At 55.1% G+C, this 113,015-nt stretch carries 119 protein-coding genes, 1 tRNA gene, 1 pseudogene and 1 riboswitch (2 of these 122 cut by a window edge); of the genes and pseudogenes, 62 read left to right on the top strand and 59 right to left on the bottom strand.

All coding sequences use genetic code 11. From position 1 onward, the window contains the following. The 8 genes from L1047_RS02175 to L1047_RS02140 form a co-directional block, all read right to left on the bottom strand. Positions 1-11, bottom strand: the start of a protein-coding gene (locus L1047_RS02175; protein WP_235277065.1) for a peroxiredoxin family protein. The gene continues 571 nt to the left of window position 1, outside the view; the window shows 11 of its 582 coding nt (coding positions 1-11); its start codon is at positions 9-11; its stop codon lies beyond the left edge, outside the window. A gap of 37 nt (positions 12-48) precedes the next feature. Further along, positions 49-486, bottom strand: a complete 438-nt coding sequence (locus L1047_RS02170; RefSeq protein WP_235277064.1) for an SRPBCC family protein — start codon at positions 484-486, stop codon at positions 49-51. Positions 487-489: 3 nt separating this feature from the next. Then, positions 490-1,107 (bottom strand): hypothetical protein, encoded by a 618-nt coding sequence (locus L1047_RS02165; protein ID WP_235277062.1) that lies wholly within the window; start codon positions 1,105-1,107, stop codon positions 490-492. A 99-nt stretch (positions 1,108-1,206) separates the two neighbouring features. Then, a complete protein-coding gene (locus tag L1047_RS02160; RefSeq protein WP_235277060.1) occupies positions 1,207-2,829 on the bottom strand; it encodes a gamma-glutamyltransferase family protein in 1,623 nt (540 codons plus the stop codon). Between the two features lie 55 nt (positions 2,830-2,884). Next, positions 2,885-3,976, bottom strand: coding sequence for an ABC transporter ATP-binding protein (locus L1047_RS02155; protein WP_235277059.1), 1,092 nt, complete (start codon positions 3,974-3,976; stop codon positions 2,885-2,887). Between the two features lie 34 nt (positions 3,977-4,010). Then, positions 4,011-4,799: an ABC transporter permease gene (locus L1047_RS02150; RefSeq protein ID WP_235277057.1), complete on the bottom strand. Its 789-nt coding sequence runs from the start codon at positions 4,797-4,799 to the stop codon at positions 4,011-4,013. A gap of 13 nt (positions 4,800-4,812) precedes the next feature. Then, positions 4,813-5,730: an ABC transporter permease gene (locus L1047_RS02145; protein WP_235277056.1), complete on the bottom strand. Its 918-nt coding sequence runs from the start codon at positions 5,728-5,730 to the stop codon at positions 4,813-4,815. A gap of 82 nt (positions 5,731-5,812) precedes the next feature. Beyond that, complete coding sequence (locus tag L1047_RS02140) at positions 5,813-6,991, bottom strand: ABC transporter substrate-binding protein (RefSeq protein WP_235277055.1); 1,179 nt, start codon at positions 6,989-6,991, stop codon at positions 5,813-5,815. 390 nt (positions 6,992-7,381) lie between these two features. Between L1047_RS02140 and L1047_RS02135 the strand changes: the two genes are divergently transcribed. From L1047_RS02135 to L1047_RS02115, 5 genes are all read left to right on the top strand, one after another. Then, complete coding sequence (locus L1047_RS02135) at positions 7,382-8,290, top strand: PHP domain-containing protein (protein WP_235277054.1); 909 nt, start codon at positions 7,382-7,384, stop codon at positions 8,288-8,290. A gap of 84 nt (positions 8,291-8,374) precedes the next feature. Next, positions 8,375-9,856 (top strand): glutamate-cysteine ligase family protein, encoded by a 1,482-nt coding sequence (locus L1047_RS02130; RefSeq protein ID WP_235277053.1) that lies wholly within the window; start codon positions 8,375-8,377, stop codon positions 9,854-9,856. Between the two features lie 111 nt (positions 9,857-9,967). Next, on the top strand, positions 9,968-10,990 hold the full coding sequence (locus tag L1047_RS02125; protein WP_235277052.1) for a M14 family metallopeptidase: 1,023 nt from the start codon (positions 9,968-9,970) through the stop codon (positions 10,988-10,990). A 206-nt stretch (positions 10,991-11,196) separates the two neighbouring features. Continuing rightward, positions 11,197-12,135 (top strand): SDR family oxidoreductase, encoded by a 939-nt coding sequence (locus L1047_RS02120; protein WP_235277050.1) that lies wholly within the window; start codon positions 11,197-11,199, stop codon positions 12,133-12,135. 71 nt (positions 12,136-12,206) lie between these two features. Further along, positions 12,207-12,578, top strand: coding sequence for a hypothetical protein (locus tag L1047_RS02115; RefSeq protein WP_235277048.1), 372 nt, complete (start codon positions 12,207-12,209; stop codon positions 12,576-12,578). Between the two features lie 84 nt (positions 12,579-12,662). Here L1047_RS02115 and L1047_RS02110 read toward each other — a convergent pair whose 3' ends face one another. The 10 genes from L1047_RS02110 to L1047_RS02065 form a co-directional block, all read right to left on the bottom strand. After that, positions 12,663-14,300, bottom strand: coding sequence for a DUF3352 domain-containing protein (locus tag L1047_RS02110; protein ID WP_235277046.1), 1,638 nt, complete (start codon positions 14,298-14,300; stop codon positions 12,663-12,665). Positions 14,301-14,386: 86 nt separating this feature from the next. Continuing rightward, complete coding sequence (locus L1047_RS02105) at positions 14,387-14,872, bottom strand: RNase H family protein (RefSeq protein WP_235277044.1); 486 nt, start codon at positions 14,870-14,872, stop codon at positions 14,387-14,389. A gap of 446 nt (positions 14,873-15,318) precedes the next feature. After that, the gene (locus tag L1047_RS02100; RefSeq protein WP_235277042.1) at positions 15,319-16,425 is read right to left on the bottom strand and encodes a phosphotransacetylase family protein; all 1,107 of its coding nucleotides are present in this window, start codon (positions 16,423-16,425) and stop codon (positions 15,319-15,321) included. 364 nt (positions 16,426-16,789) lie between these two features. Beyond that, positions 16,790-18,112, bottom strand: coding sequence for a class I SAM-dependent methyltransferase (locus L1047_RS02095; protein ID WP_235277041.1), 1,323 nt, complete (start codon positions 18,110-18,112; stop codon positions 16,790-16,792). Positions 18,113-18,144: 32 nt separating this feature from the next. Beyond that, positions 18,145-19,233: a glycosyl transferase gene (locus L1047_RS02090; protein ID WP_235277040.1), complete on the bottom strand. Its 1,089-nt coding sequence runs from the start codon at positions 19,231-19,233 to the stop codon at positions 18,145-18,147. A 9-nt stretch (positions 19,234-19,242) separates the two neighbouring features. Further along, positions 19,243-20,157, bottom strand: coding sequence for a DMT family transporter (locus L1047_RS02085; RefSeq protein WP_235277039.1), 915 nt, complete (start codon positions 20,155-20,157; stop codon positions 19,243-19,245). After that, entirely contained in the window at positions 20,157-20,495 is a 339-nt protein-coding gene (locus L1047_RS02080; protein WP_235277038.1) for a hypothetical protein, read from the bottom strand. The genes L1047_RS02085 and L1047_RS02080 overlap by 1 nt, the downstream gene beginning before the upstream one ends. A gap of 60 nt (positions 20,496-20,555) precedes the next feature. After that, on the bottom strand, positions 20,556-20,894 hold the full coding sequence (locus tag L1047_RS02075; protein WP_235277037.1) for a hypothetical protein: 339 nt from the start codon (positions 20,892-20,894) through the stop codon (positions 20,556-20,558). Between the two features lie 132 nt (positions 20,895-21,026). Continuing rightward, positions 21,027-21,965: a leishmanolysin-related zinc metalloendopeptidase gene (locus tag L1047_RS02070; RefSeq protein WP_235277036.1), complete on the bottom strand. Its 939-nt coding sequence runs from the start codon at positions 21,963-21,965 to the stop codon at positions 21,027-21,029. A 213-nt stretch (positions 21,966-22,178) separates the two neighbouring features. Beyond that, on the bottom strand, positions 22,179-22,652 hold the full coding sequence (locus L1047_RS02065) for a hypothetical protein (RefSeq protein WP_235277034.1): 474 nt from the start codon (positions 22,650-22,652) through the stop codon (positions 22,179-22,181). 580 nt (positions 22,653-23,232) lie between these two features. On the opposite strand from L1047_RS02065, the gene L1047_RS02060 reads away from it, so the two are divergent. Then, complete coding sequence (locus L1047_RS02060) at positions 23,233-24,195, top strand: isopenicillin N synthase family dioxygenase (protein ID WP_235277032.1); 963 nt, start codon at positions 23,233-23,235, stop codon at positions 24,193-24,195. Positions 24,196-24,241: 46 nt separating this feature from the next. Here L1047_RS02060 and L1047_RS02055 read toward each other — a convergent pair. Further along, positions 24,242-24,315, bottom strand: a tRNA-Arg gene (locus L1047_RS02055). A gap of 527 nt (positions 24,316-24,842) precedes the next feature. On the opposite strand from L1047_RS02055, the gene L1047_RS02050 reads away from it, so the two are divergent. The 6 genes from L1047_RS02050 to L1047_RS02025 all read left to right on the top strand — a co-directional run bounded on the left by L1047_RS02050 (position 24,843) and on the right by L1047_RS02025 (position 30,010). Beyond that, positions 24,843-25,244, top strand: a complete 402-nt coding sequence (locus L1047_RS02050; RefSeq protein ID WP_235277030.1) for a YybH family protein — start codon at positions 24,843-24,845, stop codon at positions 25,242-25,244. A gap of 987 nt (positions 25,245-26,231) precedes the next feature. Continuing rightward, positions 26,232-27,044, top strand: coding sequence for an AraC family transcriptional regulator (locus L1047_RS02045; RefSeq protein ID WP_328286019.1), 813 nt, complete (start codon positions 26,232-26,234; stop codon positions 27,042-27,044). A gap of 85 nt (positions 27,045-27,129) precedes the next feature. Further along, positions 27,130-27,720 (top strand): flavodoxin family protein, encoded by a 591-nt coding sequence (locus tag L1047_RS02040; RefSeq protein ID WP_235277026.1) that lies wholly within the window; start codon positions 27,130-27,132, stop codon positions 27,718-27,720. 288 nt (positions 27,721-28,008) lie between these two features. Then, positions 28,009-28,794, top strand: coding sequence for an alpha/beta fold hydrolase (locus L1047_RS02035; protein ID WP_235277024.1), 786 nt, complete (start codon positions 28,009-28,011; stop codon positions 28,792-28,794). A 180-nt stretch (positions 28,795-28,974) separates the two neighbouring features. Continuing rightward, positions 28,975-29,379, top strand: coding sequence for a VOC family protein (locus L1047_RS02030; protein ID WP_235277022.1), 405 nt, complete (start codon positions 28,975-28,977; stop codon positions 29,377-29,379). Between the two features lie 196 nt (positions 29,380-29,575). Continuing rightward, positions 29,576-30,010: a hypothetical protein gene (locus L1047_RS02025; protein ID WP_235277020.1), complete on the top strand. Its 435-nt coding sequence runs from the start codon at positions 29,576-29,578 to the stop codon at positions 30,008-30,010. A gap of 161 nt (positions 30,011-30,171) precedes the next feature. Here the strand turns inward: L1047_RS02025 and L1047_RS02020 are convergent, their stop codons facing one another. The 4 genes from L1047_RS02020 to L1047_RS02005 form a co-directional block, all read right to left on the bottom strand. Next, a complete protein-coding gene (locus L1047_RS02020; RefSeq protein ID WP_235277018.1) occupies positions 30,172-30,936 on the bottom strand; it encodes a transporter substrate-binding domain-containing protein in 765 nt (254 codons plus the stop codon). 23 nt (positions 30,937-30,959) lie between these two features. Further along, entirely contained in the window at positions 30,960-31,316 is a 357-nt protein-coding gene (rplT, locus tag L1047_RS02015) for a 50S ribosomal protein L20 (RefSeq protein WP_235277016.1), read from the bottom strand. An 80-nt stretch (positions 31,317-31,396) separates the two neighbouring features. Next, positions 31,397-31,597, bottom strand: coding sequence for a 50S ribosomal protein L35 (rpmI, locus tag L1047_RS02010; RefSeq protein ID WP_235277014.1), 201 nt, complete (start codon positions 31,595-31,597; stop codon positions 31,397-31,399). 100 nt (positions 31,598-31,697) lie between these two features. After that, on the bottom strand, positions 31,698-32,930 hold the full coding sequence (locus tag L1047_RS02005; protein ID WP_235277012.1) for a methyltransferase: 1,233 nt from the start codon (positions 32,928-32,930) through the stop codon (positions 31,698-31,700). A gap of 227 nt (positions 32,931-33,157) precedes the next feature. Between L1047_RS02005 and glcD the strand changes: the two genes are divergently transcribed. The 8 genes from glcD (at position 33,158) to L1047_RS01965 (ending at position 38,624) form a co-directional block, all read left to right on the top strand. Next, the gene (gene glcD / locus L1047_RS02000; RefSeq protein ID WP_235277010.1) at positions 33,158-34,648 is read left to right on the top strand and encodes a glycolate oxidase subunit GlcD; all 1,491 of its coding nucleotides are present in this window, start codon (positions 33,158-33,160) and stop codon (positions 34,646-34,648) included. Between the two features lie 35 nt (positions 34,649-34,683). Beyond that, the gene (locus L1047_RS01995; RefSeq protein ID WP_235277008.1) at positions 34,684-34,944 is read left to right on the top strand and encodes a hypothetical protein; all 261 of its coding nucleotides are present in this window, start codon (positions 34,684-34,686) and stop codon (positions 34,942-34,944) included. Between the two features lie 177 nt (positions 34,945-35,121). Further along, positions 35,122-35,526, top strand: coding sequence for a heavy metal-responsive transcriptional regulator (locus L1047_RS01990; protein WP_235277007.1), 405 nt, complete (start codon positions 35,122-35,124; stop codon positions 35,524-35,526). Then, positions 35,523-35,732: a mercury resistance system transport protein MerF gene (gene merF / locus L1047_RS01985; RefSeq protein WP_235277006.1), complete on the top strand. Its 210-nt coding sequence runs from the start codon at positions 35,523-35,525 to the stop codon at positions 35,730-35,732. Before L1047_RS01990 ends, merF begins: the two co-directional genes overlap by 4 nt. Positions 35,733-35,734: 2 nt before the next feature. Beyond that, positions 35,735-36,217 carry a putative iron-sulfur cluster-binding metallochaperone gene (locus L1047_RS01980; RefSeq protein WP_235277005.1) on the top strand — a complete coding sequence of 161 codons (483 nt, stop codon included), beginning with the start codon at positions 35,735-35,737 and terminating at the stop codon, positions 36,215-36,217. 62 nt (positions 36,218-36,279) lie between these two features. Then, on the top strand, positions 36,280-36,732 hold the full coding sequence (gene arr, locus L1047_RS01975) for an NAD(+)--rifampin ADP-ribosyltransferase (RefSeq protein ID WP_235277004.1): 453 nt from the start codon (positions 36,280-36,282) through the stop codon (positions 36,730-36,732). Positions 36,733-36,826: 94 nt separating this feature from the next. After that, positions 36,827-38,212 (top strand): DUF4832 domain-containing protein, encoded by a 1,386-nt coding sequence (locus L1047_RS01970; protein WP_235277003.1) that lies wholly within the window; start codon positions 36,827-36,829, stop codon positions 38,210-38,212. 142 nt (positions 38,213-38,354) lie between these two features. Next, on the top strand, positions 38,355-38,624 hold the full coding sequence (locus tag L1047_RS01965; protein WP_235277002.1) for a hypothetical protein: 270 nt from the start codon (positions 38,355-38,357) through the stop codon (positions 38,622-38,624). Here L1047_RS01965 and L1047_RS01960 read toward each other — a convergent pair. Next, entirely contained in the window at positions 38,621-39,913 is a 1,293-nt protein-coding gene (locus L1047_RS01960; protein WP_235277000.1) for an RNA-guided endonuclease InsQ/TnpB family protein, read from the bottom strand. The genes L1047_RS01965 and L1047_RS01960 overlap by 4 nt on opposite strands. 33 nt (positions 39,914-39,946) lie before the next feature. Here L1047_RS01960 and tnpA point away from each other — a divergent pair. Next, positions 39,947-40,342 (top strand): annotated as a pseudogene (gene tnpA, locus L1047_RS01955) (IS200/IS605 family transposase). A 347-nt stretch (positions 40,343-40,689) separates the two neighbouring features. Here the strand turns inward: tnpA and L1047_RS01950 are convergent. The 10 genes from L1047_RS01950 to L1047_RS01905 form a co-directional block, all read right to left on the bottom strand. Beyond that, entirely contained in the window at positions 40,690-41,085 is a 396-nt protein-coding gene (locus L1047_RS01950; protein WP_235276999.1) for a hypothetical protein, read from the bottom strand. Between the two features lie 292 nt (positions 41,086-41,377). Beyond that, positions 41,378-42,304, bottom strand: a complete 927-nt coding sequence (locus L1047_RS01945) for a DMT family transporter (RefSeq protein WP_235276998.1) — start codon at positions 42,302-42,304, stop codon at positions 41,378-41,380. A gap of 113 nt (positions 42,305-42,417) precedes the next feature. Further along, positions 42,418-42,675 carry a SemiSWEET family sugar transporter gene (locus L1047_RS01940; protein WP_235276997.1) on the bottom strand — a complete coding sequence of 86 codons (258 nt, stop codon included), beginning with the start codon at positions 42,673-42,675 and terminating at the stop codon, positions 42,418-42,420. Further along, positions 42,672-43,868, bottom strand: coding sequence for a class I SAM-dependent methyltransferase (locus L1047_RS01935; protein WP_235276996.1), 1,197 nt, complete (start codon positions 43,866-43,868; stop codon positions 42,672-42,674). The genes L1047_RS01940 and L1047_RS01935 overlap by 4 nt, the downstream gene beginning before the upstream one ends. Positions 43,869-43,953: 85 nt before the next feature. Continuing rightward, positions 43,954-44,127 (bottom strand): hypothetical protein, encoded by a 174-nt coding sequence (locus L1047_RS01930; RefSeq protein ID WP_235276995.1) that lies wholly within the window; start codon positions 44,125-44,127, stop codon positions 43,954-43,956. 68 nt (positions 44,128-44,195) lie between these two features. Beyond that, a complete protein-coding gene (locus L1047_RS01925) occupies positions 44,196-44,753 on the bottom strand; it encodes an NAD(P)H-quinone oxidoreductase subunit J (protein WP_268836082.1) in 558 nt (185 codons plus the stop codon). A 1-nt stretch (position 44,754) separates the two neighbouring features. Beyond that, on the bottom strand, positions 44,755-45,495 hold the full coding sequence (locus tag L1047_RS01920) for an NADH dehydrogenase subunit K (protein WP_443081673.1): 741 nt from the start codon (positions 45,493-45,495) through the stop codon (positions 44,755-44,757). Further along, entirely contained in the window at positions 45,486-45,848 is a 363-nt protein-coding gene (gene ndhC, locus L1047_RS01915; RefSeq protein ID WP_235276992.1) for an NADH-quinone oxidoreductase subunit A, read from the bottom strand. The genes L1047_RS01920 and ndhC overlap by 10 nt, the downstream gene beginning before the upstream one ends. A gap of 187 nt (positions 45,849-46,035) precedes the next feature. Next, the gene (locus L1047_RS01910; protein WP_235276991.1) at positions 46,036-46,293 is read right to left on the bottom strand and encodes a hypothetical protein; all 258 of its coding nucleotides are present in this window, start codon (positions 46,291-46,293) and stop codon (positions 46,036-46,038) included. A 59-nt stretch (positions 46,294-46,352) separates the two neighbouring features. Continuing rightward, positions 46,353-46,682 (bottom strand): hypothetical protein, encoded by a 330-nt coding sequence (locus L1047_RS01905; protein ID WP_235276990.1) that lies wholly within the window; start codon positions 46,680-46,682, stop codon positions 46,353-46,355. 170 nt (positions 46,683-46,852) lie between these two features. Between L1047_RS01905 and L1047_RS01900 the strand changes: the two genes are divergently transcribed. The 3 genes from L1047_RS01900 to L1047_RS01890 all read left to right on the top strand — a co-directional run bounded on the left by L1047_RS01900 (position 46,853) and on the right by L1047_RS01890 (position 49,075). Continuing rightward, positions 46,853-47,515 carry an XRE family transcriptional regulator gene (locus tag L1047_RS01900; RefSeq protein WP_235276989.1) on the top strand — a complete coding sequence of 221 codons (663 nt, stop codon included), beginning with the start codon at positions 46,853-46,855 and terminating at the stop codon, positions 47,513-47,515. Between the two features lie 133 nt (positions 47,516-47,648). Next, positions 47,649-48,497, top strand: coding sequence for an OmpA family protein (locus tag L1047_RS01895; RefSeq protein WP_235276988.1), 849 nt, complete (start codon positions 47,649-47,651; stop codon positions 48,495-48,497). 104 nt (positions 48,498-48,601) lie between these two features. Next, positions 48,602-49,075 carry an ATP-binding protein gene (locus tag L1047_RS01890; protein ID WP_235276986.1) on the top strand — a complete coding sequence of 158 codons (474 nt, stop codon included), beginning with the start codon at positions 48,602-48,604 and terminating at the stop codon, positions 49,073-49,075. A gap of 8 nt (positions 49,076-49,083) precedes the next feature. Here L1047_RS01890 and L1047_RS01885 read toward each other — a convergent pair whose 3' ends face one another. From L1047_RS01885 to L1047_RS01875, 3 genes are read right to left on the bottom strand one after another with little or no spacing between them, the layout of a single operon-like run. Beyond that, positions 49,084-50,214 carry a geranylgeranyl reductase family protein gene (locus tag L1047_RS01885; protein ID WP_235276985.1) on the bottom strand — a complete coding sequence of 377 codons (1,131 nt, stop codon included), beginning with the start codon at positions 50,212-50,214 and terminating at the stop codon, positions 49,084-49,086. Between the two features lie 48 nt (positions 50,215-50,262). Next, positions 50,263-52,173 carry an adenylate/guanylate cyclase domain-containing protein gene (locus tag L1047_RS01880; protein WP_235276983.1) on the bottom strand — a complete coding sequence of 637 codons (1,911 nt, stop codon included), beginning with the start codon at positions 52,171-52,173 and terminating at the stop codon, positions 50,263-50,265. A gap of 16 nt (positions 52,174-52,189) precedes the next feature. Beyond that, the gene (locus L1047_RS01875) at positions 52,190-52,852 is read right to left on the bottom strand and encodes a FecR domain-containing protein (RefSeq protein ID WP_235276981.1); all 663 of its coding nucleotides are present in this window, start codon (positions 52,850-52,852) and stop codon (positions 52,190-52,192) included. Between the two features lie 169 nt (positions 52,853-53,021). On the opposite strand from L1047_RS01875, the gene L1047_RS01870 reads away from it, so the two are divergent. From L1047_RS01870 to L1047_RS01845, 6 genes are all read left to right on the top strand, one after another. Next, on the top strand, positions 53,022-53,915 hold the full coding sequence (locus L1047_RS01870; RefSeq protein ID WP_235276979.1) for an alpha/beta fold hydrolase: 894 nt from the start codon (positions 53,022-53,024) through the stop codon (positions 53,913-53,915). A gap of 86 nt (positions 53,916-54,001) precedes the next feature. Next, positions 54,002-54,370 (top strand): hypothetical protein, encoded by a 369-nt coding sequence (locus L1047_RS01865; protein WP_235276977.1) that lies wholly within the window; start codon positions 54,002-54,004, stop codon positions 54,368-54,370. A gap of 3 nt (positions 54,371-54,373) precedes the next feature. Further along, complete coding sequence (locus L1047_RS01860) at positions 54,374-54,889, top strand: gluconokinase (RefSeq protein WP_235276975.1); 516 nt, start codon at positions 54,374-54,376, stop codon at positions 54,887-54,889. Positions 54,890-54,904: 15 nt separating this feature from the next. Next, positions 54,905-55,231, top strand: coding sequence for a hypothetical protein (locus tag L1047_RS01855; protein ID WP_235276973.1), 327 nt, complete (start codon positions 54,905-54,907; stop codon positions 55,229-55,231). 104 nt (positions 55,232-55,335) lie between these two features. Further along, complete coding sequence (locus tag L1047_RS01850; protein ID WP_235276971.1) at positions 55,336-55,614, top strand: hypothetical protein; 279 nt, start codon at positions 55,336-55,338, stop codon at positions 55,612-55,614. Positions 55,615-55,710: 96 nt separating this feature from the next. Next, the gene (locus L1047_RS01845; protein ID WP_235276969.1) at positions 55,711-56,022 is read left to right on the top strand and encodes a hypothetical protein; all 312 of its coding nucleotides are present in this window, start codon (positions 55,711-55,713) and stop codon (positions 56,020-56,022) included. Positions 56,023-56,066: 44 nt separating this feature from the next. Here L1047_RS01845 and purF read toward each other — a convergent pair whose 3' ends face one another. Beyond that, on the bottom strand, positions 56,067-57,644 hold the full coding sequence (gene purF, locus L1047_RS01840; RefSeq protein ID WP_235276968.1) for an amidophosphoribosyltransferase: 1,578 nt from the start codon (positions 57,642-57,644) through the stop codon (positions 56,067-56,069). A 356-nt stretch (positions 57,645-58,000) separates the two neighbouring features. Here purF and L1047_RS01835 point away from each other — a divergent pair, with 356 nt between their 5' ends. Continuing rightward, positions 58,001-58,756, top strand: a complete 756-nt coding sequence (locus L1047_RS01835) for a hypothetical protein (RefSeq protein ID WP_235276967.1) — start codon at positions 58,001-58,003, stop codon at positions 58,754-58,756. A 157-nt stretch (positions 58,757-58,913) separates the two neighbouring features. Here the strand turns inward: L1047_RS01835 and L1047_RS01830 are convergent, their stop codons facing one another. Together L1047_RS01830 and L1047_RS01825 are read right to left on the bottom strand one after the other, a co-directional pair. Then, positions 58,914-61,016 carry a hydantoinase/oxoprolinase family protein gene (locus tag L1047_RS01830; protein WP_235276966.1) on the bottom strand — a complete coding sequence of 701 codons (2,103 nt, stop codon included), beginning with the start codon at positions 61,014-61,016 and terminating at the stop codon, positions 58,914-58,916. Between the two features lie 43 nt (positions 61,017-61,059). Further along, positions 61,060-62,427 (bottom strand): hypothetical protein, encoded by a 1,368-nt coding sequence (locus tag L1047_RS01825; RefSeq protein ID WP_235276965.1) that lies wholly within the window; start codon positions 62,425-62,427, stop codon positions 61,060-61,062. Positions 62,428-62,673: 246 nt separating this feature from the next. On the opposite strand from L1047_RS01825, the gene L1047_RS01820 reads away from it, so the two are divergent. From L1047_RS01820 to urtE, 8 genes are all read left to right on the top strand, one after another. Continuing rightward, positions 62,674-63,126, top strand: a complete 453-nt coding sequence (locus L1047_RS01820) for a cupin domain-containing protein (RefSeq protein WP_235276964.1) — start codon at positions 62,674-62,676, stop codon at positions 63,124-63,126. 548 nt (positions 63,127-63,674) lie between these two features. Continuing rightward, complete coding sequence (gene urtA / locus L1047_RS01815) at positions 63,675-64,946, top strand: urea ABC transporter substrate-binding protein (protein WP_235276963.1); 1,272 nt, start codon at positions 63,675-63,677, stop codon at positions 64,944-64,946. A 135-nt stretch (positions 64,947-65,081) separates the two neighbouring features. Next, positions 65,082-66,239 (top strand): ABC transporter permease, encoded by a 1,158-nt coding sequence (locus L1047_RS01810; protein ID WP_235276962.1) that lies wholly within the window; start codon positions 65,082-65,084, stop codon positions 66,237-66,239. 29 nt (positions 66,240-66,268) lie between these two features. Next, positions 66,269-66,757 carry a DUF29 domain-containing protein gene (locus tag L1047_RS01805; RefSeq protein WP_235276961.1) on the top strand — a complete coding sequence of 163 codons (489 nt, stop codon included), beginning with the start codon at positions 66,269-66,271 and terminating at the stop codon, positions 66,755-66,757. A 29-nt stretch (positions 66,758-66,786) separates the two neighbouring features. After that, on the top strand, positions 66,787-67,896 hold the full coding sequence (gene urtC / locus L1047_RS01800; protein WP_235278832.1) for an urea ABC transporter permease subunit UrtC: 1,110 nt from the start codon (positions 66,787-66,789) through the stop codon (positions 67,894-67,896). A 32-nt stretch (positions 67,897-67,928) separates the two neighbouring features. Beyond that, on the top strand, positions 67,929-68,459 hold the full coding sequence (locus L1047_RS01795; protein WP_235276960.1) for a Uma2 family endonuclease: 531 nt from the start codon (positions 67,929-67,931) through the stop codon (positions 68,457-68,459). 73 nt (positions 68,460-68,532) lie between these two features. Then, on the top strand, positions 68,533-69,300 hold the full coding sequence (gene urtD / locus L1047_RS01790) for an urea ABC transporter ATP-binding protein UrtD (protein WP_235276958.1): 768 nt from the start codon (positions 68,533-68,535) through the stop codon (positions 69,298-69,300). Positions 69,301-69,340: 40 nt separating this feature from the next. Continuing rightward, the gene (urtE, locus tag L1047_RS01785) at positions 69,341-70,093 is read left to right on the top strand and encodes an urea ABC transporter ATP-binding subunit UrtE (RefSeq protein ID WP_235276956.1); all 753 of its coding nucleotides are present in this window, start codon (positions 69,341-69,343) and stop codon (positions 70,091-70,093) included. 120 nt (positions 70,094-70,213) lie between these two features. On the opposite strand, the gene L1047_RS01780 is transcribed toward urtE, so the two are convergent. After that, entirely contained in the window at positions 70,214-71,758 is a 1,545-nt protein-coding gene (locus L1047_RS01780) for an ABC transporter ATP-binding protein (RefSeq protein WP_235276953.1), read from the bottom strand. Between the two features lie 155 nt (positions 71,759-71,913). Beyond that, positions 71,914-72,606: a biuret amidohydrolase gene (biuH, locus tag L1047_RS01775; protein ID WP_235276951.1), complete on the bottom strand. Its 693-nt coding sequence runs from the start codon at positions 72,604-72,606 to the stop codon at positions 71,914-71,916. A 170-nt stretch (positions 72,607-72,776) separates the two neighbouring features. On the opposite strand from biuH, the gene mnmH reads away from it, so the two are divergent. Further along, positions 72,777-73,844, top strand: a complete 1,068-nt coding sequence (mnmH, locus tag L1047_RS01770) for a tRNA 2-selenouridine(34) synthase MnmH (protein ID WP_235276949.1) — start codon at positions 72,777-72,779, stop codon at positions 73,842-73,844. On the opposite strand, the gene L1047_RS01765 is transcribed toward mnmH, so the two are convergent. Then, positions 73,828-74,631 carry a M55 family metallopeptidase gene (locus L1047_RS01765; RefSeq protein ID WP_235276947.1) on the bottom strand — a complete coding sequence of 268 codons (804 nt, stop codon included), beginning with the start codon at positions 74,629-74,631 and terminating at the stop codon, positions 73,828-73,830. The genes mnmH and L1047_RS01765 overlap by 17 nt on opposite strands. Positions 74,632-74,694: 63 nt before the next feature. Beyond that, on the bottom strand, positions 74,695-75,414 hold the full coding sequence (locus L1047_RS01760; protein ID WP_235276945.1) for a DUF554 domain-containing protein: 720 nt from the start codon (positions 75,412-75,414) through the stop codon (positions 74,695-74,697). A gap of 185 nt (positions 75,415-75,599) precedes the next feature. Here L1047_RS01760 and L1047_RS01755 point away from each other — a divergent pair, with 185 nt between their 5' ends. Beyond that, positions 75,600-76,124, top strand: coding sequence for a GNAT family N-acetyltransferase (locus L1047_RS01755; RefSeq protein ID WP_235276943.1), 525 nt, complete (start codon positions 75,600-75,602; stop codon positions 76,122-76,124). A gap of 3 nt (positions 76,125-76,127) precedes the next feature. Continuing rightward, entirely contained in the window at positions 76,128-76,832 is a 705-nt protein-coding gene (locus L1047_RS01750; RefSeq protein ID WP_235276941.1) for an esterase/lipase family protein, read from the top strand. A gap of 41 nt (positions 76,833-76,873) precedes the next feature. Here the strand turns inward: L1047_RS01750 and eno are convergent, their stop codons facing one another. Continuing rightward, positions 76,874-78,157, bottom strand: a complete 1,284-nt coding sequence (gene eno / locus L1047_RS01745; protein WP_235276940.1) for a phosphopyruvate hydratase — start codon at positions 78,155-78,157, stop codon at positions 76,874-76,876. A gap of 143 nt (positions 78,158-78,300) precedes the next feature. Here eno and L1047_RS01740 point away from each other — a divergent pair, with 143 nt between their 5' ends. The 3 genes from L1047_RS01740 to L1047_RS01730 all read left to right on the top strand — a co-directional run bounded on the left by L1047_RS01740 (position 78,301) and on the right by L1047_RS01730 (position 81,946). Then, on the top strand, positions 78,301-78,948 hold the full coding sequence (locus L1047_RS01740) for a peptidylprolyl isomerase (RefSeq protein WP_443081672.1): 648 nt from the start codon (positions 78,301-78,303) through the stop codon (positions 78,946-78,948). Between the two features lie 29 nt (positions 78,949-78,977). Further along, positions 78,978-80,276, top strand: a complete 1,299-nt coding sequence (gene gvpJ / locus L1047_RS01735; protein ID WP_235276939.1) for a gas vesicle protein K — start codon at positions 78,978-78,980, stop codon at positions 80,274-80,276. An 89-nt stretch (positions 80,277-80,365) separates the two neighbouring features. Next, positions 80,366-81,946: an NAD(P)H-quinone oxidoreductase subunit N gene (locus tag L1047_RS01730; RefSeq protein WP_235276938.1), complete on the top strand. Its 1,581-nt coding sequence runs from the start codon at positions 80,366-80,368 to the stop codon at positions 81,944-81,946. Positions 81,947-82,042: 96 nt separating this feature from the next. Here the strand turns inward: L1047_RS01730 and L1047_RS01725 are convergent, their stop codons facing one another. From L1047_RS01725 to L1047_RS01715, 3 genes are all read right to left on the bottom strand, one after another. Continuing rightward, positions 82,043-82,750: an alanyl-tRNA editing protein gene (locus L1047_RS01725; protein WP_235276937.1), complete on the bottom strand. Its 708-nt coding sequence runs from the start codon at positions 82,748-82,750 to the stop codon at positions 82,043-82,045. Positions 82,751-82,928: 178 nt separating this feature from the next. Further along, the gene (locus tag L1047_RS01720) at positions 82,929-83,678 is read right to left on the bottom strand and encodes a YebC/PmpR family DNA-binding transcriptional regulator (protein ID WP_235276936.1); all 750 of its coding nucleotides are present in this window, start codon (positions 83,676-83,678) and stop codon (positions 82,929-82,931) included. A gap of 141 nt (positions 83,679-83,819) precedes the next feature. Next, positions 83,820-84,452: a hypothetical protein gene (locus L1047_RS01715; RefSeq protein ID WP_235276934.1), complete on the bottom strand. Its 633-nt coding sequence runs from the start codon at positions 84,450-84,452 to the stop codon at positions 83,820-83,822. A 344-nt stretch (positions 84,453-84,796) separates the two neighbouring features. On the opposite strand from L1047_RS01715, the gene glgP reads away from it, so the two are divergent. After that, positions 84,797-87,397 (top strand): alpha-glucan family phosphorylase, encoded by a 2,601-nt coding sequence (gene glgP, locus L1047_RS01710; RefSeq protein WP_235276932.1) that lies wholly within the window; start codon positions 84,797-84,799, stop codon positions 87,395-87,397. A gap of 107 nt (positions 87,398-87,504) precedes the next feature. Here glgP and L1047_RS01705 read toward each other — a convergent pair whose 3' ends face one another. Further along, positions 87,505-87,669, bottom strand: a complete 165-nt coding sequence (locus tag L1047_RS01705; RefSeq protein ID WP_235276931.1) for a hypothetical protein — start codon at positions 87,667-87,669, stop codon at positions 87,505-87,507. A gap of 163 nt (positions 87,670-87,832) precedes the next feature. Between L1047_RS01705 and L1047_RS01700 the strand changes: the two genes are divergently transcribed. The 7 genes from L1047_RS01700 (at position 87,833) to psb28 (ending at position 93,858) form a co-directional block, all read left to right on the top strand. Continuing rightward, entirely contained in the window at positions 87,833-88,906 is a 1,074-nt protein-coding gene (locus L1047_RS01700) for a tetratricopeptide repeat protein (RefSeq protein WP_235276930.1), read from the top strand. Positions 88,907-88,981: 75 nt separating this feature from the next. After that, positions 88,982-89,506, top strand: a complete 525-nt coding sequence (gene ilvN / locus L1047_RS01695; RefSeq protein WP_235278830.1) for an acetolactate synthase small subunit — start codon at positions 88,982-88,984, stop codon at positions 89,504-89,506. A gap of 88 nt (positions 89,507-89,594) precedes the next feature. After that, positions 89,595-90,188: a hypothetical protein gene (locus L1047_RS01690; protein WP_235276929.1), complete on the top strand. Its 594-nt coding sequence runs from the start codon at positions 89,595-89,597 to the stop codon at positions 90,186-90,188. A 294-nt stretch (positions 90,189-90,482) separates the two neighbouring features. Continuing rightward, entirely contained in the window at positions 90,483-90,848 is a 366-nt protein-coding gene (locus L1047_RS01685) for a DUF760 domain-containing protein (protein WP_235276928.1), read from the top strand. A gap of 64 nt (positions 90,849-90,912) precedes the next feature. Beyond that, on the top strand, positions 90,913-92,298 hold the full coding sequence (locus L1047_RS01680) for an aminopeptidase P family protein (protein WP_235276927.1): 1,386 nt from the start codon (positions 90,913-90,915) through the stop codon (positions 92,296-92,298). Positions 92,299-92,304: 6 nt separating this feature from the next. Next, positions 92,305-93,513 carry a glycerate kinase family protein gene (locus tag L1047_RS01675; protein ID WP_235276925.1) on the top strand — a complete coding sequence of 403 codons (1,209 nt, stop codon included), beginning with the start codon at positions 92,305-92,307 and terminating at the stop codon, positions 93,511-93,513. A gap of 30 nt (positions 93,514-93,543) precedes the next feature. Beyond that, positions 93,544-93,858 carry a photosystem II reaction center protein Psb28 gene (psb28, locus tag L1047_RS01670; protein WP_235276924.1) on the top strand — a complete coding sequence of 105 codons (315 nt, stop codon included), beginning with the start codon at positions 93,544-93,546 and terminating at the stop codon, positions 93,856-93,858. 14 nt (positions 93,859-93,872) lie between these two features. On the opposite strand, the gene lipA is transcribed toward psb28, so the two are convergent. The 8 genes from lipA to L1047_RS01630 form a co-directional block, all read right to left on the bottom strand. Continuing rightward, on the bottom strand, positions 93,873-94,727 hold the full coding sequence (lipA, locus tag L1047_RS01665; protein WP_235276923.1) for a lipoyl synthase: 855 nt from the start codon (positions 94,725-94,727) through the stop codon (positions 93,873-93,875). 60 nt (positions 94,728-94,787) lie between these two features. Beyond that, positions 94,788-95,282, bottom strand: coding sequence for a DUF4079 domain-containing protein (locus tag L1047_RS01660; RefSeq protein WP_235276922.1), 495 nt, complete (start codon positions 95,280-95,282; stop codon positions 94,788-94,790). Between the two features lie 79 nt (positions 95,283-95,361). Further along, positions 95,362-96,348 carry a phosphotransferase enzyme family protein gene (locus L1047_RS01655; RefSeq protein WP_235276921.1) on the bottom strand — a complete coding sequence of 329 codons (987 nt, stop codon included), beginning with the start codon at positions 96,346-96,348 and terminating at the stop codon, positions 95,362-95,364. A 74-nt stretch (positions 96,349-96,422) separates the two neighbouring features. Beyond that, entirely contained in the window at positions 96,423-97,493 is a 1,071-nt protein-coding gene (locus tag L1047_RS01650) for an ABC transporter permease (protein ID WP_235276920.1), read from the bottom strand. Further along, positions 97,494-99,062 carry an ABC transporter ATP-binding protein gene (locus L1047_RS01645; RefSeq protein ID WP_235276918.1) on the bottom strand — a complete coding sequence of 523 codons (1,569 nt, stop codon included), beginning with the start codon at positions 99,060-99,062 and terminating at the stop codon, positions 97,494-97,496. A gap of 58 nt (positions 99,063-99,120) precedes the next feature. After that, positions 99,121-100,149, bottom strand: coding sequence for an aromatic ring-hydroxylating dioxygenase subunit alpha (locus L1047_RS01640; RefSeq protein WP_235276917.1), 1,029 nt, complete (start codon positions 100,147-100,149; stop codon positions 99,121-99,123). 57 nt (positions 100,150-100,206) lie between these two features. Continuing rightward, the gene (locus tag L1047_RS01635) at positions 100,207-101,235 is read right to left on the bottom strand and encodes a BMP family protein (protein WP_235276915.1); all 1,029 of its coding nucleotides are present in this window, start codon (positions 101,233-101,235) and stop codon (positions 100,207-100,209) included. Between the two features lie 88 nt (positions 101,236-101,323). Further along, positions 101,324-101,728: a hypothetical protein gene (locus L1047_RS01630; RefSeq protein WP_235276913.1), complete on the bottom strand. Its 405-nt coding sequence runs from the start codon at positions 101,726-101,728 to the stop codon at positions 101,324-101,326. A 127-nt stretch (positions 101,729-101,855) separates the two neighbouring features. Here L1047_RS01630 and L1047_RS01625 point away from each other — a divergent pair, with 127 nt between their 5' ends. The 3 genes from L1047_RS01625 (at position 101,856) to L1047_RS01615 (ending at position 103,761) form a co-directional block, all read left to right on the top strand. Next, positions 101,856-102,515, top strand: coding sequence for an exopolysaccharide biosynthesis protein (locus L1047_RS01625; RefSeq protein ID WP_235276912.1), 660 nt, complete (start codon positions 101,856-101,858; stop codon positions 102,513-102,515). A 98-nt stretch (positions 102,516-102,613) separates the two neighbouring features. Further along, positions 102,614-103,210 carry a PadR family transcriptional regulator gene (locus L1047_RS01620; RefSeq protein ID WP_235276911.1) on the top strand — a complete coding sequence of 199 codons (597 nt, stop codon included), beginning with the start codon at positions 102,614-102,616 and terminating at the stop codon, positions 103,208-103,210. Between the two features lie 20 nt (positions 103,211-103,230). Continuing rightward, complete coding sequence (locus tag L1047_RS01615; RefSeq protein ID WP_235276910.1) at positions 103,231-103,761, top strand: dihydrofolate reductase family protein; 531 nt, start codon at positions 103,231-103,233, stop codon at positions 103,759-103,761. On the opposite strand, the gene L1047_RS01610 is transcribed toward L1047_RS01615, so the two are convergent. Beyond that, on the bottom strand, positions 103,743-105,335 hold the full coding sequence (locus tag L1047_RS01610) for an ArnT family glycosyltransferase (RefSeq protein ID WP_235276909.1): 1,593 nt from the start codon (positions 105,333-105,335) through the stop codon (positions 103,743-103,745). The two genes, L1047_RS01615 and L1047_RS01610, sit on opposite strands and share 19 nt — an antisense overlap. Before the next feature lie 44 nt (positions 105,336-105,379). Then, complete coding sequence (locus tag L1047_RS01605; protein ID WP_235276908.1) at positions 105,380-105,931, bottom strand: DUF4079 domain-containing protein; 552 nt, start codon at positions 105,929-105,931, stop codon at positions 105,380-105,382. A 179-nt stretch (positions 105,932-106,110) separates the two neighbouring features. Here L1047_RS01605 and L1047_RS01600 point away from each other — a divergent pair, with 179 nt between their 5' ends. The 6 genes from L1047_RS01600 to L1047_RS01575 all read left to right on the top strand — a co-directional run. After that, positions 106,111-106,602: a phycobilisome linker polypeptide gene (locus tag L1047_RS01600; RefSeq protein ID WP_235276906.1), complete on the top strand. Its 492-nt coding sequence runs from the start codon at positions 106,111-106,113 to the stop codon at positions 106,600-106,602. 255 nt (positions 106,603-106,857) lie between these two features. Continuing rightward, the gene (locus tag L1047_RS01595) at positions 106,858-109,302 is read left to right on the top strand and encodes a polysaccharide deacetylase family protein (RefSeq protein ID WP_235276904.1); all 2,445 of its coding nucleotides are present in this window, start codon (positions 106,858-106,860) and stop codon (positions 109,300-109,302) included. A 177-nt stretch (positions 109,303-109,479) separates the two neighbouring features. Next, positions 109,480-109,743 (top strand): hypothetical protein, encoded by a 264-nt coding sequence (locus L1047_RS01590; protein WP_235276903.1) that lies wholly within the window; start codon positions 109,480-109,482, stop codon positions 109,741-109,743. Positions 109,744-109,898: 155 nt separating this feature from the next. Next, positions 109,899-110,546: a bifunctional phosphoribosyl-AMP cyclohydrolase/phosphoribosyl-ATP diphosphatase HisIE gene (gene hisIE / locus L1047_RS01585; RefSeq protein WP_443081697.1), complete on the top strand. Its 648-nt coding sequence runs from the start codon at positions 109,899-109,901 to the stop codon at positions 110,544-110,546. Then, positions 110,506-111,159 (top strand): DUF1997 domain-containing protein, encoded by a 654-nt coding sequence (locus L1047_RS01580; protein WP_235276901.1) that lies wholly within the window; start codon positions 110,506-110,508, stop codon positions 111,157-111,159. Before hisIE ends, L1047_RS01580 begins: the two co-directional genes overlap by 41 nt. A 60-nt stretch (positions 111,160-111,219) precedes the next feature. Beyond that, a riboswitch (Fluoride riboswitch) is annotated at positions 111,220-111,304 on the top strand. A 112-nt stretch (positions 111,305-111,416) separates the two neighbouring features. Then, positions 111,417-113,015: the 5' portion of a cation:proton antiporter domain-containing protein gene (locus tag L1047_RS01575; RefSeq protein ID WP_235276900.1), read on the top strand. 108 nt of this gene lie beyond the right edge of the window; the window shows 1,599 of its 1,707 coding nt (coding positions 1-1,599); it begins with the start codon at positions 111,417-111,419; its stop codon lies off the right edge, out of view.

The following is a 113,015-nucleotide window of genomic DNA, read 5'->3' as shown; positions in this document are numbered from 1 at the left end:
TTGCTGGTCATTGCAGCCCGTCACATTTCTTTACTACTCGGCTCCAGCCTAACCCAAAGACTCCGCCACCGCCTTCAGCCGTCGTAGCTGTGCCCGCATATCCTGCTGCGTCAGGCCTGCCGCCAACAGGTGAAACCCCGCCGCCACCCAGGGATTGGGAATGTGAAACTCAAACCGATTGATCAACAAAGTTCCTCCCGATTCGGGCCAACATTCCCAGCGATCGGTTCCTGTGAAAAATCCCTCAAACTGCCACTGCACCAACCCTACGGCCCGCTCTGTGATCACGCAGTCCAACTGCGGGGAAACCCACGGAATCCGCATCCGAAAGCAGTAGCGGCTGCCCAACTTGGCTGCCGGGGATCCAACGGCCTCACACTGCAACAGTGGGTTGAGCCAGCGTTTCATCACGTCTAAGTCTGTGATGCAGCGATCCACCTGGGGGATGGGGGCGGCAATTGGAATGGATTGTGTGTAGAGGGGCATCTTCTAGGGAAGGGGAGAAGGTGCAGTTTTACTCCAGCCTTTCACAGGGGAGCCATCGCCTTGGGTACCATAGTCTCCTGCCGGTACAGTGCTGAGCAAGATCAGGATATCCCGTTGCTCGATTTGGTCTGGCCCTTGGCGCGGGGATCCCACCTGGATCACCACCTGTTGTGGCATCTGCTGCGAGCGCTGGGGAGACTCAAAAACTAAGGTGCGGATCCCGTCCGGCTGCTCAACATCGGAGAGGATCTCCCAGCCCCGACCCCAAAGACCACGGCGATAGTAGGTGCTGATCTCTTGCATAGGGAGAGCCGTTTGCAAAATTAAGGAGGTCATACCCCCCTCGCGATCCCAAATCTGTCCGGAAGAAACCACAGAGGCCTGCGGCAGTTGCAAATGAGCCGGGAACTGGGCGGGGAGGGCGCGAGCATCCCCCAGAGAAGCCTCAAAACGGGTGCCATCTTTACTGATGTGACGGATGGGTCGACGAACGGGATCCTGAAGTTGAGCTTCTGCTGGCGAGATTGGAGCCGGGGCACAGGCAACTAGGGATCCCATGAACCCAACCGCCGCCAGCCCAGCCGCCAGTTGCATCCACGCAGCATAACCGCTTCTATCCATGCAGCTCTTCCATCGGCTCGGGATCCCTAACTGGGTTATACCGGATACCTCCGCCGAACACAAGACCGGTGGGCTACGGAGATCCCCAATCCCCTCCATCTACCAGGCCAAAGCCAAGCCATCCGCTCGCGGCTCCGAGGCGCTGATGAGGGCATCCCCGGCACGGAAGATGATCTGCCCTCGACCAAAGCCGTAGTAATCTTCGGTGAGCATGACCCGCACCTGATGGCCACGCGCCGCCAACTCCTGCACCACCGATTCTGGCACCGTCGCCTCCACCACCACCTGATTGCCCTGTAGGTAGCGCCAGCGGGGGGCATCCAGAGCTGCCTGAGGATTCAAGCCATAGTCCACTCTATTCACTACCACCTGCACATGCCCCTGCGGTTGCATCGCTCCCCCCATCACCCCAAAAGGCCCCAACGGGATCCCATCTTTGGAAAGAAAGGCAGGAATAATCGTGTGATAGGGCCGTTTGCGGGGGCCAACTTGGTTGGGATGCCCAGATTCGAGGGTGAAACCGGTGCCGCGATTGTGCAAGGCAATGCCGGTTCCTGGAACCAGCAAACCACTGCCAAAGCCATCGAAATTGGACTGAATAAACGACACCATCAAGTCCCCATCCACCGCCGCCAGATACACTGTTCCCCCTTGGGGTAGCCCCGGCTGGGCCACCGGGATCGCCTCAGACCGGATCAATCCCCTGCGTTGCTCGGCATACCCTTTATCCAGCATCTGTGCCGGGCTCACCTGCAGATAATCGGGATCTGCCACCTGTCGGTGCACATCTGCAAAGGCCAGTTTCATCGCCTCAATTTGGAGGTGATAGCGCTCACTGGAGTGATAAGGGATCCGGCTCAACTCAAACCCTTCCAAGAGGTTGAGGGCCATCAACGCTGCTATACCCTGCCCATTGGGTGGCATTTCCCAGACGGTATAGCCCCGGTAGTGGGTGCAAATCGGCTCCACCCAGTCCGCTTGATGGGTCTGCAAATCCGATGGCGAGAGGATCCCGCCGGTTGACTCGGAAAAAGCCAGCAGCTTCTGAGCCAGTTCCCCTCGGTAGAAGCTCTCTCCGCCTGTGCGAGCCAGGGTTTCTAGGGTTTGGGCATGTCGGGGGCTGCCCCAGATCTCTCCGGCCCGGGGAGCACGACCCTGTGGGAAAAACACCTCTAGAAAAGGTTGATGACAGGGATCCTGGAGGGGTAAATAGGTCTTCTCAGCCGCCTGCCACAGTTGGGCAATCCGAGGAGAAACCGGAAACCCTTCCTGTGCCAAACGAATGGCGGGCTCAAACAACCGCTCAAAAGGTAGCCGACCCCAGCGCCGATGCAAGGCTTGCCAAGCAGAAACCGCCCCCGGTATGGTCACCGTCAACCAACCTAAGGGTGGGATCCGTTCATAACCCGTAAAGTGTTGGGGAGTCAGGGCCGCCGGGCTGCGACCGGATGCGTTCAAACCATGCAAACGATGGGCCCCATCCCACACTAAGGCAAACGCATCTGAGCCGATGCCATTGGAAGTGGGTTCCACCACCGTTAAAGCAATCGCCATCGCCAGGGCAGCATCCACCGCATTGCCCCCAGCCCAAAACAGTTCCATCCCTGCCATCGCCGCCAAGGGCTGGCTAGTAGCCACCGCACCTCGCCTTCCCATCACCACCCGCCGCTGCGAAGTAAAAGGATAGTGGCTTAGATCCTGGCCCAGGAAGGCGGAAGTCATGCGCAAGTCTTGCCAGAAGGAGGGACTCCGTTCAGTCTAGAAGATGAGGGCTCATCTACACCAAACTGGGGATCCCTGACTCAACCCTGGCCCTCTCCTGCAAAACCTTGGCTGCTTCGGCACTGAAGTTGAGAGTCACCGGATCCCCAGGGGTGGGCACCGACAGACCAGGGCTGTTGAAGGTATCCACATTCAAATGCTGGGATCCCAGCCGAGTCCGAATCCGCACCACCGAACCGAGAAAATAAACATCGTCCACCGTGGCCCGCAGACTGTTGGGGTGACCGTTGCTGTGGTTCAAAGCAATTGACTCGGGGCGAATCGCCACCGACACCGTTTTTCCCACTTCCCGCAGGGCTTCACTGGTGCGCACGGGCTGACCCTCTACGTGGATATACCCTTGGTGGGGATCCACCACCTGGGCCTCTAGTACATTCAACGTGCCAATAAACGAGGCGACAAACTGGGTTTGCGGTTGGTTGTAGATCTCCATCGGGCGGCCCACCTGTTCGATCAGGCCGAAATTCATCACCACAATCCGATCAGAAATGGTGAGGGCTTCTTCCTGGTCATGGGTAACGAAGATGGTGGTAATGCCCAACTGCCGTTGAATGGAGCGAATTTCCTGGCGCAGTGAAACCCGAATTTTGGCATCCAGCGCAGACAACGGCTCATCCAAGAGCAACACTTGAGGCCGAATGGCCAAAGCCCGCGCCAAGGCCACCCGCTGTTGCTGCCCACCCGAAAGTTGATGGGGATAGCGGTTGGCAAAGGCCTCCATACGGATGATCTCGAGCAGCTCTCTCACCCGTTCTTGTCGCAGCGAGCCATCGGCCCCCCGCACTTTGAGGCCAAATTGAATATTCTCGGCCACCGTCATGTTGGGGAAGAGCGCATACTGCTGAAACACCATGCCGATGTTGCGCTTGCTGGCGTGCAGAGCAGTCACATCCCGGCCATCGATGACAATGCTGCCCTGAGTTGGTTGCTCAAATCCGGCCACCATTCTCAGCACGGTAGACTTACCGCAACCACTCGGCCCCAGAAAGGTAACGAACTCCCCCTGATGAGCCTGGAGGTTACAGTCTTGCACGGCGACAGACTTGCCAAATTCCTTGCGAATGCCGGTCAGGGTTAAAAAGCTCATGGCCAAACCTCATGGAAATCCTGCGAACTACGAACTAAACTCCCGTTGGATGCACACCGCCCCGGCCCCGGCCCAAGAGCTGAATGGCAGCAATACAGGCCCAAGTGACCCCAATGCTGACAATGCCCAAAGCGGTCGCCAGATCCCCCTGTCGGTAACTCAAGTCCAACATGTAGGGGCTGAAGGCCGGTTGGTTGAGCAAGGAAGACACCGTAAACTCCCCGAGGGCAATGGAAAAGGTGATGAAACTGCCATTCAGCACCGCCACCAACACATTGGGGAAAATCACCTTGAACAGGATATTGAACCAACTGGCCCCCAGGCTTTGGGCGGCTTCCGTGAGGACGCGGATATTCACCGACTGCATCCCGGCATCTACCGAACGGTACATGAAGGGGAAGGAGATGATCACATAGGCCCCCAACATCATCCAGTAGAGGCCTTGGTTGCTATTGGTAAGGGGGGTGTTGTTGAAAAAGCGGATCATGCCGAAGGTCATCAGCAAAGGCGGGATCACCAACGGGATCACCGTCAAAAACTCGATGATCGGGCGTACCTTGGGCAGGCGCAACTGCACCCAGTAGGCGGTGGGCACTACCAGCAACGCACTGATCAAGATGGTTAAAATCGCTGCCTGAAAGGAGAAAAAGAAGGTCTCCCCAATGCGGGGGGCCTGAAAAATCTGCACATAGGCATCCAGATAAAACCCGCGCGGAGAGGTCACCGATGACCAGACCATGGCGACCAATGGCAGAAACAGATAGGCTAAGGCCACACCCAAGCACAACCAGGCAAAGACGGGGGCTCGTTTGCTCGTGTTCATCGGCAGATCCCTCTCACTTTTGCAGCCAGCGTTCCGCTTGGCGACGACTGTAGGTGTACAGAGCAACGGTAATGGCGATCACCACCATCATGCTGAAGGCCAAGGCGTAGCCCAAGCCGGGATCCCCAAAGGTATCGGTGCGGAACTGGTTGGCCACCACAATCGTGACGGCAAAGGTTTGGCCGATGGCTCCCAGGAGGGCGGTTGCCGTCACATAGGTGCTAAAGGCATTGGCAAACAGCAGCGCAGCGGATCCCAAAAGGGCGGGCATCAGCACCGGCAAGCCGATGTAGCGCCAAAACTGCCACTGACTGGCCCCCAAGTTCTCGGCTGCTTCGCGCCACTCCTTCTTCAGGCCATCCAAAGCCGGGGCCATGATCAGCACCATCAGCGGGATCTGGAAATAGGTGTAGACGATGCACAGTCCCCAGAAGCCGTACAGGAACCGTTGCGGATCCACTTGCAAACCGGTGGGGCGCAATAATTGGTTGAGCAGGCCAATGCGACCCAGCAAGGCGACGAAAGCAAAGACCAGCGGCACCCCAGCGAAGTTGGCAGCCACCCCCGAAAACGAGAGCACAGAGCTGCGGATCCAGCGGGGCAGCCCCCCTAAAGTAACCGCCCAGGCCAACAACCCACCCAGCAGGGATCCACTGAGGGCGGTGATTACGCTGACCCAAAGGGTGTTTCGGTAGGCCAGGGTAATGACTGGGTTGGTGAGGCTGTGCAAATTGCTCAGGGTAAAATTGCCGCTCCCATCAGAAAAGCTCCTGGTCACGATGGAGAGGGCCGGAAAAACCAAAAAGACAGCAACAAAACCAAAAAAGGGCACTAACCCCAACCAATCCCAGGGCACCCCCTTCCAAAGCTCTGAACGCTTAGGAGGAGAAGGCTTGAGAGCCTGCTGTGCGGCGGTGACGGTGGTGGTCATGTGCCCTTTTCCCAAACCAACGGATGCGGAGTTGTGGTGCAAAAGTCCCTCGCTGGGGAAACTTTGCAGAGCACTCAAGGGGTTAACTGGCGTAGGTGATCCCCACTTCCTTAGCCCAGTTGTCCCGAATGTATTGCAGCCCAGTATTCAACTGTTCGAGGGAGGGGAACTCCACCCTCACATCGGCAGCAGGCAGTTGAGCCAGCAACTCTTGGGGGATCACCCCGCGCTTGAGCATGTCGTCGAAGCGCACCGGCTTGGCGTACCCCTCTAACCACAGGAGCTGGCCCTCGTCGCTGTAGACAAATTCCATCCACAACCGAGCCGCATGGGGTCGCGGGGCGTAGGCATTAATGGCACAGAGGTACACCCCGGCCAGGGTGCCACTCTTGGGATAGATCACTTGAATGTTGGCCAGGTTGGCGTTGTTGTCACGGGTGGCCAAGGCATTGTAGTCCCAGCGCAGGGTGATGGGCAGCTCGCCACTTACCAGAGCCGAGGGGGAAGTTCCCGTCGGCACCAAATTGCCGCTCTGAGCCAATTTCTTGAAAAATTCGATGCCTTTTTCCGGTTGATCCAAAGATCCGCCATCGGCCAAAGATGCGGCCCAAACGGAGTGGGTATTCTGGCTACCGGCCACAGGATCGTTGATGGCAATTAAACCTTTCAAACGGGGATCCAAGAGATCATTCCAATCTTGAGGCACGAAGGGCACTGCATCAGCATTCACTTCAAAAGCCATGGTGCCGTAGTAGTTGCCATACCAAAAGCCGTCTGGATCTTTAATCTCGTCGGGGATGGTATCCCAGGTGGCGACTTTATAGGGTTGTAGAAGGTTCTCGGCTTTGGCGGCTGCACCCCAGACAAATCCAACGTCGATGACATCTGGGTTTTGTGGCCCTTTGTTGCCGGCGTTGGCTTTGATCTGTTCAATTTCTTCAGCAGAACTGGCCTCTGGGGTCAGGTCATTGTGCTTGAGAAAGTTGTACCGGCTGAAGAAGGTTTTTTTCATGCCTCCGTAGTTGGCCCAGTCATCCGGCAGAGCAGTTGTGGAAAGCTCACCTTCCGCTCGGGCCGCTGCGATTAGCCCTTCCATACCGCCAGCTGCTTGTAAATCGATCGGGCCAGCCGGTGGAGGAGCAGGCAAGTTAGATTGGGCAAAGGAGACTCGAGGCCCATAGAACCAAGTGATCAAGCCCGCATTGGCCAATGCACTCAGTTGTAGAAATCGGCGACGGTTGAAATTCTGGAACGTACTCACAAATCACTCCTGATTTCTGGGGAGATTGGCAGCAGAATGAAGATCACCCAAACGCTCTCATCGTAATGAGACCGAGGAGATTTTGACAGGGATCCCTTTTGTAAATATCAAAAATTAATGGCCTGTTCAGATTTAGGTTAACAATGGATGCTTAGCTTGGTTAAGAATCGATTAAACTCTCAGTATCTCATCATGAGCTTGTATCTATTTCTATGCTGTACGGAGGGTTTTTGAGTGGATAATTCCACCGTTCTACAGGTAATTCTGCCCATCCTTGTTCCCCAGATTCTGTAAGATTACTCTCGGAAAGAGTCTATGCTCTGGTTTCAAATTAATCTAGACTTTGTTGTTGTGAATGATTGGATACTGGCTTTAATTTAAAGGGATCCCATGCAAACCGTCTTCAATAAACCCGGTCAGTTTTGGCGCGGCAACTTACACACCCATTCCACCCGTTCGGATGGCCACTGCTCGCCGGAGGAGGTTTGTCGCACCTATCGGGAGGCGGGCTATGATTTTCTCGCCCTGACGGATCACTTCATCGAGCGCTACAACTGGCCGGTTACGGATACGCAAGCCTTCCGCAGCGATACCTTTACGACCCTGATCAGCGCTGAGCTGCACACCAGCCAACACCGCATGGAGCTAGGCCACATTTGGCACATTTTGGCGGTGGGCTTGCCGCTCGATTTTGCCCCAACGCAGCCGGAAGAAACCGGGCCGGAATTGGCGACCAGAGCCTTGGCCACCGGAGCCTTTGTGGCGGCTGTACATCCGCAGTGGTTCATGATGACAGAAGCCGATCTGCTCTCGCTGGGGCCCATTCACGCTGTGGAAATCTACAACGCCAGCTCTGAAGATGACAGCGATACTGCCGAAAGCCTGTACATGCTCGACTACATGCTGGCGCGGGGAAAGCGGCTGTGGGCCTTTGCCACTGATGATGCCCATTTTGTGCCCAACTCGCGGGAGCGCCTACGGGCTTGGGTGATGGTGAAAAGCGAGGCCTTGCAACCGGATGCCTTGGTGAGCGCTCTGAAAGCAGGAGATTTCTACTCCAGCACCGGCCCCCGCATTGTGGACTTACAACTGGAACCGGGGGATCATCTGTACCTGCGCTGTAGCTATGCGGATCGGGTGTATGCCTTGGGGCGACCGACGGAGTATCGCAGTGTAGCCGAGCAGGGCCTGACCGAAGCCAAGATCGATCTGAAGGGCTGGCGTAGCCCCTACCTGCGGGTGTTGGTGCGGGATCACCTGGGAGGCAAGGCTTGGTCAAACCCGATTTGGCTGGAGTAACCGGGATCCCCTGCCGAAAGCACCACCTATCCTCGACAACAACGGTACAGTGGTGTCATTCTCGGAATCTGCGGAGTTCTCTCGATGGGCCAGGAGATCGCCTCCCTCAGCTTTAGCGCAGAAGATTTCGCCGAGTTTGCGGCTCAGCTCCAACAAGAGACGGATCTGCTCGCCCGTTGGTTGGCCGGTTCGCCGGGGTTGGATCCCGCTTGCCAGCCTTTTGCCCAGGGAGCCCTGGTGGGCGGGTTTGAGCTGGAGGCTTGGCTCATTACTGCCCAAGGGGATCCCCATCCGATTAACCAATCTTACTTAGAAGCCGTGAATAGCCCGCTGGTGGTGCCGGAGCTGGCCCAGTTCAATGTGGAGATTAACAGCCAACCGCAAGTTTTGACCGGGTCTGCTCTGCAGCAGTTTCACCAAGAACTCAGCCAAACCTGGGAGCACTGTTGCCAAGTGGCCGACCAACTGCAAGCGGGGCTGATCATGATCGGCATTTTGCCCACAGTGCGGCAAGAGCAACTCACCCTGGAGATGATCTCCCCCCGCAAGCGGTACATTGCCTTGAACGAGCAGATCCTCAACCTCCATCAACACCGGCAGAGGCTCCTCGGGCTGGATATCCAAGGTGTAGGGGCAGCTGACTCCAGAGGAGAGCATGACCACCTGCGGATTCTGCACCCCGACATCATGCTGGAGGCTGCCACCACTTCTTTTCAGATCCATTTGCAAGTCCCTCCAGATCAGGCCGCCCGTTTCTTCAACGCCTCTTTGATCTTGGCGGCCCCACTGGTGGCGGTTGGAGCCAATTCTCCTTATCTATTCGGGAAAGATCTGTGGGCAGAAACCCGCATCCCCTTGTTTGAACAAGCTCTGGATGGCCCACCCCCGCTTTCCCCCACCCACCACCCCCGCGTCACCCTCGGGCAAGGCTATGTGCAGGGATCCCTGATGGAATTGTTCTTGGAAAATCTACAACGCTACCCGGTTCTGCTACCCCAAAAATTGGGATCCCCATTGTCAGAACTGGCCCACCTACGCCTGCACAACGGCACCATCTGGCGCTGGAACCGCCCTTTGATCGGGTTGGATCCCGTCCCCCATGTGCGTATCGAGCAGCGGGTAGTAGCGGCAGGCCCAACGGTACCGGATATGATCGCCAATGCCGCCTTTTACTTTGGGTTGACCCAAGCTTTGGGATCCCAGCCTGTGCCCCCCGAACACGACCTCAGCTTTGCCCAATGCCGAACCAATTTTTATGCTGCGGCTCGATTGGGCTTGGATGCCCCGGTAACCTGGTTGAACGGTTGGCAGGGATCCCTGCGGCAGTTGCTCCTTAAAGAATTGCTCCCCCTGGCAGAAGCGGGATTGGCCCACCTGAACCTAGCCCAGACAGATCTAGAGGAGTATTTGGGCATTATTCGCGCCCGCGCTGAATCAGGTCAAAATGGAGCCACCTGGCAGCGCCGCTATGTCGCCCGTCATGGTAAAGATATGCAACAATTGACCTGTGCCTACTGGGAACGCCAGCGCCAAGGTTGCCCGGTGCACACTTGGGATCTGGCTTAGAGTGACATTTGGCGCCGTTCCCTTGACCACGTTCCCTGTAGAGTTTCCTCGTCAAGCTCAGTTCAAGCATGCCAAGGCAATGGGTGCTTCGTCGAAAAATATGCTCAAAATATGCTCACTGTTCTCGACCACTTACCTGACCAACTTCTAGCTCTGGAGGCGCATCAACTTTATGACCGACTGAGTGGGCCGACGTTGATCCACCTGCCGGGGCGCAGGGAGCCAGCCCTGTTTGTTTCGGTTCTGCTGCACGGCAACGAAGTCACAGGGTGGCAAGCGATACAGCGACTTTTGAGCCACTACGCTCAACGGGAATTGCCGCGTTCTCTCTCCCTTTTCATCGGCAATGTTCAGGCAGCTAGCCAAGGGCAACGGCGATTGGATGGACAGCCAGACTACAACCGTATTTGGGGCCCCGGTTCCACTCCCGAACATGGGATTGCACAAGCGGTGATCCGGCAAATGCAGCAACGGGGCGTTTTCGCCAGCATTGATATTCACAACAACACCGGCACCAACCCTCACTACGCCTGTGTCAACCACCTCGATGCCCCTAGCCTACACCTAGCCGGATTGTTCGGACGCACCGTCCTCTATTTCACCAAACCAGAAGGGGTACAGAGCATGGCCTTTGGGCGCTTTTGCCCAGCGGTAACTCTGGAATGCGGCAAACCGGATCACCCCCACGGCAGCCAACATGCCTACGAATTTTTAGAAGCTTGCTTGCACCTTTCCGGGATCCCACAGCGGCCTGTCCTCAGCCAGGATATCGACCTGTTTCACAGCGTGGCCATCGTGAAAATCCCCGACCAAGTGAGTTTCAGCTTCGGGGATACAGAAACCCTGCCAGACAACGGCGGATCCCAAACTCACATCCGCTTTCCTCCCGATTTGGATCATCTTAATTTTCAGGAGATTCCCCCCCATACCCGCATTGGTTGGACCAACAATGGCTTCCATCTCGATGTCCAAAATGAGCAGGGCCAGGATGTGGCGGATCGCTTTTTTTACGCCCAGGATGGCGAAATTCGCACTAGCGTTCCCCTGATGCCGGGCATGTTGACCTTGAATAGCCGCATCATCCGCCAAGACTGCCTTTGCTACTTGATGGAGCGTTATCCTTGGGTGAGCTGAGGGTGTAGTTTAGCTACCCGTTTTTGGATACGTTTCCAACGTCTCGAAAACTTTTGTTTGCGCCTCAACGAACGCTGTACCTGCTTGATCTGGGAGTTGGTGGCAAATCGGGGGTTTTTGAACTTTCGACCCTCACTCATCTTGACTCTGACATTATGTAAGGCTTTAGGGTTCAAGCAGAGAACATCATTCCAGCGTGAATGACTATGAAGACCCCTACTCACGTCATCTTCGGCACTGGCCCCCTTGCCCAAGCCGTGATGAAAGAATTGCTCCGGCAAGGGATCCCTGTACGGATGGTTAATCGTTCTGGCAAGGCTCCTGTTCCCGATGCGGTTGAGGTCGTCGCAGGGGATGCCTATGACCCGCAGGTGACTCGCCATCTGTGCCAGGGAGCTGCTGTTGTCTACCAGTGTGCTCAGCCCCCCTACACCCAATGGCCTGAGAAGTTTCCTGCTCTGCAAGCCAGCATTCTCTTAGGCGCTGCTGCCCATGGTTCTGTCTTGGTGGTGGCCGAGAACTTGTATATGTATGGCCCGGTGTCAGGATCCCTGCAGGAAGATTTGCCCTATGCTGCCACAACTCGCAAGGGGTACACCCGAGCCCGCATGTCCGAGGCGCTGTTGGCCGCCCACCGACAGGGAAAAGTACAGGTGGTGATGGGACGGGGATCCGACTTTTATGGGCCGGGGGTTTTGGGTTCATCTCTAGGAGAGCGCATTTTCCCCAACGTGTTGGTCGGCAAACCGGTTACCGCCATTGGCAATGTGGATCTGCCCCACACCTACACTTACATCGATGACTTTGGCAAAGCTTTGGTGCTGCTGGGGCAACAGGAGTTTGCCTATGGCCGTGCCTGGCATGTGCCCAATGCTCCAACTCGGTCTACTCGGGAGGTGATCGAGCTGGCCTTCAAAGTCGCCGGGATCCATCCGATTCCCCCGATTCAAGGCATGGGAACTTTGATGATGCGCCTGGGGGGCCTATTCATTCCCGAGGCCCGCGAAACGGTGGAGATGATGTACGAGTTTACAGATCCCTTTGTGGTAGACGACAGCGCCTTTCGCCAGTCCTTTGGCATAGAGGCCACGCCCCTTGAGGAAGGGATCCAACATACCCTGGCGTGGTACCAAACCCGAGGCTGAAATTCTTCCCTTATCTCACCACTTTTTATCGGCAACCCAACCTAATCTTGTAACCGTCTGGAGGCAACGTCATGTCAGCACCCTCAATCCGTCAAGCCCTACTTCACACCCTGGCCGGGGTGGGTACAATTTCTATTGCTCTCACCTTGGTGGGTCTGGCCCTCGACATCAGCAGCTTTGATCCCACCCAAGGGGGCTATGAGCCCCCCTACACCGACTTCACGGGCACCCCCATCAACTGGGACGAGCTGGACACCACACCCACCGGCATGGCCTACCGCGGTTACATCACCAACGTCTTGGTAGACTGCACCCATGGCCTGATCTCGTTTGAAATCTTCAAGCAGCAGATTCCCTTTCGCCCCCTGTCACCGCGAGCCCTTGTGGTACACCAACCCATCCCTGCTTGTGTCGAACGTGGATTTGAGCCTGAGTTTTCCTAGCATGATAAAGTCGTGATCCCGCCGTAAACGGAGCCGACATAATTCTCAAATCCTCCACAGAAGAAGGGGAGTCAGGGGATCCGGCTAGGGCTGCGGTGGCACCGTCACCAGTAATTCCAGCCCAAACCCATGCTCTCCGGCGGGATAGCTGGTCACCCCCAGCCCATCGATGCGAGTCAACACATCCCGTGCTTCTGGATCCAGTGTGGCCAACCCACCCGGCAAGATTGCCTCCAAAACAGTACGGATCCCTTGCCAGTTGAGCAAAAAGTAGCCGTAGTTGGGTTTGTGCAGCTGATCGTAGAGGGTTTTCAGGGGTTCGGTTTGGGGTAGTAAGTTGCCCTGCCGCTGGGCAATAGTTTGTAAAGCTCCGGTACTGCTAGTGATGATTAAGTAATTGCCTTCCCAAGCCCGGATCAGAAGCGGCTGGTTAAACAGCGGATCTGCCCAAGTCACTTGCCCCCCAGCTTCCGTCACCTGTGCTCCTGATTCCTGGGCCAGTCGATCCAACTGGGCCAGCGTTGCATTGGCCTTGTCTGGTTGGCTGCTCTCGATCACCAAAGCTGCCCCCATGCCCTGTAAAAGCGGATGGGCCTGAGCATCAGGAGCCACCAACAGAGCCAACTCCCCATCCATCCAGGCGAGCACATCTTGTTCCAAATCCAAGCGAGTATTGGCGCGAAACTCAGCCCTTAGCTCCTCCAGTGACTCTTTCACCAGCGGATCTTCCTCTAGCTTGGGCAAAAGGGCTTGCCAGCGTTGGGCAATCTGTTGGGTGCTGATCACGGTTAGAGCGCTACCCGGCAAGCGTTGGATCAGTTCTCCACGGGCGGGTTGCAATCCAGCTTGTAAATTGGTTTCCGGATCCGTTTGGGTTAGCATGCGTACCCGTAATCCCTGTTCTTGCCAATGGGTGGCCATGGCGAAGGAACGCAGCGGCTGCAAAGATTCCAGCGTCGCCGGATCGAGATCCTCCATCCAGGCCCCGAAAGACTCTGAGTTGGTCTGCAACGCTTCAAAATCGACATAAGCAAAAGCCAAGGCACCCTCGGTGTAAAGCTCGGTAGCAGCTGATCGAAAGAGTTCAGAACGGCTGATGGATTCTGCTTCACCGCGATAAACGGCCACAGCCTGCTGCATCACTGCCAGATCGTTAGCCACTGCTACAAAGCGGTTGCCAAATTCTGCGGTCACCCATTGTTCACCGGGATCCCCGTTGGTTTGGACGTAGAGGGTCACCCCTTGCTCTTGGCGACGTTCGAAGTTAGCCCCTTCGGCTGCCGCTTGTTGCCGCACTTGCGCCAAAAACTGCCCAGACAAATCGGTGTTGCGGGTACTGGCCCCGAAGAGGATCCCGGGCACAGGCTCAGAGGCCGTAGGCACCAGATTGGGCACCACCACCGCCATCGTGAATTGATCCCCAGCCCAGGTTTGGATATCCCCCCGAGGGAATTCGCCGCCGGTTTCTGCTAATGCTTCTGATGTCCAGTTTTCCCATTGGGCCAAAAGCTCGGGATGGGTACTGAACGCTTCTTCTGGGTCGGTGGCAAAGGCCAACACCATGGGTGCAGACTGGGGAACCAACACCGTCTCTGGCAAAATATCCCCTGGCAGTTGGGCTTCCGGTGCTTTCCGCTGGCAGGCCCCGACTAACCAAGCCCCTCCCAAAGCAAGCAGAGCTAGGGAGAGAGAACAAAAACCACGATGAAGCTGGGCCTGCATGGAAACACCTGCAACGAGCCGTCTTTCTGAGCATAGGCGATGGGCTGGATCCTTGTCTGCTGCTGCCGGCTCAAATGTGATCTGGGTCACTTCGTCTGTAGCCGACCGCGGGCCACCAATCCATCAGCATATTCGTTCCAGCGCATGCCTTTGTGGGCCTGAATCCAGCGCACCTGAATGTGTGGGCACTGCTGTTGTAATTGATGAAGCTGCTGCACCAAATCTAAGTTCTCCACAGGGCCGCTGCGCCGCCGCCACCCTTGCGCTGCCCATTGGGACATCCAACTGTTGTAGGTTCGTACACACAGATTGGAATCGCTGTAGATAGTGTGAATGGTGTTGCTTTCGGTTTCGTGGCAATACCGCAAGGCCTGAATTAAGCCGGTCAATTCCATGCGGTTGTTGGTGCTAGCGGGATCCCCTCCAAACCACTGCTCCACAATTTGGTCATCCTGAACCACTACGACAGCCCATCCCCCGGGTCCCGGGTTGGGAGAACAGCCCCCATCGGTGAAGATGCCGGTGCTGGGACAAGCTGCCAGTCGGGTGGGGCGGGGAGAAACAGTAGCCATGATCAGAGGATCCCCCTTCAAACCTTGCAAGGACAGAACCTGCATCTTATCGCCTAGCGGCCCACCATCGCCATTAAATAGCGTTAATAGCCACAGGAATAAACGCTTTCACGCTATTGGTGGTGGAAGCCTAGCTATTCTGTTACCCATCAAGGAAAACTCCGCTCAAAATCGCCCAAACAAAAACCCCCAGAAATTCTGGGGGAGGAGTGGTGTGTTGAGGTGATGAATACACGCATGATATCCCTCGAATCCGGCGAGTAGGCTAGCCAAGCAAGAGATTCCTGCGTTTTTTTGCAGAAATGATTGCAGGCGTTGGAAAGTATCCAACACTAGAAATAGATCAGCAGGAAATAAACTTTCTTCCGCCATCTCAGGCATAGTGTCTTATTTACATTTTTTTCTTGAATAAAACTAAATGTGGACAGGTCAACGCTATAGCCTTTTTACGTCCGCGCCACCGACACTAGGGATTGTGTCAGGTCAATGCGGGCATAAAAACGGGAAAAGTCAAAATTTGATGACATTAACTCCTGAATACAGCGAACCTTAACCTCCTCGTGCAGGCGGATCTGCCCAAAAACCCGTTCGATGCGGTTGATAGTGGTGAAGGTATCCAGATCTACCGAGAGGATCGGCACCTCCAACTCTTCTGCCCGCGACTGAATGCGGGGATCCAAAGGGAGCTTGCCGGTCAGGATCAAGCAGAGAGTAGAGGTTTCCAGGGCAGCCAGCTGGATATCGGTGCGATCCCCACCTGTAATCACCGCCTTGTGCTCCGACTTGCGGAAATACTTCAAGGCTGAGTTAACGTTCATCGCCCCCACCGCGATGTCTTCCACCATCAAATCCAGCCGATCCGGGCAGCAGAGCACCTCCGCCTCCAGTTGGCGAGCCAGTTCCCCGACGCTAATGCTGCGCAAAATGCGGTGTGAGGGCAGCACCCCCAATACCGAGATCCCTTGGGCTTCCAGGAAAGGCTGGATCACGGTTTTCACCTGTTGCAGTTGGTTTTGCGGCACATCGTTCAGCAGCACCCCCGCCAAATGGGATCCCAGCTGAGTATGGGCAGCGAGGATGGAATCGACCGCCAGGGGAGAGTGATAGCGGCTGATCAACAGGACAGGGGCTTGCAAAGCTTGGGCCATTTTGGCCAGTGACAAACCGAACAGCTCCCCTTCGTACAGATCGGCAGGGCCTTCCAGCAACACCAAATCCGCAGGGGATCCCTCCACAAATTCCAACAGAGGCGCAATCGGATGTTCCGGGGCGGGCTCCCCAGGGTTCTGCTTCATTTGCGCCAGCAAAGAATCTCCGTTCAGCTGCAGAAGCATCGGCGGCATCTGGGCAATGGTGAGCCGTAGAGACTCCGCCACAAAGCGCATATCCGGATCGCCCCCTTCAATGGAGCAATCTTCCGTCATGCAAGAGCCGATCGGCTTGCCGTAAGTGACTTTCATCCCTTGCTGTTGTAGATGCTTCGCCAAACCCAGAATGGCAGCAGACTTACCACTGAAAGGCTCGGTGGAACCGATTAGAAGGAACTTGGACACGGAGGGCTCCCGGCAATGTAAGGGACGAAACAATGGTGGGCCTGCAAGGCAGGGTGGCTTATTACTCAGTCTAACGAAGGCGACTCAGGGGAAAGCTGGATTCTAACTGGGGAGAGTTGGGCATTCCTTTCTGGACTTGCTCCCAGAACGCAGATGGATTGAATGTAAGCTCGGACGCAAAGCCTCACCCTGTAAGTTCCCCAAATCCAGAAGTGATGGCTCAGCTCCTCTTGTTCTCGATGACAGCGCTTTCGCAGGTTAACGACAACAGCGCTTGTGTTCTAAACCAGATCCAGACCGGGCCAAGTTGTATACCAAGTTGCATAGAATGTCTTGGCCATAACCTGCCCCTGAACGAAGGATGTCACTTAGAGCTGGGATCCAACATCACAAACAAAAACTCCTCCAAAGCAGTTAGGTAAGCGAGCACCTGCTCTTGGGCGGTCAGGAACTTCTTCAAACCCCTTAGGTGGGGAGGCACGGGTGGGTCTTGAGCAGTTTCCGGTTCCAGCTTTTTGGCCTGGTTTGCTTGCTCAACTAGAGTGATCACCGGTGTTGGCCCCTGTAACAGGGATCCCAGCCAGGTCATCTGTTCAGGCAGGATTTTCAGGCGCCCGCGACTGGCCCCCGGCCAATTCATGGTGAACTCGACCTTTTTTTCGTAGGCTTTGCCAAAGTTTTGACGAAACTCCGGATTATCTGCCAAGACTGGGTTCAGCCGTACCGTGCCCCCCAGCCAATCGGTATCGCTCCAGGGGAAGACCATCGAGGAGCCGGGGTGCTCGGCCCAAAAGTCGATCAGGCGATGGTTGGGGTAGATCAGTTCGTAAAAGTGATTTTGGTCGGCAGGAGACAGTTTATCCAGCTCGGGCTTGAGCCACTCGGGCATTTCTTTGAACAGCAAAGTGGGATCCCAGTCGGGATAGTCTACCAAGCTGATCAGTCCCAGTTCTGCCTCCTTGAGCATGCGCATCAGGTCAGGGATTAAGAACCCTTTGTCGCTAGGCAAGAGGTAGTTGGCCCGCATGTTGGTGTCATCTTTATAGATCTCGGGGTTCCAACGTAGGGCGACGCGCGCCTCGTCGGAGTTGAGGTTGAGCATAAATTCCCGCACCCGATTCGAGGCTTCCGGGGTGGGCAAATCGAACAGTCCCAACAGCTGAAACGCCTGTTGCATGCGGAAGATCACATCCCGTTGATAGGCGTGGTGCAGGTTAGCCCGCAGGATTCCATCGGGTTTTAAGACCCGTTTGAGAACTTTTAGGCCCGCCACCGGGTCGTCTAGCAGGTAGAGCACATCGTTGAGGCTGATGAAATCAAATTGCAGCCCTAATTGTTCGAGGTCAAATAAGTTGAGGACATGTAGCTCCACATCCACGAAACCGTGGTAGCGCAAGCGCCGCTCCGTTACCCGTACCGACTCTGGGGACAGATCGCACACCACCAAACGCGCCCCCGGATTGGCTTCTGCCAAGATCAAGGTTTCCCATCCCGAGCCGCAGCCGGCATTTAAGATGAGGGATCCCTCACTGGGCACAATGGCCCGGGTACGCCCATACTGAGCCGTAGTCAAACTCATCCGGTACAGCCCGTCGATGGCGTTGCGACCGGAAGCAGAAATGGGCACGTTCGGGTAGGGCAGTTCTTCGTACAGTTGCCGGAGCGATTCGGTGGAGCTGCTGGTCATGAGGAGCTACCGCAGAGAACTTGCCCCCCATGCTACCTGGGATCCGGTTGGTGCAGGTAAGTCTGAAGGGCAGCAGCGATCGTCTCATTTCCCTGCAGATCCAATCCATCCGGCATTTGGGGTGGGCGGGCGGGATGCCTGAAAAAGTCCCAGGATCCCTGAAAAAACTCCTCTGGGGAGAGGATGCGATGCCAGCCATAGCGCTGCAATCCTTCGATCAGCAGTTCCGACTCGGCAAACCCAGAACGGGTGACACAGGCCATGGGAGTGCGGCTGCGCAAGGCTTCTGCCAAAGTGCCATAGCCCGGCTTGGAGACCACCCAGTGGCAAAGGGGCATGACATCCGCCGGTCGCCACACCTGCCCATCCAGCAGGGTCAAATTGGGTAACGGTGGGGCCTGCCGGTCAAAGGTGAGAAACTGCCAGTCGGGAAAATCTTGCAGCCGATTATAGGGAAACCCTTGTAACCCCAGTCCTCCGAAGGTGAACAAAGCCGTGGGCTGATCCAATGGCAACTCCAGCTTGGCAGCCACCGCTTGCGCCGAAAATTGAGGATCCCCGCCCGTCAACCCCACCGTCTGCTGGTGCGGAAAAGCACTCATGGCCTCACCAAAAGGCAACCGAAACAGGTGATCGCATTGCCCGTACAACTCTCGGATCCAGTCCACAAAGGGCTGAAACTCAGGGCCGTAGTCTTGGTAGATAAAATCCCAGCCAAAGTTACTGGCCATCCAACAAGGGATCCCGGCAGCTTTGGCAATAGCAACCGCGATCGGCGGCACATCCCCAAACACCAACGGCACCCGATGGGTACGAATAAAATCAGCTTCGGCTCGGATCAGAGCAGCCGATCTAGCTTTGAACTCCTTCAGGGCCGTCAACGTGGCCGGTAAATCTGCCTGCAGGCCATCCGGCTGCACCACCCCCACATCCAACCGCCGAGGCCGATGTAAAAACTTCCCCTGTACATAGCGATCCAATAGCCAGCGCGGCACTGGAGTCACAAAAATCGGCAAAATACTCGGATCCCGCTGCAACAGGGTATTGATCACTGCCGCCAGACGGGTGGTATGGCCGAAGCCGTGGGCGGTCACCGCAACGTAGAGAGGGATCGGACTCATGGCAGATCCTCAAGAAAGAACGGCATCCGCAGCAGGCTTTTCCGCCCGGGATCCCAGACCATATAGGTTACTGGCAATGATCAGCCCTAACCCTACCACCGATCCCAGCGCAATCGGTTCGCGCAAAATGACAGCGATCAACCCCAAAGACAGAAATGGCGTTACATACACCCCATTGGCCAGGGATCCGCGATGGCCTGTCAATTCCAAGGCCCGCAGCCAAAACACAAAGGTAAGTCCCATCTCTGCCAACCCAATATAGGCTGCCCATCCCAACCCAGCCCCATTCCACTGCACCGTCTGGAAAGGTAGCAACAACAGACAATAGCAGCTACCAAAAACAAACCCCATCCACAGCTTCAGCACCCCATCCCGACTATCCCGCACATTCAGCAGCCAGTAGAGCGCCCAAATCCCAGCACTACCCACCGCCAGCAATACCCCCACGGGATCCCCCCCCTGTAACGTCTGCCAGGATCCCCCGGTGGCCACCAACACCACCCCCAGCAGGCTCACCCCCAAAGCCAGGAGCATCCGCCAGCGAAACCGTTCACGCAGAAGAGGAACCGCCAACAGCGCCAAAGCTACCGGCCAGGTGTAATTGAGAGCCAAGGCTGCCTGTGCCGAAAGTCGGTCGTAGGCTTGGAACAACACCAGATAATAGCCAAAGGGGTTGAGCAGCCCTTGCACAGCCGAGAGCTGAATCTGGGCTCGACTCTGCCGCGAGATCAACCCCGTTCGTCCGGTGAGCAACAAAACAACCCCCAGCACTAGGCAGGAACTGAGGGCGGAGAAAATGAGCAAAACCGGCGGCGAGAAGTGCTGTAACCCCAACTTGAAGGCGCTCGCAGCCGTGGCCCAGCCCAAGATGGCCGCTGCCAGATAAAAATAGGCTCGCAAGGGATCCCTGGGGAGAAAGGCCATCAGAAGCTATCGAGATCGCTATCCCCCTGATCCGGTTTGGCCCCAGAGCGAAGGCCCAGCCGTGGGGCCACCACAAAGACGTAGAGCAAATAGCCCAACCCCGCCACCACTGCCAGCTTGAGGACGGTGCCAAAGACCCGGAAGAACAGCCCTACCAGCAGGATACAGCCCAGGATGGCGAAGACGGTGAGCAGCGGGCGCCCCCAAGTCTCCATCAGAGATTGAACAGGATTCTTCTGAGGTGCAGAGGCAGCGGCTCCCTGACCCGCAGAGGCCTGCTCCAACTCACACTCGATCTGTTTCAGCCGCTCTTGTTCCGAAGAGGAAAGCTCAGACATGGGGAGCAATCTCCAGCATCGCCATCTCTATCTTAAGGGCTGTCTCCCCTGCCGAGACAGTTAGGCGCGGACAGACGGGATCTCTTGGGCCATGCTTCGGAAGATATCCAGTGCTGGGCCAGGGCGACGGTTGGGACGTGGAGCAGATATCTCATTGGGCACAAAGGGCTTCTCCACCACCACCTTGGGCTTACTAACTGGAGCAGTTGTAGCCACTGTTACAGGGCTGGGGGCAGCGGCATCCATCACCTCAGCAGTTGCCGATTGGATCGGGGTGCTGGACACCTGAGCAGGATCCGGCGCAGAACGGAACGGGCCGGTAACAAAATCCCAAAGGCCGCCGAAGAGAATACCAAAGAAGGAGAAAAGACCACCGAAAAGTTTTTTTAGAATACTCATGGTTGATTGTGAAGAAGGTTCGCTAAGGGTCGTGAAGTTATGCAACTTGTCCTTTATTATTGTTAAGAACCTACAACTTGGCTATGAGTAAATATGCTCTTTTCTTGGGCATTGCCAGGGAAATGGCTGGTTCTACACGCGCCGACCCTGGGCATCAATGCGCTGAATCGGCACCACCCAATCCAATTCTTCCAACTCCAACGGTTCGGTAGCCCCGCCACCACGGCCTAGGCTAAAGCTATCGGCTGCCGACAGATTCACGTCATACCCAATATCCGCCATAGAGCCAACGGTGAGAATGCTGAGAGGGTTAGCCACCTCCCGATCAATGCGAGTGGTCATCAGCTCCCGGCCCAAGGCGCTCTCCCGCCAATGGGAATCTCGGGATCCCGTCCCAAACTGATTTTCCAGGGGAACAGAGGTGGCACTACTCCCCAACGTATTGAAGGCATTGACGGCACCGAGGCCAATAAACCGAGGATCGTAACCAGCAGGGGTGGGCTGCTCTCGCCCCACCAAACCCACGGTTAGCCCCTTAGGTTCCCAAATGATGGGCAAAAAGCCAAGTGCATGGCCTAGCTCATGCAGGGCGGTAATGGGCAGGTCGCCGCGTCCTTCCAAGTCCGACAAATTTTGGGTATTGAACACGATGACGGAATAAAAGGGCAACCCATTAGAAGCTCGCACAAAGCAGGGGGCGGCTCCCCCTAAAATTCGTTGGTCGTTGAGGTTTCTGGCCCGCACTTCCACCAACAGATCATCAATTGGGAAGTTGAGGGGCGTGCTGGGAAACCCTGGATCGCATTCGTTGGCTTGAATGTTGGTGGGGGGCAAATCCGGCTGATCCCCAACGATAATTTGTTGCCAGCGCAGGGCAGCACTGCGGATAAGCGATTGCTGGCTGGGGCTGAGAGTGTTGTCTGGAAAGCGAATGTCGAGGGTAAATTGGGCAACAGGTGGCAAAGTCGGAGTGGGAGTAACCGTTGGAATTGGGGTGGGAATCACGCTGACAGGAGGGGATCCCCCACCGCCGCCGCAGGCTTTCAGCGCCATGACCAACAGCATGGCCATCAGGGATCCCACAAGGCGAAGGCCCCATGATCTCCCCATAAGCTGTTGCAGCTTCAAAAAAAAGTTCATCCCAAAACCAAATGAATGACAAAAAGGGTACCTGCTACCCAGACGGATCATACCGGCTGTGACCATCCTCACGGCAATGATTTGCGTCACACCCCACCGGGAAGCGGAGATCTGTTTTCGGGGCAAATTTCGGGGCAAACCCTCTCACCCCAGCGAGTCAGAGGAGCTGTCTTCCTCTTCTGCATCCCAGCCTGCCGCCAAAACATCCACCGCTGCCGCCCGCAATGCCTGGGTGTCTTCCAAAAGCTGCACGGGATCCGACAGGGGATCCGATAAAGGAACCAGACGCAAAATGCGACTGTCCTGAACCAGATCGATGACCACACCGGGCTGATCCGTACCGGAACCGGCAGCTTCTGATGGAGAGGGATCCCGCAAGCAAAGGTAATCGAAGCTGTCAATGTTGAGGTAGAGGCTACGATTCACCACCAATGTGGCCGCCGTGGGATCCTGAAACACCTCCATCACGTAGCCCTCCCCCTGTTTTCGCACGCAGCCATCGATGATATCGAAGTAGCGAACACGCCCCAGATCCGCCAACAGCCGGTAAATATCTCGCTTGCTAACTAAGGTTCCAGCATCCACAATGCAGGGAGCACAAGGGCGAGTGTCTGTCATAGGGTAGTCGGTCTTAAACAGTGAATCGAATCCAAAAACAGTAAAAGGCGGGCAAAAGGAATGAATACTATCTAGAAAAACATTGCTCTTGACTAATCTAAACAGAATTATCGCTGACAAATAATAAACAGTGCTCTTGATTAGGAGCATTGACCAATCATTGGCTAATCAATGAAGATCAAGAGGTCACCTAATCAACCTAAAACTTAAACAAATGCAAACAGAAATATTCCTCACCAGTTTCATCCACAGACATCCAAGCTACTTTCAGGAGAAGGCTCAGCCATAACTTTCATTGACTCTATCACAGCCTTCTCAAAAGGGGCACACCTCGTCATTTCAAGCCTAATCTCCGAGAGAATACAAGAGAAGCTAATGGATGTTTATCAAGATTTTGACTATATATTGTGGAAAATCAAATGAACAGGGAGCTTTGGACTCTAGATATTGTAGATTGATCCGTGAACAGACCACCTGCGCTTAAACCTCGATGGTTGACGATCCGCAGAGGGTAACATAGTGTACCAGACACCACCCCCGTGGAAGCGTTCCCCGTTTCTTGAGAGAGATGACCCCTGCCATGTTGACCACCCCCCAACGCCAGACCATCCCTGTTGTCGATTTCGCCACCTTTCAGAAAGGGACAGCACGTGAGCAAGAGCAGTTTATCCAGGAGGTGGGGGAAGCCTTGCAGCAGATTGGCTTTTTTGCCCTGATCAACCATGGTCTATCGCCAGAATTGATTCGTGAGGCTTATCAGGCGGCAGAGGCTGTCTTTCTTCTGCCAGAGCCAGTGAAGAGAGCTTATGAGGATCCAGCCCTGCTCGGGCAGCGGGGATACACTCATTTCGGCAAGGAGCACGCCAAAGATCACCCCTACCCCGACCTGAAAGAGTTCTGGCACATTGGGCGCGAAGGAGATCCAAACCTACCTGCCAATGTCTGGCCACAGCAGGTGCCCCAATTTCAGAGGGTGATGATAGAGCTGTTCGCCCAGTTGGAAATCTGTGCCCAGGGCCTGTTACGGGCGGTTTCGTTGTATTTGGGGGAACCTGCCGACTATCTGCCAGAAATCGTCGAGGGAGGAGCCAACCTACTGCGGGTGATTCACTATCCGCCGATCCCTGCCGAAGCCCCTCCCCAGAGTTTGCGAGCGGCGGCCCACGAAGACATTAATCTAATCACACTTTTATGCGAAGCCACTGCACCGGGGCTAGAACTCCTGCAAAGAGATGGATCTTGGCTGCCCATTTCGGCTTTGCCGGGCCAGATCATTGTCGATGCTGGGGATATGTTGCAGAACCTCACCAATGGTCTGCTGCGCAGCACCACCCACCGGGTGACGAACCCCGACAACGATCGGGAACGCCGGTTCTCTATCCCGTTCTTTGTCCATCCGCGATCTGAGGTGGATCTCACGCCTCTACCGACTTGCGTAGCCCGTACCGGCGGGATCCCTGTCTTCCCTGCCCTGACGGCTGGTGAGTACCTCAATCAACGACTAACCGAAATTGGCCTGGCGGGATCCCCGGCCAAGGGATAGCTCAGCACCGAATCCCTGTCTAGGTTTCTGTGGGTTTCGTGAACAACGGGACTGGGCGGATTCGAACCGCCGACCTAGCGCTTAGGAGGCGCTTGCTCTATCCATCTGAGCCACAGCCCCAAAGTAGGATTTCAGCCTGTATCAAAGGGTTTTGCACCTCACTTGTCTTATCTCATCTGTCAAACGAGTCCCATTTTGACCGATAATGTCGTTGAAAACGGGCAAGCTGGCAGACAAGGCAAACACAGTGGTAGCAGTGAATGAACGGCTGAAGGGTTACGGCGTCAGTCTATCTCAAGTCGGGGAGGCTTTGTATCTGGAAGCTACCCTACTTCCAAAAAACAACGGGGTTGGAGCTCCAACTCAGTATAGAATCCCAGCTAGCTCAGCCACAATTGAGGGTATTGAATGGTCAGAGGCTCGAGCATTTGAGGTAAAATCTGCGAAGCGCTACGGATTAACAATCTCGCTAGAGCCGAAACGCTATAGACATCGGTTGAGACCAGCAGAGAGAGATAAAGGTAAGGCTAGCCGACCACTGGCGACTATGCCAGAAATACTGGTGCGGCTCAGCTCGATCGTCAGACATCATTTCAGCTTGTATTTTTGCTATTGAAGCAAAGTTGAAAAGTCAAAAGGAGACAATAATGGATGACCATACCTTAAAGCAAGAAATAGCCAAAGCTGACAAAGCGATCAACGAACGCGATTTTGATACTGTAGTCAGTTGCTATACAGAAGAAGCGGTATTGGTTGTTAAGCCTGGGACACTGGTACAAGGTCGTGAAGCTATTAAAGTGGCTCATAAGAAAATTTCTGACTACTTTAACAATAGTCTTAATGTTTCGCAAGGTAACATGGTTATTATTGAGGCAGGAGATATAGCGTTGGTTTTGTCGAAGACTTATATTGAGTCTCCTGAAAAGCTAGATTCAGAGTTTACCACTGAAAGAAATGCAATTTACGTCTATATAAAGTCTACTGATGGAAAGTGGTTGTGTGCTATTGATAATTCATACGGCGTAGAGTTATTAGGAACAAATGTCTAACAACGCCCATGCACGCCGACCCCCGTGGAGTTGATTGGTTACGATGCAAAGGTTATCTGCGGCGGGTGAATGCAACCGTTAGCCTGCTGGTATCTTGCATTATGGCTATACTTACTCGTGGGCGGATGGGATCTAAAGAGTCATAAGTAGGAATAGACATGCATCCAGAGGATACAGCAGTCCGATACAATCGTATTGCCCATTGGTGGCAGCTTCAGCACCAAGATTCACTTTATAGTATTCTACAGTTGAAAAGGGCGATTCAATTTACTTTTAAAAGATAATATGTGCTAGATATCAGGCGTGGAAGCAGTGGACGTTTAATTAAAACTCTAAATCAACATGGATTTCAGGCAGAAGGATTTGATATCTCCGGTGAAATGGTTAATTTAGCTAAACAAATGCATCCAGAATTCACTTTCTACCAAGCAGATATTTGTTATTAGCATCCTCCCAAACTTTACAGTTTGATTGTGGCTTGGGATAGTACGTTTCATCTACCGCTTGATATGCAAGAACCTGTGATGAAGAAGCTATGCGATGCTCTTGAGCCTGACGGTGTGCTGATGTTCACCTGTAGAGTCGGGCACAAACAAAGTGAGGTTTCTGGAACATTTTAAGGTCAAGACTTTGAGTACGGCACTCTGGGCGCAAATGCTTTCCTCAAGATTTTGAATGAGCAACATTGTACATGTCTTCATCTCGAATACGATCAATACCCTGAGAACCATGTTTATATCATTGCTCAAAAGACTAGATCGTCTACTGGAATGGATGTGAAGAGTCCCGAGTAGTCAATGTTTGTCTATGAAGTACAATTGCTACAAAGCGCAGGCTAACAATGCATTGGAGCGAACTTGCCGATGTTATCTGTGAACATTCAGAATGATCTCCGGCGGCTCATATCAATCATTATGCGGCTCAATTTCTAGGCTGTTACGGCAACCAAAAGATCATTCATTGAAGCTGATTGATTGACAAAACCGTATGATTTATCAGACCTACCAACCTCGATCGCCGCTCTCACAGTTCGTTGAGTTTCTCTGGTACTGGAAAGGAGATAACTTACCGTCTCGATCATGCATATTGCCGATTGGCTCAATGGAGTTAGTGATCGACCTTCACGAAGACGAGATCCCACTCTTTGATCTTTACAATCAAATTCAGTCTGGTAGTACCAAAGGCGCAAGAATCTGTGGCGTCCATTCTCAAGGCTTTATTATTGTTAAATATCAAAACTGTTCTGTGATAGGCGCACACTTTAAACCAGGGAGACATGGTGCTTTCTTCACAATTCCAGGAGGGGAATTGCATAATCAAATCATTTCTCTAGAAGAATTATGGCAGAGCTCAGCTACAGAATTACGAGATTTTTTACTAGATAAATCGACGATAGAAGACCGTTTTCTGACATTGGAGCAGTTTCTACTGAGGAAGATACAGCCAATCGAGTGCTATCCAGTCGTTGATTTTGCTTTGTGTGAGTTTGAGCGCTTGCCAACTACTCTAGTGAGTGCAGTGACGAATCAAATCGGGCTTAGCACTCGCCACTTTAATCAGCTATTTCGCAACCAAGTAGGGCTAACTCCCAAACTATATTGTCGAGTTCGGCGATTGCAACGAGTTCTGCGTCTTATAGAGGGCAAAAAGCAGATCGATTGGATGGATATCGCTTTTACCTGTGGCTACTTCGATCAGGCCCACTTCATCCATGATTTTCGGGCATTTGCAAATTGTACACCCACTGAGTATGTAGCAAAGCGCGGCGTTCATCCCTGCCATATAGAGCTATCGGATTGAGGTCATTTTTTTACAATCCTTGAGTACCCATACTGCTCCATAATGTCTCGTGATGTTTTAACCTCACTATCACTTTGTAGGAAGCATGATGGGCAGCGTCGCAATTATCTATTTTTCTGGTACAGGAAATACGCATCTCATGGCTAAAGCAATTGCCTCTGGGGTTCATCGTCACGCTGATACTCGCGTTGATCTACTGCAAATTGCAGGCACGCAAATCAAAGATGGGCGATGGTCCGATGAAAAGTTTATGAAAAGCCTCCAAATGGCAGATGCAATTCTATTTGGTTCTCCGACCTACATGGGTGGGCCTGCTGCTCAGTTCAAGGTATTCGCTGATTTCACTAGTGAGATATGGTTTGCGCAATCTTGGAAAGACAAGCTAGCGGGTGGGTTTACGCATGGTGCGGCGCTCAGTGGCGACAAATTGAATACATTAATTTATTTCAGTATCCTCGCGGCTCAACATGGCATGGTATGGGTAAACCCTGGAGAAATTGATTGTACAGTAGGGGGGACAGCCGATGAAACGAATCGCCTGGGATCTTATTTGGGGGTGATGGGACAAACCTATTTGGGCTTTGAGCGACAAGAACCAGAACTTCACCCAGGTGATCGCCTAAGCTGCGAACATTTTGGGCAACACATCGCAAAATGGGTGCATCGAATTAAATAGCTCCAACCCTTTAGCATTACGTTAATCAAGCATCAAGTCCTTGAATGTATCGCAGAAGGGACAGTCACCTTAACATTTCGTCGGTGGAAGCACCTAGCGGTTAAAACAGGGGGAAGGTTTTGCCTAGCTTAAGGGCTTCCTTCATAACAACAATCATGCACACTGACCGTTGAGAGTTGATCAGTTATGTTAATCAGTTATGACGCGAAGATGATTTGTAGTGGGAAATTGACAAAGTTAAGCATCACACGAAGCACTACCTAATCAAGTACAAACAGGAGAACAAAAGTGTATCATGTAACCTCGCAAGACGGAACAAAGATAGCCTTTGACCGCGTTGGTCATGGCCCACCAGTCATCATAGTGAGTGGCCTGCTCTGCGACCGTAGCAAGACTCAAAAGTTGGCCGAGCACCTCGCACAGTCGTTCACAGTGATCAACTTTGATCGTCGAGGACGAGGCGATAGCAGCGATACAGATCCGTATACAGTTGAGCGCGAGATCGAGGACATTGCTGCACTCATCAAAGAGGTTGGTGGTACTGCGTCAATCTATGGCCATTCTTCTGGCGCGGGTCTCGCCTTGAATGCCGCAGCTAGCGGATTGGCTATGACCAAGCTAGTGCTGCATGAGCCGCCATATGGTTCTGACGATGAAGAAAGTCAACGAAGTTCGCGTGAACTTGCTGAGAGCGTCAAAGCAGCCCTCTCGGAGGGTAAACAGGCTGATGCCATCACTCTATTCATGACAGCCTCTGGCATGCCAGATGAAGTGATCGAGGACATTTGTACCGATCCCACGATGCTCGCTATGGCTCCTACGATGGTGTATGACCACGAGGTCATGGGAGACTTCGAGAGAGGGGGAACGATACCAGTTGAACTTGTCAAGGCTATCAAGATCCCAACACTCGTGATTGCTGGGGGAGCTAGCCCCGATTTCTTCCGGGATACTGCCATCCAGATCGCGGAGATTCTGCCCCAGGGAAAGCTCGTAATTCTTGACGGGCAGGATCACGGGGCTTCTGCTGAGGTAGTTGCTCCAGTGGTGTCGGCGTTCTTTAATGACGCCTAACATCATTCATCTAAGAGCTCTATCATCCCATAATTTGCTTGGAGTGGACTGTTGAAAGCTCTTGGTGCATTGAGAAGAGGATGGTTTGCAACTGCTTAAGCGAACCCTTAGGCGGCTTAGGCGGTTGGTTGGGAAGATAGTCTGAATGTAATCAGTTAGTACTGATTAGGACTATAATTTATGCAAGTCACTGCTTCTGCAATTTCACTCAATGTTGATGATGTAAATGCATCCGCCACATTCCTCAAGCAACACTTCGGCTTTAGCGAGGAAATGTCAGCCGATGGCTTTGTATCACTTTCTAGAAAAGATGTTGGGTTTAACATAATCTTCCTGAGAACTGGGTTGGAAAGCTTCAAGCCAATCCATCTGCGCGGACACAAAGCAGACGGTTTGTTGATTGCCTTAGTGGTAGATGACATCGATACAGAATATGATCGAATACAGGCAGAAGGAGTGAAAATTACGACTACAATTGAAACCGAACCCTGGGGAGAACGATTTTTTCAAGTCAGCGATCCAAATGGTATTGTGATTCAACTTGTCCAGTGGATAACAGAGCCAAAGCAACAATCATTGAAATGATGTGGTCTGCTATCAAATCATTTGTTGGGTTATTCCCATGCCAGAACAGAGATGAGATGAAAAAGCTAACAGAGACCGGGCTATCTCTAATTGAGCAGTCTGCATTTATCAATTGGATGACCAAGTTCTGTTACTGTGCTAGCTAATTAGCGAAAGGGCTATACTGACTCAACAACTATTACTACAAAGAGGATGTATGAGTCGTCTCTATTTCTTGGCTACAGGCTGCGGAATCTCTGTTGTTACCAGTTTACTGTTGATTAAGTGGACATTGGGTGTATCTATTGGGCGGTCGCCGCGTGAAGTCACCGAACAAATGATAGGAGTATCCCTTCCAAAAGGCGTCAAACCGGAAGTTCGGTTTGAAGGGTTACTCGGTTCCATCCCAATCAATGTTGAATATAAAGCCTATGTGCATTTTTTAATGTCATCAGACGACCTTGAGGCATTTGTAAATCGTCTAGGTTGTCCGTATCCAACAAAAGAAAATGGATATGAGTGTTATTTGACATATATGCAAGATTCTGGCGGGCGTCCACCAACGAATGGAACAGCAGAGTTTCGTTTCTTCCAATTTAGATTTCGCGAAGACAATAGTGTACTGGTTCAGATGCGCTTACTGGCTACCTAGTGGTGCCTAGCAGGTAACCGGTAATGAGTAATGACAGTGGCAAAGATCTATTCGTCCAGAATCCAGCTAACAAGCCTAGTGCGGCGGACTCTCAAACACCATGGTGCTGAGTTTCAGGTTGTTAGTAGCCGCTGACTGGGGTCGTTATCTGTCTGGAAAGATCAAGGTAAACCCCAAGCTTCAGCACGCTCCGCCAACCAACCGGAAGCCCGCAATTCCTCCAGCTCCCGATGCACCCGTTGCCGCAGCTCCGCACGCTCCAATCCTTTCGGTAGGGCAATGCCCAACTCGACTGTGGCCAAAGGGGATCCCAAAAACTGATATTCAGGATGCTCCGCTAACCACCCCGCCAGTACCGAACGATCCGCTGCCCAGGCCTGGACTTCTCCTGTCAGCAGCAATTCGGATCCCATGACATAGGAAGCTACTGCCACCAACTCCACCCCTGTCAAAGAGCGATTCAGGTGAGGGATAGCGCTGGATCCCTGCAAAACAGCAACACGACCGCCCCGCACATCAGACCACCTTGTCCACTGAAGGGAACGAGCCACCACTAAGCTAGGGCCATCCTGGTAGTAAGCCGAGGTGAAATCCACCTGGCGGGCACGATCTGGGGTAATGCCAATCTGGGCAATGGCCAGATCCACTCTGTCTTCGATCAATGCCTCCAGCCGTTCTAAGTTAGAAACCGGGATCAACTCTACAGCTTGTTCAGAACCCAAGAGCCGGGATCCAATCTCCTGGGCCAGCTCAATCTCAAACCCCTGCAACTCCCCTTGGGGATCCCGAAACCCCAGCGGCTTCAGGTTGTCTTTCACTGCAATACGGACTTGTCCAGAGGCAATGATCTCTGCCCAAGGGCGAGCAGCCACAGGGATCCCATTCAAGCAGCACAAAACCGCCCCCATCACGAGAGAGCCAGCCAAAGCAGACAGGGATCCCATTCTGACTAAGAAGCTCGAGACTGCCTTGCCTCGGCAATCACCTGGGTGAACGCCTCCGGATCCAACATGGCCAGGCGGGCCAACATTTTTCGATTCAGCTGGATATCAGACTTTTTCAGGCCATCGATGAACTCGTTGTAGCGCAAGCCCTGAGCGCGGGTGGCAGCATTGATACGGGCAATCCACAGCTGGCGAAAATCCCGCTTCTTGCGGCGACGATCCCGATAGGCACTGCGCAAAGCCTTCATCACCTGCTGATTGGCGGTGCGAAATAGCTTGGAACCTGCTCCCCGAAAGCCTTTGGCTAGCTTCAGGATTTTCTTGCGGCGTTTGCGGGCGACGTTGCCCCGTTTCACTCTCATGGTCGGTACTCGAATATAGACGTTGAATTAGATGCTGAATGGCAAACAGACCCAGGGATCCCTTCTAGCAGTCGGCAATCCTAGTGGGTATTGGGTAACATCAGGCGCACATTGCCTGCATCCCGTTCATCCACAAGGGCCACTCCCGCCAATTTGCGTTTGCGGTTGGTGGTTTTGTGCTCGAACAGATGGTTGTGTCCGGCCTTGCGACGCATAAATTTGCCGCTGCCAGTGAGGCGAAAGCGCTTGGCTGCTCCCTTGCGGGTTTTGATTTTGGGCATGACAATAACCGCAGAATGCTGACGGCTGGAGCTAAAGGTCACAGTCTTCTAGCATAAGGCAGGAAGGCCAGGAAGAGCAAATCCTACCACCTTATTCATCTCAGGGAAGCGGGTCTTGGGGCTGGAGCAGCAGCACTTGCCAGTGCAGCATTTGTTCCAATTGTTCACGAGTGAGGGCAGAGGTGAGGGATGCCTGAATTTGGTCTACGGTGCGGATCCCGTCCACCTGTTGCAAAAAGGCAAAGGCCGCCTCACTTAGAGAAATGGCTTCGTAGGCGTAGTTGAAAATGCTTTGGGATGGCCATAAACCCAGGCAAGGGCTGAGGTGGGCAACGGCAGACTGAATCGCCTCTGCAGAGTGCCAATCCTGTCGTGGCAGGGGTGGCTTGCCCAGAAACAACTCGTAATGGGCCACCACAGGATCCAACAGTTCGATCAATCGGTACTGCTCCTGCTCCGGCAGTTGCGAGGCTTGCGCCAAGAGAGATCCATCCTTGCCCAACACCCGTTGCAGTTGCCAAAACTCTGGGTTAGAGAAGCGCAAAAATTGCAAGCCAGAAGCCCGGATCAACTCAAACAGAGTTTCGATGGTGTAGTCGATTTCTTGTGGGTGCAGATACATATCTGCAAAACACTCATCATCCACATTTTCGGTGGCCCAGCGGCTGCGCTCCTGCTGCTGAATGCGATTGGTTTCCGGCAGAATCTGAAACAGGCTGCGTCCTGTTTTAAGCCCCTTTTGTAACTGCTCCACAGAAGCCAGAGGTTGATGTTCGGATCCCATCACCAGCAGGCGGATCGCCTTTTGCATTAAGCGGATTTCGTGGCGACCTAGCTCTCCATACACAAACAAATGCAGGATCCCGCCTGGAGCTAATTTGCTAGACAGTGCCTGGATCCCGGCCACCGGATCCGGCAGATGGTGAATCATGCCCACACAATTAATGAAGTCAAACTCACCAGGTAACTGGTCGATATCGTAAACATTCAGCTCTCGAAACTGTACTGGTGGTGCTTGAGACGCCTGACAACGGGCCTGGGCAATCTGTAGAGCCTGGCTGCTCAGATCAAAAGCCCAAATTTCTGCCTTAGGATTTTGGTGGGCGATATATTCCGTCCCCACTCCCGAGCCACAGCCGGCATCGAGAATGCGAACCTTCCGTTTGCCAGGATGGGATCCCGTACAAAAGGCATGAGCTTGGGGCCAGCTCCAACGCCAGTTCCATCCCGGAGGGGGGAGGGTGCCAATCGGTTGCGGCGGAAAAGGATAGTGATTGTAAAGTTGCCGGACTTGATTGAGGATCTGCTCGGTACTGGAGGGGGTAAGCTGCATAGAAACTCATTGATGGACTCGCAGTTGCACACCATTAGCCATCTATAGGGCTGTCTGCAGGGGCACAAGCTGCTGACCGAGTTGGATAGGATCTGATGACCTGATGTCTAGAATACAGCGTCTTCTCTTCTCGACCTCTGGCAAGACTATCAAGACTCTATCAAGACTCTATCAAGACTCTATCAAGACTATAGTGACGATATCTCCCTCCCACTCATCCACTCTACATGTCTGTCCAGGCTCCTCATCCTTTACAAACGGGTCTTACCTTCGACTGGCTGAAGCTGATCGCCGAGCTGAAAACGGTATTGGATCCAGAGCGGGTGATCAGCAAGCCGGAAGAGCTGCTGGTGTACGAATGCGATGGTCTGGTTAGCTATCGTCAGATGCCTGCCCTGGTGGTGTTGCCCCGCAGCACAGAAGAGGTTTCAGCGGTGATTAGGCGATGTCATCAGTATCGGGTGCCGTTTGTCGCCCGTGGCTCGGGTACTGGTTTATCGGGAGGGGCCTTACCAGTTGAAAACTGCGTGGTCATCGCCACCACCCTGATGAAGCGGATCCTGGAGATCGATCTAGAAAACCGGTACATGGTGGTACAGCCAGGGGTGATCAACACCTGGATCACACAAGCTGTCGCCGCTCAGGGCTACTTCTATGCACCGGATCCTTCTAGCCAATCGGTCTGCTCGATTGGGGGCAATGTGGCAGAAAATTCGGGGGGTGTTCATTGTTTGAAATATGGGGTGACCGCCAACCATATCCTTGGGCTGAAAGTCGTGCTGCCGGATGGAGACATTCTTGAGCTGGGGGGCAAAATCCCGGAAATGCCCGGCTATGACTGGGTAGGTCTGTTCGTGGGATCCGAAGGCACCCTCGGCATGGCCACCGAGATCACCCTGCGCTTAGTGAAAACCCCAGAACAAATTCAAGTCCTGCTGGCGGATTTTGACAGTGTCGAGGCCGCCGGTTCCACTGTATCGGACATCATTGCTGCCGGTATTATCCCCGCCGGCATGGAGATTATGGATAATTTCAGTATCAATGCTGTCGAGGATGTCGTCAATTTGGGCTATTACCCTCGGGATGCGGCAGCCATTTTGCTGGTGGAAGTGGATGGTCTCCAGTTGGAAGTAGAAGAAGCCAGCCAACAGGTGAAGGCTCTCTGCTTCAAGAATGGGGCCCGCCAAGTACAAATCGCCTCTGACCCTGAAGAACGCTTGCGGGTGTGGAAGGGTCGTAAAGCCGCTTTTGCAGCTATGGGTAAACTTAGCCCCAATTACTATGTGCAGGATGGGGTGATTCCCCGCAGTCAGCTTTCTTTTATCTTGGCGGAAATTGAGCGCCTCAGCCGCGAGTATGGCTATCCGGTGGCCAATGTTTTTCACGCCGGAGATGGCAATCTCCATCCTCTGATTCTTTACGATGAATCTGTGCCGGGATCCCTGGAGCAAGTAGAAAAATTGGGGGGAGAAATTCTCAAGCTCTGCGTGAAGTTGGGGGGTAGCATTTCCGGCGAACATGGCATTGGAGCCGACAAACGTTGTTACATGCCAGAGATGTTTACTGCCACCGATTTAGAAACCATGCAATGGGTAAGACAGGTTTTTGACTCTGAGCACATTGCCAATCCCGGCAAGATCTTCCCTACACCACGCACCTGTGGCGAAGCAGCCCATGCCCATACCCAACCGGAATGGCAAGGGATCCCGGCCTTTTGAGTTTGAAAGGTGATCCACTTATTAGGTGTCAGCGTATGCCACAGGAGATTCGACCTTGGAGAGTTTCGCCATTCTCGGTCGGTCGTAGCTACCGAGTGCGCCACGACTTCAAGTCATTGCGCGATGCTTTCACGGCGGGAGAGGTGCTGACTTACGAGAGCGACGCATACAGCCACTATCACGGCTACACCGGTTATGTATTTTCACAGGCAGGAGCAGAGCCGAAGCGCGTCTGGGACATTCACGATGACGACGATTTGGAGAGTTGGCGTGAGTTGTTCGAGGAGATAGTGTGATAACGATGTCGACACCTAACCAGAGCGCTCCAGCGAACCGCCGCCCCGCTGGGCAGGCGAGCGGTTCAGGTGATTTGTCAGCGATTGTTGCAGCCGAACGGGCGTTTCCAGCGGCGGTCGCTGAGCTAAGGTTTATCCTTGGAGCATCCAGGCAACTAAATTGGTGGAGTATTTAGGATGCTGCAAGTTAGCGAAGTCTCTCACAAACTGGGACTTAATCCGCAAACTCTATACTTCTATGAGCGCATTGGATTAATTCCAAAGCCCAGGAGAACTGAATCAGGCTACCGCTTGTACGACAAGACAGACATAGAGCGGCTAGGCTTGATTACTCGTGCTAAAGCATTAGGTTTGACCCTTGATGAGATCAAAGAGGTCTTATTACTTCAGAATGGCGAAGCACCCCCATGCCATGAGATTCATTCCAAACTAGTGAGCAAAGTCAGCCAAATTGAAGAGGCGATCGCCCAATTGCAGAAGTTGAAAAGTGAATTATTACCTCTAATTCAGCATTGCGAAAACAACTTTGCTGAAAAAGGACAATCTGCAAACTGTATTGTTTTTCAGGACAAATTGCCATGAAGTCCAAAGTTACGTTTTGGGCGAGTGTATTAGGAACAGTCATAGTTTCTCTATGTTGCTTTACACCTGTCGTAGCTATAACCATAAGTGCAATTGGTTTAGGAGTTATGATTGGCTACCTAGATTACATTTTGCTGCCTGCCCTAGTTGTGCTGCTGATCATCACATTTGTTTCATATCGTCGCTATAGAAGTGGAGGAATATAACAATGACTGAATTTTGTTGTCCATCTTCATCTAATGAAGAGAGTGGATCTCTTTGGCAGCGTCTGTGCCCGCAGGACGGTACCAAAGGAAAACCTGTCCAACTCATCACTCTAAAAAGCTTACTAGTACCAGTTGCACTAGAGCAACTGAATCCAGCGACTGCTTACGGGTTTTGTCCAAGCCCCAATTGCCCAGTTGTTTACTTTTCCGAGCAAGGACAAACCTTCACAACTGCTGATCTGAAAGTATCTGTTTTTCAAAAAAATGAGAATGATGATGCTTTTGTTTGCTACTGTTTTGGTTGGAGTCGGCAACGTATTCGTGAAGAGCTTAACCAGTTGGGGGAGAGCAATTCTGTCGATATTATCATAACTCACATTAAAGCAAAACGTTGCGGCTGTCAAGTCAATAATCCCCAAGGCTCTTGTTGTTTAGAGAATGTCAGATCAGTGGTCAAACAAACAGTTGAAGCATTGGCTAAATGATGGCACACTATAATGGAAACGTTAGGCAGCAAAGTTCGTTTCCCCGTCCATGGAGGTTACGAATGTCGAATGATTGGATTCCCATGTCACATGAGAATTGTCAGCAAGTGCGTGGATCATTCTATCATGGCACCAAAGCCAATCTATCAATTGGCGACTTGTTAACCACCGGGCACCCGTCCCACTTTACGAATGGCCGTGCCCTTAAACACATCTACTTTTCAGCCTTGATGGAACCTGCCATTTGGGGAGCGGAACTTGCAATGGCGCTGTCACGCCTAAATGGTCGTGGTTACATATACATCGTCGAGCCAACCGGGCCGTTTGAGGACGACCCGAATCTTACGAACAAAAGGTTCCCAGGAAATCCAACAAAGTCCTATCGTACGTTTGATCCGCTAAGAATTGTTGGGTTGGTCGAAGACTGGCAAGGTCATCCCCTTGATGTACTGCAGCAAATGTTGGAATCTTTGGAAGATCTGAAGCGCCGTGGCCTCGCCATCATTGAGGACTAGCGATTTGTTAAGCAACAAGTCGTTCAAGCCGAGGCCACTTCGTGGCGCGGCTTAACTCAGTGTGTTAGACGTCGGAGGGCGGAGAGCCAGAGAGATGATCCGAGAGACCAACATCGTGAGTTTAGGGGTCTTGATTGCTCTAATTGTCATTGCTCTAATCGTCGAGCCGGGCGACGGCCTTGCATCTCGACGGCTGGAGTACGCTCCGGCTCCGGTGGACAACCCACTCAAAGGGCTGGTGCCCTACCAAGCTGACGTACGAACTATGTTCCCGCACAGTCTGGAGTTCAACTACCTGCCTTACTCGGCTCTAGCGAGAGGGTATGACGAGTTCGACTGGTGGTCGCTGGAGAAACTACTCGACGATATCAGTTCGCGCGGGCACCAGGCGATCTTCCGCATCTACCTGGAGTATCCGGGCAAGACCGGCGCGATCCCCAACTTCCTCATCAAGGACGGGCTGAAAGTCCACAAGTACCGCACCGGCAACACCTGGACGGAAACTCCAGACTACGAGGACAAGAACCTCCGGCGTTCGTTGGGGGGCTTCATCGCGGCGCTAGGCAAAAAGTACGACGGCGACCCCCGGGTCGGGTTCATCACCGCCGGCTTGCTTGGGGCCTGGGGCGAGTGGCACACTTACCCGAGAGACGAACTCTTCGCCAGCAAAACGGTGCAAACGGAAGTGATGGACGCCTACGAGGCGGCATTCAAGGTGACGCCCGTGCTGGTGCGGTATCCTGTCGGCAAGGAACACCCCAGAATGGCGACGAACACGGGTCGCCGGTTCGGCTACCACGACGATTCATTCGCGTGGGCAACGCTCGACACTGGCAAGAAGGGCGACGAGTGGTTCTATCTGACCATGCTGAAAGCCGCCGGCCCGGAAGCCGAGGTAAAGTGGGAGAAACACCCCGTCGGTGGGGAGATCCGCCCAGAGGCGTGGGGCCAGGTCTTCGACGAGAAGCCAGAGAATCAGCAGGTTCAGAACTTCCTCCGATGCGTACAGGAGACGCACGTCACCTGGCTAATGGACAGCGGCATGTTCAACGAAAAGCAGCATGCCGACCGAATCCGGCGGGCGGAAGACGGGGTGCGGAAAATGGGGTACGAGTTCCATGTCCCGACGGTCACTGTCGGCGATGCCCGGGATGGCAAGCTGGCAGTCAATCTGGAGTTGGAGAACCGTGGGGTGGCACCCTTCTATTACGACTGGACGGCGGAATGGGGGTTGCTGGCTTCCGGCAAGCCGCCGCAGACGTTCCGCGCCACAGGCAAGCTGTCGGGCCTCCTGTCGGGGGAGAAGCCGCGGGTCTGGTCAGACACGCTGGACGTGTCCGAGACGAAGCCCGGCACCTATACCTTGGCCGTTCGGGTACTGAACCCGTTGCCCGGGGGCAAGCCAGTGCGGTTTGCCAACAAGACCCAAGACGCCGACGCGCCCAGTTGGCTCTCGCTGGGCAGGGTCGTGATCCGGTGATGGATTGCGGATACTGTCACAACGTCGAGTAGCCGAACCAGGCGCTACACTTGACCGGCGGGGCATGTAGGCTCTCAGGAATTCATAGCTCCCTGCCGGCAGGAGAGCTGAATCATTATGTCGCACACCCTGGAGGCTGTAGATGAATTCTGCTGAAATGCTTCTTACGCTTCATCCCGATGTTGAGTTCAAAAACATCTCCGGCGGCATCGTGAATGCGAGTACGAGCGGGGTCGCCGAATTCAAGGAACTTGCGGAGCAGTCCTTGTTGCTGTTCTCCGAGCGACATCAGGACATTCTGGCCTTTGAAACCACAGGAAATCTGGCTGTCGCTTCCATCAGGTTCCGTGCGTTCGTTGCCGATGATCTTCCAAATGGAGTGAACTACTCCCGACGCTCATGCTGTGCCTAGGGCAGGCTTGTGCCAACGCATAGAGCGCGGGCTTCTTTCCGAGCCGTAGCCCTTTGAGCTTTTTTGAGTGAGGCGAGTCCCAACCCCACTTTTTTGATCAGCACCCCAGAATTTGTATCGCGTGGCATTTCTGCTTTGCATTCTGGGCAGGAGTGCCACCTGTCCGACAACTCTTTCGGGACACGGTTCAGGCAAACACAGCAATGCTGGCTTGTGCCAGTCGGATTAACCTTAATCCTTCTCTTTCCAGCTTTTTCAGCTTTGAAAGGTAGGATTTGGTTCACGAACTGACTGATTCCAGCATCAGCGAAAGACTTGTTCAGTCCTGCTTTTGCCGCTTGTCCATTGGGTAGAAACGTTCCATTTTCGTCCTGCTTTGGTTTGCACCGCTTCGTCATATTGCTGAGGTTAAAGTCTTCAACAAAGACCACATCAGCTTTGATAAGCAACTGATTCGCCGTCTCGCAGTGAAACTGATATCGCTGTCTTGCAATTTTCTGATGCAGTCGTGCAATCCTTTGACTCAGCTTCTTTCGGGCGACGCTGCCTTTGGGGCGAGCATCACACTTTTGCTGCAACTTGGCAAGCTTGGATTTTGCCTGCCTCAGGAAACGAGGATAGTCAATCAATTCACCCTCTGAATCTGCCACAAAATGCTCTAGCCCCATATCCAAGCCAATGGAGTTATCCCAATTTGGGACAACGTCAATCGTTTGTTCAGGAACCGAATCATCCTGCAATGACAGCGTGATATACCAGCCGTCAGCTTTCCGACTCAGAATTGCGCTTTTGACCTCAAACCCTGGAGGTAATGGACGATTCCAAACGACTTTCACTGCTCCAATTTTGGGCAGTTCGATTTTGTTGCTATCAATCCAGTCAATCGAAGCTTGAGGGTAGGTGAACGAACGATACCGATTTACACCCTTAAACCGAAGCTTGCCCGATCTTTTGCCGTTGCAGTCCCCTTTCAGGTAACGGGCAAAAGCGAGTTTGACCCGCTTCACCATATCTTGTAGCACTTGAGAATGAATCTCTTTGTACCAGGGTCTATCCCGCTTCAGCCTTACCAGAGAGCGTTTCTGTCCGTAGTATTCAGGCTTTTCTCTGGGTTCAGCGATGTTGCAAACCAGGGGGCAAGCATTGACAAGACAGCGATTCATTTCCCACCAATCAAACCAATCTGCCAGCATCCAGTTGTACTGCTGCCGAAGCATATCAAGCCAACGATTCATCGTGACAAGTTGCAAAGTGGATGGCAGTAGCTTGTATTGATAGGCAATTCTCATAGATTGAGTGTAGCATAAACAAAAAACAGTGATATACACAACGATTTTGTTTCAAGTGGTAGAGCCATGTCCGACCTGAAAGCTCATTTGGTGTTAACAACCAAGTACAGACGTAAGGTACTGACGGGGGAAATGCTGACTCGCATGGGAGAACTCATGAATGACCTGTGCCAAAAGTGGCAGTGCAAGTTGATTGAGTTCAATGGGAAAGAAAATCATATCCATTTGTTGCTTCAGTACCTCCCACAAACAGAACTTCCAAAGTTCATCGGTAATTTGAAGTCTCTAACCAGTCGTAAGATTTGCAGTGAGTTCCCGGAAGAAGTTGATAAAGTGTATTGGAAGAATGTTCTTTAGAATGAATCGTACTTCATCGCATCCTGTGGGGGCGTGACAGTTTCAGTCTTGAAAAAGTACATCGAAAACTAAGATGCCCCAGACTGATTCGTTGGGTAGGGCTTGTTGAGTGCGGCATCGTTGGCATAGCCTGCTGTAAGCATTGCCACACTCAACAAGCACGGCTTTCATCCCGACACTGACCTGAAGGTACAGTGCGGGGCTAGGAACGACCTGCGGTCTACCCGCCAATCAAGCTAAAGAAGGGTCAGGTCCTGAACCTATCTGGCCGTTCGGAGTTTGAATTCTTGGGCGAACTGATCGCCAAGATCACGGACATCAGCTGAGCGCAGGCATGCGGCATAACCTTCTTTTATAGGCCTCTCCAGGAGGTAAACCCGCAAAATACAAAAACCCACTCAAAAAAGAACAATTTTTGACTAAGTATTACAAGCTAAGTTCAAGTCAAGATTTTGGGGTGTGCAGAGATCTTGTACCGAAAATGGGAAAAGCCTAGGACTACCAAAAGGGAACGGTTGTAACCTGACACCGAACACATCCAAGCAAACTCTTGTCACACTTGGGGGAAAGGTTCCTGGAAAAGTAATCGCAAGATCAGGAATCGGCTCTTCTCCAACAGACACGCCATCATTGAAAACCAAATCTTGATCACTCAAGTAAGTTCCATTTTCCTCAAAACCCCGAGCAGTTGCATTAAAAGAGATCAGCGGAGCACTTGGAGAGGAAATGGAAAACTGCACCGTAACTGCATCCACCTCTGGCGGATTAACACCTGTGCCAGTGAAGATAGGATCACACCTCAAGGTAACTTTCATAAATTGATCCAGCTGATTGACCACAGAAGACGAGCGCGGATCCCGAAAACTTGAGGGGCGAGCCTCTTGCTCAGAAAGGTGTACAGCAGCCGACACCTTAACACCCCTCATCCCTGGACTGCTGTGGGTTACCCAAGATGAAGAGCCGCAAGCATGTAGGCAAATGATGGCAAGTAGCAGCGCCACTATTTTTAGTATTCTCATATTTTTGACTGATTAATTTCAAATCTATTCACACGGCCAAGCTATCCTCCGGACGGAGGGATGAACAACCGTAGTTTTGCGAGGATCCTCACGGACTGAGGGTACCACCTACCTTCAACCGAGATTCCCGATAGGCCAAGGCCAGAGAACTGCCAAAAATAATGGCACCGCCTACCCAAGTCCACAGATCTGGCCATTCCCCGAACCAGAAAAAGCCGTACAAAGTTGCCCAGATCAAGGCCGAAAACTGGAAAGGCAGAAGCGTCGAGACATCCGCATAGGCAAAGGCATGGATCATCAGCACTTGCCCCAGTGTGCCCAGGCAGCCAATAGCCAATAACGGGATCCAGTCTTGCCAGCCCGGCCATTGCCAAAACCACACCGCTGCCAACAGCGATAAGGGCGCCTGAAATAAGCCCATGTAGGCTGTAATCGTAATGCTCGATTCGGTGCGCGAGAGGATCTTGATCAGCACCGTTACCCAAGCCAACAAAATAGAAGCCGCCAGTGCCGCCGCCGAGCCCAAGGTCACTGCTTGAAAACCTGGTCGCAACAACACAACCATACCCACAAAGCCTAGGCCAAGTGCCACCCAGCGCTGCAGGTACACCTGCTCTCGCAGCAGCCAGATGGCAAACAGAGAGGCAAACAAAGGAATTGTAAAACTCAGGGCCGTCACCTCCGCCAAAGGGATCCGACTTAAAGCCCAGAAAAACATCAGCATGGCGATCGTATTTAGCACGCCACGCAGGGCAAACAACCCTAACCGTTCTGTCCGCAGGGATCCCAACCCCTCCCGCAACAACAGCGGCATCAGGGCCAATGAACCGAAAAAATTACGAAAAAAGGCGATCTCGAACGGGTGCAACTCCCCCGACAGGCGACGGATTGAGGCATCCATCGTGGCAAAACAACCAACGGAGATCAGAATCAACAGGATCCCCTTGAGGGTTTTGGGAATTCTTCGCCAGGAAAAGCCGATACCAGTGGGGATGGCAGGAAACAGACCTTTCATGGCTTAACTTTATGAATTCCAATATTCCACTGTAGGCGAAAGATAGGGATCCCATAGGAGCCGACCCGACCTTTACAGACGGGCTCTTTTGTGGTGAGAGGGATCTGGATCCCTCAGCGCTCGGAGCGAAATTTGGTCAGGATGATCACACCGACCAAAGCCAAGGTCATTGTATTGGCAAGGGTGATAGCAGTATCTCTACGCAACAGACCATACAGATCCCACATCAGGATCCCGACCCCAAACAAGAGCAAATAGCTCCAGGAGAAATCATCCGCCCGTTGGCTGCGCCAAGTTTTCCAGGCTTGAGGGAAAAAACTGGAGGTGGTCAGGGTGGCTGCCACTAGACCAATCCAAAGGGTCAGGTTCACAGTATTCGCTCCGGCTCACAAAAGCCCCGCAAAGGATGAATTCGCTCCGAGTCCGTCAGACCTTTGGCTTGCACCAACACCCCAAAGCCTCCCAACCCCATCGGATCCAACAGCGAGTGTAGAGCCTGTCGCCGCTGCAAGACTTGGCCTATATCCACAGTCTCGGCGGCTTGGCTGAGGGCCGACAAGCGTTCTGTCAGGCCTAAACACACCAGGAAGCTGCTTTGACGAGTCCATCCTAACGTCTGCAATCCCAAGGTTTCCCCCACCTGCTGTAGGGTGGTGAAGTCTACATGGGCGGTTAGGTCTTGGGATCCCACCTGCACATAGGGATCCGTGTGGCTGCTGTGCTGGCGGTAGGCCAAGAGGGTGCCCTGAGACCGATGGGGGCTGTAGTAACGATCAGCGGTATGGCCGTAGTCTAGGGTGAGCACATAGCCCCGCCGCAATTTTCGGGATAGCAGGTGTAACCAGTCCAGCACCCTCAGGTTGACCTCCGTTTGGTAGCCCTGCGGGTAACCTTCAACCGGGATCCCTAGGCGCACAAAATACTCCTGCAATACCGGACTGGAGAGATCCCCCAGCACCTCTCGGAAGCCCGTTTCTCCCACTGCGACATAGATCTCTCGCAGTGCCCCATCCTGCACCTGCACCCGGTGCACCGGAAAAGCATCTACCAGCTCGTTAGAAAAAAAACAACCCGTCACCGACTGATCCGGGATCCCGTCCCAATCTTGCTCCGCAAGGTGCGTAGCACCATCCAACCAACTCACCTTATCTCTGAAGGCCGCTAGCCGCTCCTGTTGCAACCGCCGCAGGGTGGCGGAACGCTCCAAGATCCGATATTCCAGGGCTTGCCAAAATGGGGGGTGCGCAGTCTGCACATAGGTGAGCCAATCTTCCGCCAACCGCCCACTGCCCGCCCCCATCTCGATCACAGCAAAAACCGACGGGGATCCCAAAATCTCCCAGAACTGGAACATTTGCTCCGCCAACAACTGGGCAAAATCGGGTGCCAAGTGGGGAGAAGTCAGATAATCGGGCTCAATCGGGGATCCCTGCTCGTAGTAACCCAATCCTGGCTCGTAAAGAGCCCATTCCATGAACTGGGCAAAAGTCACCCGCCCTCGCTGGCGAATGCGACCCTCGATCAGCCGCTGCAACTCCTGAGAGGCTTGTCGTTGTGTGGACACCAGAGGTTGAAAGGATCCCACTCGGTTAACTTAGTGAACTCTAGATCACTTGTTTAGATGACTTGGTTTAGCCAACTTGTTCAAATTACTTGTTCAAAGGGCGGCGAAGGTTCTGGCGAAACTGCTGGTTCGAGGCCAAAAGCACCGGCCAGAGGGCAGAGACCACCCACCTTTGGGATCCGGAATAGATGCGATCCGCCTTGCGAGCCGAGTACCAAACTCCACCGCCGTAGATCGCCAACAGAATAATAGGCCACATCTTCCGCACATCCTGATCAACACCGCTGGAATCCCCAATCTAACCCCTAGTGGGCATTGAGTAAGCATTTAGTAAGCATCCTGGAGCTCGTAAAAATCTGGAGTGATATAGTCTTTACGCAAGGGCCAACCCACCCAGTCTTCCGGCATCAGGATCCGCTTCAGGTTGGGGTGTCCCTCAAAAACGATGCCGTACATATCGTAGGTTTCTCGTTCTTGCCAGTCTGCCGACTTCCAAATCCAGTACACCGAGGGCAGCCGCGGATCCTGGCGCGGCAACTTCACCTGTACCCGCACCTCCTGGGGGCGATCCGCTCCGTCCGAGAGCTTGATCAGGTGGTAGAGGCTGACCAAAGGTTGCCCTGGCCCCAGATCATATCCACACTGGCACTGCAAATAGTTGAAGCCGTAGGCATACAGAGCGGTACACAGCGGCAAGAGAAACTCCCGTGGCACCTCCAACAGCTCAACCCCCGCTGCATCTCGATCTAGGTACTGATGATCGAAGCCGTTATCCATCAAAAACTGAGAGACAGGGCCCCACTCCACCAAAACTGGCTGCTCCGCACCTGAGTCTTGCCCAGAGTCTGGCACCTGCTGTCCCTGAGCCTCATTCTCCTCCGCCATCTCACATCCCTCCCCGTAGAGCCTTGAATTGCTGTTCCGCTTGTTTCAGATCCGCAGTCTGCAGCGCAGGGGGTACAAGCAAGCCAATCGCGGCAGCTAATTCCGGGGGTGGAGCCTGACGGGCCTCATTTTCCAGGTACTTGCCCGTGATGATCTCGGGTACAGGCTTGAGGTTATGCTTCACGGTGTAGTAACGGTGGGTTTGCAGCAAGCGATCCCGCTCCCGCATATCTTCGGTGGCAATCTTTTTGCGCAGCTTGACAATGGCATCCATGATTGCTTCTGGGCGAGGCGGGCAGCCAGGAATGTACACATCCACCGGGATCAGCTTGTCCACACCACGCACGGCACTGTAGGAATCGGAGCTAAACATGCCACCGGTAATGGTGCAGGCTCCCATGGCGATCACATACTTGGGTTCGGGCATTTGCTGGTAGAGCTTGACCAAAGCGGGAGCCATCTTCATGGTTACGGTGCCCGCTGTCACGATCAAGTCTGCCGTGCGGGGGGAAGAACGGGGCAAAAGGCCAAACCGGTCGAAGTCAAACCGGGATCCGAGCATAGCCGCAAACTCAATGAAGCAGCAGGCCGTGCCGTATAGCAGTGGCCAGAGACTGGACATTTTGGCCCAGTTATAGAGGTCGTTCACGGTGGTGAGAACGACATTGTTAGAAAGGTCGGAGGTCACCTCCGGGGCTGCCCCCGGAAACAATACCTGAGGCTTCTGAGAGGTCATGACCATTCCAGTGCTCCTTTTCTCCAAGCGTACACAAGGCCCACCACAAGGATGGCGATAAAAATCAGGGCCTCCACAAAGGCCAACAGCCCCAAGCGATGAAACGCCACCGCCCAGGGATAGAGAAACACCGTCTCCACATCAAAAATGACGAAAACCAGGGCAAACATGTAATAACGAATGTTGAACTGAATCCAGGCTTGCCCCACCGGTTCCATACCTGACTCATAGGTGCTGCGCCGCAAAGCGCCCCGTCGCTTCGGAGCCAAAAAGGCAGATGCCGTCAGAGCCAAAATTGGCAGCAGAGAGCACAGGAGCAGAAAAACCAGCAAATACTCGTAGTTGGGTAGAACAAACACAACGCTAGACCGCCCGGGTTGCTCAACATTTAGATACGTTTCCAGTATAGAGCCAGTCTGTAGCTCTCCTGTGCCTGCAGATCTTCAATTCTGGTAATGATCACGATTGCTCTGGATAGGGTCTTGCCAAAGGGTAAACCCCACAAATGGGATCCACTTGGGCTGAGCAGGGGAGTTACTGGTGTAACTAATCGATTTTTTCGGATCCCTGACGACGCTTTTCCCACCAACCCCAAACCCCGATCAGCAAAGCCCCAGCCATCAGGATCCCCAGAGCGGGTTGAAACAAAGGCAACCAGAGCCGCATCCAAAGTTTGTAGCCCAGCGGGATCCCGACAAATGCCCCTGTTACCGAAAAGACAAACCCAATGAACCCGGCAAATACCAGAAAAACGATGGCAATCAGGAGATTATCTAGCCAGCGTTTGAAATCGGAGGAAGTCATAGAGAGTGGGATATGTGGGACAGGGAAAATCCTGAAGCATGGACGCACCCTAAATCCTATCAGGATCCCCACGGGGTGATGGAGCTGGATGGGCGTAGATCCCGACGTTTGGCTGCCCGCTGAATGCGATTTTGGGCAAAAATACGCTCGACTTTGCGGCCTTCCCGCCAAAGCTGAAGGGAAAGGGGCTCTTGATGGGTTCGATCGGAGTTTGCTGAAGGCACCACCTGCAAAGGGCGAGAGTCCTTTTTAACCTGAGGGACAGGTTGACCAGAAACCGCTTGCACAACAGGCGAATCCCCCCGCAAAAAGCGTAGGTAGCGCTGCAGCCAACCTTCCCGTTGCGATGGCAGCAGAGCCAAAGATGGGCGACCCGATTTTGATTGCATATCCACTCCTCAACAACACAAACTGGTAAGACTCACCAAAAACAATTGACTTCAGCAGAAAATTCACTAAATTTAGTTAAGCTCTAGACTTAGGCTACCCACAAATCGCTGGGTAGTCAAGATATAGTGGGGGAGAGTTCTGCTTTCCACAACCTGTAGTGTTGAACCCGATGCACTCTCCTTCTAGCTCCACGTTTGCAGCCCGCTTGCGACAGGTGATCGGCACTGAGGCCATCTATGCTTTTGGTCGCCGGGCCGGAATTAGTGATACTGCCCTACGCAGCTACTTGAAGGGATCCGTCCCCAGCATTGACAAAGCCCTGCAAATCGCCCAAGTGGGCGGAGTAAACCTCAGTTGGTTAATCACCGGCGAGGGATCCCCGCAGGTGCAGACTGCCGACGCGGAAACGGAGTACATCTATGTGCCTTTTATCGATGTGACCGCTTCCGCCGGGACGGGAGTACTGGTGCGCGAAGAATCCATCGAATCGGTGATCGGGTTTGAACGCAGCTGGTTGCGGGCACGCCTGAAGGGAAACCCCGCTGAGCTCAGCCTGATTCGGGTGCAGGGGGATAGCATGTCTCCCACCTTGGAAGATGGGGATTTGATCTTCGTGGAACGGCTGGAGGGGGAAGACAACAGCCGCGAAGGTATTTACGTTTTTCAAATGGATGGGGATTTACTGGTCAAACGGCTGCAGCGCCTGCCCGGATCCCAGGTCAAAGTGATCAGCGATAATCCCCGCTTTCCACCCTTTACGGTTGATTTGGCGAATCCCGCCCACGGGTTGACCATCATTGGGCGCTATCGAGGCCGCATTAGTTTTGATTAACTCTTTGATTAACTCCTAGCGGGAAGTGGTAGCCAGACCGACTGACAATCCCCTTGGCAAGATCCGGCCTCTGGCTAGGATTGGGTAAAATTCCTACCCCAAGTCTGTCCACTCAGCCGGAGGTTCGCCATCGATGTCGCGCACACCCCGCCAGCACTCCACTTCTTCACTCCACTTTTCACTCAACCTACTCAGTGGGATCCTTTTGCTCAGCAGCGGGATCCTCGCCGGGATGGTACTGCCTCAGCAAGCTCAAACCCAGACACAGCCAGATCCAGGCTTTTCTCCCCCTGAACCGACTTTGCCGACCCCCCAGATCCTGGCCACCCTCTCTCCACCCCAACCCCAGGCCAACCCTCCGGTGGTTGATCCGGCAGACCGCGAGAGCTTTACCGATATCGAAGCTGAAATTCGGGAAATGCGCCAGCAGGTCATTCAGTTGTTGATGCGGATTGAAGAACTGGAATCGCGCCTGCAGCGGTTACGTTCCCAAGCAGGGGAACCAGAACGGGTGACGGAGTCTTCTACTACTGCCGAAATTGCAACTGGAGAAGCGGATGCGGACAGCACTCTGCCCCAACCCACCCCGACCCCCACGGCAACTCCCACCCCCACATCGTTTCAGGTGGGAACCCAGACCATCAGCCTGCCGGGGGATTTGATGTTTGATTTTGATAAAGCAGAAATTCGCCCTGAGGCGGCCTCCCTTTTGGCCCAGGTGGCAGAATCTTTGGAGTCGATGCCAGAAGCCCGTATTCAAGTGAATGGCCACACCGACAACATTGGCTCCTTGAATTACAACTTGGCTCTGTCTTTGCGCCGTGCCAATGCCGTCAAAGATTACTTAATCAAGTTGCTACCCGAAGACAATCGCATCAGTTGGACCACCTCTGGCTTCGGCCCCACCGCCCCGGTGGCCGATAACGATACAGAAGCTGGACGACAGCAGAACCGCCGTGTGGATTTGATCATCGCCCCTTGAACCTCTGCGGATGACAAACCCGGCCAGAACCTTAAAATATTGATCAGGTTGATCGATGTACGGTTGATGCAGGCAAGTCTCACCCTGAAGGCTGGAGTTCGACTTTGAACACATTAGGGATCCCTGCCAGTGATGGACAGGCTTTCCCGCTGAGAGTCAGCACCACTTTGGATGCTCTCGGCCAAGTTTTGACGTGGTTTGAAGCCTTTCGCAATTCGGGCATCCCGGATCCCATTTGGATGGAATGTCAGTTGGTGCTTGCAGAAGGGTTTACCAACGTCGTTCGCCATGCCCACCAGGCCCTACCGGAAAGCACGCCGATCGATATTGAGCTGGTATTAGCGCCGCAATGGTTGGAGTTGCGCATCTGGGATCAGGGGCAGGAATTTGACCTAGAGGTATTTGCCCAACAATTGCCAGCAGAGCTGGACACAGACTCAGAAGGGGGACGCGGCATTTTACTGATGAAAGCCCTGACCAGCCGCCTCAGCTACACTCGCCAAGCGGATGGCCGCAATTGTCTGTTGATTAGCAAGCGTTTTAATGACTCTGCCCATCTCCCGAAGCCTGTCAGTTGAGCTAAACCTTAAGAAAGCATGCCACCACTTAATTTGCGAATGGCGGATCCGGCCACATCGCTGTAGCGCAATTCTCCCGCCAAGATTTGCCCCATACGCCGAGTGGCTCCCGGTCGTTTGACCCCCACTTTATAGCCCAACCCCGGAAAGCGATAGAACAGCGCTGCAATTCGTTTGGCCCAGCGCATTTCCGAGCCCCATTCCTGTTGCACTTGGGCTGAATAGTTGGCCAATGCATCCCTATTTCCAGTCAAGGCAGAGTCGATCGCCTGGGCCGCCAACAGGCCGGTGAGCAGAGAGGGGCGAATCCCTTCGGCAGTGAAGGGATCGATCACACAGGCGGCATCCCCGGCCAAGAGGGCATTTTGGGTGTGTAGCGGCTGATCTTCATCCCAAAGACAAATCGGGTGGCCAAATTGCTTAACCGAGTTCAAGTCCACCCCAAAGGTTTGGGCATAGTCTGCCGCGATCTGCCGCAGGTTTTGTTTTTCTCCACCTCGAAAAGTGCCAGCCCCAATCGAGTAGCCATCCGCTTTGGGGAAGTTCCAGATGTAGCCATTACTAACAGCACCAAAGTCGAAATGGGCAGCGGCGGTTTGCGGCTGCGAAACGGGAACCTCTGCTTCTAGGGCAGCAGCCAGTCGTCGTTGCCGTTCCTGAAAGCCTAACCACTTGGCCATGGAGCCTTTTGCCCCATCTGCGCCAACCAAATACTTTCCCCAAACGGGGCCAGAGGCCGTCATCACTTGCCAGCGATCACTTTGCCATTCAATGCCGGAAACAGCACATTCTGCCTGGAGGGTAGCCCCCTGCCCTTGTGCCTGCTGCATGAGGTAATGGTCAAATACATCCCGCCGCACCATCCAAACGGGATCCTTAAGCTCCAAATCCGCCACCACCGGATCCCCGCTACGCCAGGTATAGCGAATTTGCCGGATCGTCAGGGAAATGGCAGGGCTAAAGTCGAAATCAAACCAGGCCGCCACCATCGGAGAAACCCCACCCCCACAGGGCTTGTAGCGGGGCAAGGGATCCTTTTCTAACACCAGCACTGAGCGCCCCCGCTTGGCCAGATGATAGGCAGCAGATCCCCCAGCAGGACCCGCACCGACGATCACGCAATCGTAAAGTTGTGACATCGCTTCTGAAATCGAACCCTTCCGCTTTGGGGTTCCGTGTCTCGGCTCCTAGCCTACCCCATTCGATTTGTATCCAGGTTTGTATCCAGAGGCGTCGGATGGTCGCAGCAGTCCTTGGACAGCGTAGAGATGGAGCGGTTCTGCTTTCCCCTTCAGGACATGGGATCCCAAATCTTCCACCTGCACCCGATCGCGCACCAGTTGGTAAACGGCCTCGGAGATGAGGATATCCCGGCCCAAGGATTGGGTCAGACTTTCGAGGCGCGCCGCCACATTCACTGCATCCCCGATCACGGTGTATTCCAGCCGTTGGGGGGATCCCAAATTGCCCGCCACCACCTCCCCGAAATGGATGCCGATGCCGTGGTGAAAGAGGGGATAGCCCTCCTGTTGCAGTTCGGCTCGCAATTGCTCAAGAGCCTGCCGCATCCCCAATGCCGCCCGCACCGCCGCTAAGGCTTCTGTGGCCGCATCCCGAAATAGGGGGGTACCAAACTCCGCCATGATTGCATCGCCGATGAACTTGTCGATGGTGCCCTGTTCGGCCAGAATTGGCTCCACCATCGCGGCAAAGTAGCGGTTCAGCAGCGCTACCAGGTTCGTGGCTGCCATGCCCGCCGCCAACGGGGTAAAGCCGCGAATGTCCGAGAACAAAATCGCCACCGAGCGCAGTTGTCCACCCAACGTTTCGGCAAACGACTCCGGCTGCCGCAAAATTTCCGCCAAGACTGCCGGGGCCACCCGCCGTTGCAAAATGCGCCCCAAGCGCAGACGGTTGCGCCGCTCCTCTACCCCCTGTAGAGTCGTATCCGCCAGTCCTGCTAGGGATCCCGCCGCCAACAGCCCGGTTACCGGCAAGTTCCACCCCAGCAAAAACGCCCCATAGGCGCCCGCCAACCCTAACCCCCCCCAGGCGAAGGTCAGGCCCATTTTGGGCAAAACCCCCCGGCAAAACCCCAGGCTCAGGCCCATCCCCACCCCTGAAACCAGGATCAACAGGGATCCCCAACCCCAAGGCAAAGGACGGATTCCGTTTCCCGCCAGCAACGTGCCCACCGCATTGGCATGAATCTCTACCCCCGGCATGAGGGAATCCCAGGGAGTATTCCACAGATCCTGCCCCAGTTGGGTGGTATCCCCGATCAGCACAATCTTGTCCTGAAACACCGCGCCATTGGCCAAATTGAACTGCCAGAAGCTGGGTTCGAACAGGTACCAAAGGGGAAAAGTCGGGTAAGTGCCTTGCGGGCCACGGTAGTTGATGCCCAAAGCTTCTCGCGGAGTCGCTGGGTCTATGGCCGCCATGGCAAAAGGCAACCGTTCCGCATCCAGATCCATCGCCCCCGGCAAGGTCAAAACCTGGCGATTGGAACTGAGGGGGAAATTGACCAGCCCCAGACGAGGATTCTGGGCAGCATAGTCTGGCCAAAGGGGGGTGAGATCCACCCGCACACTGCGGGATCCCCCCGGCAGGATCTGCACCTCTTCCGAACGGCTGACGGCAAAAAGGGTCTGCTGGGCATACTGGCCAATCACCTCGGCAAAGATCCGATCATCTTCCGGACCATAGACACTGGCCTGGTCGAAAATCACGTCAAAGGCCACCCTCCTAGCACCTGCGGATCCCAGTTGTTCCAGAACGGCAGCAAAGACCGCACGGGGCCAGGGGGAGCGGGTCATTTGGGAGAGGGTTGGGTGCGCTTCCAGCTCTTCGACGGTAAACAGATCTGCTAAATTCTGGGAGGTTTCGTCAATCGCCAAGATCACCACGTCTGGATGCGGCTCCTGGGGCCCCCGCCAGAGAAAAAATTGGCCATACAGGTTAGCATCCGCCCACAGCAGAAGATGGGCACCCTCAGCATCCCGACTGGCCCAACTGTACACGCCGCCCCAGAGGAGCCCACTGGTGATCCCCAACAGCAGGCTGATCCCAGCTCGATTCAAGTTAGGGAAGCGCATAAGCCGGATCTCGATCCTACGGAGATAGCAACTCTTCCCGAATGGTATCCAGAGTGCTCATTGCCGACTCAAACCCGTTGAGCAGGTCGCTCTGGGCAAAGCGCGCCTCCAGGTCGGCACGGGACATTTTTTGGGGGGTGGGCAACTGGGTCATATCGGGTTTGAGCACCAGTTCTTCCCCCGCCGCTAAGATGACGGGATCCCCTCCCTCAGCTGGGTAAATTTCTACTTCCCCCGCCCAACTGAAAATTCGGGATCCCGTTTCCATCTGTTCGATAAAGACCGTCGAGCTCCGGATAGCCGCAGTGGCTAGGGGGGTTTGAATGCGGCGCCGGGATCCCGGCGTACCCGGATCGGCCCAGGCGATGATCTGGCCCTGTTGCAAGTTCAAATCGCCATCCGTAATCTCCAAAAGGGCATCTCCCCCCAGGCGAAACATGACCCCATCGTGGAGCCGCACCTGAGCTTTGCCAGGACGTTGGGTACGCAGATAGCCTCCTGTTTGCACCTGAGTGCCCACCGTGGCGGCAGCTTCGGGGACAGGGGGTTGCGCCCAAAACACCGGCGCTTCTGGAATTTCGATTACCTGCGCACGGGTCAGGGGCTGGGCCTGTAGAGGAATACCCCCCAACCCAAGCATCCCTAGGCCTAAAGCCAATCCTAGTAACATTGTATTCATGGGTTGGTGATCTAACCTTGTGACAGTGCTTTGACAAACGGGTCGGGATCCCGGCGGGTGTTCCCTTCTCTTGCTCCCTTCTCCTTCTAAAGTACGACCTGCTCCAGCGGTTGGATTGGCTTTTTCTGCCCTCGGATCCCCTCAAACACGGTAAGCTCAAACCACTGTGATGGGGGGCACAAACACAGTGGAGATTCGGGAGCAACGCATCCAAGTAGGGGAGCTGGACTGGTTCTTTCGCTCGGTGGATCCTAACCGGGGCAACGATCGTGCTGCGCAGGGAGCGGAGCGTCATCCACCGCCGGTACTGCTGCTACACGGGCTAGTCTCTCAAAGCTACGGCTGGTTGCCCCTTTTGAAAGCCTTGGGAGAACAGGGGTTTCGCGCCTTGGCCCCCGATTGGATTGGCTCAGGGTTTTCCGCCAAACCGGAACGCTGGCAGTTCGACTACCGCCCGCAAACCTTACAGAAGGCCCTAGCAGAGTGGATAGAAGCTCAAGCCCTAGAGCGCTTCTCGTTGGTGGTACAGGGCTTTCTCGGCTCCGTCGGGCTACAGTACGCCCTAAAAAACCCAGAGCGGATCGAACGTCTGATTATTCTCAATACCCCAATTGGCCAGGGGGCCAAGTTACCCTGGTCGATTCGGGCCTTCGGGATCCCGTTAGTGGGGGATATGCTCACCCAGGATCCGCTGTTGGTGGATCGCACCCTGGAAACCGGCGGCATTTACCAGGTGAAAGACAAAGATCTGGACGTGTATCGGCGCCCTTTTTTAACCACTTCCGCCAGTGGACGCGCCCTCTTGGCAACGGTGCAAAACCTCAGTCTGCCGCAGGTGATGCGGGAGTTGGAGGCGGGATTCTCAGCCTGGGAACGCCCCACCTTGATCGCTTGGGGAATGCAGGATCGCTGGTTGCCGTTCGAGCTGGTCACGGCCTTGTGCCAACGGATCCCGAAAGCGCAGGTGGTAAAGCTAGAGCAAGTGGGCCATTACCCGCAGCACGACTGGCCAGAAAAGGTGCAGGAGGCGGTACTTCCGTTTTTGCGTAAGCTGATTGTTTAAGGGATCCCCTCGACATAAAACTCGTTATAAAACTCGTTAGGATAGAGCAGCCATTTCAGCAATCTAGCAGTAACTCAGGGGTGAGCATGGCAGAGCTAGTGCGGGTGGATCCCCGCCGTCACACGCTTGCGTTTGGGGGAACGGAAGTCAGCTTGTCTGGGCCATTTGCAGAGCTGATCCTGAAAGCCTTGCTCAGCATGTTGCCTGCCGAGAAGATAGAAATGATGCGCCCCACCACCACCCGCGCCTACACCCTGACGCAGATCCCCCAGGCTGACTACGAACAACTGGTGGCCACGATTGCACAGATTAACCAAGATCTCGGCCACGAGGTTTTGCGCACGAATTTCCGTGCCCGCGGGGAAGGAGAACCCCTACAAGCCAAGATCCTACTGGGGGAAAAAACCGGGGTGAAAGGGGTAGAGCTAGCGCTGAGCAAGGCCAATCCTGAGTAGCTTGTGTCCATACAAATTCTCGTGATCAGCGGCGTCTCCGGTTCTGGGAAAACCACCGTTGGATCCCTGTTGGCACAGGATTTGGACTGGGTCTTCGTCGATGCCGATGACTTTCATACACCGGAAAACATTGAAAAAATGCGGCAAGGGATCCCTTTAACCGATGCCGATCGGCAAAGCTGGTTACTCCATTTGGGAGACCTGATCCAAACCCAAATCCAGGAAAATCGCCCGACAGTGTTGGCCTGTTCCGCCTTGAAGGAGCACTACCGCCAGCTTCTACGAAGAGGGGTGAGCCACAAGGATCCAGAAACGATGGGCTGGGTCTATCTATACGGCAGCCCCGAGCAAATCGAGGCCCGTTTGCGGCAGCGGCAGCACCCTTTTATGAACCCCAGCCTCTTGGCTAGCCAGTTGGCCGCCCTAGAAGCCCCTCAAGATCCAGCCACTCTACAATTGGAGATCAGCGCCACCCCCCAAGCCTTGGCCCAGCATATCCGGCAGCATTACCGCCTCTAGGAGGATAGAGGAGTCATGAACATCCGATGGCGACGGCTTGACACCCCAACAGCACTCTGCCACTGTGCCACCTGCGGGCAACGCTTTCAGGGGAAGAAACGAGTTCCCCATCTGTTGAGCGATGCCCAGTTGGATGTTGGCCCACTCTGCCCTCAGTGTTTTGCCGGATCCCCTGCTCAGTTGCGGGAACGCATGCGGCGCTACGCCTATTTGATCCATTTGAACCGGTTGCGCCATCCGGGATCCCAAGACCACGCCCGCCATCTGGAACAGTTGGCCCGTGAGCGCTCCATTCGGTATCCGGGTCTATTCGGTTGGCTGCGACACTGGCACAAGACCTAAGCACAAAACAGACTGGACACCGCAAAGATGCAGGAGAATCAAATCAAGGTGGGATCCCTAGGTGGGGATCCCCATGTTCACATCTGTTGTCATGAGGAAAGCCGATGAATCTGGACAGCCTGCCAGAACCCGTAGCCGATGCCCTGATCAAAAGCCTGCTCACCGACGTGGAACATTTGATCAACCAGCATGGCCTATCGGAAATCCTGGTGGGGTTAGCCATGTATTGCAATGTGCAGTCCAAGGCCAAGTTCGACAAACCCAATCGCACCGAAAAGGATGAGGAGCTGGGGTTTTATTTTCGGGATGCTGCCAAAGCCCTAGAAGTGGCTGCTAGCCTCACCTACCGCACCATGGATCGATCCCCATCCGGGGGTAGCTGACGGGCGGGATCCGGAGGCCAAGTTTTGCTTCGGGGTGGCAGAGGCTTGGCTTCGGTTCGTATGCTGGTGGGCGAAAAGTACCGATCGAGGCTAAGCGTGAGGATCGTCTGGGAGCGCAGCATTTACGGCGGCAATGGCCGAGTGCCTTGCATTATTTGTGGCGGCTGGGCCAACCCTGTCCAGAAGCAGGGGCATCAAGTCTTATTGGCGGTGGTCTACAACGATCGCGGCCAAATCTACGGGGAAGCCTGCCGTAGCTGTGTCAACTTGGGGGCCAAAGGAATCAAGGAATGTTTACAGGAACGAATTGCCCGCCTGCGTAACCAACTGCAAGATCTGCAAGAACTAGAACGGGGGGAGGTGCAACTACCCAGCCTAGAACAGGAATTAAGTGCCTATCTGGAGTAGCGGGGATCCCGATGGCGACAGCGGGACGGAGTCCTTACTTAAACTTAACGGTCTTTGCCAGCGGCGGCCAGTTCCAGCACCAGCTTGGAGCGTCTTAATCCTTCCGGAATCGGGATCGGATAGTTGCCCGTAAAGCAGGCGGAACAAAAAGAACTGGGATCTTTACCGGTAGCAGCCAGCATGCCTTCCCAACTCAAATAAGCCAAAGAATCTACACCAATCTTTTGAGCAATTTCTTCTAGGGAATGGTTGGCGGCAATTAACTGATCTTGAGTATCCGTATCGATACCGTAGAAGCAAGGATGGGTGACCGGCGGGCTAGAAATGCGCATATGCACCTCGGTTGCACCCGCCTGACGCAAAGCCTTGACGATTTTCTGGCTGGTGGTACCCCGCACAATCGAGTCATCCACGATCACCACACGCTTACCCTGCAACACATCGTCTAACGGGTTGAGTTTCATGCGGATGCCCCGCTCCCGCATCGATTGAGTGGGTTGAATGAAGGTGCGCCCCACATACCGATTTTTGATCAACCCTTCGGTGTAAGGGATCCCCAGTTGACGGGAAAAACCAATCGCCGCCGGAGTACCGGAATCGGGAACCGACATCACCCAGTCCACCTGTGCAGGAGCTTCTTTGGCCAGTTGTTCCCCTAGGCGCACCCGATAGGAATAGAGGCTTTCCTCCTGCATCCAGCTATCGGGGCGAGCAAAGTAGATCATCTCAAAAATGCAAAGTTTGGGAGTCGCTTCCGCCCAGCGTTGTGCTTGCAGCCCCTGTCGGGTGATCCACACCAGTTCCCCCGGCTCCACCTGCCGCAGATAGTCAGCCCCGATAATATCCAGAGCACAGGTTTCGGAGGCCAGAACGTAGTGCAGCGGCTCCGCTTCTGGGTGGCTGAGGGTGCCATCGCTACAAATGATTTCTCGTTGCAACAGGTCGTCGAGGGCGGGGTTATTGCTCAACAGACCCAACACCAACGGACGCACCCCATGGGGATCCCGTGCCCCGATCAACCCTTCCGGGGTACCGATCACCAGGCTGAAGGCACCCCGGCATCGCTGCAAAGCTTGGCGGGTAGCCCCAATCCAGTCTTGCCCTTGGTTAACGGCCTGGGCAATGGCCTGGGCAATACATTCAGAGTCGGTGCTGCTGACCAAATGCCGATCGCCAGCCTCCAGTTCTTGCCGTAGTTGCTCGGCATTCACCAAGTTGCCATTGTGGGCCAAAGCCAACGGCCCCAAACGGGTCTCGACGATCACCGGCTGAGCATTGGCCACGCGACTGGATCCGGTGGTGGAATAGCGGGTATGGCCGACCACCAACTCCCCCGTCAACTGGGCTAGATTCAATTCATCGAACACCTGGGAAACCAAGCCCATCGCCTTGTGAACCCGGCAAAATTCCCCTTCAAAAGTAGCGATCCCAGCCGATTCCTGGCCACGATGCTGCAGAGCGAACAAACCAAAATAAGCCAGCTTGGCCACATTTTCCCCTGGGGCTAGGGTGCCAAACACCCCACAAGCTTCTTTCGGCCCTTCCTTAGCATTCCAAAGTTCAGCGGGCTGCCCTTGCGCTCTCCCATGGGGAGATAGTTCTGCTCCTGCCCTTGCTGCCATGGATCCCCTCGTTGGTGCGGCGACTAACAGTCTAACTTGGCCCGAACTTGGCACGTCAGGAGTGGAGCCGAAGACCTACCTGAATGGGATCCCTAAACAACCAAAACGACAACAGAGATACTCTTGGGCCACCCCAAAAGGAGCCCTTACCGGAAAAGGAATAGATCAGGCAAGGCAAATACCACCGGTGGTGTTTGCAAAAAACTGGTGCTCTATCTATAGTGTTAGCAGCCAATCAAATCGGCCTGCTTGTCCTTTCCACAAAGCAGGAAATTTTCTATTTGAATCTATTTGAGCTAAATCGAGCCCAAATCCGCAGCGCAATAGAACCCCCAAACTGTGAGGAGCCAGAGCTTATGAAACTCCAGCCTTTGCAACTCTGCCCGCGTAAAGCGTTGGCCATCTCTTTGATTAAAGTCAGTGTAGCCGCTCTCGCGCCGTTGTCACTCTTAGCCTGCCAAGAAGATGCCCGTGAACAACCCACAGTCACCATCACACCCATACCAGCCGTGGCTCCAACACCCACACCGATCCTGACTCCCAACCCTCTACCGACCCCAATGCCCTCGCTAGCACCCACGCCGTCCCCTACATTCAGCCCCTCTCCTTCCCCCAGTCCCTCCCCCACCACAACCGGCTCGGCAGAGGCGCCCTCGATTGCCCTCGTTGCCCTGACGGATGCTCGACAGACGGTGCCCTTTAATGTACTCGTAGCAGTTACGACTCCTGCCGGTTTGGGCACAGGGATCAGCTTCCGGGTCGAGGTGAGACAACCCCCCCTCACCCTGACGTTCGATTTCACCGCAGCTACCGTCGGGTGTGAGGCCAATAGTAAAACCTGCATCGGCACCATTCCTATCACCATTCCCACCTCCGTTCCGACGGGAGTCTACGAAGTCACGGCTATGGTGGCCGATACCCAGGGCAAAATTGCTTCTGCCAAAGCCCCCCTGATGGTGTTGCCAGCCCCGAGTGCTTCTCCTTCGCCAACACCGACCAGCACCGGCACCCCTAATCCCTTTCCTTCGGTGTCGCCTTCTCCGAGTCCGAGCCCCAGTCCTACAGTCAGTCCTTCTCCGACAGCTAGCCCGACGGCCACCCCAACCCCCTAAGCGAGTTCTTCTCGCCTGTCTAGAGTGTTGGTAACAGCAATATTGGCACGCCCCAAATCTACCCCCAACACCCTTAAAGTAGCCCTGTTTGATTCTGCTCGTCAGACAGGACTCGTCAGACAGGCAAAGAATCCCCGCCCGCGGATGGGAAAGTTAATTAGCGACGACCCAGGATCAGCGTCCCCACTTCATCCACCTGTCCCTGCCAACCCGCTTCGATCACCGCCGTGGCTTCCGGCAATTCCACAATCGCTGGCCCCTGCAGTTGAAACCCTACCCCCATGCGCAGCCGAGCGTAGACAGGCACCGTCTGGAAGGTTCTCTCAAACCAAGCCAGCCGTTGGCCCCGGAGTGGACTAAGTCCCGCTGGCTCGGATGGATCGCCTGGCAAAGGGTTGGGGGCAACCAAGGGCACCTTGGGCAGAGCTTGCACGGCACGCAAACGCAACTGGATCACCTCCACCTGTTGAGCCGGATCTTGCCAGCCATAGCGCTGTTGGTGGATGGCATGAAATTGCTGCTCAATGTGCTCGATCGGATCCGACAGCTGCACCGGGATCCCCAACTCAAAGGATTGTCCGCGATAACGCAAGTCCAGACTGAAGTGCAGCGCTGGCTGCTGAAAATCCACTTGGGCCTGAAGAATCAGGGGGGCCGCCCAGTGGGAGAGGTGGGATCCCTCTGCGCCGAGCTGCCGGAGTGGTTGCAGTATCGCCCGCCGATAGTCGCGCCGCAGATCTGCCAAGGCCATCCCCAGGGCCGAGAGCACCCCACAGGCCGCCGGGATCAAGATCCTGCCAATACCCAGTTCTTCTGCCAGGGCACAGGCATGCATCGGCCCCGCCCCGCCAAAGGCCAACAGGGAAAAATCCACCGGATCCAGGCCCCGCTCTACGCTGATCACCCGCAAAGCCCGCACCATTTGTCCATTGGCCAAGGTACGAATGCCTACCGCCACCTCTTGCACACTCAACCCCAAGGGATCCGCCACGGTGCGAAGGGCCTGTTCTGCCAAATCCCGCCGCAGCTGCACCGACTCCCCCAAGCACCCCCGATCCGGCAAATAGCCCAACCAGAGATTGGCATCTGTGACGGTCGGGGCTGTTCCTCCCCGCCCGTAGCAGGCCGGCCCCGGGTGGGATCCGGCACTTTCGGGCCCCACCTGCAGCCCCCCGCCAGGGAGCAACTGGGCCAGGGATCCACCCCCCGCACTGACGGTATGCAGGTCAATTTGCGGCTGTTGTACGGGCAACCCACATACCACCGCCGCAGGGCTCACCTGCGGGATCCCCTTCTGGATCAGGGCCACATCCGTGCTGGTTCCCCCCATATCGAAGCTGAGCAAATCCGCATAGCCGCTCAGCTGGCCCAGATAAGCCCCACCATACACTCCACCGGCTGGCCCCGAGAGCAACGCCACCGAAGCATGGGCCGCCGCCTGCGCAATCGAGGTGACCCCGCCGGAAGACTGCATAATCAGCGGCTGCGGGATCCCTCTCTTCTCACATCCCTGCGCCAACTGGTGCAGATAACCCGCCAGAGCGGGGCTGAGGTAGGCATCGATAGCAGTGGTACTCAACCGTTCGTATTCCCGGAACTCCGGTGCCACCTCACAGGACAAAGAAATGTGCAGGTTTGGGAAGGTTTTTCTCAGGGCTGCTCCCAGCCGCTGCTCATGCTCCGGGTAGAGGAAAGAAAACAAAAACCCCACCCCAATGGATTGGATCCCATCCCGTTCTATCCGCTCCGCCACAACCTGGAGCACCCGCTCGATCTCTGCATCCGTCAGCGCCTCCAAAACCCCGGCAACGCTACAACGCTCCTTCACTTCCAGGCAATGGTGACGGAGTACCACTGGCTCTGGCTTCGGCTGCGTCAGATCGTAAAGCGAGGGGCGGTTTTGTCGGGCAATGGCCAAGATATCCCGGAAACCTTCCGTGGTTAAAAATAGCGTCGGGGATCCCTTGCGCTCCAGGAGGGCGTTGGTGGCCACCGTCATACCATGGCAAAACAGATCGATGTCAACCGGGCCCATTTTTTCTAGGGCCGTAAACACCCCCCATTCCGGACTAGGAGTAGACAGCACCTTCGCCGTCCGAATTTGCCCATCCCGCAACAGCACCAAGTCTGTAAAGGTACCCCCCACATCGATCCCCAAACGAACCCAACTTTGTCCGGGATCCCGTTGCTCAGCTACGGAGGAATTATCAGGATTTTCAGAGGAAGGAAATGCCAATTCCACCACGTCCGGCCACCCCAAATGCTCTAGCTCCCAAATGCTCTAGCTCATGGTCAGGCCACTGTTATAGGCGGCGTTTGCGCACTTGTTTTGTCTCTGGGTGCTCCTCCAGAGCTTGCGATTCCAAAAGCTGACGGAACTCCGGCTGATCTAGGCGATAATCCCGCTGCTCGATCAAATCCCGATCGGTGGAGTAAATGGTATCGGACTCTCGCACCACCTCTTGACGGCTGAAGTGACGGGCAAAATCGAGCTTACGCTGCAGCGCTTCAGTGGGATTCTTCCACTTCTCCTGCCACAACTGCCGGATGCGATTGCGCCGCTCCACCTGCTGATTGCGGACCTGCAAGGTAAACCAACGGATCGTGGGCACTGCCAAAAAGAGAGTGCCGTAGAGAAACAGAAACCCGATCAACGGATAAATAAACGCCAGAAAGGTGTTGCTCCCAGCGGCAGCAGCCACCTCGCCTCGAGCGCCGTAGAGAATGGCTGCCAGGAAGAAATTGAGAACCCCCAAGCCACCCGCCAGAGTCAGTTGGCCTGATGTGGCACGGCTAAAGACCCAGCGTTGTTCTGATAAAACCCCTGGGATCTGGTTAGATTGACGGTCTGCCGCCACCACCTGCAACTCAGGGAAACGATAAACAATATCCCCCTCGTCGCTCACCTCCGGTTGACCATCAAACTTGACCAAAATCGGCAGCATGTAGTCTTCGTATTCCAGCGCAGCGGATCCCGGCTCCACATCCAGATAGGGCAACACCTGCTCCGCTGCAATCACTCCGCCGTTGGCCCGAATCACTTGGCCAATCAGGGCATAGCGTTTTTCTTCCAAATCGGCATTGGGATCCCCATCCCCAAACAAAAAGCTATAAACCGCCTCTAGAAAATTCAGCTCCGATTTTTCCTGAGGCTGCTGGCTAGGACGCGCCTGTCCTGAATAGCCCCTGTAGCCGTAGTAGGGGTAGGGCCGCCAAAAGGGGTTGCCAATCCAAAGATTGGGAAAGTAGTAAAAACCCAGCCCGCCCCGAGAGCGATTCCGGTTGTTGTTGCCCTCCCCACGGCTAGCCGCCATCTGCAGCGCGATCAACGCCAGGATGATCAAGACAATCGACACCACCAACATGATGCCGAAGGAAACCCGTAACCCGTAGAGAAAGCCCCCCCAGAGTTTGCGGCGCAGGGCAGCAGCCCGATCCTGTTGTTCTTTACGGCTGAGAATGCTGCGAAACCCCCGTGGGAAAACGTAAGCAATCTCCCCCTGGTCGGAAACTTGTAAATGCCCTTCTGCCTTTTGGGCTAGATTGAGCAGCTCTTGCTTGGCATCGTGTAAAGCCAAGCCCGTACTAGAGGCGATATCTCCCAGAGTGACCCGTAGGCCCAGCTGTTCCACCGCATCCATCACCAATGTTTGTGCTGTTTGTGCAGCCACTCTTGACCTCCGCTTGTAGCCCAAATTCGCCAAGGATCCCAATTTCGACACTCGATACAGGATCGGCTCGGACAGAGCTAAACCTATCGTCTATTCCCAGTATCACTCCTGAACTTAGCAGTGACGAGGGCAATTATCCGTCCCTAGTCGGGGGATCCCTATGAGGGTGAGATTGCCGGCTGAGATTGCTAGGATCAGAGCCAGTTCGATGCCTTGAGATAACCCGAGACAAAAGGTAGGCCAGCCATGACTTCTCTTGCTCATGAGGTTTCTGAGGATCCCTCAACCCGTTTGGATCCCGAGGGGGCAGGCATTGTCACGGTGCGACCGGCAGCAGAAACCCTAACCCTGCAAAAGTTGCCCTACTTTGTGGGAATCTCTCAAGCCACGGCGGGTGCCAAGGGCATTTCCATGAACCGGGTGGTGATCCCGCCCGGCGGTACGGCAGAACCCCATTTTCACCGCGACTACGAGACAGCCATTTATCTGCTCAAAGGTCGGGTGGAAACTCGTTATGGCCCTGGATTGCGACAATCGGTGATTAACGAAGCGGGAGATTTTATTTTTATTCCGCCTGGAGTGCCCCACCAACCCTTCAATTTGGATCCCGATGAGCCAGCCTACGCACTGGTGGCTCGCAACGATCCCAATGAGCAAGAGAATGTGGTGCTTTACAACCCAACCCCTGAAGAAAGTTAAAGATCTACATTCAAATTCAATCTATATTCACCGGCTATTCAGAATTATCTAGGAATTATCTAGAATTATCTAACAGAACTATACCTGTGCCGGTTGGATTGACCATGTTCCTGCCCCGTTAGGATTTCCAGAGCACTGAGAGCTTCCCCTTCCAGTGCCAGAAGAGGGATCCCTTTTGGCGAGAAACTTCTTAAGAATTCTTAAGGAATAATTAAATCCATAAAAATACGGATGGGTTAGCCTTCCCGTGTTACTCGCGAGGCAAGGGAGCCGGGGATAGTTGGATCTGTATCGGCAGAAAAGTATTCTAAGATACGATTCGCTCTTGACTAAATGGGTTTGATAATACGAGCTTCGGCCAATAGTGATAAACGCCACTTCCGTTGCCTGCCGTATGGAACCTTGCGCCTTTCGACTTTATGGGGTGAGTTGACTCGGCGGCAAATCTTGTAGCGCTGCCAGATGTCCAGAATTAGGACTAGGCCGAACTGCCCAGAACGATGACAATCCTTGAAAATTTGAACCCGCTTCATCTCGGAGACTAAAATATGGCTCATTCTCTTAATCGTCGCCAGCTCATCAAAATGGGTGCCCTAGCTGGAGCTGGGGTAGCTCTAGGGCCGCATCTTTGGGTCAAGCGTTCTCTACCTGCCTATGCTCAAGGGGAAACCATCAAAGTCGGGATCCTGCACTCCCTCAGCGGCACCATGGCAATTTCGGAAACTAGTGTGGTAGATGCGGAGCGGCTAGCCATTAAAGAGATCAACGCCGCCGGCGGGGTGCTGGGGAAACAAATTGAGGCGATTGTGGAGGATGGGGCCTCTGATTGGCCCACCTTTGCCGAAAAAGCGACTAAGTTGATCGACTCTGACCAGGTGGCCACGGTGTTCGGGTGCTGGACTTCCGCCAGCCGGAAAGCCGTGTTGCCGGTGTTTGAATCCAAGCAGCATCAGCTTTGGTATCCGGTGCAGTATGAAGGGCAGGAATGCTCTAAAAACATTTTCTACACTGGCGCTGCTCCCAACCAGCAGATCGAGCCTTCGGTAGAATGGCTGCTCAATAACAAAGGCAAAGAGTTCTTCCTCGTGGGATCCGACTATGTGTTCCCCCGCACTGCCAACACCATCATCAAAGCGCAACTGGAAGCTCTGGGCGGCACCGTGGTGGGAGAAGACTACCTCCCCCTGGGCAACACGGAAGTAACCCCGATTATCAGCAAGATTCGGGCCGCCCTCCCCAATGGTGGAGTCATTTACAACAGCTTGAACGGCGACAGCAACGTGGCCTTCTTCACCCAGTTGCAAGGGGCGGGCCTGGGGCCAGATCGGTATCCTTCCATGTCCGTCAGCATTGCTGAAGAAGAAGTGCAGGCCATCGGCCCCGAATTTCTGGAAGGGCACTACGCCGCCTGGAACTACTTCATGACGGTGGATACCCCGGCTAACAAAAAGTTTGTGGATGCCTTCCGGGCAGAATACGGCCAAAACCGCGTCACCAACGATCCGATGGAAGCCGCTTACATCATGGTTTACCTCTGGAAGCAAGCGGTGGAGAAAGCCGGAACCGTGGAGATCGATGCGGTGCGGCAAGCTGCCTACGGCCAGACCTTCGATGCCCCAGAAGGATTGGTAACCATGAACACCAACCACCACCTGACCAAGTATGTGCGGATCGGGGAGGTGCGTTCCGACGGCTTGTTTGAGGTAATCTCGGCTACGGATGCAGTGGATCCGGTGCCTTGGAACCAGTTTGTGGCGGAAACCAAGGGCTACGCCTGTGACTGGTCAGATCCGGCCAAGGGTGGTCGCTATCGGGTGTAATCTTAGCAGATGGATGTCGGGATCCCTTGGTCAGGTCTGGAGCCAGGGGGGATCCCGCCTTAGTGTTCTGAGAAGGTGTTTAGCTTTCTTACCATAAGGCTTCCTGAGATTCATTCGGATGAGGATCCCCAGCTTATGACCCTGCTCTTCGACAGTCTGTTTAATGGCATCAGTATCGGCACTGTGCTGCTGATTGCGGCTTTGGGTCTGGCGATTGTCTTCGGCCTCATGGGGGTAATCAACATGGCCCATGGGGAGCTGATGATGTTGGGGGCCTACACCACCTTTCTGGTGCAAAATGGCTTCCGACAACTGGGGGATCCCTGGCGGGAGTTCTACATTTTTCCAGCCTTGATCGCGGCTTTTTTGGTGACAGCTTTGGTGGGGTGGGGACTAGAACGGGGGGTGATCCGCTTCTTGTACGGTCGTCCGCTGGAAACCCTACTGGCCACTTGGGGGGTGAGCCTGATGTTGCAGCAGTTTGTGCGCAGCGTCAATTGGGTACTGGCTTTGCGGCTGGGAGTGTTTGGTTTGCTGTTCTTTGGGGGCTGGTGGTTGCTGGCCAAACGGGTGGATTGGCCGCGAATCAAAGGCTGGGTACTCACCCTGTTGCTGGTGCTTTCCACGGCGATTGTAACTGTGGGCGGGCGGGTGCTGGCGCAAACCTATGCCCTGGCGGTTACCCAACCCTGGTTTGGGGCTCAGAACAAAGACGTGACCGCTCCCCGTTGGCTGCGGGGTGGGATCCCGGTGGGCAATCTCTTTCTGCCCAATACTCGCCTATTCATCATTAGCCTCACTATTCTCTGCATCATCGGTCTGTACATTTTTCTGCAGCGCACCCGCTGGGGACTGCGGATCCGGGCGGTCACCCAAAATCGGGCCATGAGCGCCTGCGTCGGGATCCCGACCCGAACTGTAGATGCCCTCACCTTTGCCATCGGCTCCGGCTTGGCAGGGGTGGCGGGGGTAGCGGTTAGCTTGCTGGGATCTGTAGGGCCCAATACCGGCCAAAACTACATCGTGGATACCTTTATGGTGGTGGTGGTGGGAGGAGTGGGCAAGCTTTTGGGCAGCATTGTTGCCGCCTTGGGGATTGGCATTGCCAACTTTTTGATCGGTTCCGGCACCTTGGCCTTGATCTTTCCAGGAGTGCCCATTTTGACCGATACCCTCAACTTTTTTGCCACCACCAGCATGGCCAAGGTGATGGTCTTTGCCCTAATCGTGGCCTTTTTGCAGGTGCGCCCCCGCGGTCTTTTCCCAGAGAAGGGCCGAACGGTGGATGCCTAGGATGAGGTAGAAGTATTGCGAGGGATCCCATGGCAGAAACCTTGGAATCAGCCCAGTCTACTAGTCTCTACGACCAGGATTTCTACCTTTGGATCCTGAACACGGTGGAACATCTCAAAAATCGGGATTTCGATCACCTGGATCTGGAGAATCTGATTGACGAGGTAGAGAGCTTGGGCCGCTCTGAAAAGCGAGAGATCCTCAATCGGGCAGAAATTCTTCTACAACACCTGCTCAAACGGTGCTATCTGCCTCAACCCGAAAACTACCGCAGTTGGGAATTAACTATCCGTGAGCAACGGCGGCAAATGCAGCGTAACCTCAAAGATTCTCCCAGTTTGAATCGTCTGCTTCTGGAAAGCCTGCCGGAACTCTTGCAGGAGGCTCGGGAGACTGTTCAATTCGAATACCCTGACCAAAGGATCCCTGAACAGTTGCCTATAGATCTGACTCTGCAAACGGTATTGAGCGAATCTTTTTGGTCAGATCTTCCATCCTCTACCCCTTCGAGCCTATGAAAGTGCTTCACCCCTCTGATTCTGAAGTGATGGTGATCCCCGCCCAAGAACGGGATTTCTCTCCACGCCAGAAGCTCTTCCTGGAAGCGGCGATCTTGATCGGGGTGGTACTGGCCCTGATTTTTCTGGCCCCGGCCATGTTGTCCAGTTTCCGTCTCAACTTGTTGGGCCGCTTTCTGGCTCTCAGCATTGTCGCTTTAGGGATCGACCTCATCTGGGGCTATACGGGCATGCTCAGCCTAGGGCATGGGGTGTTTTTCGCCTTGGGGGGTTATGCCCTAGGCATGCACCTGAATTTGCAGCTGCCCGATGGCCGGATCCCGGAGTTTTTTAGCTTATACGGGGTGACAGAATTGCCCTGGTTTTGGCGGCCCTTTTATTCTTTTCCCTTTACGGCTATTGCCATTTTTGTGATTCCGGCTTTAGTGGCGGCAGCTCTGGGATATTTGGTGGTCAGGAATCGGATCCGGGGAGTTTATTTTTCCATCCTGACGCAGGCCACAACAATCATTTTCTTTAATTTCTTCAATGGGCAGCAAAGGCTGATCAACGGCACCAATGGACTGACAGACTTTAGAACTTTGTTTGGAATTAGTGTTAACTCTTCTGAGATGCGCTTTGCAGTCTACGTGACAACCATTTTGTTTGTGGCCTTAGCCTATTTACTCTGCCGTTGGCTCACCAGTGGCCTGTTTGGACGGATCCTGGTGGCGATTCGGGATGATGAACCGCGGGTGCGCTTTTCGGGTTATAACCCAACCGGATTTAAGGTGTTGGTCTTCGCCGTGTCTGCGGGTTTGGCAGGAATTGCCGGAGCTCTATTTACGTTGCAGACTGGGATCATTTCCCCCAATGCCATGTCCATTCCTTTTTCTATTGAGATGGTAATTTGGGTAGCGGTGGGGGGCCGGGCTAGCTTGGTAGGTGCGGTAATCGGAGCGGTGTTGGTCAATTTCGCCAAGAGCCTTCTGAGTGAGAGTTTCCCGGAAATTTGGCTCTTCTTCCAGGGGGGCTTATTCCTACTGGTGGTGCTGGTGCTGCCGGATGGGCTGGTGGGTTGGGTGCGCACCCAGGGCAAACAACTGTGGGTCACCTTCCAACTTTGGCGTAGGCGCTTAGCCAATACCTTCCCAGCTTAAATGGACAGTTTAAGGTAGAAGGGATCCGAGTTATGGGGCCGATAACGATGGCAACCACCCTCACCGCACCTTCTTCTCTGGAGGACTTCCTGAAGTTGCCGGAGGAGAAACCAGCACTGGAGTTTTTCGATGGGCAAATTTATCAGAAACCCATGCCTAAGCGCCAGCATAGTATTCTTCAGTTTGAGATTGCCTCTGGGATCCATCAGTTAACCAAGCCAGAAAAGATTGCTTATGCTTTTCCCGAACTCCGCTGTCCATTTGCAGGGCGTTCGATTGTATCAGATGTAGTTATTTTAACTTGGGAACATATTGATTTCAATAGTGCTGGAGAAGTAACGGATGATGTGTTAGTCCCACCGGGTTGGATAATTGAGATTCTCTCTCCTGACCAGAACTCTGGCTTGGTGATTCGCAAGATCTTGTTTTCTTTAGAGCAAGGAGGACAGTTGGTCTGGCGGATCGATCCGCCGGATCGATCAGTGGTGGCCTTTTATCCGGATCGGTTGCCCAAAAGTCTACAGGGATCCGACCCATTACCAGTGTTACAAGGGATCCCTTAGTCAACCACTGTCGCTGACTTATTGAGTTCGTTGAAAATGAATGTTTAACCCCTAACTTTGGATGTAGGTACTCATGTTAACTGAAGCCCCTCCTGCCACTCGACAAATTCTACAAATTCAGGATCTCACCGTCAGTTTCGATGGCTTTAAGGCCCTGAATGGCCTGAAATTTTCGCTAGATGAAGGGGAATTGCGGGTGGTGATCGGCCCGAATGGAGCGGGTAAAACTACCTTCTTGGATGTCTTGACAGGCAAGGTCAAACCTACTAAGGGGCGTGTCCTATTTAAGGGGAAGGATCTGATCAAGCTCAAGGAATATCAAATCTCGATCTTTGGGATCGGTCGCAAGTTTCAAACTCCACGGGTCTATCAAAATCTCAGCCCACGTCAGAATTTGGAATTGTCTTTTAACCCCAATAAAGGGGTGTTCTCCACTTTACTTGGCAAGCGAGCTTTAAGGGATAAAATTGATGCCTTACTAGAAACGATTGGCCTCACCCACAAAGATCGGATCCCGGCAGGTTTGCTCTCTCACGGGGAAAAACAATGGCTAGAAATTGGCATGGTGATTGCTCAGGATCCCGATTTGCTGCTGCTGGATGAATGTGTAGCTGGGATGACGGATAAAGAAACAGAGGCCACAGGAGAACTGATCCAATCTCTAGCCCAAGATCACACAATTGTGGTCATCGAGCATGATATGGTGTTTGTCCGGCAAATTGCTCGGAAAGTGACTGTGCTGCATCAAGGGGCGCTGTTGTGTGAGGGCAGTTTTGAGGATGTAAAGAACGACCCACGGGTCATCGAGGTTTATCTCGGATCCCACAAAGCCAAAGGATAAATATCAATTTCTGATTAACCCTATTATGGAAGCAAGGCAAATGAATACAGAAGAAGCCACCGCGACTCGAAACATGTCCCAGAATAGCTCTAGACCTCTACTAGAGGTTTCCAATCTGAAGGTCTACTATGGGCAAAGCTTAATTGTAAAGGATCTCTCCTTCAAGATTTTTCCCGGCCAAGCGGTTTGCCTTCTCGGTCGTAATGGCATGGGTAAAACCACCACCCTAAAAGCCCTAATGGGGCTTCTGAAAGACTGTACGGGCAGCATCACTTTCAATGGGGATCCCATCGCCCACTATCCCCCTAACCTACGGGCCTGTGCCGGGATTGGCTACGTGCCTCAGGGGCGAGAAATCTTTCCCCGTTTAACTGTAGAGGAAAATCTCTTGGTAGGTCTAGAGGCTGCTCCCCACAAAGCAAGAGTTGTCCCGGAGTTTATTTATGAGTTGTTCCCAATTCTGCGTTCTTTTCTCAAGCGACTCGGAGGAGATTTAAGCGGTGGACAACAGCAGCAACTGGCCATTGCCAGGGCCTTGGTAGCGGATCCGAAGCTGCTACTTTTGGATGAGCCCACAGAAGGGATCCAGCCCTCTATCATTATCGAGATCGAAGAAGCAATCACCCGCATTAAACAAGAGCGGGGGGTTGCGGTACTGTTAGTAGAACAGTATTTCGAGTTTGCCCAGAGCCTAGCCGATTATTTTTATCTAGTAGAAAACGGAGCCTTGATTATGGAAGGCTTTACCAGCCAGATGGACGAAGAAAAAGTCCGTTCTCACCTCTCGGTTTAGGATTGACTGGAAAGGAGTACCCGAAAGACATCCCCCGACATTTTGATCTAGTTGATCTAGATTTGACCTGGTTTGATTGATCTAGACTAGATTTGATCAAGGCACTCCCTTCTTCTACCGCTAGTGACCGCCCATCTTGTGGCCAATCTCCTTGAGATCCGCACTGCCGATGGGACTTTCGTAGACGAATTGACCTCCCGCCATCACCACCAAGCGATCGGAAAGTTTCAGCAGTTCATCCAGATCTTCGCTCATCAGCAAAACGGCAACCCCCCGGTTGCGGGCATCCACAATTTGGGAATGAATGTAGTCTACTGCCGCAAAATCTAGGCCAAAACAAGGGTTCGCAGCAATCAAAATTTGCGGATCCCCGGATAATTCCCGAGCCAGAACCGCCCGCTGCACATTGCCACCCGACAAGTTGCCAATCGGGGTCTGGGCGGTAGGTGTTTTCACCTTAAATTGCCCGATCAAGGCCCGGGCAGAGCGCCAAATTTCTTGCCAGATCAACATCCAGCCTTTCGCCATCGGATCCCGGTCGTAACAGCGCAGAGCCAGGTTTTCCCCAACGCTCATATTGGGGATTGAGGCATTTCTCAAAGGTTCCTCCGGCAGGCAGCAAACTCGGTGACGCACCATTTCTGCCCGGGTTGCCGTATACAGTTGTCCATTCACCTTGATTTGACCCCCCGTGGCCATCCGCTGCCCCGCCAGAACCTCCATCAATTCCCGTTGGCCATTGCCGGAAACCCCTGCGATCCCGACGATCTCACCGCCATGAACTGTTAAGGTTACCCCCCGTACAGCGGGCAAGCCATTGTCTTTATCGGCATGGATCCCTTCAATTTGCAGGAGGGGGGATCCCGTTTCGCCTAGGGCTTTTTCCAGTTGCACCTGCACCCGTTGCTGGCCCAGCATCATCTCAGCCATCTCTGCTGTAGACAGATCCTTCACCTCACCGTGGCCGGCCAATTTTCCACGCCGCAACACCGTCACCTCATCGGCAAAGGCATTCACCTCCCGAAATTTGTGGGTAATCAGCAAGACGCTCAATTCTCCAGCTTCCACCGAACGACGTACAAGGCCCAAGACTTCGTCGGCTTCCTCGGGGGTGAGAACAGAAGTCGGCTCATCCAAAATCAGGATTTTGGTATTCAAATAAAGTTGCTTGAGAATTTCTACTTTTTGTTTTTCTCCTGCTGCCAAATCGGAAATAGAGGCCCGTAAGTTCACCTGAAACGGAGCTGTTTCCATGAAGGCAGCCAACTTTTCTTGCTCCTCTTTCCAGTTGATTACCAGCGGTAGATCAGGACGGGCCAACACTAAGTTTTCCGCCACGGTCATGGCAGGTACAGAGGTGAAATGTTGGTATACCATGCCAATGCCGTAGTGGTAGGCATCGCGTGGACTGTTGATGGCACGGGCTCGTTTGCCAATACAAATATCCCCAGAGTCGGCATGATAAAAGCCCATGATGCACTTAACCAAGGTGCTTTTACCGGCTCCATTTTCTCCCAGAAGGGCATGGAAGGATCCCGGCCTTAGCTTCATGGAAACGTGGTCTAGAGCCACCAGGGATCCAAATCGTTTGGTAATGTTGACGGCTTCCAGTTCTGGAGGGGCTTCTTGGGTCGTGGAGACTTGGGATCGGGCGGTGGTGGTCATGGATGGAAAGATCTCCTGAGGGGATTATCTGGTGGGTGACAAGGACGGTACATGAATTGAATTTGAGGAGCTCTAAAAAATGGTCTAAATCAATGGTCTAAATCAAGCAGGGCTTGCTTGAGGATTTTTACTGGGCTCCAGAACAACCTTGAGCTTCACCCCTCAACTCCCTTGAGTATCTCGAGCAAAGCCGCAGAACTGGCGACTGCTCCGAAAACACCGCCTTGCATCTGTATCATTTTCAGAGCCGCGAGATAATTTCCGTAGTCTGTGGCACCTGTGCAATCGGACAGCAACAAACATTCATAACCACGGTCGTTGGCATCCCGCATGGTGGTGTGGACACACACATCGGTGGTAATACCCGTCAGGATTAGGTTTTGGATGCCTTTGCGCTTCAGGATCAAGTCCAAATCGGTGGCGTAGAAAGATCCCTTGCCGGGTTTGTCGATGATTACCTCTCCTGGAAGGGGTGCCAATTCGGGGATGATCTCCCAGCCTGGCTCCCCTCGGATCAAAATGCGCCCACATGGGCCGGGATCCCCGATGCCTGCCCCAATGCGTTGACTGCGCCAGCGTTTGTTTTCCGGCAGATCTGAGAGATCGGGACGATGACCTTCGCGGGTATGCAAAATCAAAAAGCCCTTGTCCCGCATCACCGCCAAAACTCGACGAATCGGCTCGATTGGGGCACGGGTGAGGGAGAGGTCGTAGCCCATTTTGTCCACATAGCCGCCAACGCCGCAGAAATCCGTCTGCATATCGATGACGATCAGGGCGGTATTGTCGGGCCGTAGGTCGCCATTGTAAGGATAAGGGTAGGGTTCTGCCGCAACGTAGGATCCCATGGCACCTCTGGCGAAAGAATGGATCATCTGGTCGCAAATTGGGGTGATATTACTCTAGGGTTGCCCAATCCTTCTCGCAAGGTGAATCTTGAATCTGGAGCAAGGATCCCTGGCCAAGTCCCAAGACCTGCCAAGATAAAACAAAGTTTGCCATTTTTATCTCTGGGCTTGTGTCTCCCCCGATTCAATTCACGGCAGAACCTTGGTTCCACAGCTATAGCGAAATCATCGATGTGCGCTCTCCGGCGGAGTTTGCGGAGGATCATTGGCCGGGGGCGATTAATCTGCCGGTTTTGGAGGATGCGGAACGGGCGGAGGTGGGAACGCTCTATAAGCAGGTGGATCCCTTCACGGCCCGCAAACGGGGGGCTAGCCTGGTGGCTCAGAACATCAGCCGCCACTTACAAACTCATTTTGCCGAGAAAGACCCTGACTATCGCCCCTTGATCTACTGCTGGCGTGGGGGGCAGCGCTCCGGCAGTTTAGCCCTGGTGTTGTCCCAGGTGGGCTGGCTGGTCACGGTGGTGGAAGGAGGATACAAGACCTACCGAGCTTGGGTGCGCAGGCAGCTTCAGACCCTACCGCAACTGTTTACTTACCGGGTTTTGTCTGGAGCAACGGGGAGCGGCAAAACGCAGTTACTCCATCAAATGCGGGTGCAGGGGGCACAGGTACTGGACTTAGAGGGGTTGGCCCGTCATCGGGGATCCCTACTGGGGGCAGAGTGGCAGTTGCCACAACCCAGTCAAAAGGGGTTTGAGAGCCAGCTGCTGCAAGCCTTTTTGGGCTGGGATCCCACCCGGTTGGTGTGGGTGGAATCGGAAAGTGCCAAGGTAGGCCAGCTCCATCTCCCACCCACCCTTTGGCAAGCCCTCACCGAGGCCGATTGTGTGGAGGTACGCCTACCCATGGCCGAGCGAGTGGCGGGGTTGATCGCCCACTATCCCCACTGGATCGAGCATCCGCAGGTGTTAAAACAGAAACTGCTGCCCTTAAAACCGCGCTACGGGAAAGCCCGTTTGCAACGGTGGTTTGAGCTGATCGAGAACAAAGATTGGCCCTTATTTGTGCAGGAGCTGCTGGAGCAGCACTACGATCCCACCTATCAGTATGGGTTGCAGCGAGATTTTAATCGCATCTGCACTCGGATTGAGCTGCCCGACCTCTCAGAGAACCGTTTGAAAGAGGCCGCCAAACAGTTGCTAACCGACGCCTCCCTGGCTAGCTCAGCACGATGAACTCCAGGGCCCGCAACACCTCGAACCAATCGGCAACCTCCAGATGAACCGTAGAATCCGAAACCAACTGGCAACCGGGATAAAAAGACTTGCGATAGGCGCGGGTAGGCTCTTTGTAGTCCACTTCCAGGAGAAAGTGAGCCGGGAGTGGGCGAGGTTGATACTCCTTTAACTGCCTCAGGGATCCTTCTACCCCTTGTCGGATGGCTTGTATAGCGCGCTGCGGATGCTGGGCAATCACCGATTGGCCAATCCCTGTGTGGGTGATTACAGTTTGAATTTTAGGATCATAGGCTTTGGCAGCGGCACACAGATCGGCATCTCCGGACAGAAAAACCACCGGGATTCCTTCGTAGGCGGCGGTGAAGCTGACCAAATGGAACTCGGCAATGCGTTGGCCATTCAGTCGGATTTGGCTCACTTCGGTGGTGTAGGTGTGGGCGAGGGGGTTGGCACCGGATCCGGCAGGGGAATGGTAGCCAATCAGGATCAAAGCATCGTAACTGCGATCCAACTCCTGCACCATGCAGTAGGGGTGCCCGCTCCAGCCACGGATCAGGTGTACCGCCTCGGGAAGTCGGTCAGGGATAAGATTACGCCCAGAATCATGGGCATCTTTGACGGTGATATGGGTGGCTCCGGCAGCCAGGGATCCCTCGCAAGCGGCAATGACTTCACGGGTCATTTGCTCCCGAAACAGCTCATAGCCCGGTTGGCCGATGGTGGCTTCATCCCAATGGTCGATGGCGGTGATCCCCTCGATATCGGCGCTGATATAAACTTTCATCCTGATGCTGACCTCTGGGACAGTGCGGGGCTAGGAACGACCTGCGGTCTACCCGCCGATTAGCTAAAAGTTTAGATCCCAGACCGTCAGCAATCCCACCAGCAGCTCCACGATCAGCAGAGCTGGCAATAGATTCCCCACCCGCAGGCGTGTCAGGCCGAGCAGGTTGATGCCGATACCCAAGATCAGGATCCCGCCGGTGGCCTCCAAAGCCGCGATCATCTCTGGGCGCAGTAGGGGCTGCAACTGCCGCGCCAACAGAGCCACTCCCCCCTGAAACAGAAGCACCGGCACAGCGGAAAACAGGGTGCCCCAACCGAGGCTGGTGGTAAAGGCGATGGTGGCAATCCCATCTAAGGCCGCCTTGATCAACAACAGCGAGGGATCCCCGAGGCCATCCTGAATGGATCCCAGCAACGTCATGGGGCCGACCACAAACAGGATGCTGGTGACGACGAAGGCTTGAGTGATTGGGCTGGAGCCAAACCAGCAGCTCATTTGTTTTTCTAGGGCTTGCCCAACTCGCTCGAAGGCGGCTTCGATGTTGATCCACTCCCCCAACACCGCCCCCAATACTAGGGCAATCAAGACGGTCACCGACTGGGCAGCACTGCTGAGGGTGAGGGCCATCTGGATGCCCAAGATCAATACTAGGGATCCCAGTGCTTGCAACACGGTTTGGCCGATTCGTTCCGGCAGACGGCTGCCCAATCCCCAGCCAATGGCGCTACCCACCATAATGGCGAGGGTATTTACAAGCGTACCGGTGCCAGGAAGAGCCATAGTCTGTTTATAGAGCCGTAAGAGTAGATCTTGTCCTTCCTTTCAGTCTCTGATGAAGACCGGCCCCAAGCCTGCGCAGAAGCACCTGTTCAGGCCCAGATCCGGCTTTTCCTCACCCCAATCCTGGCTATACTAATGACACGCCTGCCAAACTCAGATGTAGGCTTTCATTCCGCATTATCCAAATGAGCTTTTGGAAGGGCCTGTTCGGGGCAACAGAGACAGTTTCGGCGAAGGAGTTGACGCGAACAGCCAAAGCCAGTCATCGCCAGGAAGCGGTGGCGGTGAGGGGGGAGTCGATCCTGTTCAGCCTTGATCCGGATCTGGATCTGTATGAACTGGAGGAGCTTTGTGATGCTGTTGGGTGGTCGCGCCGCCCTATTCACAAGGTGAAAAAGGCCCTGCACCATAGTTTTTTGGTGGTATCGATGTGGCAGCAGCGGGGCAACTATCGCCGTTTAATTGGCTTTGCCCGTGCGACTTCCGACCACGCTTTTAATGCCACCATTTGGGATGTGGTGGTTCACCCCGATTTTCAGGGCAAAGGCTTGGGGAAAGTGATGATGGAAAAGGTGATCCGCGAGCTCCGCGCCCAAGACATCAGCAACATCACTCTGTTTGCCGATCAAGGGGTGGTCAGCTTTTATGAACGGCTGGGGTTCACCCCGGATCCCGAAGGGATCAAGGGCATGTTTTGGTACCCGCGCTAGCCCATGAATCCTTTGCCAACGGTGATTTTGCCCGGTTATCTGGCGGGTGCCCTGGAATACGAGCCTTTGTGCCAAACTCTGGAAGCATGCGGTTTTCCGGCACGGGTGGTGCCTTTGCGGGTGCGCAGTTGGCTGCCAACGGTGGGAGGAAGGCCGATCACCCCCATCCTCAAGGTTTTGCATACCACCCTGCAACAGACACTGCAGGAGTTTGGCACTAAACAGGTCAACTTGGTGGCCCACTCAGCGGGCGGCTGGATTGCGCGTATCTACTTAGGATCCGTACCCTACTGGGGGCAGGTGTGGGGGGGGCGAGATCAGGTTGCCACGTTGATCAGCCTGGGATCCCCCCATACCAGTCAAGAACGCTGGACAAAGCGCAATTTGGACTTTGTCAATGATCACTATCCCGGCGCTTTCTGGCCGCAGGTGAACTACATTTGCGTGGCGGGCAAAGTCATTCGGGGGCAGCAATTGGGGCTGGGATCCCTGCGGGAGAACTACCTCACTTGGCTGGCCTACAACAGCTATCTGCTCACCGCCGGCCAAGGGGAACTGTGGGGGGATGGCATCACCCCGATCGAGGCCGCCCATTTGCAGGGGGCTACCAACATCACCTTGCCCGATTGTTACCATTCCGGGCGGGGCGGACGGCGCTGGTATGGCACCCCCGAAGTGGTGGAAGAGTGGGCCCAGTATTTGCTCTAGCTCACCCGAGAATCCCGCACCTGCCGTTCCTAGAGCTCAGTTCAGCTATTTTTCAAGCCTAATCCGGCCCGACCGGCATAGATGGCCGCCTCTCCCAGCTCATCTTCGATGCGCAGCAACTGGTTGTACTTGGCAATACGTTCGCTGCGACAGAGGGATCCGGTTTTGATCTGTCCGGCCCGGGTGGCCACCGCCAAGTCGGCAATGGTGGTATCTTCGGTTTCGCCGGAGCGATGGCTGATCACTGACCGAAAACCCGATTGGGTGGCCAGTTGGATGGCGGAGACGGTTTCCGTGAGGGTGCCGATCTGGTTCAGCTTGATCAAAATGGCGTTGGCGGCAGCACTGTCGATGCCCTTCTGCAGACGGGTGAGATTGGTAACAAACAGGTCATCCCCCACCAATTGCAGCCGGGATCCCAACTGGGCATTCAGGGCTTGCCAGCCGGCCCAATCCTCTTCCGCCAAGCCATCCTCAATGGAGAGAATCGGGTAGTTGTCCAGCAGTTGCTCGTAGTAAGTCACCATCTCCGCGGCGCTGCGGACTTTTCCCTCAAAGTGGTACTGCCCATCCTGCAGCAGCTCGTTGGCGGCTACATCCAGCGCCAGGGCGATATCTTCCCCCAGTTTGTAGCCCGCCTGCTCGATTGCTGTGATCAACAGATCCAAAGCCGCGGCATTGGAGTCGAGGTTGGGGGCAAACCCGCCTTCATCCCCAACACTGGTGGTCAGCCCCTTCTGGTGCAACACTTTCTTCAGTACCGCAAATACCTCCGCCCCGTAGCGCAGCGCCTCTCGAAAGCTGGCTGCCCCGATGGGCACGATCATGAATTCTTGGATATCGACGTTGTTGTCGGCATGGGCACCGCCATTGAGCACATTCATCAACGGCACCGGCAGCAAATTGGCAAAAGGCCCACCCAGATACCTGTAGAGGGGCAGGCCCACTGCATCTGCTGCCGCCTTGGCTGTTGCCAGGGAAACCCCCAAAATGGCGTTGGCCCCCAGGCGAGATTTGTTGGGGGTGCCATCCAGGTCGATCATCAACTGGTCGATTTGAGCCTGTTCTAGGGCATCTTCCCCCTGTAGCTCCGGTTGAATTTCACTGAGAATGTTTTCCACCGCCTGCAATACGCCCTTGCCATCATAGCGGTGCGGATCCCCATCCCGCAGTTCGTGGGCTTCAAAGGTGCCGGTAGAGGCCCCGCTGGGAACTTGTGCCAAGCCGGTTGCCCCATTGGCTAAGCCCACCAGGGTTTCCAGGGTAGGTCGTCCTCGGGAGTCGAGGATCTCATGGGCGGTGATCCACTCGATGGCAGTTTCCACAGTTACACCTCAGTGACGGCCAGACGGACTCTGGCAAAAACCAGATCCCCACACAGATTAGTAGATCCCCGCACAGGATCCCATTAGCCTCCAGAAAACCTTAAGAGAGGGTAGGATAATCACGGAGCGTTCTTGCAAGTGACATGCGCGTGCAACCTAGGATGGCCCACCTGTTAAAGCTGACGGTGCTAATGGTGTTGTTTTGGGTGGGGTTAAGCATTCTTCCCGTCTCGGCTAGCCCGCATTCTTCCTATGATTTGCTCCTGGCACAACAATTGGGCAAAGAAGTGAAAACCTACGACAGTCCCCCTCCGATGGTGATCGACCCGGCTAAGTCCTACACGGCCACCCTGGAGACCACCGCCGGAACGATGACGCTGGAACTGTTCCCGCAAGAGGCTCCCCTCACCGTCAACAATTTCGTCTTTTTGGCCAATGAGAATTTCTACGATGGGGTGATTTTTCACCGGGTGATTCGGGGTTTCATGATCCAAGGCGGGGATCCCACAGGTACCGGACGCGGTGGGCCGGGGTATCGCTTTCAGGATGAGCCGGTGCAGCGCCCCTACAATCGTGGCATTTTGGCCATGGCCAATGCTGGACCCAACACCAACGGCAGCCAATTTTTCATCATGCACGCCGACTATCCCCTCCCCCCCAACTACACGATCTTTGGGCAACTGATCGAGGGGGACGAGGTGCTAGATGCCATCGCAACCGCTCGCACCGGACCTCAGGATCGCCCGGTAGCTCCGGTGGAAATCAAGTCCGTGACCATCTCAGAATCCTGAGCGAGCTGCTGCTCTAGGGGGCCTCACCCATGCACCCCCGCCTTTTGGCTCTAGATTTTGATGGGGTGATTTGCGATGGGTTGGCGGAGTATTTCGCCACCGCTGTTCGGGTTTGCCAGCAGATTTGGGGGCTTGCCGATGCCCAGTTGGATCCCTTGCGTCCCGCCTTTGATCGCCTACGCCCTTTGATCGAGACCGGCTGGGAAATGCCCTTGCTGGTGTGGGGGTTGCAGCAGGGGATCCCAGAGCCGGATCTGCGGCAGGATTGGCCCACCCAGCGGCAGCAGTTGTTACAACAATCCGGGATCCCTCCGAACGCCTTGGCCCAAACCCTGGATCAGGTGCGGGATGAGTGGATGGGCTCGGATCTACAGAGTTGGCTGGGGTTGCATCGGTTTTACCCTGGGGTTGGAGCTTGGTTGCGCCAGATGAGGACTGCCGGGGATCCACGCCTGGTGATCATCAGCACCAAAGAGGGGCGGTTTATCGAGCAACTGCTACGGGGGGAAGGGATCCAGCTACCGCGCCACCACATTTTGGGTAAAGAGGTACGTGCCTCCAAATCCACAACCTTGCAACGGTTGCTCTCGGCAGCCCAACTGCCTGCTGCCGATCTGTGGTTTGTGGAGGATCGCCTGCAGACCCTGGAGCAGGTCAAAGCGGTACCCGCCCTGCAGGATTTAGTTTTGTTTCTGGCCGGTTGGGGCTATAACCTGCCGGAAGAACGCCAACAGGCCGCCTGCGATCCCCGTCTGCATCTGCTGGAGTTGGCGCAACTGTCTCAGCCCTTCGATCACTGGATCTCGACTCCGGCAGCAGATCCTTTGCCCCGCCTTTCCATTACCCCTGCTCAACCGGAAGAGCTGAGCCAAATGGCCCCGTCGGGATCCCCGCTCATCCATTCCCAGGAGCGACCGGAGGCAGGTTTGGCCTCGCTGGTGCTGACTTTGGTGGAACTGTTGCGGCAGCTCATGGAAGCCCAGGTGGTGCGCCAAATGGAGGCAAATCGCCTCTCGCCAGAACAAATTGAACGGGCCGGTACCAGCCTGCAAACCCTACGGGATCAGATTTGGCACATTTGCGACATTTTTCAGATTGACCCCGCCGACTTAAATGTGGATCTCGGGGATTTGGGCACCCTCTTGCCCCGCAAAGGGGACTACTACCCTGGACAGCCCCACCGCGAAGGATCCCTATTGGAACTCTTGGATCGGCTGATCAACACCGGCATTGTCATCGACGGAGAAATTGACCTGGGGTTGGCCCAGTTGGATCTGATCCATGCCCGTCTGAAATTGGTGCTCACCTCTAGTGCCAAGCTCTATTGAGACGATTGAGAGATACAAATGAGAGCGGGAAATAAATCGCGGTATGCTGGGGGCAGTCCACTTGTAATCTCTCTTCATAGATTCTCCTTATGGACATCTTTGCCCCAACCGCAAGTTTGCATGCCGGTGCCATTTGGCCGGAGGTAGTCGTCACTCTCACCCTCCTGTTGGTGCTAGTGGTGGACTTGGTGGGCGGCTCATCCGTTCGCAAAAGCCTGCCGGTTCTATCGATCTTGGGCCTAGTCGGGGCTTTGGTCACTCTAGTTTTGCAGTGGCAGCAGCCGCAACCGGAGAGCTTTTTGGGGAGCTTCGCGGCAGATCCCGTCAGCATTTTGTTCCGGGGCTTGGTGGTGGGTACAGCTCTGCTGACGGTGATGATGGCGGAGCGCTACATTGTCCAGTCGGGGACGGCCACCGGCGAGTTTTATGTGTTGTTGCTCACGGCTACCGTGGGGGGCATGTTCCTCTCGGGTGCTACCGATCTAATCATGGTCTTTGTTGCCTTGGAAACTCTGGGCATCGCCAGCTACCTGATGGCCGGCTACACCAAAAAAGATCCGCGCTCCTCGGAGGCGGCCCTGAAGTATCTCTTGATCGGGGCCAGTAGCACGGCAATTTTCCTCTACGGCATGTCGCTGCTCTACGGCCTGTCGGGTGGGCAAACCCATCTGGAGGCGATCGCGCTGCACATGGGGGATGCGGGCCTGGTGGGGATCATCGCCTTGGTGCTCTGCATTGGGGGCATCGGCTTTAAGTTGGCAGCGGTGCCCTTTCACCAGTGGACGCCCGATGTTTATGAGGGATCCCCAACTCCGGTGGTGGCCTTCTTGTCGGTGGGATCCAAAGCGGCAGGGTTTGCCCTGGCGGTGCGGTTTTTGGCAACGGTCTTCCCAGCCATGACGGAAGAGTGGCAGGCCGTTTTATCGGTGTTGGCGATTTTGACTATGGTGCTGGGAAATGTGGTGGCAATCACTCAAACCCGTCTCAAGCGGCTACTGGCCTATTCCTCGATTGGGCAAGCGGGCTTTGTCCTGATTGGGCTAGTGGTGGGCACAGAAGCGGGCTACGCCAGTTTGATTTTCTACCTGTTGGTCTACCTGGTCATGAACTTGGGGGCCTTCTTGTGCATTACCCTGTTCAGCCTCAAGACCGGCACCGACGAAATCAACGAGTACAGCGGCCTCTACCAGAAGGATCCCTTCCTCACCCTGTGTTTGAGCATTTGTCTGCTCTCGCTGGGGGGGCTGCCTCCTCTAGCGGGCTTCTTCGGCAAGCTGTATCTATTCTGGGCCGGTTGGCAGGCGGGCGCCTATACCCTCGTGTTGGTGGGGTTGGTCACCAGTGTTATTTCGATCTACTACTACGTGCGGGTGGTGAAAACAATTGTGGTCAAAGAGCCGCAAGAGATGTCGGTTTCGGTGCAAAACTACCCTGAGACCAACTGGCAAGAGGAAGGCATGCAAGCTCTACGGGTCGGCATGGTATTTACTCTGGTGGCAACCATCTTTGCCGGGATCCTCTCCAACCCCTTGTTTACTCTATCCACCCAGGCGGTGGAGCAAAGCCCATTCTTGGGGTTCCCGACGGCACAGGCTCCCACTTCAGAATCAACCCGTCTCCAGGCTAGGGTGGATGGGGCTTTGGGGGCTTTCACAACCGCCGATGGTTGAGCCCTTCTAGTCGCGCAGGTTGAAGTTTTCCCAACCCACTGGGTCATAGGGAGCCCTCGGCTGAACCTTTGCGGATCCTCCTTATCTCGGGAGGTCTTAGGGATCCACCAAGCTGACTACAATACGGCGGTTTTGTTTGCCCTTGCTTTCGATCTTGCTCACCAGCAACTGGCCGATTTCTCCGGTCGCCCGCACATGAGTGCCCCCGCAGGGCTGCAAATCCACACACTCAATTTCCAGCAGGCGCACTTGTCCCTGGCCAGTGGGGGGCTTAACCGACATAGTGCGCACTAGGCTGGGATTGGCCTCTAATTCTTCATCGCTGACCCAGCGGGGCTGCACTGCATGATTCCCCTGTACCAGTTCATTCAGGCGGGCTGTCAGGGTTTCTTTGTCGGGCTTTTCCCCAGGGATATCAAAGTCTAGGCGGCTTTTGCTTTCCCCCACTTGTCCTCCGGTCACCCCACCCTTAACCACCGCACAGAGCAGGTGTAAAGCCGTGTGCATGCGCATATGGCGATAGCGGCGTTCCCAATCGATGCGGGCGGTAACTTCATCCCCGATGTTCAGAGATGGGGATCCCTCTGCCGGAATATGAACAATACCCGTTTCCCGCTTTTGGGTATCGACTATCGAGATGACGCGACCATCCGCCGTGGTCAGGGATCCCGTATCGCCCGGTTGCCCGCCCCCTGTTGGGTAAAAGATCGTTCGATCCAGTTGGATCCCGTTATCCACAAGGGCGATCACCTTGGCTTGGCAGGTGGTGAGATAGGCATCTGCCCGAAATAGTTCTTCCGTCATCAGTCGTGCAGTCGTCCTTGTTGCAAACTGTCCTTCACGATAGCTGAAGGTTCCCAGTGGGGATTCCCAAGATCAGCACTACGCAGCCTTTCTCCCTCTGGAGAGGCCCTCGTGCTGTTGCCTTAAGTTAGAAGTTAGCCCTGATTGTGGCCTTCTGCAGGAGCTGGAAACACCTATTTTAGACCAGGCTCTCCATGACTGCCTCATCGATCTCAAAATTGGCATAGACATTTTGCACATCGTCCAGGTTATCCAGGCGCTCCATCAGATTGAGCACCAGCTTGGCGGTATCGGCATCGTCCACTTGCACCCCGTTGGACGGGATCCAGCGAATACCCACATCCTGAACGTGGTAGCCCTCTTTTTTGAGATGGGTGGCCACCTGCTCCAACAGGGTGTAGTCACAGTACACTTCTGCTTCCAAGCCATCGGTACTCAGGTCATCTCCGCCGGCTTCGGCCACAGCCAAGAGCAAGGCTTCTTCATCCGGTACCGCCTCGAGGCTGATCACCCCTTTTTGCTGAAACATCCAACTGACACAGCCGGTTTCCCCCAGGCTACCGCCAGTTTTGCTGAAGGCCTCGCGCACTTCTGCCGCAGTCCGGTTGCGGTTGTCGGTCATCGCCTCGATCAAAACGGCTACCCCCGCAGGGCCGTAGCCCTCATAGCGGACGTCTTCGAGGGCACTGTCGTCGCTCCAATTGCCGGATCCCTTGGCGATCGCCCGTTCGATATTCTCGTTGGGCATACCCGCTGCTTTGGCCTTATCCACCGCTGCTCGCAACTGAAAATTCCCGTCTGGATCCGGTAAACCACTGCGAGCCGCCACGATAATCGCTCGGGAAAGTTTGGTGAACACACTGCCTTTCTTGGCATCTACACGGGCCTTTTGCCGCTTAATATTGGCCCATTTACTATGTCCTGCCATGCTGCCGCACACTGGTAGAGCAATCGAATCGAAGGGATCCCCTTCTTTTGAAGCCTAGATCACCCTAGCCCAGGACTCAACCGGGCAATGGAGGAGTTGCCTACACAGGTTGTTGCAAAGGGATGGAAGCCCCCAACCCCATTACGGTTGAATCGGCTGCCGCTCAATGATATCTCCCTCCGGCGGGGGCGGCGCTTCTGGGGTCTCTTGCGGAATGGGAGTTTCTTCCGGAGCCGGTGTCTCCAACGGTTCAGGCGCAACAGGCGGTAGAACCGGCAGCGGTGGCAAGGTTTCTTCCGGTTCTGACTCCGGAGGTGGGGGTGGGGTGAGGAGCGGGGTAACCTGCCCTAGCAACTCGGCGTAAAAAACCGCATCCTGCTCCAACCCAAAGCGGCCCACCTCCCAGCGGTGTCGGGGGACAAACATCGTTTGCAGCAACACCTCCCGGCTGACAAAGGTAGGAGTCCCTGAAAAGACATAGCCATCGACAATGACGCGATTCAGATCCGACCGAGTTTGAAACACCCGATCCACTTCCCGCAGCATCTCCGTATCCAGCCGCTCCAACAGAGTTTCCAAGGTGTCATCAGGGCTGATCAACACCCGCACCGGAAAGCGATAGCCTTCACAACGGTAATCGCCGCAGATCGTCACCAGTTCATTGCGTACCCGGATTTGCGAGAGCGGATCGATATTAGCCCCTGGCACAAAAGCCTCGGCTTCCGGCTCCGCCTCTTGCGCCCAAGCCAAGGGGTTGAACGCCCACCCCAACATCAGGGATCCCAGAAACAAGCCCAGGCCCAAACCTGGGAGAGAAAGTCTTCTCCGCCGGCTGCACTTTGGATTGGTTGAAGATGGATTAGCATCCTGAATCGGGCATTTCATAGCATTAACCGTTCGCGTAGCGTGCTGTAGGCGTTTACCCCGTACCGCCAAATCTACCCGACATCGGCAAGGGAGGCACTAGATCCGGCAAATTCTCTCGGGATCGCTCTCTTGAGTTTGGGTGAGATCCCGGATCGATAGGGTTATGACAAATCAGCATTCAAGCTAAAAAGCCCCGAGATTTGACAGAGGCCAAGGTAGCTTGGCAGTGGCAACGCTCCTCCGGGATTCCTATGAAGCCATTACGCACCTTTAAGGTCACCCCTTATCTACCTGCTGCTCTGGAAAGTCTGCGTTTTCTGGCCTACAACCTGCATTTCAGTTGGAATGTCGAAACTCGCAATTTGTTTCATCGCATGGATCCCGATCTTTGGGATGCCTGTGCCCATAACCCGATTGCCCTTCTGGGCCAGATCCGGCAGGAACGGCTGGATGAGTTGGCGGAGGATCCCGGCTTTTTGGCCCAATTGGAACGGGCCCATCAACAGCTGCGCACCTACTTACAAGAAGACACCTGGTACCGCAAACATCGCTCTGCCCAAGCGGTAGAAGGGGAGTGCTACGCCTATTTTTCCGCCGAGTTTGGCCTGGCCGACTGCCTGCCCATTTATTCCGGTGGTTTAGGGGTTTTAGCTGGGGATCACCTAAAAGCCGCCAGCGACCTAGGCTTACCCTTGGTGGGGGTGGGCTTGCTTTATCAGAAGGGGTATTTTCGCCAGTACCTGAACCCCGATGGTTGGCAGCAGGAACGCTACCCGATCAACGAGTTTTTTAATATGCCTTTGGAGCTGCAAACCGATACCCAGGGCAAAGAGATTCGCATTGAGGTAGACTACCCCAACCGCAAGGTGTTTGCCCGCATTTGGAAGATCAATGTGGGACGGGTGCCCCTTTACTTGCTAGATACCAACATCGAGCCCAACAGCCAGTACGACCAAGATATTACCGATGAGCTGTACGGCGGCGACCAAGATCTGCGCATTCACCAAGAGATCATGCTAGGGATCGGCGGGGTGCGAGCCCTGCGAGCCCTCGGGATCCAACCCACTGTTTACCACATGAACGAAGGGCACTCAGCCTTTTTGGCGGTGGAGCGAATTCGTCTGTTCATGACTGAGCAGGGGCTGAGTTTTGAGGAGGCTTGGCAGGTGGCTAAATCCAGCCAAATGTTCACCACCCACACGCCAGTGCCTGCTGGAATCGACCTGTTTCCCCCCGATAAAATCGACTATTACCTCGGCTCCTACTACAGCCAACTGGGCCTAGGTCGGGAGCGCTTTTTGGCCTTAGGCCGAGAGAACACTGGCGATTTTCAGTCGCAATTCAGCATGGCGGTGCTGGCCATCAATATGGCTTCTTTTGTGAATGGAGTGAGCAAGTTGCATGGAGCAGTTTCCCGTAAAATGTTCAGTCGGCTATGGCCAGGGATCCCTCTTGAAGAAGTGCCGATCACGTCCATTACCAACGGGGTACATGCCCGTACCTGGGTGGGAGAAGAAAACCAAGCCCTCTACGATCGCTACTTAGGGCCCGATTGGCCGGCAGCCCCCCCCTCCGATCCAATCTGGCAGAAGGTGGAGCGGATCCCTGATAGCGAGCTGTGGCGTACCCATGAGCGCAGTCGCTCCCGCTTGATTAGCTTTACCCGCGAACGCCTGATGGCGCAGTTGCAAAAACGGGCAGCCTCGGCCGTCGAAATTCAGCGGGCCTCCGAAGCCCTGAATCCAGAGGTGCTCACGATTGGGTTTGCCCGACGCTTTGCCACCTATAAACGCGCCACCCTGCTATTCCGGAATCCGAAACGCTTCGAAGCCCTGGTGACTCATTCAAAATACCCAATGCAGTTCATCTTTGCGGGTAAAGCTCACCCTCGCGATACCCCCGGCAAAGAGCTGATTCGGCAAATTGTGCAGTTGTCACGGCAGCCAGAGCTTCGCCATCACTTGGTCTTTATCGAAGATTACGACATGCACGTCACCGCCATGATGGTGGCCGGCGTGGATGTATGGCTAAACAATCCGCTGCGCCCGCGCGAGGCCAGTGGCACCAGCGGCATGAAAGCAGCCGCAAATGGGGGACAAAACCTGAGTATTTTGGATGGGTGGTGGGATGAGGCTGACTATTACCAAACCGGTTGGCCGATTGGTCGTGGTGAGGAATACGAGGATCGGGCCTACCAAGATGAGGTGGAGTCGAACGCCCTCTACGATTTGCTGGAAAAAGAAGTGGCACCTACTTTTTATCAGCGCAATAGCGATGGCCTGCCCCACTCGTGGATCCGGCGCATGAAGCAGTCAATTCGCCTGAATGCGCCGCTGTTTAGCACCCAGCGCATGGTGCAGGAATATGCCGAGCGGGCCTACATTCCCTTGAGTGGCTATTACGGCCGTATGCGCACCGACCATTTTGAATCGGCTCGACACTTCACCCGTTGGTGTAGCCATGTGCAGGAGAATTGGTACGGCATTCAGGTGCTGAATGTCCACGTCGAAACCCAGCCACTATCTTCGGCCCCTAGTGTTTCTGTCCAGCCGGATAGCAGTGCTGTGATGGCCCGGGCACCCCTCACTGTGACTGCCGAGCTTCGCCTGGGATCCCTGCAACCCCAAGATGTCATTGTGCAAGCCTACCAAGGCCCGGTAGACGATAGTGGCTATATTCAGCAGGGGCAAGCCACCCCAATGCACTACGTGGAGATGGTGGAGGATCGAGCGATTTTCTCGGGGCAAATTCGCTATGATGCCAGCGGCTTGCAGGGGTTGGCGTTGCGGGTGATGCCGTTCCACCCAGATATGCACGATCCCTACGAAATGCGGTTGATGCTCTGGGCTTAGACCACAGGTTGGGATCCCCAAATTCTGTCTAGATTTTTTAGATCCTGTAGATCTTGGCCTGGAGATGGCGGGGATCCCTCAGCGCTTACCTCTACCCAACGGGAGGATTATTGCAGCGGCTGGCTGTTGTCCCCTTCCTGCACCCGAATCAAATCGACGGGGTAGCCAAGGATAAAATCGGTGGCCTCCAAAATCAGGGTAGGGCCAAGCAGGACAAACCCCGCCAAGAGGGCCAAGAGCGGCAGGGTGTTTTTGAGCATGTTGTCGTTCACAGCGTCCTCTCACACCTATTCGACAACAACACAACAAAGATTCAAAACCCCTTTGTGTTGTTCCGGCTCCAGCCTGACCCATCTGACCGCCGATGGCACTCCGGTTCTTGGTGTTCTCCACTGCCAGATCATGCAGAATGAAAACAAACCTTGGTTGGATGCCATGCCCAAAGTCCACTCTTCCACTGGTTTGCGTGTTTTGATCATTGCCACTTTGCTGGTGGGGGGTATGCTCAGTTGGCGGCAGGATCGGGTACTGGCGATGATGGGGTTGGCTAGTGCGGCAGCCATTTCCGTGTTTACTCGCCCAGCTATTTTGGCCTACAACCGCGGTCGGGAACGCTGGCTAAAGCAGGATATGCCGGGGGCAGTCCAGCAGCTCAGCTTGGCTTTGCAGCGGGATCCCTATTTGACCAATGCCTACCTTTTGCGGGGAAAAGCCTACTTTGCCCTCGACCAGGTTTCCCAAGCCTTGGCGGATTTTGACCGGGCAATCCAGTTAGCCCCCCGTCAGCCGGAACCCTATTACCACCGTGCCCTGATGCGAATCAGCCAAGCGGATACGGAAGGGGCCATCGCGGATTTCACCCAGTTGGTGAGTCTGCATCCAAACGCGACTTACCATCTTGGCTTGGCCGGTCTATTGGCTCAGCAGGGATCCCTAACTGCTGCCCTCACCCATCTGGATGAGGCGATTCAGTTGGATCCCACCTCAGCGGATGGCTATTTCCAGCGGGCCAGCTTACACGGCTACATAGGAGAATGGGATGCCTCTCTGGCCGATTGGTCGGAGGCGATCCGGTTGGATCCCAGCCCCGCCCTCTACTACAACCGTGGCGTGACTTATTACTGTGCCGATCGCTATGCGGAGGCTATTTCCGATCTGGGGCACAGTCTAGCAGTAGAGCCACAACAGCCCAAAGCCCTCTACAACCGTGGCAACGCCCTCTACGAGTTGGGTGAGCTGAAAGCCGCCCTGGATGACTATGACCGTGCCTTTCGCATCGAGGCGGATCTGAATCAGGTGGATGTTTCGGATGAGCATGGCCTGTATGGGCGGGGATTAGCCCACTGCAACATGGGGGATCCAGTGACGGCGTTTTCCGATTTGCAAGCGGCTCTGGTGGTCTGCCGCAAGCACCACAATCTGGCTTTGGCCAAGCAAGTGCATCGGTCTTTGCTGCGGCTCAACAGCAGGGATCCCAACTCAGATCTGGGCACTGAACAATCTGCCTAGAAGGATCCCGCCCTGTGACACAATAAAAGTCGCTCAGGTACAGTGAACACACCTTTATCTACCGCTTTTGTTGCCGTGAAACACACCCTCAGCGCCCTTGTGCAGGATCAGCCTGGCGTTTTAACCCGCATTGCAGGTATGTTCGCCCGTCGGGGCTTCAATATCGATAGTCTTACCGTTGGTTCTACCGAACGTCCGGGGATTTCCCGCATCACCATGGTGGTACCGGGGGATGAACAGGATGTGGAGCAGATGACCAAGCAGCTCTACAAGCTCATTGATGTGCTCAAGGTAACTGACATCACCCATGTCCCCTGTGTGGAACGGGAGCTGATGCTGATCAAGGTGAATGCTAGCCCCGATACTCGCTCCGACATTATGGATGTAGCCCAGATGTTTCGGGCCCGCATTGTGGATGTGGCGGAAGAGTCTCTGACTCTAGAGGTGACCGGGGATCCCGGCAAAATGGTGGCGATTATTAAAATGCTAACCAACTTCGGCATCCGCGAGATCGCCCGCACCGGCCTGGTGGCCCTTACCCGTGAGTCGGGGGTAAATACGGAGTATTTGAAGCAACAGCCCGCCTTGGCTTCAGTTTGATGGGTTTTCTATCTCTCATCTATCCTAAAAAACCCAGGGAATCTAAGGCCCGCTTGCTCGTTCGGCTGGAGATCATAGGGAGGAAGCCATGCCAAAGCCAGAGGGGATCCATCACTACAGGGGGTGGGCTCTGTGTATTGTGGCAACATTGCTGATGGGGTTGCTGAGTGGCTGTGGCCCTAGAGCCCCAAAACCGATTGTGCAGCAGGCTTTGGCTTATCAAATTTCCCATCTGCCAGCTCAGGTGGGATCCCTGGTGGGGAGTGAACAGTTGCTGACCCGGTTGGAATTGCAGGATGTGAAGATCCGCCGGGATCGCCGCGAGCCGTTTCTATTGGCCTCCGGAGAAACAGTGGAGGGCCATCACCTCAGCGGTACCTATTCCCTCTCTGTGAAGCTGCCGGGATCCCGTCGTCCTTATCGCCGCAAAGGGGATCCCTTTCAGCTCACCCTTGCCCACCAAAAAGAACAAACCCAAGGCCCGGAAACCCTGCCGGAGCGCTGGCTATTGGCCTATTCCACCCCAGACTCCAAAATGTGGGAAATCATCGATTTTTTGCCCCAGCCTGCACCGCCCCTTGAGTTGCCTCCTGCCGAAACAGCCGAAACAGTAGATCTAGAACCAATCCCAACGCCTGCAGCTGAAGTCGCTGTGCCCACTCCAAAGGGATCCCCGACTTGAGGCTGGGGGTCAGCTGCTAGGAGTTCACATACCCAGACGGCTCGGGGAGCACGAGGATCTACCGTCCGCAATACTCTGGACATTCGACATTGGGTTGACCTTGGGATCTTTTTTGGGATCCTTTAAAGTGCGGCATTTGCCTCTTCAGAGGGGTGGGATCCCGTACCGAAGCGGGTGAGGATTGGGTGTTAGTTTTAACTTAACCAAAATTTCAGAACTGTAACACCCTGCGGGATCAGCCCGACAGATTCTGATTTGGTTGCATCTGCTGTATCTGTGGAGCTTGTTTACTCCATGTCGAGCCCAATTAACTTCATCCCTGGTTTTGAGGCAGTGCAGTCTCCTAGCCCCGATAATCAGCTCTGGCAATATCTGCAAACCCAGGATCCCGACATCTTTCAAGATATCGCTCGCAACTCTTCTCCTGAAGTGTTGGAGATCTTGGGCCACAACATCCGCAGCCTCGTGGGGGGGTTGCCTCCAGAACACTTTGGGGTTCAAGTGGTCACCAATCGGGAGAGCTTGGCCAAAATGCTCTCTGGCGCGATGATGGGCGGCTACTTTCTGCGGGTGATGGAGGAGCGCTTAGCCCTAGAACAAGCCCTGGGACATCCACCAACTTCTGTAGCCCCTGCTCAGCCGGAAGAAGGTAACCCGTAGGAGTTCAGGATCAACCCAATATCGATTCAATCTGGCTCATCTGGGGTAGGGGGCAACGCTGAGGATGGTTGCACATCTAGCACTGACTCAGGAACAGCGAGGAATCCTGAAGCACAGGCGGCAACGGCTAGGGGAGCTGCTCCCTGCTCCGGTGTTGCTTTGGGCAGGGGGGCGTAGCCCGCGTAATTTCCCCCACAATGGCTATCCCTACCGAGCCAGCAGCCACTTTCTCTACTTTGCCGGGATCCCGATTGAACATGCGGTGATTCGCCTGCAGGCGGGTCGGTTGGAGCTGTTCGTTGAGGATCCCTCCCCCGCTGCTGCTCTGTGGCATGGGCCGAGCCCGACGCGAGAGGAGCTAGCAGCCCAAATGGGAGCTGATGCTGCTTATCCCCTGGCTGAACTGGGATCTTTCTCTGGTGAAGCCCTCACCCTAGGCGTACAGGATGCGGCAACCCGAATCCAGCAATCCCACAGTTTGAACCGAAGGATCCCGCCCGCACCCGATCTCCATCCTGAGGATGAACCTCTGGCTCAAGCTGTGGTGCAGCTACGCCTCTGTCAGGATACCTTTGCCCTGGAGGAAATGAGGGCGGCAGCGGCGGTCACGGTGGAGGCCCACAGAGCGGGGATGGCGGCTAGCCTTCAGGCCAAACGCGAGTCGGAAGTGCGAGCAGCAATGGAGGAGCGGATCTGCGCTCAACAGATGAGCCCTGCCTACAGCAGCATTGTGACGGTGCATGGCGAGGTTTTACACAACGAGGCCCATCATCACGCGCTGCAACCGGGGGATCTGCTGTTGGCGGATGTGGGGGCAGAAAGTCCATTGGGGTGGGCGGCGGATGTCACGCGCACCTGGCCGGTTTCGGGACACTTTTCCGCCACACAACGGGAACTCTACGAAGTGGTGCGACAGGCCCATGATGCCTGCATTGCCAAAGCAGCATCGGGAGTGGAGTACCGGGATCTACACCTGCTGGCCGCTACGGTCATCGCGGCTGGGCTGGTGGAGTTGGGCATTTTGCGCGGGGATCCCTATACGCTGGTGGAACGGGATGCGCATGCTCTGTTTTTTCCCCACGGGGTAGGACATTTGCTGGGGCTAGATGTGCACGACATGGAGGATCTCGGGGATCGGGCCGGGTATGCGCCAGGGCGGCAACGGAGTGAGCGCTTTGGGTTAGGCTACCTACGGCTGGATCGGCCTTTGCAAGCGGGTATGGTGGTGACGATCGAGCCAGGGTTCTATCAAGTGCCAGCCCTTCTGGAGGATCCCGTGCGGCGACAACGCTACGACGATTGTGTGAATTGGGAACGGTTGGCTCAGTTTGCCGATGTGCGCGGCATTCGCCTTGAAGATGATGTGCTGATTACCCCAACCGGCTGTGAGGTGCTAACGGCGGCTTTGCCCTCTCACCCGGAGGCGATCGAAACTTGGGTCTTGGGGTGAAAGGTAATGGGATCCGGATTGGGCACCGTACCTCAGCGGATTTTGGTCTGTCCGGATAGTTTCAAGGGATCCCTAACGGCAACAGCGGCCGCGGAGAGCATTTCCAGAGGGATCCGCCAGGTCTTGCCGGCTGCTGAAGTGGAGCAGATCCCGTTGGCGGATGGGGGGGAGGGCACCCTAGAAGCGTTGCTGATGGCGTTGGGGGGAGAAAAAAAAGGCTTATGGGTGACTGGTCCACTAGGGGATCCGGTCTGGGTAGAGTATGGGGTGCTGGCCTCCGGTCAGCTGGCTCTGTTGGAACTGGCCCAAGTGGCAGGCCTGACGTTGGTTCCTCCGGAAAAGCGGGATCCCACCCGGACCACCACCTATGGGTTGGGGGAGCTGTTGCGGGCTGTCTGCCAGGAACCGATCCCAGAGATTTGGGTGGGGCTCGGAGGCTCCGCCACAGTGGACGGCGGAGCAGGGATGGCACAGGCTCTAGGGTACCGATTGCTGGATGCAGCCGGGGAGCTGATTGGCCTAGGTGGGGGAGAACTGACCCGCTTGGAGCACATTGAGCCACCCGCACACCGAATTTGGCAAGGAAAACGTATCCGTGGTCTGTGTGATGTTCAGAATCCTCTCACTGGGCCGTTGGGAGCAGCTGTAGTATTTGGGCCGCAAAAAGGGGCGACACCCCTACAGGTGCAACAGTTGGATCAAGCCCTGGGGCATTGGGCCACCCGAGTGGAACGCGATTTGGGCCGAACTGTGGATCGGATCCCTGGAGCGGCAGCGGCAGGGGGAGCGGGGGCGGGGTTGGTTGCCTTTCTAGGGGCCACCCTAGAGTCTGGAATCCGCTTGCTGTTGCAGCAATCCTCCCTGCAGGAGCATATTCAGCACTGCGACCTGATCGTGACCGGAGAAGGCCGCCTGGACGAACAAAGCTCCATGGGGAAAGTGGTGTGGGGCGTGCTAGAACAGGCGGTTTTGGCCCAAAAACCTCTTTTGATTCTGTGTGGACAGGCGACCTCAGCTGCGCGAGCTGGGTTGGCAACTTACCCTATCCCAACTCATATTGGCGTTATCTGTGATGGCTCTCTGGGCCTTGCGGAGCAGAAGCGGATCCCGGATGGGGCAGAAGTACTGCGGCGGGCCAGTCTATATCTAGAGCAATTGACAACCCAGAAGTTCCAGGAACTTCTGCAACCGGGAGGGGAGAGCACCGAAGTATAATAGCCCGAATAACCTGTTTTTTAGGACATCATGGCCAGTATCGAGTTCTCCCCCGGAATCCAAGAGGTGCCCACCAATGTGCGGGTACTGAAATCCAAGACGAGTAGCCGGGGAGCCGCTATTTTCCGCTTTGAGGATGTGAACTCCGATACCCAAAATATTCTCGGCATGACGATGATCGATGAGGAAGGGGAACTGACCACCCGCGACATCAAAGCCAAGTTCTTGAATGGAGAATTTAAGGCCCTAGAAGTAACCTATGAAATGAGCAACGAGGCAGAGTGGGAGCGCTTCCTGCGCTTCATGGAGCGCTTTTCTGCTAGCAACGAAATGGGCATGGCCTAGCCTTGGCGGGTGAATTAGTCCTGCCCCATTTCGGAAGCGTGGTAGGAGCTGCGCACCAATGGTCCCGAACGCACCTGCTGAAAGCCCATCTGGCGAGCTATTTGCCCCAATTCTTGAAATTCTTCGGGTGTCCAGTAGCGTTCTACCGGGCGATGGGCCAGGGAGGGTTGGAGATATTGTCCCAAGGTGAGACGGTTGCAGCCCACCGCCAGTAGATCCTGAAGGGTTTCCAGCACTTCTGCGCGGGTTTCGCCGTGGCCCAGCATCAAGCCAGATTTGGTTGCTAAATTCGGAGCCAATTCCTTAACAGTTTTCAACACCTTTAGGGAGAGATCGTAGCCTGAACTACGGCGCACGGCCTGCGAAAGTCGGCGCACAGTTTCGATGTTGTGGTTGTAGCAGATGGGTTGGGCCGCCACCACTCGGGCAATACAGTCGCGGTCGCCCCGGAAGTCGGGGGTGAGCACTTCAATAAGGGTACCAGGACAACGCTGCCGAATGGCTTGCATCACCTCTACGAACCGACCGGATCCCTGATCCGGCAGATCATCGCGGGCGACAGAGGTAAGTACCACATAGCTCAATCCCAAAAGCTGCACTGCCTCAGCTACTTTCTCCGGCTCATCCGCATCCAACTTCCCAGGCCGCCCAGTTTCTACCTGACAAAAGGAGCAAGCACGGGTACAAACCCCTCCCATGAGCAGGAAGGTGGCGGTTTTTTGACTGTAGCACTCCGCTTGGTTCGGGCAGCGCCCCTCTTCGCAAATGGTGTGCAGGCCCCGTTGTTTGATCACCTGCTGTACGACGGAAGTATCGCTGGCTTTGCCGATGGAGCGCTTGACCCAAGCAGGTAGGGGGCTAACAGACATAAGGGGAACCGCAACAGACTGGAATCCATTGTGCGATCCAGATCTGAGGCGGGGCAAGGCTTAGGCTACTTGGGGCGTGGTTAGCATCTGGGTGAGGATACGCTGCACAATTTGAAACCCGGTCACCGCTTGCCAACCGAGTACCCCTAGGATCACCACATTCAAGACAACATGCACATTGCGCGCCCAGACTTTTTGCCCATCTTTCATAAGGGGAACCAGGGAAGCAGAGGTGGCCACTAACGCTACAATGCCTAACCCCGCTAACAGGTGCGGCCCAACAAACAGCTTGCCATTGTTGAGATAAGTGACTCCCATGCCGCCAATCGCCCCAAACACCATCAGCAGCAGAAACAGGGATCCAACCAAAAAATGCCGCTGGCCAAATTTCCCTTTGATCAACACTTTGCGCTCATCCGCTGAAACGGTACGCACTCGCCGCGCCTGGATCCCGAGGTAGAGGGCATAAAGGGCGAGAGCAAAGGCCAAAATCATCAGAACCGGATGAAAGAAGGGCAGGGCTAGCTCAAGCCAGTGGAGGAGTTGAGTGCTCATAGGGAGGGCGAAAACGAAGGTGAAGATGTCCCTAAATTAACATAAGTTAACCTCCTCCTTCCTTTTGTCTGCAAAGGGTTCAAAGGGCATGGATCGACCCCAGCAACTGTGGCGCTACTGCTTTTAGGGCTTGATAAAGGCGGATTTGCTGTCGGCACCGGGCGAGGTTGTGGGCTTTGCGGCTGGGGTAGCGCTGCGGATCCCAGTTCCAGTAGGAGTCTTCAAACCAATCCTGCAGAAAGCGCATGCCCAACTCTAGGGTGATCAGTTGGATCCCTTGTAGGATAAGCTCCGGCTGCAGGGCGCGTAGATTCCCGGTTTGGGCATATCCTCGTAACCCCGCCAAGATCGCTTCGGCCTGGATGGTTTCCCCTTGCTTGCCCCAAGAGCGCAGAGCATCTCCCAATTCGATGTATAGGTTGTGGTGCATAAAGGTATCGAGATCCAGCAGGCCGACAAATTGCCCCTGCTCATCGAACAAAAAGTTGTTGAACTTGAGATCAGCATGGATGATTTGGGTCGGGATCCCTGAGGGCAAGAATAGTGTTGGTACCGTTTCAATCAAAAACTGCCATTCCGCCTGCACTTCTGGAGTGGGACTGTACCGGTGTAGCTGCCGCCAAATGTGGGCGGTATCGTGAAAATGCGGGATCCGAAAGCGAAACTGGTGTTCAAACTGAGCCAAGAGCTGATGTAATCGCCCAATCGCTGCCCCCGCCTGTTCCAAGTAACCCCAATCGGGAGGGGTTTGATGACAGGATCCCGGCAAACACTCCATTACACGCCACAGTCCTCCTGCCCAGGTCAAATGCAGGGATCCATCGCGGGCACGGCGGAAATGAGGGGTAGGGAAGCCCTGGTGTCGTAGCCATTGGCTGATGGTTTGGCCGTCTTCGGTGACAGCGGGATCAAATATGGGGTGCAGGCGCTGGGCGATGAAGGATCCCTGGGGAGTGCCGAGTTTCCAGGTTTGGTGAATAAGACCGATTTGGATCGGTTGAGGGGGCTCGGGATCCCCCAGTTGAAAGTGCTGAGTGAGGGGCTCCAACCAGGTGAGGTCAGGCATGGGCAGGGGATCCGTCAGTCAACACACCGTAGGATGACTTTAGTATCCTTTAGTAGGATCTTTCAATCGATCTTTCACCTGTTGCCTTGATTCCTGGCCAAAGCATCCCCCGCCAACACCAGCAGTACCACCAGTGCCTGAATCACCTGAGCCACCGCCGCCGGGATCTGCATCCGCACCTGCAATGCCTCCGCCCCAATGTTCAAGGCCGAAAACAAAAAGGCCGCCACCAACACTCCCAGCGGCTGCAATTGCCCCAACAAAGCTACCAAAATGGCACTAAACCCGTAATGGTCAGAAATCGTTCCCTTCAAACGGGTGATGGTGGTGCTAACTTCAATGATGCCTGCCAAGCCCGCCAGCGCGCCACTAATCAATAGGGCGATCCAGATCGTTCGTTCTACCGGGATCCCCATCGTGCGAGCCACACTGGCACGGGATCCCACCGCTCGCAACTGAAACCCCAACGGTGTTCGCCACAACAGCACGTAGAGGATCCCAACTAAGAGCACCGCCACTACCACCCCCAGGTGCAGCCGCGTATCCAGCAGCCGGGGCAAGCGGGCCACCGCCGCAAACTGGGCCGATTCCGGCAAAAAACCCCTAGGATCCCGCAAGGGGCTACGAGCCATGTAGCGCACCCACAAAATGCCGATGTAGTTCAGCATCAGGGTGACGATGATCAAATTCATACCCCGCTTCAGGTGCAGCCAGCCCGCCAAACCGCTCCACAGCAAGCCCCCAGCGATCCCCGCCAGCAACATCAGCGGCAGCACTAGCCAAGCCGGTTGCTCCGCCATATTCAGGGCCACCACCGCCCCCGCCAAGGCCCCCAGGTGATACTGCCCTTCAGCGCCGATATTCCACACCTTGCAGCGAAAGGCAATCGTCAACCCCAACCCCATGATCAACAGCGGAGTTGCCCGCAATGCCGTTTCTGTGAGGGAGCGTTGGCTGCCAAAAGCCCCCTGAAGCATCACCCCATAGGCCAGAAACGGGTTATGCCCTGCCAGAGGGATCAACAGTGCCCCCAACAACAGCGCCACCCCCGCCCCCAACAGTGGCAAGCCCAGCAGAGATCTCCACGAGCCAAAGTCCGGCTCACCCTTGCCCAATCCAGCCGAACGCGAAAGCCACCCCTGCATCTAGTCTCTCCCCGCCATCCACAGGCCCAATTGATGAATATCCACTGTTTCTGCCGAGGTTTCGCCGCGAATTTTCCCCTCGTAGAGCACCACGATCCGGTCGCTCAGTTGCAGGATCTCCTCCAGTTCTGTGGAAATGAGCAGGATGCCCGCCCCCGCCTGCCGTTGTTGCAACAGTTGATGATGTACATATTCAATGGCGCTAATATCCAGCCCTCGCGTCGGTTGGGCCGCTAAAATCAACTGCGGTTGTCGGGCTAGCTCTCGCCCCAAGACCAACTTTTGCGCATTGCCCCCCGAGAGTTTCCCGGCCCGCGTTTGAATCGAAGGGGTTTTCACCGTAAATTGCAGCACCAACTGCTGTGCAAATCGGGCAATTGCCCGCCAATCCAGCCAACCCCGCCGACAATAGGGATCCCGCTCTATATCCCGTAACACGGCATTTTCTGCCACGCTAAAGTCTGAGAGCAAGCCCATGCTGTAGCGATCCGAGGGAATATGAGCCAAGTTCACTGCTCCTGATCCGGCAAACTGCACCGAGCCACTTTGGATGGGCCGTAACCCGGCGATGACTTCCTCCAGTTCCCGTTGGCCGTTGCCATCCACCCCCGCCACCCCGACAATTTCTCCGGCGCGCACCTGTAAGTGGATCCCTTGCAACGCGGGCAAACCCCGGTTACTCAAGGCCACCACCCCCTCCAACCGTAGAATAGGATCCCCCGGCGAGCATTGTTCCCCCCCCCAAGAGGCTGGTTGGATCTCCCGCCCCACCATCCTCTGGGCCAGCAGCCGTTCACATCCTGCGGATCCCAAAGTTTGCAGATGTTCGGCTACTGCCACCGTAGCAACCGTTTTGCCATCCCGCAGCACCGTGACCCGATGACAGAGGGCTAGCACCTCCTTCAGTTTGTGGGAAATAAAAACGATGCCCGCCCCCTGAGCAGCCAAAGCCCGCAGCGTCTGCAACAGCTCCTCTACTTCCTGGGGGGTCAGCACCGCCGTCGGCTCATCCAAGATCAAAATATCGGCACCGCGATAGATCGCCTTGAGGATCTCCACCCGCTGTTGCTCCCCCACCGAAAGCTCGGCCACCCGAGCCGCCGGATCCACCTGCAATCCGTAGCGCTCCGCCAGTTGCCGCAACTCTTGGTGTAGCTGTTTGGCATCCTCCTGAAGCCAGCCGAATCTCTGCTTGTCGAGCCTTGGCAAGCCCTGCCCCAAAACGATGTTGTCCGCCACCGTGAAGCTTTGTACCAACATAAAGTGCTGATGCACCATGCCAATTCCCATCTGGATGGCCTGGCGCGGGGATTTGATTTGCACCGATTGGCCGCGCAGGCAAATTTTTCCCTCATCCGGTTGGTAGAGGCCAGCCAGGATGTTCATCAGGGTGGTTTTGCCGGCTCCATTTTCTCCTAAGAGGGCGTGGATCTCCCCTGAGCGCAGTTCAAAATCCACTCCGTCATTGGCCAGTACCGCCGGAAAAGATTTGCGGATCCCCTGCATCTGCACCAGTGGCGTGTCTGTGGGGATCCCGGTGCGGCCAGAAGCAACGTGAGAAAGCTGCATAGGTGAGGGTCGAAAACAAAACAACAAAAAACAGCTCTGTGAGGGCAGGCCAGTGCCATCAGGGCAAAACTCCAAACTGCAAGCCCAAGGTCTTCAGCCAGCGCCGATAGACAATGGCGGATTGATCCGAGGCCAGGTGTAGCTCCTGTTGGGGATCCAAAGGCAGTTGCACAGGCCGCTGCGACTCCAAGATCGGGATATCTTGCAGCACGATCGCCTCCTGCCAGTCCAGCAATTCCTGGGCTGGGGTGTTGTGGGCGTAGTTCATGGCCATCAACATCCACAGGGTGCTCTCTTGCTCCGAGTGGGGGGTCACCGTCAGCAGAATGGCCACACACTGCTCCGCCGAGTCTTTGCGCAAATAGGCCGTCAGGGGGCGCAGGGCGCGGTAGGTATAAGACACTGTATCCCCCACCCCCGTGCCATAGGGATCCGGCTGATATACGCGCACATTTTCCGCTAGCACGCCGTCTGGGGTGATCTGCACCCGATAGTCAGGAATCACCGGATGGGCGGGATCCCCTAAAATCGCCTTATGCACAAAAGGAAAATGGCTGACATCCAAGAAGTTTTCAATGGCCCGGGTACCACAGGCGCGAACGCGATAGCCAGGAGAGGACAGGGGCCGAAAGCTGGGATCCTCCCATTCCGGGAAAGGGGGAATATGCTGTTGCGGCTCACTTAAACATACCCAAAGCAGCCCATAGCGCTCCTGTACGGCGTAGGTGGGAATGCAGGCCCGTCTCGGCGGGGGTTGTTCCGGGTGAGCGGGAATATGAATACACTGCCCCTGCGCATCGAACACCCAGCCGTGATAGGGGCAGATCAGGGTGGATTCTTTGACGGTGCCCAAGGATAGGGCCGTACCGCGATGGACGCAACGATCCTGCCAACAGCGCCACCCCCCTTCCGCTTTCCAAATCAGCAGATCTTCCTCCAGCAGCCGTACTGCCACAGGCTGAGAGGTGGTCTCCAGATCCTGCACCCGTGCCACCGCATGCCAATCCCCTCGGATTAGGGGATCCTGCGTCGGATCCAGCGCTGCTGTTGGCGCTTTGGGGATGGGATCCCGAGATCGTTCGCTCATGACCAGCACCTCTGTGTTGCTTGGGGATCCCCGGCTGACGGGAACGGAGTGGGTCTGTTAGTTGGGCTGGAAGGGCACCTCAAATTCGCCACTCTGAATCTTGGCCAGGGTTGCTTCGTAAAGGGCTAGGGTTGCCGGGCTGATGCGTCCTTCGAAAGCAGGGTTAAACTCTAGCCGCACAGCATCCTCTGCGACCCCCAGCGAATAGTACTGCTCCGCGTAGGTGCCCGCCTGGATATCTTTCAACATCTGTTCAAAGGTGGGCTCCAGGTTCCAAACAATATTGGTGACCACCACCTCCGGCCCCAACTCCGTCATGTTGCCCACATAGCCGGTGCTAAAGCCTTCTATCTCTTTGGCCGCTTCGATGGATCCCCAGGTGGGGCCTTGCCCGCAGCCAATCCAAAAATCCACGCCGGTTTCCGCCTGGGCCAGAGCGGCTTCTTTGGCCCGCCCAACATCGTACCAATCCCCCACCGCTACATCCGTGAGCGTTGCCTCTGGGTTCACCAATTGCGCCCCTGCCCAAAGGGCATTGCCCATCGCTTTACACACCGGGATCTCAAAGCCGTAGAGTGCCCCTAGCTTGCCGGTTTGGCTCAGTTCTCCCGCCAGGATCCCCACCAGATAGGCCCCCTCGTGAAAAGGCTGATCGTAATCTGAGACATTCTCACTGACACGACCAATCGCCCCTCCCCAAGAAAAGTTCACCTCCGGAAAGTCTTCTGCCACCGCAAACACAGCGTCCTGATGGTTAAACGAATGGCCGATAATCAGGTCAAAATCCTGCTCGGCATACTGGCGCAACACCCGCTCCACATCCGGATCCGGGATCTGTTCTATGATCGCCACTTCTACCCCCTTGGCCTGTAGGGCTTTACCCGCATCGGCAGCCACTTGGTTCCAAGAGCCGTCGTTGGCAGTTCCCCCCAAAATGATCGCCAGCTTCATGCCGCTGATATCACTGTTGGATTGCGCCTGGGTTGTCTGTCCCAAAACGAAGAGGCTGAGCATGGCAAGTGCGAAGGTTAACCGTGAAAGCCATTCCCGACTCCAACCCAGCCAAGAGAAGTCCAACCGAGACATACAAGAGGATCCCTGAAGAAATCGATACACACATTGAGTACCACTCGCGCCTAGTAGCCAATGTATTCTCGGCTACGCTTTTCGGCCCTCAACTTTTGGGGATCAGTCGTTTCGGGCAAGCAGCACGGATATGGGATTCACTTAAATCTGGCATCAGAGCCAAGGCCCGTTGGGCGTCAATTTGGGCCTCGCACACCGCCTCCAGCACATGTTCCCCCATCAGAGACAGGGGCATATCTGCCGTTTGAGCGGGGTCGGTATCTATAGAAATTTGTCGTACTCCCACCGGCGGTGGCGGCAACACCGGCGGTGCCTTCTCCGGCGGTATCGTGGTGGAAGTTCCCAAATCCAACTGCAATTGCGCAAAGGCCAGACCGTTCCCCAACACCAGTAGGGATCCCAGCAGCAGGATCCATCCGATTCTGCGTCCCTTTTTGCAAGGCTGAGATAGATTCTTCAGGCGCCCCGGCCTGCTAATGTCCACATCGTTCATGCCACCTCTCCAGAACCACCCATTCGTTCAGAATATCCAACAGAATTTGCAGTAGGCTATCGATGGCTCCCCCGGTTGTGCGTGCGGAGGAGCCTGTTTGCTGGTCTTCTCCCTCTCAACACCTTGTATGGCTCGTCTGTCCCAAGAGCTGGCCCAGTTTTCGCGCTTTCACGACGGCCTAGAGCCATCGGATCTCCACTCTGAAGTCATCGGATCCTTGAATCCCCAGGAAACAATCCGTGTCGAACAGATTCTAAAACTGACAGGTGAGCGCAGTTTTGGTTTGTTTCTAGTGGTTCTTTCTCTGCCCTCGGCGTTACCGTTGCCCGCTCCTGGTTATTCCACCCCCTTTGGCTTTTTCATTCTCCTGCTGGCGGCTCAGTTGGTGGCGGGGCGAACCACTCCTTGGTTACCGGAACGGATCCTACAAAAAAGCATTCCGTTAACTCAATTTCAAAAGCTGGTGCGCGCAGGCATCCCATGGTTGCAGCGCATTGAAAAAGTTTCCCACCCTCGCTGGACATGGTTGTGTAGGACTCGCCTTGGCCAAGGGGTTTTGGGCACTCTGATCAGTCTGATGGGGATTTCCATGATCATCCCGATCCCAGGTACCAATACTCTGCCTGCAATTGGGGTCTTTGTCACTGCCTTTGGCCTCATGGAAGAAGACGGGATCCTGTGCAGCCTGGGATCCCTGATTTGTGTGGGGGGTGGATTACTGACAACCTCGATTTTGGTGGGGCTATGGCTGGGGGGAACAACTCTGCTGGATTGGCTAAGTCGCTAGAAGAACTGGACTCTCCACTCTGATTTAATGCTTTTTATTCAACTTGTAGAATATTCCTACCGGGCTATCCTAGAAATAGCCCTTTATCTCAACAGTGCATGTCCCTTGCCCATGCCATCATGGCCAGCCTCGTCGAAGAGGCCAGCAGCGGCTACGAACTGGTGAAAGACTTTAACGAGCGTATTGCCTGCTACTGGCAAGCCAGCCAACAACAGATCTATCGGGAACTCAACCGCCTGGAAGAACAGGGGTGGATCGCAGGAGAACGGGTGATCCAAACTGACCGGCCCAATAAAAAGCTTTACCGCATCACCCCCACAGGATTGCAGGCCCTCAAAGAATGGGTGGCACAGCCCTCTGATCCAGCAGCAATTCGAGAAGAACTGTTGGTAAAGGTGCTGGCGGGTTATCTAGTGGATCCGCTCGTGATTCAGGCGGAGGTGCAACGGCGACGGGAATACCATCAAGCCCGTTTGGAACACTACCACCAAATGGAGAAGGCGTATTTTCAGAACTTAGAGGCTGCCCCACTGCCCAAGCAATTTATGTACCTTACCCTGCGTCGCGGCATCCACTACGAGACCGATTGGGTGGCTTGGTGCGATGAAACCCTGGAGTGGCTGAAGGGATTGGTTAGGCAGCCGGAACAAGAACAACTTGCCCCTCTCAGAGAAGCAGCATCCGCGCTAGGATAAAACACTCTAACCCAATCACTATGGGAAGAGTCATCCTCTACATTGCCATCAGCTTGGATGGCTACATTGCAGAGACCGATGGCTCGGTGGATTGGCTCCAGCCTTTCGAAGAGCAAGGGGAAGATTACAGCTACGACGTACTCTGGCAGCGATTAGGTGCTCTGATTATGGGAGGCAAAACCTACCGACAGGTGCTCGGCTTTGGAAGCTGGCCTTACGGAGATAGGTCCACTTATGTGCTCACCCGACAGCCGCTGGGGGATCCGCCTCGTCCAACGATTCAAGCCTATGCCGGAGATGTGGGATCCCTTGTGCAAAAAATTCGCCAGCACACTGACGGAGATCTTTGGTTGGTGGGCGGGGCCGAACTGGTAGGTCAGGTTCTCCAACAAAACTTGCTCGACGAGTTGATTTTGGCCTGCATGCCCCTGCTCATTGGGGATGGGATCCGCCTATTTCAACCGGGCTATCCAACCCAACATTGGCAGTTGCTCAAGGCACACTCTTTTCCAAGTGGCGTGGTGCTCAGCCATTACCGCAAGCGAGAATAAGGACGAGGATAGGGCCTGAGCATTTGGCGAGCCAGGTACACCTGAAAGGTTTGCGCCACCGCCCCCGCCCGCAAAAGGGGAATCTCTGCCACGGGTTCGAGGCTGACAAAATAGTCACCGTAGGTGGCCGGGATCCCTGCGCTAGGTCGAAACAGCTCTGAGGTGATCAACAGCCCATTCTGTCCCAGCCAATCTTGGGGTTCCGACCAAAAGGCAAACCCCCGCAGATCCTCATCCAAGCAGGTGAGGGGTTTATCCGTCAGTGGAGCCAGAGCCATAGCGATCTGTCCTGCCAAAAAGTAGGCATTGGTAAAGACAAAATCCGCTTCTGCCAGGGCCTGAACCAAGTCGGGATCCGTCTGAAACGCCCGCCGCAACGGCTCGATCTCGATGAGCTGAGTCGAGGGATCCTTCTCTACCGGCCACAGCCCCAACCCTCCCGGCGCCTGCAACAGGCCGTACCGCACATGGGCCAACCCCAAGCCCACCAGCAAAACCCCGATCAGCAGTGAAGCAATCAACCCACGCCCCACCCGTCTCCACCCTTCCCAGCGGGATCCCAACAACAAGGTCAATACCCAAAACCCCGGCATCGGCCAAGTGGGCAGAATCTGGCGATACCCCCCCATCACCGTAAACCCCAGCACCAACGGCAACCCACAGGCCAGAATCAGTAGCCGCTTCAGATCCCCGTCCGTGAGGCGCAGTCCTTGCATTATCTGCAGCGCAATCCGTCCGCTATCCACCAAACTCACCCGCCATAGCGGGATCCCCAAGCTGGGCAGCAAATACAGGATCCCGACCAAAACCGTCAGGGCCAGATCCAGCAACCGATACCCCGCCTCCGGCAGTGCCCGCCCCCCCTGAAAGCGGAAGGAAACCCAATCCTGTTGGGCATTCCAAAACAGCACAGGGCTGAGGGCCAGCAAAAAACCCAGCACAGCCATGACCGTCCATCCCGACCCCAAGGCACGACGGTGATGAGGGCTAAGCAAACAAAACAACACCAGACCAAACCCCAACGCCAACCCGTGGTATTTCCCCAAACCGGCCAGGCCCACCAGCAACCCGATCAGCGCCAGTCTTGGCCCCGGCTGATAACGAGTGGCCCCGTATAGCCCGAACTGACCCTGCATACTGCGAGCAGGGAGAGGGAAAAATTCTCGGCTACACACCCACAACGTCGCCGACATAAAAAAAATCAGTGGGCTATCCGGCAGCGTCAGCACCCCGAACCCCACAAGCAAAATCGGGGCAATATTGGCCACCGCCAAGCTGATCAGCCCCGCTCGGACTGAAAAGAGGTGAACCCCGCTCTGGTAGAGCAATAGCGAGGATCCCGTGAACAACAGCATAGATCCCAGACGGATAGAAAGGGCTGATACCTGCCCGGTCAAGAGGGGCCCAAAGCCGGTCACCCAAGCCACCAACGGCGGATGGTCGAAATAGCTCCAATCCAGATGGCGAGTGTAGAGGTAGTAGTAGGCCTCGTCAAAGCCAGGGGGCAATCCAGCCGCAATCAGGAGACGCAGGATCAGGCTGAGCACCAAAATCAGCAGGACAATCGCAGGCAAAAGACGGGATCCCCGATGAGCGTGGACTGGGAGGGGACTGAGGATTACAAGGACAGGCCCAACTTAATCCCGAACGCTGCATGAGCAACCAGCACACAGAGAATCAGGCTGCCCACATAGGCATGGGTGGTTCGCAACGCAGCGCGGTTGCCCCCAAAGCCCGTGATGGACAAAGCCCCATTCACCCCCAATAACAGTAACACTAGGGATCCCGTCCAAAAATGGGGGCTGCTCAACAGGGGTTCCCCTTGCATCACCAAAGACAGAATGCCGCCTGTGTAGCCCAATGCCAAAAACGTCGCCATCCAGGGAGCCAACTTACGATGGTCAAACAGATGTTTCTGGGCCGATTGGGATCCCTCCAAGTCACCTGCGGCTTCTGCCGCCAAGCGCAAGGCCCGTCCCCGCCAACCCGTCAGGCCGACAAAGCTGCCCATCACCACCACCACAATGCCCATCATCAAGGGGTGCCCCCATTGCACAATCGGCTGTGGCAGATCCAGCCCGGCAAACACCTGGGCCACCGGCTGCAAAGCGGCAGTCAACTGCTCCGACCAACCGGATAGATCCGGCAAAGCCAAGCTCGACAAGTCCATTGCATTCCCCTCCATACCCACAACGAATCCACGGTTTTCTTAACAAATCTACTTTAAACTACACAAGTTGGCAGGATGCTCCAGGTAGACGCCGGGCAACGGTAGAATGGCTGACGGTAAAGCGGTGGTTGTAGTCATAGTCTCGGCCACTGAGCGCTGGGCAGAACGGAGTTATGGACATGGCCAAGTTGTTGCTGGGGGATCAATCCTTCGAGGTGGAGCCACTTGCAGATGTACCCACCGACTGGCCTGGAATTAAAGTCATGTCCACCGGGGCCAAGCTGGAGGTTCCGGTTGGGGCTGTGGTGAAGGTGGAGTCGGAGGATGGCAACCTGGCCGGCTCCTATAAGGTGGTCTACCGGCTTGCCCCTGCCTACCCACGCACCTGGCGGCTGCTCTTAGAACGGGATGGTGCTGCCCCTGCCGCCGAGGTCGCTCCCGCTTCAGAATCTGGCCCTGCTCACGTCAGCACCTCAGAGTCATTGTTAGCCAACGGCGATAAAACCTTCACCATCAAAGTATCTGGCGTGGTAGGGGGAGGCGTGCGCAAAAGCGTCCTCGAGTACAAGGTGCCCTTTAGCCGCCTCTCTCAGGAGGTTAAGCGCATCACCAAAATGGGCGGGCAAATCCTCAGCATTTCGGAATCCAATGTCTTGAGCAACCTCAATTGAGGGGCGTTCACTTGCCCTGATGGATGTTTAGACAGATGTTCGTTCCAATGCTCATCCCAAGCGATTGGCACAGAGATTGACATGATAGGGGGGTAGCCTCGCAGGGCTGGCCTACAGGGATCCATAGCAACATCCCTGCAATGTTTTTATGGGCTACGGCTCTGGGCATCCCCAACCCGAAGACAGGGATGGTAGGCTGGCGTTGGTTTTGCCGCCATTAGGTTGAACTTTGGTTTGGGGAGTGGGGAGGACATCATGACATCTCGACAGCATCCGACGCGCCTGGGAGGGTTGCCGTCGCCAGGCAATCCAGGCCGCAACCCCGTCAGCGGCGGGGCACCAAGGGGATCCCAGGTTCGTCTGCCACAGGGGCCTGCCCCACGACAAAGCTTTTCCTATCCCCCCCGTCGGGTGAAGTCTCGCTTCAGGCTGTTCCGCTTTGTGGCTGTGCTGGTGATCCTGTTGGGCTTCAGTGCCGGGGCTCTGATGGCCTGGGGAATTGCCAACCCCGATTGGGCTAGTCGCTTGCCAGGACTGTCGGATCCGATCGCCGAGCTACCCGCCCCCCGTGCTGCTGCCAAAGCCGCTCAACAGCAACGCCTACCCATTGTCAAAGAGCCCCAGTTGGAACGGGATCCCTTTGCTTTGGATCCCTTGGCCAGCCTTTCCTACGTGCCCTCGATCATGTACCACGATGTGGTGGCCAGCCGTAAAGAAGTCTGGTTCGACACCACCCTGGCGGAGTTGCGACAACATTTCGAGGCGATCAAACAGGCAGGGGTCACCCCGATTCACATCGATCAGCTCTACAAACACCTGCGAGATGGGGATCCCTTGCCCGAGAAGGCCATCCTTCTCACCTTCGATGATGCCTATCTGGGCCTGTACGAAAATGCCTACCCCCTCCTGAAGGAGTACAACTACCCCGCTGCCTATTTTGTGCAAACGGGCTTTGTCGGCGTACCCACCAGCAAAGATCACTTTACCTGGGAGCAAATGCGGGAGATGGACGCCAGCGGCCTCATTGATTTTGCCGCCCACACCGTCAACCATCCCCCCGATCTGCGGGTGTTGGATGATGCCCGCCTGCGCCGGGAAGTGTTTGACTGCAAAACCAAGTTAGAAGAAGAACTGGGCCACCGCATCGACTACTTCGCCTATCCGGAAGGGAACCGGGACGAGCGGGTGATGCAATACCTGGCGGATGCGGGTTACTTGATGTCCTTCACCATGGATCCCGGCTTTACCGGGCAATCCCCCAATTTGCTGGAGGTGCGTCGGTTTAACCAATTCCGGATTACCGAGGCGATCATCGGGGCCAAAACCATCAACCTGAGCCGTAGTCCCGACTATTTGCTAGACGTGACCCAACCGCTGGCTTTGACCGATGAAGTGATCGATCAAGTGCGCACCCTCACCATTCGCGGTGGGCGGGCTGCCACGGTTCATGCGGAGCGTCGGTATGAGGTCAGCACCCTGGCGCAGCGCTATCAAGCGGATGCGGGCATCAACGGCAGCTTTTTCTCGATCCCCTGGATTAACTCCGCCAGTAACATCATGGTCGGGCCGGTCATGGCCGCCAACCACAAAACCTTCATTCCCGGTCGCCCAGAGGATGACAGGGTGGTGCGGGGTCGCCCCTTGGTGTTGATAGGTAAAGATCGGGTTCGCTTCGTCCCCTTCGACCCCGATACCATGACCAACTTGGCCAGCATTCAAGAGCTGATGCCGGATGTCACCGATCTGTTTGTGGCCGGTTTGTGGCTGGTAAAGGATGGTCAGGCTCTCAGTCAGACAGAGATCGACTCGTTTCGCCTCTCCAGTGCCGAGGAATTTCGCCCCAGGGCCTTTTTTGGCATCGATGACCAAGACCAAGTGGTGATCGGGGTAACCAAAACCCACGTCAATGCTGCCATCTTGGCCCGCATTTTGCCCAAAACCGGCATCCGCGAGGCCATTCTTTTGGATTCCGGCTTTAGTACCTCATTGCTCTACGAGGGGGAGATCCTGGCCACCGGCCATGCGGGCCCCAACCAACCCAGCCGCCCGGTTCCCCATGCCATTTTGCTCTACGATATGACCCAGCTCTGGGCTGGGGATCCCCGCTCCGCGACACCCACCACTCCCCAGGCGGGCATTGATGTGGAGGGATTGGTGCATCTGCTGCCCACCAGCGAGCAGGACTCCGCCAAAGCCTATCTGAACAGTGTTCTGGCCGGCCAGCGCACCCTGAAGCGAGGGGATCGCGGCTCGGCGGTGGTAGCTTTGCAACTGGGCTTGAGCCGATTGGCCACCAAACAGGGACGGGCGGATTTGCTCCCCTCTGGCCCCGATGGGGTGTACGGCAACGAGGTGGCCCAGGCGATGGCGGAGTTGGTGCTGGCGGATCCTGCTCCTATTCCTATAAGTTCTACGAATTCCAATGGATCCCTGGATCCGATCCCGCAAGCGACTCCTACCCCCTTGGTGGTCGGAACGGCCCCAACAACTGCCCCCCGCGGTGTAGAAGAGATCAACGCCCAACTGCTGCAACAACTGCTGGATCGGGTCAAGCTGGCACCGCCGTCGGTGTTGGTGGAGACGAGGCTGGAACGACAAGCCCTACCCCTGGAGCGCAAGCCGGAGCGCAAACCTCTGCCCAGCCTCGCGGCAGAAGCCCGACGGATAGCCCCTAGCGCAACTTCTCAGTTGGGTTCGTGACCTACGACACAGTCATCCCCTCAAATCGTTTCTATCCTGTCTAGGCAAGTGCTGCTTGCCCTACCTTTAGTAGTGGAGCTTGGGGTTGCTGCTACGGGTGGTGTGTTGAGGCTCAAATCTCGTCACCCCCAGTAGGGGATGATGGGCAAATTAGGAGTAGTGGTGGTGAGGGATCCCATGGCACGGACTTCTGCAAAGAAAACTCAAAGCGCGGAAGCGCTACAGAGTGTTGGCCAAGAGAGCGGTCTGTTGCAGGCCGCAGTTCAGTTGGTGCCGGGAATGTGGGTGCAGGTGCTGTATCCTCCCTACGTTCGGGGGGCCCTGGGGATCATTACTGCCCGCGAGAATGCCGATCGCTGGTTGGTGACCATTCCCAGTGATCACCAGGGGGAGGGGGTATTACTGTCTTTGTCTGCGCCCGAGTTATTACCCGCGACCTGAATGGCCGGCGAAATGGCGGATACCCCAGGGATGGTCTACCCTGTTATCCTGCACTCATGTCTTTTCAGTATCTCCATTCCATGGTTCCTGTTTCGGCTGCTGATAACCTCCGGTTTAGCGGGGCTGATCCGTCTAACTCTGCAGAGATCGGGGTTCTGTCACCAGAGGAGCTGGCCTGTTTAGACGGTCTTTGCTACAACGAGCAGGGCCTGATCCCCGCCATCGTTCAGGATTATCTGGACGGGACGGTGTTGATGATGGCCTGGATGAACCGGGGATCCCTGCAAAAGACCTTGGAAACGGGCCGCACCTGGTTTTGGAGTCGATCTCGCCAAGCCTTTTGGGCCAAGGGAGAAATCTCTGGGCATGTGCAATGGGTCAAACAAATCCATTACGACTGCGACAGCGATGCTCTACTGATCACAGTAGAACAAGTGGGGGATGTAGCCTGTCATACCGGAGCGCGTAGCTGCTTCTTTCGGCCCTTGCTGAAAAGCGCAAGTAACATTCCCTCCGCAGCTGATACGCTTTCCCAAGTGTTTGCGGTGATCAAAGCCCGTCAGGCGGATCCCAGCTCCAACTCCTACACCAGCAACTTGCTGGCCAAAGGAGATAATGCCATCCTCAAAAAGCTCGGTGAGGAAACCGCCGAGGTGGTGATGGCCGTCAAAGACCAAGAGCCGACAGCGATTGCCAGCGAGGTTGCAGACCTCTGGTACCACTGTCTTGTGGCTCTCGCACATCATCAGGTGGATATCAAAGATGTCTATCGCCAGCTCCAAGCCCGTCGTTCCGGCAAGTGATTGTCAGGATTGCGATGCAGCCTCTGAACAGCAGCAACTAGCCAAAGCCCATTTGGATTTACAAGCAACACGGCGCGGACAGGTGGATCTGGAAACGGATCGAGAAACCCTGGCGCACTACTTGCGGGGCCATTCCCAATGGATCCAACACTGCTTCAGACCCTTGCAGGTGGAGGCTTTGTCGGCAGATAGCTACAGGCTGGAGTTCTTTCGCATTGGCGGTTTGGGCTTCGAGCTAGAGCCCTGTTTCGGGGTGAAAATTTGGCCTGACGAGAATGATGTGTTTCGTCTCACCTCGATCGAGCTGCCCGGCGATGCTGCCATGCCCTACCGTGTCGATTGTCGAGCGGCCTTCCGACTAGAGGAACTGAGGGGATCCCCTGAGCACCCGCCCACCACTCGGGTTCACTGGGATCTGCATCTGGACATCTGGCTGGCTTTGCCCGGGTTTTTGCAGGTACTCCCCCACAAGTTGGTTTGTCGGGTAGCCAATCAGGTGGTTCAACAGGTCACTCGCAGCATGAGCGACCGCCTGACCCACAATGTCTGTTCCGATTTTTATCGCTCCATTGAGCGCCCTGGACATCCCTATCGCTTGGTTGCGGTGGATTGAGGGAGAAGGGTGTGATACCCTGTGAGGCAAATGGGTTGTGAGCGGGCTTAAGAGCCTGCTTTAGCAACAGGTGATGGAGTTCACCGAAACCGCCTCAAGTTTTTAGGTTTCACTGCATCAAGAGGCTGATGACTCCTACGCTTCTGGGCTTGTCCAGGGGGTAGGGGTTTTTGGTTTTGCGTCGGCTGAACGGAGACCTTTGACTTTACCCACTGGATTGCCCCTCAACACCACAACTGAAGGAGAGGGATCCGTTCATGCTGGGCAGTTGGCTATGGATTTTGGGGATGGGGTTTTTTGTCGGCCAGATCGTCGGTCGGCTGGGCTTACCCCCGTTACTGGGGATGATTGGCGTCGGGATCCTGCTGGGGCCCCAGATGGGAAATGTTTTGTCTGGAGAGGTGCTGGCGGCAGCTGATGACCTGCGGGTGCTGGCGGTGATGATCATTTTGATGAAGGCGGGCTTGGGGCTGGATCGGGAGAAATTGGCCCAACAGGGATCCGTAGCGCTGCGTTTGGGCTTTCTGCCGGCGACCTGCGAGGCGGTGGTGGTGGCGCTGCTGGGGATGGGCCTGTTTGGGTTGGACTTCCCCACCGGTTTATTGCTCGGCTGTGTCATCGGGGCAGAGTCGCCGGCGGTGATCGTGCCAGGGATGCTGCGCCTGAAAAGCTTGGGTTGGGGGGTGACCAAAGGGATCCCGGATGCGATTTTGACCGGTAGTGCTCTTTCGGATGTGCTGTTGCTGTTGGTGTTTAGCCTGTTGCTTAGCTTTTTGGGGCAGGGAGCAGAGGAGAGCCTGAATCTACTGGGGATGCAGCTATCTCCCTTGCAATGGCTGCCTTTTCAGGTGGTAATCGAAATTGCTATGGGCTTGGTCATGGGCTACCTGGGGGCGCGGGCTTTGGTGTCGTTGCTTACCCGGCAGAACTGGACGCGCAACACGGTGCAGGATGTGCTGCTGGCGGCCTGTATGGCTCTGTGGCTGGTGATTTTCCCGCGGGTATGGCCGTATTTTTCTGGGTATTTGGCGGTGATGGCCATGGGCTTTTTCTTGATCGAGTTGGATACCCCTTTGGCGCGGCGGCTGCGCAGTGGTTTTGATGCGCTTTGGACGGTGGCAGAGATCGTTTTGTTTGTGCTGCTAGGGGCAGCTTTGAATCTGTCGGTGCTGGGATCCGTGTTCTTGCCTGGGATCCTGTTGTTGAGCTTGGGGATCCTGCTGGGGCGGGGCGTAGGCTGGTGGCTTTCGACGTTGGGGAGCAACTGGAACCTGCGGGAGCGCCTGTTTTTGCTGCCGGGAAATATGGCCAAGGCGACGGTACAGGCGGCGATTGGTGGGATCCCGTTGGCGGAGGGGCTGGCGGGAGGAGAGACAATCTTGGCCCTGGCGGCTTTGTCGATTTTGGTGACGGCTCCCCTCGGGGCTTGGTCCACCCAGGGGTTTGCCCCCAAACTACTGGAAAAGGGGGAAGTGGATCCCACTAAGGTGGGCAGCCAGGGCAAGGTCAGCTTTTTGGCGGCAGTGGATACCTCTCCTCTGGCGGAGGCGGTGCTGCGCAAGGTGGCGGATTTGGCCCGGCGTGTCGATGGCGAGGTGATTGTGCTGCATGTAACAGATGATCCCCAGGGGATCCCTGCCCAACAGTTGCAGCAGTTAAGCCAACGGCTTTTGGCGGATATTCGCTACCAATTTTGCCTGCGCTCTGGGCCCCTGGCGGAAACGATCGTGGAGATGGCCAGTGAACGACAGGTAACGGATGTGGTGATGGGCAAACGTGGCCATCGCGGCTGGGAACAGGTGTTGGTGGGATCCACCTCGCAAGCAGTATTGGAAACCAGCCCAATTCCGGTCATT

This window comes from Synechococcus sp. Nb3U1, from assembly GCF_021533835.1.
Lineage (GTDB): Bacteria > Cyanobacteriota > Cyanobacteriia > Thermostichales > Thermostichaceae > Thermostichus.
The sequence above is the reverse complement of the archived record's forward strand: the minus strand, read 5'-3'. Positions and strand labels throughout refer to the sequence as shown.

Coding starts and splice junctions, on each gene's coding strand:
- L1047_RS02060 (WP_235277032.1), top strand. CDS start 23,233: ATGTTGACCACCCCCCAACGCCAGACCATCCCTGTTGTCGATTTCGCC.
- L1047_RS01970 (WP_235277003.1), top strand. CDS start 36,827: ATGATCCGAGAGACCAACATCGTGAGTTTAGGGGTCTTGATTGCTCTA.
- L1047_RS01965 (WP_235277002.1), top strand. CDS start 38,355: ATGAATTCTGCTGAAATGCTTCTTACGCTTCATCCCGATGTTGAGTTC.
- L1047_RS01810 (WP_235276962.1), top strand. CDS start 65,082: ATGACCCTGCTCTTCGACAGTCTGTTTAATGGCATCAGTATCGGCACT.
- L1047_RS01795 (WP_235276960.1), top strand. CDS start 67,929: ATGGGGCCGATAACGATGGCAACCACCCTCACCGCACCTTCTTCTCTG.
- L1047_RS02005 (WP_235277012.1), bottom strand. CDS start 32,930: ATGCAGCTTACCCCCTCCAGTACCGAGCAGATCCTCAATCAAGTCCGG.
- L1047_RS01900 (WP_235276989.1), top strand. CDS start 46,853: ATGCACTCTCCTTCTAGCTCCACGTTTGCAGCCCGCTTGCGACAGGTG.
- L1047_RS01885 (WP_235276985.1), bottom strand. CDS start 50,214: ATGTCACAACTTTACGATTGCGTGATCGTCGGTGCGGGTCCTGCTGGG.
- L1047_RS02025 (WP_235277020.1), top strand. CDS start 29,576: ATGAGTCGTCTCTATTTCTTGGCTACAGGCTGCGGAATCTCTGTTGTT.
- L1047_RS01910 (WP_235276991.1), bottom strand. CDS start 46,293: ATGACTTCCTCCGATTTCAAACGCTGGCTAGATAATCTCCTGATTGCC.
- L1047_RS01630 (WP_235276913.1), bottom strand. CDS start 101,728: ATGAACGATGTGGACATTAGCAGGCCGGGGCGCCTGAAGAATCTATCT.
- L1047_RS01715 (WP_235276934.1), bottom strand. CDS start 84,452: ATGTTGGGGTGGGCGTTCAACCCCTTGGCTTGGGCGCAAGAGGCGGAG.
- rplT (WP_235277016.1), bottom strand. CDS start 31,316: ATGAGAGTGAAACGGGGCAACGTCGCCCGCAAACGCCGCAAGAAAATC.
- L1047_RS01980 (WP_235277005.1), top strand. CDS start 35,735: ATGACTGAATTTTGTTGTCCATCTTCATCTAATGAAGAGAGTGGATCT.
- L1047_RS01895 (WP_235276988.1), top strand. CDS start 47,649: ATGTCGCGCACACCCCGCCAGCACTCCACTTCTTCACTCCACTTTTCA.
- gvpJ (WP_235276939.1), top strand. CDS start 78,978: ATGCACCCCCGCCTTTTGGCTCTAGATTTTGATGGGGTGATTTGCGAT.
- L1047_RS01635 (WP_235276915.1), bottom strand. CDS start 101,235: ATGTCTCGGTTGGACTTCTCTTGGCTGGGTTGGAGTCGGGAATGGCTT.
- psb28 (WP_235276924.1), top strand. CDS start 93,544: ATGGCCAGTATCGAGTTCTCCCCCGGAATCCAAGAGGTGCCCACCAAT.
- L1047_RS01590 (WP_235276903.1), top strand. CDS start 109,480: ATGGCACGGACTTCTGCAAAGAAAACTCAAAGCGCGGAAGCGCTACAG.
- L1047_RS02065 (WP_235277034.1), bottom strand. CDS start 22,652: ATGACAGACACTCGCCCTTGTGCTCCCTGCATTGTGGATGCTGGAACC.
- urtA (WP_235276963.1), top strand. CDS start 63,675: ATGGCTCATTCTCTTAATCGTCGCCAGCTCATCAAAATGGGTGCCCTA.
- L1047_RS01620 (WP_235276911.1), top strand. CDS start 102,614: ATGTCCCTTGCCCATGCCATCATGGCCAGCCTCGTCGAAGAGGCCAGC.
- L1047_RS02040 (WP_235277026.1), top strand. CDS start 27,130: ATGATGGGCAGCGTCGCAATTATCTATTTTTCTGGTACAGGAAATACG.
- L1047_RS01925 (WP_268836082.1), bottom strand. CDS start 44,753: ATGGCGGAGGAGAATGAGGCTCAGGGACAGCAGGTGCCAGACTCTGGG.
- glgP (WP_235276932.1), top strand. CDS start 84,797: ATGAAGCCATTACGCACCTTTAAGGTCACCCCTTATCTACCTGCTGCT.
- L1047_RS02095 (WP_235277041.1), bottom strand. CDS start 18,112: ATGACCAGCAGCTCCACCGAATCGCTCCGGCAACTGTACGAAGAACTG.
- L1047_RS02160 (WP_235277060.1), bottom strand. CDS start 2,829: ATGACTTCCGCCTTCCTGGGCCAGGATCTAAGCCACTATCCTTTTACT.
- L1047_RS01595 (WP_235276904.1), top strand. CDS start 106,858: ATGACATCTCGACAGCATCCGACGCGCCTGGGAGGGTTGCCGTCGCCA.
- L1047_RS01640 (WP_235276917.1), bottom strand. CDS start 100,149: ATGAGCGAACGATCTCGGGATCCCATCCCCAAAGCGCCAACAGCAGCG.
- L1047_RS01820 (WP_235276964.1), top strand. CDS start 62,674: ATGACTTCTCTTGCTCATGAGGTTTCTGAGGATCCCTCAACCCGTTTG.
- L1047_RS02155 (WP_235277059.1), bottom strand. CDS start 3,976: ATGAGCTTTTTAACCCTGACCGGCATTCGCAAGGAATTTGGCAAGTCT.
- L1047_RS01730 (WP_235276938.1), top strand. CDS start 80,366: ATGGACATCTTTGCCCCAACCGCAAGTTTGCATGCCGGTGCCATTTGG.
- L1047_RS02075 (WP_235277037.1), bottom strand. CDS start 20,894: ATGAGTATTCTAAAAAAACTTTTCGGTGGTCTTTTCTCCTTCTTTGGT.
- rpmI (WP_235277014.1), bottom strand. CDS start 31,597: ATGCCCAAAATCAAAACCCGCAAGGGAGCAGCCAAGCGCTTTCGCCTC.
- L1047_RS01685 (WP_235276928.1), top strand. CDS start 90,483: ATGTCGAGCCCAATTAACTTCATCCCTGGTTTTGAGGCAGTGCAGTCT.
- L1047_RS01805 (WP_235276961.1), top strand. CDS start 66,269: ATGGCAGAAACCTTGGAATCAGCCCAGTCTACTAGTCTCTACGACCAG.
- L1047_RS02115 (WP_235277048.1), top strand. CDS start 12,207: ATGTCAGCACCCTCAATCCGTCAAGCCCTACTTCACACCCTGGCCGGG.
- arr (WP_235277004.1), top strand. CDS start 36,280: ATGTCGAATGATTGGATTCCCATGTCACATGAGAATTGTCAGCAAGTG.
- L1047_RS01755 (WP_235276943.1), top strand. CDS start 75,600: ATGAGCTTTTGGAAGGGCCTGTTCGGGGCAACAGAGACAGTTTCGGCG.
- L1047_RS01765 (WP_235276947.1), bottom strand. CDS start 74,631: ATGAAAGTTTATATCAGCGCCGATATCGAGGGGATCACCGCCATCGAC.
- L1047_RS01880 (WP_235276983.1), bottom strand. CDS start 52,173: ATGCGCTTCCCTAACTTGAATCGAGCTGGGATCAGCCTGCTGTTGGGG.
- L1047_RS01625 (WP_235276912.1), top strand. CDS start 101,856: ATGGCTCGTCTGTCCCAAGAGCTGGCCCAGTTTTCGCGCTTTCACGAC.
- L1047_RS02050 (WP_235277030.1), top strand. CDS start 24,843: ATGGATGACCATACCTTAAAGCAAGAAATAGCCAAAGCTGACAAAGCG.
- glcD (WP_235277010.1), top strand. CDS start 33,158: ATGTCTGTCCAGGCTCCTCATCCTTTACAAACGGGTCTTACCTTCGAC.
- L1047_RS02090 (WP_235277040.1), bottom strand. CDS start 19,233: ATGAGTCCGATCCCTCTCTACGTTGCGGTGACCGCCCACGGCTTCGGC.
- L1047_RS02030 (WP_235277022.1), top strand. CDS start 28,975: ATGCAAGTCACTGCTTCTGCAATTTCACTCAATGTTGATGATGTAAAT.
- L1047_RS01905 (WP_235276990.1), bottom strand. CDS start 46,682: ATGCAATCAAAATCGGGTCGCCCATCTTTGGCTCTGCTGCCATCGCAA.
- L1047_RS02130 (WP_235277053.1), top strand. CDS start 8,375: ATGGGCCAGGAGATCGCCTCCCTCAGCTTTAGCGCAGAAGATTTCGCC.
- L1047_RS02145 (WP_235277056.1), bottom strand. CDS start 5,730: ATGACCACCACCGTCACCGCCGCACAGCAGGCTCTCAAGCCTTCTCCT.
- L1047_RS01945 (WP_235276998.1), bottom strand. CDS start 42,304: ATGAAAGGTCTGTTTCCTGCCATCCCCACTGGTATCGGCTTTTCCTGG.
- L1047_RS01660 (WP_235276922.1), bottom strand. CDS start 95,282: ATGAGCACTCAACTCCTCCACTGGCTTGAGCTAGCCCTGCCCTTCTTT.
- L1047_RS02105 (WP_235277044.1), bottom strand. CDS start 14,872: ATGGCTACTGTTTCTCCCCGCCCCACCCGACTGGCAGCTTGTCCCAGC.
- L1047_RS01780 (WP_235276953.1), bottom strand. CDS start 71,758: ATGACCACCACCGCCCGATCCCAAGTCTCCACGACCCAAGAAGCCCCT.
- L1047_RS01725 (WP_235276937.1), bottom strand. CDS start 82,750: ATGACGGAAGAACTATTTCGGGCAGATGCCTATCTCACCACCTGCCAA.
- L1047_RS01650 (WP_235276920.1), bottom strand. CDS start 97,493: ATGCAGGGGTGGCTTTCGCGTTCGGCTGGATTGGGCAAGGGTGAGCCG.
- biuH (WP_235276951.1), bottom strand. CDS start 72,606: ATGGGATCCTACGTTGCGGCAGAACCCTACCCTTATCCTTACAATGGC.
- L1047_RS01605 (WP_235276908.1), bottom strand. CDS start 105,931: ATGGACTTGTCGAGCTTGGCTTTGCCGGATCTATCCGGTTGGTCGGAG.
- L1047_RS01600 (WP_235276906.1), top strand. CDS start 106,111: ATGGCCAAGTTGTTGCTGGGGGATCAATCCTTCGAGGTGGAGCCACTT.
- L1047_RS01655 (WP_235276921.1), bottom strand. CDS start 96,348: ATGCCTGACCTCACCTGGTTGGAGCCCCTCACTCAGCACTTTCAACTG.
- L1047_RS01930 (WP_235276995.1), bottom strand. CDS start 44,127: ATGTGGCCTATTATTCTGTTGGCGATCTACGGCGGTGGAGTTTGGTAC.
- L1047_RS01995 (WP_235277008.1), top strand. CDS start 34,684: ATGCCACAGGAGATTCGACCTTGGAGAGTTTCGCCATTCTCGGTCGGT.
- L1047_RS01680 (WP_235276927.1), top strand. CDS start 90,913: ATGGTTGCACATCTAGCACTGACTCAGGAACAGCGAGGAATCCTGAAG.
- lipA (WP_235276923.1), bottom strand. CDS start 94,727: ATGTCTGTTAGCCCCCTACCTGCTTGGGTCAAGCGCTCCATCGGCAAA.
- L1047_RS02150 (WP_235277057.1), bottom strand. CDS start 4,799: ATGAACACGAGCAAACGAGCCCCCGTCTTTGCCTGGTTGTGCTTGGGT.
- urtE (WP_235276956.1), top strand. CDS start 69,341: ATGAATACAGAAGAAGCCACCGCGACTCGAAACATGTCCCAGAATAGC.
- L1047_RS02110 (WP_235277046.1), bottom strand. CDS start 14,300: ATGCAGGCCCAGCTTCATCGTGGTTTTTGTTCTCTCTCCCTAGCTCTG.
- urtC (WP_235278832.1), top strand. CDS start 66,787: ATGGTGATCCCCGCCCAAGAACGGGATTTCTCTCCACGCCAGAAGCTC.
- L1047_RS01865 (WP_235276977.1), top strand. CDS start 54,002: ATGGCAGAGCTAGTGCGGGTGGATCCCCGCCGTCACACGCTTGCGTTT.
- L1047_RS01720 (WP_235276936.1), bottom strand. CDS start 83,678: ATGGCAGGACATAGTAAATGGGCCAATATTAAGCGGCAAAAGGCCCGT.
- L1047_RS02085 (WP_235277039.1), bottom strand. CDS start 20,157: ATGGCCTTTCTCCCCAGGGATCCCTTGCGAGCCTATTTTTATCTGGCA.
- L1047_RS02170 (WP_235277064.1), bottom strand. CDS start 486: ATGCCCCTCTACACACAATCCATTCCAATTGCCGCCCCCATCCCCCAG.
- L1047_RS01960 (WP_235277000.1), bottom strand. CDS start 39,913: ATGAGAATTGCCTATCAATACAAGCTACTGCCATCCACTTTGCAACTT.
- L1047_RS01875 (WP_235276981.1), bottom strand. CDS start 52,852: ATGAATACAATGTTACTAGGATTGGCTTTAGGCCTAGGGATGCTTGGG.
- L1047_RS01850 (WP_235276971.1), top strand. CDS start 55,336: ATGAATCTGGACAGCCTGCCAGAACCCGTAGCCGATGCCCTGATCAAA.
- L1047_RS01645 (WP_235276918.1), bottom strand. CDS start 99,062: ATGCAGCTTTCTCACGTTGCTTCTGGCCGCACCGGGATCCCCACAGAC.
- L1047_RS02120 (WP_235277050.1), top strand. CDS start 11,197: ATGAAGACCCCTACTCACGTCATCTTCGGCACTGGCCCCCTTGCCCAA.
- L1047_RS01740 (WP_443081672.1), top strand. CDS start 78,301: ATGCGCGTGCAACCTAGGATGGCCCACCTGTTAAAGCTGACGGTGCTA.
- L1047_RS01950 (WP_235276999.1), bottom strand. CDS start 41,085: ATGAAAGTTACCTTGAGGTGTGATCCTATCTTCACTGGCACAGGTGTT.
- L1047_RS01835 (WP_235276967.1), top strand. CDS start 58,001: ATGAAACTCCAGCCTTTGCAACTCTGCCCGCGTAAAGCGTTGGCCATC.
- L1047_RS02045 (WP_328286019.1), top strand. CDS start 26,232: ATGATTTATCAGACCTACCAACCTCGATCGCCGCTCTCACAGTTCGTT.
- L1047_RS02165 (WP_235277062.1), bottom strand. CDS start 1,107: ATGGATAGAAGCGGTTATGCTGCGTGGATGCAACTGGCGGCTGGGCTG.
- L1047_RS01690 (WP_235276929.1), top strand. CDS start 89,595: ATGCCAAAGCCAGAGGGGATCCATCACTACAGGGGGTGGGCTCTGTGT.
- L1047_RS01675 (WP_235276925.1), top strand. CDS start 92,305: ATGGGATCCGGATTGGGCACCGTACCTCAGCGGATTTTGGTCTGTCCG.
- L1047_RS01870 (WP_235276979.1), top strand. CDS start 53,022: ATGGGGGGCACAAACACAGTGGAGATTCGGGAGCAACGCATCCAAGTA.
- L1047_RS01990 (WP_235277007.1), top strand. CDS start 35,122: ATGCTGCAAGTTAGCGAAGTCTCTCACAAACTGGGACTTAATCCGCAA.
- L1047_RS02125 (WP_235277052.1), top strand. CDS start 9,968: ATGCTCACTGTTCTCGACCACTTACCTGACCAACTTCTAGCTCTGGAG.
- L1047_RS02080 (WP_235277038.1), bottom strand. CDS start 20,495: ATGTCTGAGCTTTCCTCTTCGGAACAAGAGCGGCTGAAACAGATCGAG.
- L1047_RS01855 (WP_235276973.1), top strand. CDS start 54,905: ATGAACATCCGATGGCGACGGCTTGACACCCCAACAGCACTCTGCCAC.
- L1047_RS01750 (WP_235276941.1), top strand. CDS start 76,128: ATGAATCCTTTGCCAACGGTGATTTTGCCCGGTTATCTGGCGGGTGCC.
- L1047_RS01615 (WP_235276910.1), top strand. CDS start 103,231: ATGGGAAGAGTCATCCTCTACATTGCCATCAGCTTGGATGGCTACATT.
- purF (WP_235276968.1), bottom strand. CDS start 57,644: ATGGCAGCAAGGGCAGGAGCAGAACTATCTCCCCATGGGAGAGCGCAA.
- L1047_RS01920 (WP_443081673.1), bottom strand. CDS start 45,495: ATGGTCATGACCTCTCAGAAGCCTCAGGTATTGTTTCCGGGGGCAGCC.
- L1047_RS01700 (WP_235276930.1), top strand. CDS start 87,833: ATGCCCAAAGTCCACTCTTCCACTGGTTTGCGTGTTTTGATCATTGCC.
- L1047_RS02135 (WP_235277054.1), top strand. CDS start 7,382: ATGCAAACCGTCTTCAATAAACCCGGTCAGTTTTGGCGCGGCAACTTA.
- L1047_RS02070 (WP_235277036.1), bottom strand. CDS start 21,965: ATGGCCATGCTGTTGGTCATGGCGCTGAAAGCCTGCGGCGGCGGTGGG.
- merF (WP_235277006.1), top strand. CDS start 35,523: ATGAAGTCCAAAGTTACGTTTTGGGCGAGTGTATTAGGAACAGTCATA.
- urtD (WP_235276958.1), top strand. CDS start 68,533: ATGTTAACTGAAGCCCCTCCTGCCACTCGACAAATTCTACAAATTCAG.
- L1047_RS01580 (WP_235276901.1), top strand. CDS start 110,506: ATGTCTATCGCCAGCTCCAAGCCCGTCGTTCCGGCAAGTGATTGTCAG.
- L1047_RS01760 (WP_235276945.1), bottom strand. CDS start 75,414: ATGGCTCTTCCTGGCACCGGTACGCTTGTAAATACCCTCGCCATTATG.